Raw genomic sequence first — 115343 nt, 5'->3', positions numbered from 1 at the left:
CTATGGCCGCCGCGCCATGATCATCACGGCGCTCAGCCTGTTCGTCGTCGGCTCGGTGGTCTGCGCGCTGGCGCCGAACATGCCGGTCTTGATCCTCGCCCGCGGCCTGCAGGGGCTCGGCGGCGGCGGCATCATGCCGGTGGTCCAGACGGTGATCTCGGACGTGGTCAGCCCCCGCGAGCGCGGTCAGTACCAGGCCTATTTCAGCGGTGTCTGGCTGCTCGCCGGCCTGCTCGGGCCGGTCATCGGCGGCTTCTTCGCCGACCACCTGCACTGGTCGATGATCTTCTGGATCAACGTCCCGCTCGCAATCGCCGCGCTGGCGCTGCTGTTGCCCAAGATGGCCCGGCTGCCGGTCTATCACCGGCTGCGCAAGGTCGACTGGGCCGGCGGCCTATTGCTGATGGCCTCGGCTGTCGTGTTCATGCTGGTCCTGACCTGGGGCGGCCACCGGCTGGCCTGGTTGTCGCCGACCATTTTGGCGATGATCGGCAGCGCCGTTGCGCTCGGCCTCGGCTTCGTCTGGCACGCCAAGCGGGCCGATGAGCCGTTCCTGCCGCTATCGCTGATGGGCGGCACGGTGGTGCCCTATGGCATGCTGGCGAGCGGCTGCGCGCTCGGCGCGCTGATCGGGCTGACCGTGCACCTGCCGCTGTATTACGAGCTGGTCTATCATCTGACGCCGAGCCAGGCCGGTCTTGGCCTGATTCCGATCGCTGCGATCTCGACCTTCGGGGCGGCCATCGCCGGCCGCACCATGGCCCGGGTCAAGCACTACAAGCGCGTCGCCATCCTCGGCACCTTCATCGGCACCATCGCGGCCGCGGTCATGACCGTGACCACGCCGTCGCTGTGGGTCCTGCTGGTGCTGCTGTCGGTGTGCGGCATCGGGCTCGGCACGGCGTTCCCGATCTCGGTGGTGTCGCTGCAGAACGCCGTGGCGCGGTCGCAGATCGGCACCATCACCGGCGCCATGAACTTCTTCCGCTCGATGATGTCGTCGTTCACCGTCGCGGCTTTCAGCGCCATCCTGCTGATGGTGCTCGGCGCGGACATCTCGCTGGCGGAGGGGGCGCATGGCGCGGTCAGCGGCATCGCGGAAGCCGACATGATCTACGCCTTCCGCTTCGTGTTTGCGGCCGCCACCGTGATGCTCGCCTGCGCCTCCGTCTGCATGATCCTGATGGAGGAGCGGCCGCTGGCCGGCCCGTCGCGTCCCGAGCCAGTGGACATGGCGGAGTAAAACAGCGGGACACAGGCTCCGCGCGTCCCGCAATGACGGAGGAGCGCCACGGGCTCTCCGCGTCGCGTTCACTCCCGCGGCTGCACGATCTCGATATTGTCCTGGCCATGCGAGCCGTCGTCGAGCGATGACTTCACCAGACCTGCTTCGACGCGCTTGGCGAACTCCGTGGTGCCGCCGCTGGCCAGCTCCTCGGCCTGCGCGATCCATTGCTCGCGCTCGATCCGGCCGGCGAAGGCGAGATAGGAGCCGACCCATTTGGCATGGTCGGGGGTCCATGCCGCGATCTGCGCGAAGTGCCAGATCCCCAGGCCGTGCAGCCGCGCCTCGTTCTGCTTGCCGATGCCCTTGATCAGCTTGAGATCATCAGCCTGTCCGCCGCGAGGCGCCGCAAGGCCGAGCGGCCGGCGACCAGCATGGGCGTCCTCGTTCTCGACCGCAGGCGCCAAATCCGGCAGCTGCGCCAGGAGGGCGTCGGCCTCGACGTCGCTCAGCGGCGCATCGGCTGCATCGTCGATCGTGACGGCCCCCGATTTCACCGCGCTCGAATGCGCGGTGTCGAGACCGGCCGCGAGCAGCTTCGCCTGAGCGATCCAGTGCTCGCGCTCGATGCGGCCGGGAAACGCCATGTGATCGCCGACCCAGCTCGCCTGGCCCGGCGACCATGCCGCAATCTGGCTGAAATGATGCACGCCGATCTCGTTGAGGATGCGCTCGTTCTTCGGGCCGATGCCCTTGATGAGCTTGAGGTCGTCAGCAGTGCCGTCGGGGGCGGGCAGGGCCGGTGGCCTGTCGTCGGCGGTGACGGTGATCGGCGCTGACGCCGCAACGTCGGCCGCAAGTTGGTCGGCTTCGGCCTCCGCGGCCAGACGATCGGCCTCTGCCTTTGCGGCAGCTTCAGCGGCCAAGCGATCCGCTTCGGCCTTTGCGGCAGCTTCCGCGGCCAAGCGATCGGCCTCGGCCTTTGCGGCAGCTTCAGCGGCCAGGCGATCCGCTTCGGCCTTTGCGGCAGCTTCAGCGGCCAAGCGATCCGCTTCGGCCTTTGCGGCAGCTTCCGCGGCCAGGCGATCTGCTTCGGCCTTTGCGGCAGCTTCCGCGGCCAAGCGATCCGCTTCGGCCTTTGCGGCAGCTTCCGCGGCCAGGCGATCCGCTTCGGCCTTTGCGGCAGCTTCCGCGGCCAGGCGATCTGCTTCGGCCTTTGCGGCAGCTTCCGCGGCCAAGCGATCGGCCTCGGCCTTTGCCGCAGCTTCTGCGGCCAAGCGATCGGCCTCTGCCTTTGCGGCAGCCTCCGCGGCAAGGCGATCGGCCTCGGCCTTTGCGGCTGCCTCCGCGGCCAGACGATCGGCCTCGGCCTTTGCCGCAGCTTCTGCGGCCAAGCGATCTGCCTCTGCCTTTGCGGCAGCCTCCGCGGCAAGGCGATCGGCCTCTGCCTTCGCGGCAGCTTCAGCGGCCAGACGATCGGCCTCGGCCTTTGCGGCAGCCTCCGCGGCCAGCCGATCAGCCTCAATGCTGGCTGCGGCTTGTGCGGCCGGCGAGGGGCTGTCCGCCCACGGGCGGGCCGGCGCTGGGGCCGCCGTGAACGCCGCGCTGGTCCCGGGGCCTCCCGGCGCCATCGCGCTGCTGTCGCCGAGCCCGACATATTCCTTCAGCTGTCCGCCGCTCAGGCAGCCGAGCACGTAGGCGCTGACCATCAGCAGCGCGACCTCGAGCCACAGCCCGGCGCGCCCCGGCAGCACGCTCAGCAATGCCAAAAGGGCGCCGATGCCGAAGGCCAAAGTGGCGGGCAGCAGCCAGCTGCGCATCCAGTCCGGCTGCTTGTCGTCCGACCAGCTGTGCCAGCCGACGAAGCCGCCGATGACCGCAGCGAGCAGGATCCAGAAGAAGAACGTCGTAAGGTCGTACATCATGATGTCAGCACCTCACTTCACGACGAATTCGATGCGGCGGTTCTGCGCCCGGCCTTCCGCGGTGTCGTTGGAGGCGACCGGCCGGGTCTGGCCGTAGCCCGCCGAGGTCATGCGCGAGGTGTCGATGCCGGCCTCGCCGATGTAGCCGACCACGGCCACCGCCCGCCGCTTCGAGAGGTCCATATTGTCCTCCTCGTCGCCGACATTGTCAGTATGGCCTTCGATCACGATCTCGGCGTCCTTGCAGCGCTGCGCCACGTCGACGATGTGGTCGAGCAGCGCTAGCGACTCGCGGCTGAGCTCGGCGCTGCCGGTATCGAAGCGGATCCGGCCCTTGGCGAGCAGGCCGTTGAAGGCCGGCTGGCAGGCTTCGGTGGGCAGTGGCGGGCTCTCCGGCTTGAGGCCAATCTTGACGTCCGCGAGCTTGACGCCACCGCCGGCCGCGTCAGTGAGCTCCTTGCGGACCTGCTCGGCCGACTTGTCGTAGATGGCCTCGCCCTCGATCGTGATGTCGGCGTCTTTCGCGGCGAGCTTGGTCGACCACAGCCGCGCCAGCGCCGGGAACGTCGCCTTGAGCGACGTGACGAACGCCTTCGGCGCACCGTCGGCGGTTTTCAGGCTGTCCTCGACCGTGTCCGTGACGAAGGCCGCGCTGGCGGCCTCGACGAGATCGCGCCGTGCCGTGTCGTCAGGGACGTAGCCGCTCAAACGGACGCGGCCGTCCTGCTTCTGCAATTCGAAGGCGTAAGGCGACACCGGACCGTCGCGCACGTCGACCGCCGCGACCGCAAACGGTGCGGCGAGCGCGCCGGCGAGCGACTGCCGCACCGCCGCGCCGGTGACGTTGGCCAGTCCGACGCCACTGAGCGAAATCTGCGCGTCGTTGATCTCGGCGCGGCCCTCGGCCAGCTTGCCGAGCTCCGTCAGCAGGCTCGCGCTCGCTTTGGCGATGTCGCCATCGGGCGCGCCGCGCGCGATGCCGATCTTGGTCGTGACCGTTCTGCCTGCGAATTGTCCATTCGCCGCGGCTGTGATCGCGTCGCGAACGGACGTGCTGGGCGCAAGGCCGGTCAGGGTGAGGCCGGTCGGGCCGAGCTCCGCCGACAGGCGATAGGGCTTGATCTCGGGCGGCACGATCTCGGCCTTGGCAAGCGTCAGCCCGCTCGGCAGCTTGCTGACGCCGGCCATGGCCTCGTCATACGCGGCGGGCGAGGGGACCTCGCCCGCGATCGTGTAGTTGGCATCGGAGATGACGACACGTCCGGTACTCAGCCGGGACAGCTCGGCCAAGGCATAAGTCGCGTACGCACTGAAATCGCCGGACGGCGCGCCGCGTGCGATCTGCATATGATGCATCACCGACGAGCCGGGCTGGGCCTTGGCCGCGGCAGCCTCGAGCGCGCGCCTGATCGCGTCGTTCGGGACCACGCCCGACATCACGACCGACTGACCGTCGCGGACCGCGCTCCAGATGAACGGCTTGGCCTCCGGCGGCAGGATCGACACCTTGTCGACCACGGCGCCGCCCGGCAACTGGCGCATCGCAGCGACAGCCGCCTCATAGATGTCGGACGATGTTGCCGCACCGGCGATCGAATAGGCCTTGTCCGCAAGCGAAAAGGCGCCGCCATTGAGCTTGCCGGCCTGCGTCAGTCCATGGCTGGCAATCGCGGCGAAGTCGGCGGGTGCACCCAGGGCATAGCCGAGGCGATCGACCACCGCGCCGCTGCCGAGGGCGGCGCGCGCGGTTTTGATGAGGGCCTCCCGGACCGCGGGGGTCGGCACGCCGCCCTCGAGCACCAGCTGGTTGCCATCGCGCGCGGCGCGGAATGCGTAGGGCTTGGGCGTCGGCAGCTTGTCGTAATTGCCCACGACGAGCCGGACGCCATTCACGGCAGCGGCGTCGTCCAGCCGGTCCGTCTGCTCCGGACTGAACTCCGGCCCTTCGATGCGAACATCACGGCCGGCGACCGAGACCTTCAACGCTGCGACGGTATCGGGGGCGGCGGACGCGACGGCGGCGCGGGCGCGCGGTGCGATCTCGTCTTCCACCCCGGCGGTCTTGAAGGCGATCGCAACCAGCCACAGCACGGCAACAGCGATCAGGCCTGGCCACCATTTCGATGGTTGATGCATGTGAGAGCCCCCGTTTCCCCACCTGCGCCGGGTTCAGTCGGATCAATCCGGCATCGCGAACCACATGATCAGCGTAACAGAATCGGCTTCGAAGACCAGCCGTCCCCGCGTTGTGCCCTTGGCTATTCACAAGCGGGGCTGGCGCCGTGATCTGCAGCTGCGTTCCTCAAAACCTCGGCCGTTTCTTGTTCGATGTTCAAGCCGATGAAGGTGCGATCAAACTGTGACCGTTCGACGACGGAGGCCCGTCGAACTCACGCCCGTTCACCGACGCTATTCGTCCAGCGCGCGCCTGAGCCGACGAATGATGACGCCGCGGGCGCGATCATCCGCCGCCTGCTCGATGCGCTCGTGAATGTCGAGCAGCAGGCCCGACATGTCATTGTGCCAATCGAGCCGTGTCACCGCTTCCGGTGCCAGCCGCCTCCGGCGCGCCACGTCCAGCAAGGCCGGCGTCGCGCTGGTCAGCTCATAGACGTCGTCGAGCAGGGGCGAGAACAGCCTGGCCGACGGCACGATCCGCTCGCCGACGCGCGCGGCCAAGGCGGCAATGGCGGCGTCCTCGCCATGCGACAGGAACAGGCCGCGCGCGATCGGGCGACGCGCGGCGATCCAGCGCGCGATCTCGGCGCCGTCGGCATGGCCGGAGTAATCGTCGATCATGCGGATACGCGCGGCGACCTTGATCTCCTCGCCCTGGATGCGCACTGCCTTGACGCCGTCCTGCAGGAAGCGCCCGAGCGTGCCGTTCGCCTGATAGCCGACCAGTAGCACCGTGGCGCGATTGTTCCACAGCCAGCGCTTGAGGTGATGGCGGATGCGCCCGGCGTCGCACATGCCGCTGGCAGCGATGATGATGTGGAAGCCCGTCAGCTTGGCAATCGCCTTGCTCTCATCCACCGTCTCGGTGAAGCGCAGATGCGGCGAGGACAGCAGCCGGCCGACATCATTGCCGCCGTCGAGGCTTGCGGCATGGTCGCGAAATACCTCGGTGGCGTGGATGGCGAGCGGTGAATCGAGGAAGATCGGCGCCGACGGAATCTCGCCGCGCTCCATCAGGCCAACCAGATCGACGATCAGCTCCTGGGTCCGCTCCACCGCAAAGGCCGGGATCAGCAGCGCGCCCTTGGTCGTGGCGGCGTCGCGCACCTCGCCGGCGAGGCGGCCTCTGCGCAGCTCCGGCGTCGTCGGTTCGCGGATGCGGTCGCCATAGGTGGCTTCCGAGATCACATAGTCGAACCCTTCAGGCGCCCGGGGATCGGGCTGCAGCAGCTTGGCATCAGGGCCGACATCGCCGGAGGCGAGCAGCCGCAGCGGCGCACCGTCGGCGCCTTGGCTCGCGAACTCGATCTCGATCGACGCCGAGCCCAGCAGGTGTCCGGCATTCCAATAGCGCGCGCGCAGGCCGGGGATGATCTCGGTCCAGGTCTCGTAGGCGACGGCTTGGAAGTATTGCAGCGAGGCGATCGCGTCGGCCTGGGTGTAGATCGGGGTCACCTCGCCGCGTCCGCGCGCGCTGTTGCGACGATTCAGCGCCAGCACCTCCTGCTCCTGGATGTTGCCGGCGTCGGGCAGCATCCAGGAGCAGAGATCGATGGTGCCGCGCGTGGCGAAGATCTTGCCGTCGAAGCCCATGCGCACCAGCTTGGGCAGCAGGCCGCTATGGTCGATATGCGCATGCGTCAGCAGCACGGCATCGACGTCCGCCGGGCGGAACGGGAAGTCGCCGTAGTTCAGCTCCTTCAGCGTCTTCTGGCCCTGGAACAGGCCGCAATCGATGAGGATCTGGCCCTTGTCGGTGCGGACCAGGTAGCACGACCCGGTCACCGTATGGGCGGCACCGCAGAAGCGAAGGGTCACACTCATGGGGCCTCGCGATCGAAATGGAACAAGGTCTGACGCGCGATCATCGCCGATGGCCGTTCGGTCCATCGGCGATGCCGTAACCATGGTCGACCGCGGCGGCCGCCGCCGCCAGATCATGCTCGGACGGGTCACAGGTGAACACGCGGTAAAGTGGCTCACCCTGGTCGACCCGGTCGCCGATCTTCTTCAACAGCCTGATTCCGGCGCCTTTGTTGATCGGTGCACCGGCGGTGCGTGCCAGGCGATTGAGCCGCAGACAGTCGATCGCCGACACAATGCCGTCGCGACCGGCCTTGACATCGAAGGCGAGGTCGCCGAGCTCGTTGCGGCTCGTTGTCGGCCCCTGGGCATCGATGATCTTTTGCATCTGCTTCAGCGCCGCGCCACTGTCGAGCAGCTCACGCGCCCGCTGATAGCCGGCGCCGCCGCGCAGCTTCGGATCATATTCGAGGAGATGCGCTGCCAGCCGCAGCGACTTCTCGCGCAAATCAGTCGGCGCGCTTGGCTCATTGCCGAGCACCGCCATCACGTCGCGCGCTTCCAGCACCGGGCCGATGCCATTGCCGATCGGTTGGCGGCCGTCGGTCGTGATCACCTCGACCTTGAGGCCAAAGCGATCGCCGACGAACTCGAACAGCTTGCGCAGGCGCATCGCCTCCGCGCCGCTGGTGAGCTTGGCGGTCGGGCCGACCGGCAAATCGAGCAGCAGATGCGTGGAGCCGGCCGCGAGCTTCTTCGACAGGATCGAGGCCACCATCTGCTCGCGGGTGTCGAGACTGAGCGGACGCTCCACCGAGATCAGGATGTCGTCGGCCGGCGACAGGTTCACGTGGCCGCCCCAGATCACGCAGCCATTGCAGGCGGCGACGATGGATTTCATCTCCTCGGCGCCGACATTGACCCGCGCCAGCACCTCCATCGTGTCAGCGGTGCCGGCGGGGGAGGTGATCGCGCGGGACGACGTTTTGGGGATGGTCAGGCCGTGGGCGGCGACGATCGGCACCACCACCATCGAGGTGCGATTACCCGGGATGCCGCCGATGCAGTGCTTGTCCACGACCACGGGGTCGGGCCACTTCAACTGGGTGCCGGCATTGGCCATGGCGCGCGTCAAGGCCAGCAGTTCGCCCGATGTCATGAAGCTGGCCGAGCCGATCAGGAAGGCGGCAATCTCCATGTCCGAATAGCGGTAGTGGGCGAGGTCGTCGATGACGGCCGAGATCGCCTGGTCGCTCAAGGTCTCGCCCCGGATCTTGGCGCGCACCGCCTCCAGGCTGTCAGGCGGGGTGGCCGGCGAGACGGTCGCGAATGTGCCGGCCGGCTCGGCGAAGCGCCGCAGCGCCGGTTGCGACAGGCCGATCTCGTCCGGGCCGACCAATGCATCATCGTCGGTAATCAGAAGTGTCGCCAACAGCGTGCGCGAATTGCAGCGCAGCTCGACCCGGCTGAAGCCGCTGAACACCTCGGGGCGCAGCGCCCGAGACCTGCGTGAGATCACGACCACGTTCTCGCGGCCGGTGTCGAGCGCGACGCTGCGGATCTTCAGTTGGGGGCGGGCGGAATCGATTGTGTTCATGGCGACCAGCATCATCTCTAGGCCGATCCCCGCCAAGCCCGTTGACCCAGATCATGCCCCGGCCCATCATTTGCCATCATACGGCATCCGTCGGGCAAGCCGAATTTTTTCTGAACGTGTCCGAGCCACATGCCGATTTGTGGCCATTCGAGCAGCTCGGCCCGAGGGCCGGGATTCGAAAATAAAACTCAATCAATCCATATATTTGCAGGCAGTTTCGCAGTTCGGTCTCCACCCAAAGAACGGCGATGCCGCAAGGCCTGGCCCGCCATCGGCGCCTCCGCGCTATCTGAGCAGATTAACTGATTGTTCAAGCCGATGGCCGAGGGTCGGCCCTGGGGCGTCCGTCCCGGCCTGTATGCGCGCGCCGTTGCGGCGCGTCGATGATTGAGCCCGACCGGAGTGGTAGATGCGGCAGATGATTGCGAGCTTCCTGAAGAATCAGGCTGGCGCGACTTCGATCGAGTACGCGATCATCGCTGGCGGATTGAGCATCGTGATCCTGGCGGCCGTGAACGGCCTGGGATCTGGCCTCAGCAGCAAGTTCACCTCGATCAACAGCTCGATCAAATAGCTCGCCGGCACATCGCGGCTCGCTTAGGGGAAGGCGCCGGTCTTTACGGCGCCGTTTGCGTTGTGCGGTCGCCGTGACGTTGCCGCCGACAAAGAACGAGCTTCCGGCGGGGCATCGCCGAAAGCTCGTGGAGCAGTTGGAGTTTAACAGTTCAAATTTACCAGTTGCGCTGAGCGCGCAGCAGCATGCTCACCGTGTCCTGGTCCTTCAGTTGGTAGATCGCGGCCGGCTTGGCCGTGCTCGCGACGGCCGGAGCGATGGCCGTCCCGGAGTACTTCTGGTCGAGGTGGCTGTAGGTCACGTCGGCCGAGAAAGTGAGGTTCTTGACCGGCGTCCAGCGCGTGATCAGGCCGATCTGCCCGAGGTTGAAGTCGGGGTTGCAGGTCGAGCCCGCGGTGAGCACGCCGGTCGCGGCGATGCCGGCGCAGATCAGGCTCGAGCCGGTCTGGCCATATCGGACCTGGGCGTAGGCGCCGTAAAGGGCCGAGTTCCAATTCGGGTTCCAGTTGTGGGTGAACGCGCCGCGCAGGCCCCAGGTCTGCACGGTCGAGAGCCCGGTGCCGGTCCCGAACACCGCATCGCCGACGCCGGCGAAACCGATGCTCTGATAGGCGCCGGTCACGCCGGTGCTGCCGTACAAGGAATAGGATGTATTGGCCAGGCTCTGGAAATTGTAGCGGCTTGCGCCGTCGGTATAGACCGCCTGCAGGTTGAGGACGTCGCCCGCGCCGGTCGGGATGTTCTTGACCGACAGCGACAGCTGCGCGGCCCAGCCCCATTTGTCGGACGGATGACCCGAGGTCTCGGCCGCGCCGTAATAGGCGGCATGATTGTCATGCGCTGCGAACGATGCCTGGAAGAGGCCCCACGCCTGGTCGACGCGAACCATGCCGATGATGTCGGGAGCCACGGTGCCGCCGAAGGCGGCCGTGCCATAGCTGCCACCCAGCACGCCACCTGCAGTGATCCCGGACGTGTTCCAGATGTTGGTGGTGAAGAACTGCGTCTGATCTTCCACCGACACTGCCGCCGAGATGCCTTGACCGAAATCAGCCGTATAGGTGAACTGATTGACGCCGTTGACGGAGCCGCTGCCGCCGACCAGACCATCGAAATTGTTGCCGGGATAGTTGGTCCAGGGGGCGTCGAATGTCGACACCGCCTTGCCCATCGTGAAGCCCGCAAACTGGATGAAGGCGTAGTAGACCCCGAGGCTGCCGCCGGATGTGGCGTCGCCGGTATAGGACGTCGCGCCGGCACCCGCACCGCCATACGACCCGGAGGTCCAGGTCATCACCGCCTCGAAATAGGTACGCACCACGCCATATTCGGTCGCGGTCCGCGTATCGATGTTGAGATTTTCGCGCGAGCGCATCTGATAGCGGTTGCTGAGGCGATTGTCCGCGCCGGCCTGGCCCGAATAGGCGCCGCCATAATTGCTGTTGGTCCACAGCGCCGTTTCGGCGCGCAGATAACCGCCGAGCTTGATGCAGGTGTCGGTGCCGGGGATGTAGTAGAAGCCCGTGCCGTAGAGCGAGCACACCTTCACATATTCAACGGCCTTCGCCTTCAGCGGAAGGTCCGCGGCCTGAGCGGCTGCGGTGGACAAAATCACTGCTCCTGTCGCCAGAAGCAGGCCCCTCATCGTCTTCATCTTGGTATCTCCGGTTCATCGGCGATGCACACGTCCCCCGCGTGTCGCCCTGGCCTTGCCAGATTTTTGCTCGCACACCCGCATTCCGGGTCGCGTCGAACTCATCGACTTACGACGCGTGCGAGCGAGGTATGCGCGAGCTCCTCTGGAGTCGATCAATGTGCTCTGGTCTGCTGGTGCCTCACTTAGTTGCAGATCACGCGCGGCTGCTTGCACCAGCTTCGACGCAGCCACGCCCCGTTTCTGACGCTTCGCTGTCAATTTGTTAATGATGCTAATCGTGAATAGGGTAGGTGAAAAAGCCGAATAATCGCGGCGTGTGGTCAAGCATTGCGCGCAAGCCGATCCGATCGCGCACCGCTGGCGATGCGCGATCGATCTCACGGAAGATCTCAGTTCTAATCGATAGGGAGCGCGGATCGGTGTGACGCGGCCGCAACCAGCGCGCTTCGGCCGTCATCCAAGGCCCGCGTCATCGGAGCGATCGTCGCGCGGATGCGCCACCGCTTGACGAAGTCGAGAAAGACCTGCAGCGGCATCGGCGGTTGCCGCCGGCTTGGGTGATAGAGAAACAACCCCGCTGTCGCGTGGCTCCAATCCGGCAGTACGCGCACCAATCGTCCTTCCGCCAGATGGGCGCCGACCATCGGCTCGACCAGATAGGCGATGCCGACGCCATCGAGCGCGGCATTCAGGGCCAGATCGAAATCGTTGACGATCAGCGAACCATCCACGGCGATCTCGGCCCGTTGCTCACCTTGCTCGAACACCCAGGGCTGTAACGTTTCATCGGCGGGAAAGCGATGGCGGATGCAGTTATGTGCGCGAAGGTCTTCCGGAGTCGATGGCGCCGGATGGACGGCGAGATAGTCCGGAGAGGCGACAGTGACGAATTGCAGGTCGTCGACAACGCGGATCACCTTCATGTCGCGCTCGACGCGGTGCCCGGATCGGATGCCGGCATCGAATCGATTGCGCACGATGTCACTGTTCGTGTCGTCGACCGCCAGTTCGAGCTGGATGTCCGGATATTCGGCCAGGAACGATCTGATCAGCGGGCCGAGCCATCTGATCGCGAAAACGCGCGGCACGGCGATCCGCAGCGTTCCTGCTGGCTTGTCGCGGAACGCGTTGATGCTCTCGATGGCCTGGTCGACCTGTTCGAGAATCGGCTGGATTTCCGCGAGTAGCCGCTCTCCGGCTTCGGTCAGAGCGACGCTGCGGGTTGTACGATTGAACAGCCTGACGTCCAACCGCTCCTCAAGGCTTTTGATCGTATGGCTGATGGTCGGCAAGGAGCAGCCGATCTGAGCTGCAGCCTTGGTGAAGCTCAACGTATCCGCGACGGCCGCGAACGCGGAGAGCTCAGAGAACTGAACCCGCGCCATAATCTAGTCGTGCCGCGCCTGGCCTTGTCTCTGATCGTGCTGAAGCATTCATACCCCCTGATACGTCGTGTCGTGCCGGACCGACTCCGCCAAGGTCGATCCACCATCACCGACCAGTCGCATCTGCTTGGAGGTCGCGCCTGATCATTCACCCGCGGTGCAGAACTAGGCGCGACTTGCTCATTCTGCAAGCATCCAGGACGCATGGCATCGATCACAAATCCGCGTCAGGTGCTTGATCGCTATTGGCGGATCGACTCAGCTGAGCTGCACCGCTTTATCGACGCGCAAAGCAATACGCGACGGTTCGCGGGAGAGGCGACTTGCGTGGAGGAGCATTGGACGTGCCGATCGGGTCGTCGCCCGAACGCTCTCGCAGGGAACCCACTGTTCGCCGGCCGTGGGGACCAGAGGGATGATGGTGTTTGCGCTTCAACCCGCCTTGCGCGAACGCGCGCTCGTTCGGGCCGGCTTCTCGGCCTTCTTCGGTTCGTCCGCCTTCTTCGGCTCGTCTTTCGCCTTCTTGCCGCTGATCGGCAGCAGCATCTCGCGCTGGCCCTCGACGCGCTTCTTGGATTTCTTGGCTTTTGCCTTCGGTGCGGGGGCAGGGGCCGCTGTGTCGGCGCTGGCGAGGCTGCGCTTCAGCGCGTCCATCAGGTTGATCACATTGCCGCTCGATTTCGGCGCGGCCTTTGCGGTGATCGCCACGCCGTTGCGCTTCTTGTTGATCAGCTCGATCAGCGCGGCCTCGTAATGATCCTCGAAATTCTCCGGATGGAAATCGGCCGATTTCTTCTCGACGATATGCTTGGCGAGATCGAGCATGTCCTTGGTGATGGTCACGTCCTGTATGTCGTCGAAATAGTCCTGCTCGCCACGCACCTCGTAGGGGTAGCGCAGCAGGGTTCCCATCAGCCCCTTGCCGAGCGGCTCCAGCGCGATGATGTGCTCGCGGTTGGTCAGCACCACCCGGCCGATCGCGACCTTGTCCATGCTGCGGATGGTCTCGCGGATGACCGCGAAGGCATCGTGTCCGACCTTGCCGTCGGGAACGAGGTAGTAGGGACGGATCAGATAGCGGCTGTCGATGTCGCTCCGCGGCACGAACTCATCGATGTCGATCGTATGCGTCGAGTCCAGCGCGAGCTCGTCGAGCTCGTCCTTGGTCACCTCGATATAGGTGTCGGTATCGACTTTGTAGCCCTTGACGATGTCGTCACTGGTGACCTCTTCGCCGGTCTCGGCGTCCACCTTGCTGTATTTGATGCGGTGGCCGGTCTTGCGGTTGATCTGGTTGAAGGAGACCTTCTCGGATTCCGAGGTCGCAGGATAGAGCGCGACCGGACAGGTCACGAGCGACAACCGCAGAAAACCCTTCCAATTGGCGCGCGGGGCCATGACCTACTCCACCTACTCTGAACCGACGACTTGCTCCGGACGGGACTGCTGCGGCGGGGGCTGCCGAGACGTCCGGCGAGGATAACACCCGAGCCCCCGGATTCAACACGGCTCCGCGGCTTATTTGCTGATCGGCGTTAACTGGTCGCGGGCGGGCCAAGCCGCCGGAACATCATCTGACGGCCGACGTTGCCAGAGGGAGTACGCGCAAACGACAGCGCAATACCTTTTGAACGTGAGAGCTGAGGGCGCCATGGCAACCAGACGACCGCCGCAGATCGTCGAAACTCCTATCGAAGCCCGCCAGGGTGAGCTGGGACCGTCGGTCCTGGCGATGCTCGCGATCTCCACCGGACTGGCGCTGCTGATCCTGGGCCTGATCTGGTTCGTGTTCTTCCACACCTGACGACGCGAGCGGCAGGCGCGGCCGTGCCGCGGCGATGCAGCCGGGGCGGCGTGCGTCTTGGGCCGTCCCGCTCGGATCATCCGACCAGGTCTGAGCCCGGCCGCGCCCACGGCCGGGCTTTTCATTATTGCCCGTGATAGCCTATATGCCCCCAATCCTGTCGGCCCTTGCCGACGATCCCGATCGAGATGACCAAAAAGTAACGTGGTCGGTCGGGTTCCGTTCATGCGCGGTTCACGGCCTTCCGGTTCATCTTGAGGGCGGAATTCGTGCAGTTCAGCTTTGGAGGCAAGCGTGCGTCTGCTCGTTGTCGAGGACGATCCGGATCTCAACCGCCAGCTTACGACCGCGCTGAGCGACGCCGGCTACGTCGTGGACCGTGCGTTCGACGGTGAGGAAGGGCACTATCTGGGCGATAGCGAGCCCTACGATGCCGTGGTGCTCGATATCGGCCTGCCCAAGATGGACGGCATCTCGGTGCTGGAAGCGTGGCGGCGCAATGGCCGGGCGATGCCGGTCCTGATCCTGACCGCGCGCGATCGCTGGAGCGACAAGGTGCAGGGCTTCGATGCCGGTGCCGACGATTACGTCGCCAAGCCGTTCCATCTCGAGGAGGTGCTGGCGCGCATTCGCGCGCTGCTGCGTCGCTCGGCCGGCCATGCCCAGAGCGAATTGACCTGCGGGCCCGTCACGCTCGACACCCGCACCGGTAAGGTCAGCGTGTCGGGCAATCCCGTCAAGATGACCTCACATGAATACCGGCTGCTGTCCTATCTGATGCACCATTCCGGCCGCGTCGTGTCGCGCAGCGAACTGGTCGAGCATCTCTACGACCAGGACTTCGACCGCGACTCGAACACCATCGAGGTGTTCGTCGGCCGCATCAGGAAAAAGCTCGACTGCGACGTCATCCAGACCGTGCGTGGCCTCGGCTATCTCCTGACGCCGCCCCCGGCCGCCGGGGCGTAATCCGACCTCCGGCGACGGCATTCCCTGTGGCCCGGCGCCGGTCGTTTGGCTAATTTGCGGTCATGCGCCAGAGTTCACTTGCCACCCGGTTGTTCCTGTCCGCGACCGCGTGGCTCGTGGTCATCCTCGCCATCACCGGCATCGTGCTGTCCTCGGTGTATCGCAATGCGACCGAGCGCGCCTTCGACCGCCGGCTCAACCTCTATCTGCGGACGCTGATTGCCGAGGTGGCGACCCCCGACGATCCGCCGGAGCGGCAATTCCAGTCGCTCGGCGAGCCGCTGTTCGAGCTGCCTCTGTCCGGCTGGTATTGGCAGATCACCCGCACCGACGCCGACAAGCCGGAGGTGCGGGCGTCGCGCTCGCTGTGGGACAAGAAGCTGCCGAAGCTGGAAGATCAAGGCATCGAGTTGACCGCGGCCGGTATCCGGATCGGCTATGTCGAGGGGCCTGAGAACCAGGACCTGCGGATGGTCGAGCGTCCCGTCGATCTCGGCTCCGACGGCAAGTTCCTGGTCAGCGTCGCCGGGGATGCCTCGGAGATCTTCGACGAGACCCGCAGCTTCGATTATTACCTGGGCGGCACCTTCACCGCGCTCGGCATCGTGCTGCTGCTGACCACGATCTTCCAGGTCCGCTACGGCCTCGCGCCGCTGAAGCGCATCTCCGAATCGATCGCCGACATCCGCTCCGGCCGGGCGGAGCGCCTGGAGGGGGAGTTTCCGGTCGAGATCGCGCCGCTGGCGCGCGAGACCAATGCGCTCATCGACGCCAACCGCGAGATCGTCGAGCGCGCGCGCACCCATGTCGGCAATCTCGCCCATGCGATTAAGACCCCGCTCTCGGTCATCGTGAACGAGGCGACGACGCATTCGGCCGATCCGTTCGCGGCCAAGGTCATGGAGCAGGCGGATGTGATGCGCGATCAGCTTGCCCATCACCTCGAACGGGCGCGCATCGCCGCCCGCGTCACCATTGTCTCGACCGTGACCGAGGTGGCGCCGGCGATCGAGGCGCTGCGCCGCACCATGGAGAAGATCTATCGCGAGCGCAGCATCGTGGTCGAGACGACCGCCGATCCGGCCGCCCGGTTCCGCGGCGAGCGCCAGGATCTGGAGGAGATGGTCGGCAATCTGGTCGACAATGCCTGCAAATGGGCGACGTCGCGGGTCGCGGTTGAGGTCAGCGTGGAGCCGCCGGCCCAGGCGGGGGCCACGCCGATGCTGCGCATCATCGTCGACGATGATGGCCGCGGCCTGTCGGCGGCCGAGCGCGCCCAGGTGTTACGCCGCGGCCAGCGGCTCGACGAATCCAAGCCCGGATCGGGGCTGGGCCTGTCGATCGTCAACGATCTCGCCGGCCTCTATGGCGGCCGTCTGACCCTGGACGACGCCCCGATCGGGGGACTGCGGGCCGAGCTGAGATTGCCCGGCGTCTGACGGGCGGCGATTTTCGCCATCCTAAAGGTGTTCTTAATAACGCGGGCGCTATGGTTCAGGCCGGGGTGCGCGATGTGCGCTCTCGCCGTGGAAATTTGCACGCCGGCGCATGGGTCAGACAGCTCACGAGCGGTTAAGGGAATATCTCGGGCAGCTGCCGCCGAACGCGCAGTCGCTGTTGATGCGCGAGTTCGAGCGCGCCATCGAACGCGGCCAGGATGTCGCGGTCGCCACCTTGGTGCTCGAGCAGTTGCGCAAGGTGGTGCGTCCGGCGCCGCCGGCGCCCGTCGCAGAGCCGGTGCGGCCGCAACCGGCCATCGAGGTCAGCCGTCCGCCGGCACGCGAGGAGCGCCGACAGAGCGGCGACGGTCCGCGCCGGCTGTTTCGTCCGCTTGAGCCATTCCTGACCGATTCCTCGGGGCCGCTGCGTCCGGGCCAGATCCGCCGCGCCTCGCTGCTCGCCGTCTGGCAGTGGCTCGGCCGCGAGGGCGCGCCGGAGCGCTATGCCGAGTTCGAAGCGGCGCTGTCCAGTGCGGGCGACGGTTCGCGCGAGGTCGAGATGGCGGCCCGCAAGCTGCAGCTTGCCACCGCCGAGGCGCTGATGAAGCTGGTCGGCCCCAACGCGACCGGCGACCGCCAGCGCGCGCTCGCGCGCATCGGTGCCCCCAGCGTGATCGAGGATCTGCTGCCGATCGCCCTCGTGTTGCAGAATCGCGAGGCGCTCGACGGCCTCAACGGGCGGCTGCCCGGCATCATCCGCGTGCTCGGCGATTCCCAGATCGCCTCGGTGACCGACGCCATCAACGTGCCGTCATTGCAGACCCCGCTGATGCTGCCTTTCGCGCTGGCGATGGTGATGCAGCGGCTTGCCGCGCCCTGGCAGATCATCCGCCTCGCCACCAAGATCGCGGCCTCCGATGACGAGATCCGCGTCGCGGCGACGCCGTTCGGCGTCGCGGTCACCATCGCGCTGAACGATCTGGCCCACCTCGCCACGGTGCTGCGTGCCGATATCCGGCGCGGCCATTTTGCCAATCTCGGCGACACGCTGAAGACGCTGCATGATGGCGTCCGCGGTCTGCGCACCGAGCTCGATCTGCGCTCGGAATCGAACTGGGGCAAGCAGCTCACCGCGATCCGCGCTGACATCTCCAACGCGCTGCAATCGGAGATCGACAGCGTGCCGGGCCGTGCCCGCCGCATCCTGCGCCAGCGCGCCGACAAGGACATTCCGGCAGGCGCCGGCGTGGATACCAGTGAGGTCGAGGAGGTCGCGGCGCTGATCGAGTTCGTCGCGGTGTGCCGCAACTACGCCAGTGAGCTCGCCATCAACGAGGTGACGCTGCGGACCTATTCCGATCTGCAGCAATATGTCGAGAAGGCCACCGAGGCGCTGGTGCAATCGCTTCGCAGTGGCGATGCGCGGGCGCGCGCCTATCGGCAATCGCAGGTCTCGGCGGCGATCCGCTTCTGCCACGTCCTGTTCGGCAATGATTATGCCCAGCTGATGAGCAGGGCCGCCGAAAATGCGCTGAATGGCGAGCGAAAATCTTCACGCGCTGGTTGATCTCTCTGCTATAGTTCTATCGTTTTTAGATTGTGGTTTCGTCTGGTCTCGCTCCGGGGCCGGGCACCCGTTCCCGCTGTCAATTTCAGACTTTTCATCAAGACCATGATTTCCGTCATCAACTTCGTCGAGGTCGAGAACCGCGTTGTGCGCGCGACCTATCGCAACCTCATGATCAAGGCCAAGGTCGTGCTCGTCGACAAGACGAGCGGGGCGCCGCTGCCCGATCCCGTCACCACGATTGCGTCTCCGGTCCCGGCTGGGTCGCTGCGGATCAGGCTGACCGACGAGATCAGGCCGGGCACCTATTTCCTCATGGCGCTGAACGGCCACGGCAGCTATCTGGCCAAAAGCGCGGATTTCGAGGTGCCCTAATTACGTAATCTTCCTGAGTTTTTTGGCTTCGGGGGCTGGGCTACCAGGGTGGCAATTGTGAATTGCCGCCGGGAACGGTGCTGGTTAAAAGCTGCGCAACGCGCGTCCGCCGGTGGACGCCGCCTGGAACTCTGTCCGATGACGCTCTGGTTCGTGTTCGCCGTGATGACGGCCGCGGCGATCTTCGCCGTCCTGCTGCCGCTCGGGCTCGGCGCGCGCGCCGCGTCGGACGGCCGCGAGGTCGCCGTCTACAAGGACCAGCTGGCCGAGATCGAGCGTGATGTCGAAACCGGCCTGATCGGCAAGGTCGAGGCCGAGGCGGCGCGGGTCGAGATCGGCCGCCGCCTGCTGGCCGCCGCCGAGCAGGAGGGCGAGGCGCCGGTCCAAACCAGCCTCGGCCTGCGCCGGCTTGCCGCCGTGCTGGCGCTGATCGGGCTGCCGATCGTGGCGCTCGCGGTCTATCTGCCGCTCGGTTCGCCGCAATTGCCGGACTTTCCGCTGACCGCCCGCGCCACGCCCGCGGACGGCGCGCAGCCGCTGGAAACCCTGGTGTCGCAGGTCGAGCAGCATCTGCAGAAGAACCCGACCGACGGTCGCGGCTGGACGGTGCTCGCCCCCGTCCTGGCCCGGCTCGGCCGCACCGAGGACGCGATCCGCGCCTATCGCAACATGATCACCTATGCCGGCGATGGCGCATCCAAGCGCGCCGATCTGGGCGAGATGATCGCGGCCGCCGCGGGGGGCGTCGTCACCGCCGAAGCCAAGGCCGAGTTCGAGCGCGGCCATGCGCTCGACGCCGATGAGCCCAAATCCAATTATTATCTCGGCGTCGCCGCCGAGCAGGATGGCCGCAAGGACGATGCCGCCGCGATCTGGCGGAAGATGCTGAGCAAGGGCCCGGCGGACGCGCCGTGGCGGCCGCTGGTCAGCGCCGCGCTTGCCCGGGTCGGCGGCGGCGAGGCGCCGGCGCTGCCGAACGAGGCCATGGCCGCCGCCAAGGGCATGAGCGACAATGACCGCGAGACGATGATCCGCGGCATGGTCGACCGTCTCGCGGCGCGATTGAAGCAGAATGGCGACGATGTCGAGGGCTGGCTCCGGCTGGTGCGCGCTTATGTCGTGATGGGTGATCTCGACAAGGCCAGATCGGCGTTATCGGATGCGCGACAGGCCGTGAAGGATGCCGAACGGTTGCGCCAGCTCAACGAGGGCGTGAAGACGTTCGGGCTGGATGGATGAGCGGCGCTTCCGCCGCCAACGGGATGTTGGGATGACACGCAAGCAGAGGCGTTTGACGATCATCGGTGGGGCGCTGTTCGTGCTCGCGGTCGCAGCCGGGCTGGTGCTGAATGCGCTGCGCGATTCCATCGTGTTCTTCTCGACGCCGACGATGGTGGCCGAGAAGCATATCGGCCCGGGCAAGCGCTTCCGGCTCGGCGGCCTGGTGCAGCCCGGCTCGCTGAAGCGCGGCGACGATCTCGCGGTGACGTTCGAGGTCGCCGATGGCGGCGCCAAGCTGCCGGTCGCCTATAAGGGCATCCTGCCGGATCTGTTCCGCGAAGGGCAGGGCGTCGTCGCCGAGGGGGCGCTCGATGCCGCCGGAGTGTTCAAGGCCGACACCGTGCTCGCCAAGCATGACGAGACCTATATGCCGAAGGAAGTCGCCGACACGCTGAAGAAGCAGGGCCATTGGAAGGACGATTACGGCAAGCCGCAAGCGGCGAAGCCGGGCCCGGTGTCGATGCGCGAGGGGGCTGACAAGAGCACCGCGGGAGCGACCCAGTGATTGCAGAGAGCGGACATTATGCCCTGGTGCTGGCACTCGCGCTGGCGTTGATCCAGTCCACCGTGCCGATGCTCGGCGCTAGCAGGCGCGACGTCGCGCTGATGAATGTCGGCCGCTCCGCGGCGCTGGCGCAGCTCGTCTTCGCCGGCCTGTCCTTCATTGCGCTGATCACCCTGCACGTGACCTCGGACTTCTCCGTCGCCAACGTGTTCGAGAACTCGCACTCGATGAAGCCGCTGCTCTACAAGATCACCGGCGTGTGGGGCAATCACGAGGGCTCGATGCTGTTGTGGGTGTCGATCCTGGCGCTGTTCGGCGCCATGGTCGCGCTGTTCGGCAACAATCTGCCGCTGTCGTTGCGCGCCCGCGTGCTCGCGGTGCAGGCCTGGGTCGCGACCGCCTTCTATCTCTTCATCCTGATGACCTCGAATCCGTTCGCGCGGCTCGCTACCCCGCCGATCGAGGGGCGGGATCTCAATCCGGTGCTGCAGGACATCGGTCTCGCGGTGCATCCGCCGATGCTCTATCTCGGCTATGTCGGTTTCTCGATCTCGTTCTCCTTTGCGATCGCAGCTCTGCTCGAAGGCCGCATCGATGCCGCCTGGGCGCGCTGGGTGCGGCCCTGGACCCTGATGGCCTGGATTTTTCTGACGCTCGGCATCGCCATGGGCTCGTACTGGGCCTATTACGAGCTCGGCTGGGGCGGCTGGTGGTTCTGGGATCCGGTCGAGAACGCCTCGCTGATGCCCTGGCTGGCCGGCACCGCGCTGTTGCACTCCGCGCTCGTGATGGAGAAGCGCAACGCGCTCAAGGTCTGGACCATCCTGCTGTCGATCCTGACCTTCTCGCTGTCCTTGCTCGGCACCTTCCTGGTGCGCTCCGGCGTCATCACCTCGGTGCACGCCTTCGCCAGCGATCCCACGCGAGGCGTCTTCATCCTCGGCATCCTCGTGCTGTTCATCGGCGGCAGCCTCACTCTGTTCGCGGGCCGCGCCACCGCGCTGAAGCAGGGCGGGCTGTTCGCGCCGATTTCGCGCGAGGGCGCGCTGGTCTTGAACAATCTGCTGCTCACCGTGAGCTGCGCCACCGTGCTGTTCGGCACGCTCTATCCGGTCATCATGGAGGCGCTCGACTTCAAGCTCTCGGTCGGCGCGCCGTTCTACAATCTCACCTTCGGTCCGCTGTTTGCGCTCTTGCTGCTGATGGTGCCGTTCGGCCCGATGCTGGCCTGGAAGCGCGGCGATCTCGTCGCCGCGGCGCAGCGGCTGCTCGCGGCCGGCGTCGCCTCGCTGGTCGCGATCGCGATCGCCTGGGCCTGGGCGCGCGGCGGCAGCGCGCTGGCGCCGCTCGGTATCGGCCTCGGCGTGTTCGTCATATCAGGCGCCATCGTCGATCTCGTCGAGCGCAGCGGCGTCGCGCGCGTGCCCTTCAAGACCGCGCTGCACCGCACCCGCGGCCTGCCGCGCTCGGTCTGGGGCACCGCCTTCGCCCATGCCGGCCTCGGCGTCGCGCTGCTCGGCATCGTCTGCGAGACCACCTGGAACAGCGAGCTGATCAGCACGCTCCGTCCCGGCGATGTCCGCAACCTCGCCGGCTACGAGATCAAGTTCGACGGCATGACCCAGCGCCAGGGCCCGAACTTCACCGAGGTCGTCAGCACCTTCATCATCAGCGAGGACGGCAGGCAGCTCAGCGTGATGACGCCGAGCAAGCGCAGCTTCGCCACCCGCGGCATGTCGACCACCGAGGCGGCGCTGATGACGCGCGGCGTCAGCCAGCTTTATGTCTCGCTCGGTGACACCACGGCCGATGGCGGCCTTGCCGTGCGCATCTATCACAAGCCGCTGGTGCTCTTGATCTGGTTCGGCCCGGTGCTGATGGCGTTCGGCGGGCTGCTGTCGCTGTCGGATCGGCGGCTGCGCGTCGGTGCGCCGCGGCCGGCCCGTGCGGTGCGCGCGTTGCAGCCGGCGGAGTAAAGCGGATGCGGAATCATCTCCGTCTGGCCTGTCTCGCGCTGCTGCTGCTCGCCGCGCCGGTGGCGCATGCCGTGCAGCCCGACGAGGTGATGGCCGACACCGCCAAGGAGCAGCGCGCCCGCGCGCTGTCGCGCGAGCTGCGCTGCATGGTCTGCCAGAACCAGTCGATCGACGATTCCGACGCGCCGCTGGCGCGCGACCTGCGCCTCCTGGTGCGCGAGCGTCTCGCCGCCGGTGACAGTGACAATCAGGTGTTGGATTTCCTGGTCGCCCGCTACGGCCAATTCGTGCTGCTGAAGCCGCGCTTCGAGCGCCAGACCCTGCTGCTGTGGCTGCTGCCGCCGGTGCTGCTGCTCGGTGGCGGCCTCGCGCTATGGCTGCAGGTCCGCCGTCGCGGCCAGCGCGGCGTCGAGACCGCGCCGAAGCTGACGGCGGAGGAGGAGGCGCGCCTCGCCGCCCTGATGGCAGCCGAGAACCCGCCGGCGCCGTAAAGGCCCGCTTCAACGCGCTGTCGAGGGGCCAGTGCAGCTCCGGCTTCGGACCAACCTCCTCTCCATGAGCATGCTGCTCATGGTCAATGTGCAGCGCCGCACTCGGCGCCAAAGCCTCATGGTGAGGAGCGCCGCGCGCAGGTCGGGCGGGCCGCAGGGTCGTCATGGCGGCGCGTCTCGAACCATGAGGCCGGCGTCACGGGCCTCGCCCTTCGAGACGCCCGCCTGAAGGCGGGCTCCTCAGGGTGAGGGGCGGACGCGGTGCGGTGACTCGTGAGGTCAACGATGACAAGTCAGATCAAACGACCGATCCCTGCTCGCGAGCGTCTCGCAAATCCCCGTGCTCTCCCGTGGTCGGCAAGCCCCCCGGCTTTCAGCTTATTTTACCTTTGTCTGGAAACGTGCGTCAGACATTCCGTCTGACGTTCCCGGGCAAAGCCAATGTTCTCCAACAGCAATCTGACCATCCGCTTCCTCGTGGGGGGCGTCGTCGCCTCGCTTCTGCTGCTGTTGGCGATCGGCGGCGGCACCGGCTTCATCGCGGTGCTCTATCTTAACAACCAGATCACCAGCCTGTCCGCCGACTTCGCGGCCCTGAGCGGCCCGGCGCGTGATCACGCGATGCTGACCTATCAGCAGGCGCAGTCGGCCTTCTCCTATTTCATCACCGCTTGCGTCGTCATTGCGGTGTTCGCCAGCGCTGTCTGCCTGATGACCTATGCCGCCGTGCAGAACGGCATCCTGCGTCCGCTCGCGGCGATGGTCAGCGCCATGCGCGACGTCGCCGACCAGAAATACGACACGCGCATCCCCGGCCTCGGCCTCGGCAATGAGATCGGCCAGCTTGCCGGCGCGCTGGAGGTGTTCAAGACCAACGGCATCGAGCGCCAGCGCCTCACCGAACGCGAGCTGCAGGAGGCGCAGCGGCAGGGCGAGCGCTCGCGCTATCTCGACGGCCGCATTCACTCCTTCAACGAGCTCGTCGCCAGCGTCGTCAGCAGCGTCGCGTCCTCCGCAGTGCGGTTGAAGAGCAATGCCGAGACGCTGTCGCGCGCCGCCAATGACACCTCGGCCAAGGCGAACGCGGTCGAGGCCGCCGCCAACCACGCCAATCGCAACGTGCAGACGGTGGCCGGCTCGACCGAGGAGATGACGAACTCGATCGGCACCATCAGCCGCCGCGTCTCCGACGCCACCCAGCGCGCCGAGGGCGCCGCGTCGCAGGCCGAGAAGAGCAAGAACACGATTCATTCGCTGTCGGATGCCGCCGAGAAGATCGGCACCGTGGTGCAGCTGGTGCAGGCGATCGCTGCGCAGACCAATCTGCTGGCGCTCAACGCCACCATCGAGGCGGCGCGCGCCGGCGAGGCCGGCAAGGGCTTCTCGGTGGTCGCCTCGGAGGTGAAGAACCTCGCCGACCAGACCAGCAAGGCGACCGACGAGATCTCGGCGCATGTCGCCAGCATCCAGGGCATCACCGCGGAGACCCGCGGCGCCATCGACGGCATCTCGACCACGCTCAGCGAGATCAGCGCCATCATGTCCGGCATCGAGGTCGACACCTCGCAACAGCGCAACGCCACCCAGGACATTTCCAAGAGCGTCCAGGAAGCCGCCCGAGGCACCCTCGATGTCTCCAACCATATCGCCCAGATCACCTCCACCTCGGCCGAAACCGGCCGCCTCGCCACCGACGCCCGCGACGCCGCCGGCGACCTCTCGCAGCAGGCGGAAACCCTGAAGCGCGAGGTCGACGCGTTCATCATCAGCGTGAAGGCGAGCTGATCGGGCGACGAGTGACGCTGATCGACGTCTTCGCTATGCTGTGAGGCTCACCTCTCTCCACCGTCATGGCCGGGCTTGACCCGGCCATCCACGTTTTTCCGCTTGCGCGGGAGCTGGATGCGCGGGTCAAGCCCGCGCATGACGCCCGAGTGTGTTGAGCTCATCTGTATCGCTGAGGGGCAGCCAGACAAGATTCAAGGGCGGCGGCTAACGCCTTCGGCTGAGCCGCCCGACGATCCGGCGTCATGAGTTGAGATCGCGCGTGTCCGACGCACGCCTAACACGACGCCCTCACCAAGCCCTCCACTGTTGTCCCGGATAAGCGTGCTCCCGGCAACGCGGAGCGTTGTTGGGCAAGCACGCGCCGATCCGGGACCCATAAAATCAGGGAGATGTTGTTTGGACGAGATGTCGGACAAGCCTTGTTTCACAACAACCGCTGCGGAGTATGGATCCCTGCGTTCGCAGGGATGACAGCGGAGGATGGGCCAGCCGCTCGCGCCACACCGGCAGCGCAATTCGAGCTCGACGCCTCTTGTGCCCGTCGCCCAAATCACCCCGATTTCCGAAAATCCGTCAAGGTATTCCGAAAAACATAAATCGTTTGGCGCCCGCCCCAAATCACCCCTATCTTCCGCCCATTCCGTTCCACCGAGGGGGCGTATCGCGATCGTCACGGACGTCGGATGCGGAATGCGATGGACGCGGGCTGCTGCAGCGGGGCTTGGCCTCGCCGACGAACGGCGGAGCGCGGACGTGAAATCGTGTGGTCCTGGCCTCCCGGTGCTGAGGCCAAGCCGGCGGTGATGATCCGCCAGGCGACGGGGGCAAGTCAGCCGGTCCCCGGGGAGATCACGTATAAGCGTTAACACCATCGCGCAGGGAAGGCCGGGATGTCTCCGCCGAACCTGTGGTTCCTACCCCGTGCTTTCTGTTTGCACGGGGGCCATGGGAGCGGCGAGCTCCCGGCCTTTCCTGCGCCCTCGCCGTGAGGGTGAGATGTCGGGCATGGCTCGGGCGTGGAATGCGTCGCGAGGGTGATGGTGTGCATCTCCACGTGCTGTTTGATCGTGTGGATCGGAATATCTCTCCGCGTCATTGCGAGCGGAGCGACGCAATCCAGAGTCCTTGCTGAGCCCTGGATTGCGTCGCTGCGCTCGCAATGACGGAGATTGGGGCGGGCAGGGTGCCTCGCACGCGGCTGTCATCTTCCGCGAAGGCGAGGGCTTTGCATAAGTCCAGCCAGATGGTTCTCTTCTGATGGAGATTCGCGGGAGAAGATCATGGCGGAGCGGCAGATCGGCCAATTGAGCTTTACCGATGACCTGGTCAGAGATGCTGTGCGCGCGAATGCCGGATTGCAGCGCGTAGCGGAGTTGGTCGATTGGAGTGCTGTCGAGGCGCTGCTGAGTGTCTTGCGCAGCGGGTCCATGGGCGCGCCAGCGTATCCTTCGCTGGCGCTCCTGAAGGCGCTGTTGCTGCAGCAATGGTATGGCCTGTCTGATCCGGGCCTTGAGGAAGCCTTGGTCGATCGGCTGTCGTTCAGGCGCTTCCTGGGGCTGTCCCTGTCCGATCGGGTACCAGATCATTCCACGCTGTGGCGTTTCCGCGAGCAACTGGCCAAGAGCGGATTGGCCGAGCGCGTCTTTGCCTTAATCACGGCGCAAATCGAGGCGTCCGGCTTTGTTCTGAAGCGCGGCACCCTAATCGACGCCTCGCTGGTCAAGTCGGCCGTCAATGCGCCCGAACCGCCGGATACTCCTTCACCTCCAGACGCCGACGGCAGACCCGCGAGCAAGCTGATCAGAAGCCCCCTCGATCCGGAAGCCGCCTGGACGAAGAAGGAAGGTAAATATTTCTTCGGCTACAAGGCGCATGTCGCAATGGATCAAGGCAGCCGCATCATTCGGCGGGCGACCTTCACGCCTGCCAATATCAACGATTCCGTACCTGCCAACGCATTGATCTGCGGAGACGAGAAGACCGTCTATGCTGACAAGGCCTATGACAGCAATGCTCGTCGCGAGAAGTTAAAGGCTCTCGGTATCCGCGATGGAATCGCACGCCGAGCCAACCGTTGGCACCCGATGCGCCCATGGATGACCCGCCGGAATGAGTTGATTTCCTATCTCCGGGCGCCGGTCGAGCCGCTGTTTGCGCTCTTGAAGAAAACCTATCGCTTTTCGCGGGCACGACACCGCGGCCTCGCCCGGAATTCGGCGGCCTTCTACCTCGCAATTACAGCCATGAACCTCAAGCGGTGGATCACCCTGCACCCTGTCTAACCCAGGTGCCGGGCCCATCGGCCCTGCATCGTCTTCGATGCTTCGAGAGCTAATCTACTCGAATAAGACATGGCCGCCCCTAGACCTTGTCGGCCCAACTTCTGCAAAGCCCTCGCGAAGGCGGAGGATCGAGGACTCCGAGGTGGTCGTGGTTGAGCCGAGAGGCCACGGCGTACTGGATTCCCCGCCTTCGCGGGGAATGACAGGGGAGGGCGGGGCGGGAGCTTGCGCGATAGTGACGGCGTCGGTGATCCCCGCATGTCGCTTCGCTGATGCTGGCCACGGGGGGCTGGACGCAGCCGGAATGGGGAGGGCGGATGAGCGCCAGCGTCATGTGCCGTTTTGGCCAGGCGGTTGGGTCTGGTGGGTTTACGTCTGCGGCGAACCCGCCCGGCGAACGGACGGGAGGTGCGCTACGACTTTGGTCGGGCGGTCACAGAGATGGCAGCGGTGGGGCTGGCGGGACTGCGGCAAGCGATTGAAACTGCAACTCTTTTCTTCCGCGGCCTGCGATCTGCGCCATTCTGCCGCAGTCTTCATGTCCGTCCATTACAGAAGTTTAACGCCGCAGCCAGCACGCCGTAAGGCGGCGAGCCCCATCTTCACTGGCGAACGGGGCGAATAGCCCGGGACCCAAGTTTTGACCTTGACCAAAATCGCTTGCGGAGAAAACCGTATGACTGAACGTCTGACCGACCTGTCCTCGCTTCCCTCCTATCGCCAGCCCCGGCGCGGGCTGTTCTCGGCGCGCAAATTCGCGCTGATGGCCTCCGTGGTCGCGGGACTCGGCGTCGCCGCCTATGGCCTGTCGCCGCAGGGCGCGCCGCTCGACCTGTTCTCGACCTCGGCGCATGCGCAGGTGGCGAATGAGGTCAGCAAGGTCGCGCGCCCGGTCGGCTTTGCCGACATCGTGGAGCGGGTGAAGCCGTCGGTGATTTCGGTCAAGGTCAACATCGCCGAGAAGGTCGCCAAGAACGACAGCGACGACGACACGCCGTTCCAGCCGGGCTCGCCGATGGAGCGCTTCTTCCGCCGCTTCGGTGGTGAGAACGGCATTCCCGGCATGCCGGGCCGCGGCGGCCGCGGTGGCGGTCGCGCGGTGACCGGGCAGGGCTCCGGCTTCTTCATCTCCGCCGATGGCTATGCCGTGACCAACAATCACGTGGTCGACGGCGCCGACAAGGTCGAGGTGACGACCGACGACGGCAAGACCTACAGCGCCAAGGTCATCGGCACCGACCAGCGCACGGATCTGGCGCTGATCAAGGTCGAGGGCGGCTCGAACTTCCCGTTCGCCAAGCTCGCCGACGGCAAGCCGCGCATCGGCGACTGGGTGCTGGCGGTCGGCAATCCGTTCGGCCTCGGCGGCACGGTGACGGCCGGCATCGTCTCGGCCGTGGGCCGCGACATCGGCAACGGCCCGTATGACGATTTCATCCAGATCGACGCGCCCGTGAACAAGGGCAATTCCGGCGGTCCGGCGTTCGATGTCGACGGCAATGTCGTGGGCGTCAACACCGCGATCTATTCCCCGTCCGGCGGCAGCGTCGGCATCGCGTTCTCGATCCCCGCTTCGACGGTCAAGAGCGTGATCGCGCAGCTCAAGGACAATGGCTCGGTCAGCCGCGGCTGGATCGGCGTGCAGATCCAGCCGGTGACGCAGGACATCGCCGACAGCCTGGGCATGAAGAAGGCCGAGGGCGCGCTGGTCGCCGAGCCCCAGGCCGATGGTCCGGCGGCGAAGGCGGGCATCCGGTCCGGCGACGTCATCACCTCAGTCAATGGCGAGCCGGTGAAGGACGCGCGTGAGCTCGCCCGCACCATCGGCGGTCTCGCGCCCGGCGCGTCGGTGAAGCTGAACGTGCTGCAGAAGGGCCAGGAGAAGACCATCAGCCTGACGCTCGGCAAGCTGCCGAACACAATCGAGGCCAAGGCCGATACCGGCGGCGACAATTCCAGCCCGACCCGCGGCGCCGACGTGCCGAAGCTCGGCATGACCGTCGCTCCGGCGTCGAGCGTGGCTGGCGCCGGCAAGGAAGGTGTCGTCGTCACCGAGGTCGATCCGAAGAGCGCCGCGGCCGATCGCGGCTTCAAGGAAGGCGACGTCATCCTCGAAGTGGCCGGCAAGAGCGTGACCTCGGCCGGTGACGTGCGCGAGGCCATCAATGCCGCCCGCAACGACAACAAGAATAGCGTGCTGATGCGGGTGAAGAGCGGCGGCCAGTCGCGCTTCGTCGCGGTGCCGCTGGCCAAGGGCTGAGGCTTTCACGAGATGGAGGGTCGCCGGCATGTTGCCCCCGCGTCGGCGGCTCTTCCTGGGGGCGGGCCTAAGTCCCGCTCCCGTAAACCTTCCGGTTGGAACAACGCCCCCCTCCGTCGGAAGGAACTCGGGCGGTGAAGTCCCCCAGCTTCACCGCCCCCTTTCCTGTTTGATTAACCCCCCGGCGCGGGCCGCCTTGCACGGAAGCGGCGGCCGGGCCATGTAGATGGACATCCAACCGTGACCGCCGCCCCCGTTTCCGCAATGCGCCTCCTGATCATCGAAGACGACCGCGAGTCCGCCGACTATCTGGTCAAGGCGTTCCGCGAAGTCGGGCATGTCGCCGATCTCGCGGGCGATGGCGAGGAGGGCCTCGCCATGGCCGAGAGCGGCGATTACGACGTGCTGGTGGTCGACCGCATGCTGCCCAAGCGCGACGGCCTGTCCCTGATCGGCGCGCTGCGCGACAAGGGCAACCGCACCCCGGTTCTCATCCTGTCGGCGCTCGGCCAGGTCGACGACCGCATCAAGGGCCTGCGCGCCGGCGGCGACGATTATCTGCCGAAGCCCTACGCCTTTGCCGAGCTGCTCGCCCGCGTCGAGGTGCTGTCGCGCCGCCATGGCGGTCCGGCCGAGGAGACGACCTACAAGGTCGGCGATCTCGAGCTCGACCGTCTTTCTCACCGGGTGGCGCGCGGCAAGGACGAATTGACGCTGCAGCCGCGCGAGTTTCGCCTGCTCGAATATCTGATGAAGCATGCGGGGCAGGTGGTCACGCGCACGATGCTGCTGGAGAACGTCTGGGATTATCATTTCGATCCGCAGACCAACGTGATCGACGTCCACATCTCGCGGCTGCGCTCCAAGATCGACAAGGGGTTCGACCGCCCGCTGCTGCACACCATCCGCGGTGCGGGCTACATGATCCGCGACGGCTTGCGGTGATCGGCGATGGCGGGCTGCAGACCCGTCAACGTCTCACGGCGCGCTCAGCCAGCCCTTGCCGATGGCATAGTGGATCAGCTCGACCCGGCTCTGGAAGCCGAGCTTGGTCATGCAGCGCTTCTTGTAGGTCTCGACGCTCTTGACGCCGATCCGCAATTTCAGCGCGATCGTCTTGGCGCTGTAGCCGGCCGCCGTCAGTTGCGCCACCTCGATCTCACGCGAGCTGAGCTCGACGCCGGACAGCGCGTCGGCGCGGATCGGGATCTGCCGGGCCGCCGCGCCGAGCGCGCGGTCGGCGATCGCGGGATCGAGATAGACCGCTCCGGCGGCGACCGCGTGAATGCCGCGGTTCAGCTCCTCGGTGGCCGTCCGCTTCAGGACATAGCCGACGACGCCGATTTCGAGCGCCTGGCGGAAATAGGCGGCGTCCTCGTGCACGGTCAGCAGCAGCACGCGGCTGCTGGGACAGGCGGCCAGCAGCTTCCGCGCCACCTCGATGCCGCTCATGCCGGGCATCGAGAGGTCGAGCACCACCACGTCGGGCCGCAGGTCGATCGCCCGCCGCAGGGCGGTCGGTCCGTCGGGCGCCGATCCGACCAGATCCAATTGCGCGTCCTCGGCGATCAGCGCCTTGATGCCGTCGAGCACGATCGGATGGTCGTCGGCAAAGAACACGCGGATGCGCGCAGATGTCTGCGGCTCGTCCATCGGGATTTCCTGGCCCGTCGTCATCACAGCGGCACCCTGGCAAAGACGGTGGTGCCGCGTCCCGGCGACGATTCGATTTCCAGCGAGCCGCCGACCAGCGCAAGCCGTTCGCGGATACCGAGCAGTCCGAGCCGCATCGCCGGGCTGGCCGTGGGGTCGTCCGCATCGGCAGGAAAGCCGCGGCCGTCGTCTTCCACGATCATGCTCACCTCGCGATCGGTGACGTTGAGGATCACGCCGACCTTGCGCGCCTCGGCATGCCTGACCACGTTGGTCAGCGTCTCCTGCAGGACCCTGTACAGCGTGGCCTCGATGGCCTTCGGCAATCGCATGTCCTTGGGCGACAGATGCAGATAGTAGTTGAGGGCCGCGTTCTCGCTCCAGCTTTCCAGCAGGCTTTCGATCGCCTTCTGAAGGCCCAGATCGTCGATCGCGCTCGGACGGATCTCGGTTGCGATGCGGTTGACGTCGCGGCCGAGGTTGTCCGCAATGGTCTTCATGCCGTCCAACCGCTGCTGCAGCCTGTCACCGTCGGCGACCTCGTGGCCGATCGCCTGCAACCCGAGCTGCAGCATCGTCAGCGACTGGCCCAGCGTGTCGTGCAGTTCACGGGCGATGCGCTGCCGCTCGGTCTCCTGATCCGCCACGGTGCGGCGCAGCACCTGGGTGAGGTCGCCTTCGACGGCGGCGCGCAGCTCGGTCTCCTTGCGCAGCGCCTGGGCGAGCCGCTCCGACTGCGCCAGCCGCTCGTTGAGCTCGCTCGTCAGCCGCTCCTGTCTTTGCCGGGCGGCCTCGCGCTCGCGCGCAAGCTGATCGATGCGCCGCAGCACCACCTCGAGCAGGGCCACCCTGAGCCGGTGCGCCGCTTCGACCTCCGCCGCGAGCCAGGGCGAGGCGTGCAGCCGGACCAGCTCCTGCCACATCGCGAAGCTGGTCCGCGGCGTCAGCATCTCGTGGTCCGGCCCGCCTTGCGCCGGCTTGGTCGGCTTGCCCGCCCAATTGACCGTCTGCACCAGCTCGGGGCGAAACCACAGCACATAGTCGCGGGGACACTTGGACACCGACAACGCCAGCAATCCGCTGGCGACATCGGCGAAATGTTCGGCGGGCGGATAGAGCAGGGCGAGGCAGTCGGTCTGAAACACGCCCTCTTTGACGGTCGCGTTCAGCCAGCCGACGATCGCCTCGGTCGCCTCGCGATCCGGCGTCGCTCCGATGTTGGTGAACTGCCCGTCGATCCACAAGGCGACGCCGCCGGCCGGAATGAGGTCGAGCAGATTGGGCCGAAACCGGATCAGACCGGCGGCGAGCTCGGATTCCTGGCTCAGCCGGTTGAGCAGCTCCTCATGGATCTTCGCGCTGCGCTTCTGCAGTTCGAAGCTCTCGGCGGCGAGGCGGGCTTCCAGATGCGAGGACACCATCTCGGCGAACAATTCACAGGCCTCGCGCAAACCGTATGGCAGATAGCGCGGTTCGCGGTGGTGACAGGCGATCAGGCCCCACAGCCGGCCACGCATGATGATCGACATCGACATCGACGCCACCACGCCCATATTGGCGAGGTATTGGCGATGGATCGGCGAGACGCTGCGCAGCGTGCTCTGGCTGAGATCGAGCGCGGCGGCCGGTGGCGCGTCGGGGAGAGACAGGATCGGCGCCGGCGCATAGCGCGCATCCGGGATCGCGCGAATCCAGTTGGTGCGATAGAGCTCGCGCGCCTGCTTTGGAATATCCGAAGCTGGATAATGCAGGCCAAGAAAGGATTCGACGTCCGGCGCCGCGGCCTCGGCGATGACGGCGCCGCTGCCGTCGTCCAGGAAACGATAGAACATCACCCGGTCGAAACCGACGAGGTTGCGGACCTCATCGACCACGGCCTGACAGAACGACGGCGCCGTCTCCGTCTGCTGGATGTTGCGCAGCATGCCCTTGACGGCCGCGAGCGGATTGTCCGGCCCTTGCTCACGTCGGGGCTCGATTTCGACCACGAGCACCGCGCCGCTGCGAAAGGCGATCACGTCGGCGCTCGCCTCGGAATGTCCGGCGATGCTGAAGGCATGCACCGCGCGCTGCGTGCCGGCGCCGCCGGCGAGCGCGCGCAGCTGTCGCGTTTGGTCGGGCGAGAACAGCCGCGAGGCGCTGTCTCCCAGCAGCGTCTGCGGCGCCGCCGTCAGCATGCCGGCCGCATCGCCGCCGGCATGCATGATCCGCAGTTCGTCAGGATCGAGCCCGAGCAGCAGGCCATGGGGCTGGATTGCGCCCGGCGTGTGGATCGGTTCGCGGTCGCAGAGCGTCAAATCCGCTTCGCTGACGCAGGAGATGGAAGCGTTCGCCGTGCCGTCGAAGATCGGATCCATCGCTGTCATCAGTCTCACGATTTCGGTGAATGCTAATCCCGCATCCGTCGTGTGCCCACTGGCGCGCCGCGCGTTTCAATGTCCGGGATTATCCTGACAGTCCAGAATGTCCATTATAATTGACATTAACGTATGTAAATCAGAATTTACGTCGTGGCAGCGGTTCTGTTTGGACACTCGATCAAGGCGGGATTGCGGTCACTCTGGACAACAAACGCTGCTCATGCGGGCCGGCGAAGGCACCGTCGTGCCCGGATCGAACCGGCTGTCATGTCCAGGCGCGAGCAACGCGCTCGCGAGCGTGAAGCGAGACGACACGGTTCAGCACGAGAGACCAACCATGAGACAATACAGGAGGTGACGTGATGCCGGACGATCCCAACAGAGTTTGGCCGACGGGGCTGACGATCCCGGAATCGGAGGAATTGCACAAGCACGTAATCGACGGCGCTCGCGTGTTCTTCGTGATCGCATGTGTCGCGCACTTGCTTGCGTACATCTATTCGCCCTGGCTGCATTGAGGGGGCCGACATGAACCAAGGTCGGATCTGGTGCGTGGTCAACCCCACCATCGGCTTGCCGCTTTTTCTCGGAAGCGTCGCGCTGACGTCGCTGTGCGTTCACTACACGGTGCTGACGCACACCACGTGGATGGGGGCCTTCTTCGAGGGCGGCAAATCCAAGAAGGCCTCGCTTGAGGAAACCGTGTCGCCGGTGGCCCTGAACGCGAAGGCCGTGCCCGGCTATGTCATCTCGGTCGCTCCCGTATCGGCAGAGAATGCGCGGGTCGGCTCTTCCTTCGTCGTCACGGTCTCGCCCGTTGCTGCGCAAGCTCAGGCGACGTCCGAAGACACGACGACCCGCGCGCCGGACAAGGTCTCGCTGGCCACGCTCGCACCGCTGGACGACAAATAGGCGGCGCCTGTTCGCGGACAATGAAAAAGGACCGGGATCCACGGACCCCGGCCATTTTCGCGGGGGAGCGAGACACAGCTCAGCCGCAGTGATGGCGCGCATCTGCTCGGATGGTTTCAGAGATGATGAATCGTGTCAGCCAGAGTCTGATGAAGGGCTGGATCGGGTTGGGGTCGCGCTTTCTGCCTTTTGCCGATGCCGCCACCCCCGATCTGCCGCTCTCCCGGCTGCTGCGGCTGTCGCTGTTTCAGGTCTCGGTCGGCATGTCGCTGGTGCTGCTGATCGGAACGCTCAACCGTGTCATGATCGTCGAACTCGGCGTGCCGGCATCGCTGGTCGGGATCATGCTGTCCCTGCCGCTGATCTTCGCTCCGTTCCGCGCGGTGATCGGCTTCCGCTCCGACACGCATCGCTCCGAACTGGGCTGGAAGCGGGTGCCCTTCATCTACAAGGGCACGATGTTTCAATTCGGTGGTCTCGCCATCATGCCGTTCGCACTGCTGGTGCTGTCGGGCGGCGGGCAGGCTGGCCATGCGCCGGCCTGGATCGGTCAGCTCGGCGCTGCCCTGTCTTTTCTTCTGGTCGGTGTCGGATTGCACACGACCCAGACCGTCGGCCTCGCACTGGCGACCGATCTGGCGCCGGTCGAGTCGCAGCCGAAAGTGGTCGGATTGATGTATGTGATGCTGCTGCTCGGAACGATGGCCAGCGCGCTGTTGTTCGGCATCCTGCTCGCGGATTTCAGCCCGGCGCGTCTGATCCAGGTGATCCAGGGGACCGCGGTCGCTACCCTCGTGTTCAACGCCATCGCGTTGTGGAAGATGGAGGCGCGCGGCCGCTCGACCAAGACGGTCGCCCATACGCCAACCTTTCAGGAATCCTGGGAAAGCTACCTGAGTGGCGGACAGGCGATGCGCCGGCTCATCACCGTCGGCCTTGGGACGATGGCGTTCAGCATGGAGGACGTCCTGCTCGAACCCTATGGGGGGCAGATCCTGCATCTGACGGTCGGAGATACGACGAAGCTGACGGCGGCGCTCGCTGTCGGCGGCCTGTCCGGCTTTGGACTCGCATCGCGGGTCTTGAGCCGCGGCTTCGATCCGTTCCGGATGGCGGGTTACGGTGCGCTGGTCGGCATCCCGGCGTTTCTCGCGGTGATTGCGGCTGCGCCGTTGTCCTCCGCTCTGCTGTTTGGTTTGGGCACGCTTCTGATCGGCTTCGGCGCAGGCCTGTTCGGTCATGGCACCCTGACCGCCACCATGAAGTTGGCGCCGCAAGACCAGGCCGGTCTCGCGCTCGGGGCCTGGGGAGCGGTCCAGGCTTCCGCGGCGGGCGTGGCAATCGCGCTCGGCGGGATCATGCGTGACCTGGTTGCGAGCGTTGCGCCGCCAACCACGCTGGGCGCGGCCACCGGATATGTTTCGGTCTACGCACTGGAAATCATCATGCTGCTCGCCACGCTGCTGACCATGGCCCGTCTCGATCGCGATGGTCAGGATTGGCGTCTGCGAGCGGGAGTGAGGCCCGACAACGCAGGGGTCCGGACCACCTGAGCATTGGAGAAGCCATGAGCCAGACGATCAGCCGAATGTACGCCACGCCTGCGCAGGCCGCGAACGCCAAGGCGGCGCTCGAGCAAGAGGGCTATTCCGAAGTCTATCTCGTGTCGCGCGACAGCGCGGGCGAGTCCAGCGATGACATCGTCGCGGCGATCATGCGGGGATACGTGCTGAAGTCGCACGCGCGGGTCTACGCCGAGGGCATCAGCAGGGGCGGGGCGCTGGTGACGGTGCATGCGCCTTTCACCGGCGGCGGCAGGGCTATTCAGATTCTCGGCAATTCCGGTCCGATCGACTCCGGAGTTTCCGAACCCGAGAGCCGTGTCATGCCATGGGACGAGGCGACGCCGATGTCGTGCATCCTGCACATGCCGGTGTTGCTGGACGATCCGACGCCATTTGCGAAGTTCTGGAACGTCCCCACATTGTCGCGCAGTTCGTTGGCGCTGTCCGCGCTGCTCGGACTGCCCTTGCTGCGGCGGTTCAATCCGGGCACCTCGTCGTTCGGTATTCCTCTGCTCAGCCACGACGCTGCGCCGCTGTCGTCGCTGCTGCGCATTCCAACCTTGATCCGACAACGATCAGCGCGGAGATAGTGGCCGGGTCGCCCCCGACCTGGCGGCCCAGATCGGTGCGCCGAGCCGTGCGGTGCTCACGGCTTGAAGCGCCGGGCCGCCGTCCCTGCCGATTGAAGGCGGCTCCGGCATGGCCATGTCCAGGCCGCATGCTCGCGTTCGCCCGTCAGTGGGAGGTCTGCGGTTGTCACTCGGGGACCCTGACGGGCCGGAGCCCCCGTTCATGAACGCTTTGTCACTTCTGGCTAGCATGCCCGTTTGATAGGTTTGGAGACCTATTCGGGCTGCAGCCGGGAGTTTGAGCGCTTTGAGGACAGGTTCGTGACGGCCTTTGGTAAGCTGATCCGCACCACGGCGTTCCGGTTGACGCTGGTCTATCTGCTGTTGTTTGCGTTGTTTGCCGCCTCGCTGCTCGGCTATTTCGCCTGGAACACCCGCCGTCTCATTACGGAGCAGATCTCGACCACGGTCACCGCCGAGATCAGCGAGATGACCGACATTTTCTCCCATCGCGGCCTGCGCGGCCTGGTCTACAACATCGAGAACCGCGCGCTGCGCCCGGGCGCCAATCTCTATCTGATCACCACGCCGACGGGGCAGGCGATCGCCGGCAATGTCGGCTCGCTCGCCCCGGGTGTGATGGGCTCGTCCGGCTGGTCGGAGACGTTCTATCGCCGGCTCGACGATTCCAGCGAGCAGAACCATCGCGCGCTGGTCTATGTCACGCAGCTGTCGAGCGGTTTTCGCCTTCTGATCGGGCGCGATCTGGAGGAGCGGCGGCGGCTGTTCGGGATCGTCGCCAAGGCGGCGCAATGGTCGGTGCTGGTGGTCGTCGTGCTCGGCATCGGCGGTGGCATCTTCGTGGCGCGGCGCGTGCTGCAGCGGATCGATGCGATGACCGGGACCACGCGCCGGATCATGGACGGCGATCTGACGGGACGGCTGCCGGTCGGACGCAGCGGCGACGAGCTCGATCGTCTGGCGGAAAATCTCAACGCGATGCTGGAGCGCATCGAGGCGCTGATGACCGGCCTCAAGGAGGTCTCCGACAATATCGCGCATGATCTGAAGACGCCGCTGACGCGGCTGCGCAACCGCGCCGAGGAGGCGCTGGCGAAGTCGCGCTCCGAGGACGAGTATCGCGCCGCGCTGGAGCGCACCATCGAGGAGTCCGATGGCCTCATCCGGACCTTCAATGCGCTGCTGATGATCGCGCGTGCGGAGTCGGGGCAGGCGCGCGGCGACATGGTCGAGTTCGATGCGGCCGACGTCGCCGGCGGCATCCACGAGCTGTACGAGCCGCTCGCCGAGGACAATGACATGACCTTGCGCGTCAAGGCGGCGGCGGCGCCGGTGCATGGCAATCGCGAGCTGATCAGCCAGGCGCTCGCCAATCTCGTCGAGAACGCGATCAAATACGGCAAGCCGGCGGCGCTGCCGCTCGATCCGACTGCGGCGGCGACGACGCGCGAGATCCTGATCGAGGCGCGGCGCGAGGGCGGCCAGGTGCTGCTCAGCGTCACCGATCATGGCGAGGGGATCCCGGAGGCCGAACGGAAGCACGCCGTCGAGCGTTTCGTGCGGCTCGAGGCATCCCGCACCTTGCCGGGTTCCGGGCTGGGGCTCAGTCTCGCTTCGGCGGTTGCGACCTTGCATGGCGGCGAATTGCGGCTTGGCGACGCCAGGCCAGGGTTGATCGCGACCCTCGTTCTGCCCGCGGGCGCCGGGCTGCCCGCGAAGCTTGCGGCGCCGACACAGGATGTGCCACAGAAGGCCGCATGACCTCATCCGCGCCGGGAAACGCGGACGGGCAGATCCTGGCCGAACGTTTCGTTTCCGGCCCGCATGTCCGTGCGCCCGACAAAGCCGAACATCGCCTCAATGAATGGCTCGCTGAGCTCGAGCCATCCTTGGCCGCTTCGCTTCGCGCGCTGCTGGCCGAGGGCTTTCCGCGGAGCATCCTGCTCGGCATTGCCGAGTGCTCGCCCTATCTGTTCGACCTCGTCCGCGCCGATGCCCGCCGCTTCGAGCGCCTGTTGCGTTCCGAGCCGCAGGCGCATCTGGCTGAGCTGATCAGCCGCACCGGCCGCGAGGTGTTCGCCGCGATCAGCGAGGCCGACGTCATGCGCCTGCTGCGGCAGCTGAAATCGGAAGCAGCGCTGCTGATCGCGCTGTGCGATATCGGCGGCGTCTGGGCGGTCATGCAGGTGACGGCGGCGCTGACCGATGTTGCGGTCTCGGCGGTGCAGATGGCGCTGCGATATCTGCTGCGGCAGGAAACGGTGCGCGGCCGGCTGGCGCCGCGCGATGCCGACGATCCGGAGCAGGGCTGCGGCCTGTTCGTGCTCGCGATGGGCAAGATGGGCGCCGGCGAGCTGAACTATTCCAGCGACATCGATTTGATCGTGTTCTTCGATCCCGAGGTCCATTCGCTGGCCCGCGACATCGAGCCGCAGCCGTTCTTCGTCCGCGTCACCCAGGCGCTCGCCCGGCTGCTGCAGAGCCGCACCGCTGATGGCTATGTGTTCCGCGTCGACCTCAGGCTGCGGCCGGATCCGGCCTCGACCCAGGTGGCGATGTCGACCGAGGCGGCGCTACATTACTACGAGCGGGAAGGGCGCACCTGGGAGCGTGCGGCGATGATCAAGGCGCGCATCTGCGCCGGCGATCTCGCCGCCGGCGAGGCGATGCTGGCGGAGCTGTCGCCCTTCGTCTGGCGCAAGCATCTCGACTTCCAGGCGCTGACCGACGTGCACGACATGAAGCGGCAGATGCAGGTCTATCGCGGTCACAGCGAGATCGCGGTCGAGGGGCACAACGTCAAGGTCGGGCGCGGCGGCATTCGCGAGATCGAGTTCTTTGCCCAGACCCAGCAATTGATCGCTGGTGGACGGCATCCCGAGCTGAGGGTGCGTCCCACGCTGCAGGCGCTCGGCGTTCTCACGGCCAGCAAGTGGATCACCGAGCAGGCGCGGGACGAGCTCACCACGGCCTACGAATTTCTGCGCCGGGTCGAGCATCGGCTGCAGATGATGGCGGACGAGCAGATCCACAGCCTCCCTGACGACGCGGAGGGCGTCAGCCGCTTCGCCTGCTTCTTCGGCTATGAGAGCCGTGAGAGCTTTGCGAGCGATCTGCTGTTCCATCTCAACATCGTGCAGGGACATTACGCACGGCTGTTCGAAGGCGATCCTACCGGTACGGTCAGCCTGCCGCCGGTGAATTATGGCGCCGGACCCGACGAGCCGCGCCTGATGGAGCATCTTGCAGGGCTGGGCTTCCGCGATCCGGTGATGGTCGCCAAGACCCTGCAGCAATGGCTGGCGGGCGAGTATCGCGTGTTCCGGGCCGAGGCGACGCGCGCCAGCTTCACCGAGTTCCTGCCGGCGCTGATTGATGGCCTCGCCCATGCTGACGAGCCGGATCGCGCCGTCGTTGCCTTCGACCGCTTTCTCCAGGCGCTGCAGCTCGGCGGACGGCTCATCACGCTGCTCGGGCAGAATCGCGATCTGGTGGCGCTGGTGGCACTTGTCCTCGGCGCTGCGCCGCGGCTCGGCGACATGCTGGCGCGGCAGCCGCGGCTGATGGATGGCTTGATCGATCCGCGCTTTTTCGGCGCCATGCCGGACAAGCGGGAACTGTCCCAGCGCCTCGCCACGACGCTGCAGGACGCCGGCACCTATGAAGAGTTTCTCGACCGGCTCCGGCTGTTCGGCCAGGAAAGCCTGTTCCTGATCGGCACGCGCATTCTCTCCGGCACCGTCTCGGCGCAGCAGGCCGGCACCGCCTTTGCCGATGTCGCCGAGGGCATCGTTCACACCGTCCACGGTCTGGTCACGGAGCGCTTCGCTGCCCAGCATGGCCGCATCAAGGGCCAGGAAACCGCGATCATCGCGATGGGCCGGCTCGGCGCCCGGGAAATGACGGCGTCGTCCGATCTGGACCTGATCCTGCTCTATGACTTCGACGCCGACGAACCGGATTCCGACGGTGAGCGTTCGCTGCAGGGCGCGCATTATTTCGCACGCTTCACCCAGCGGCTGATCTCCGCCTTCACATCGCGCACCAACTACGGCGTGCTCTACGACATCGACATGCGGCTGCGGCCGTCGGGCCGCGCCGGTCCGCTCGCGTCACATCTCGACTCCTTCGCGCATTATCAGGAGCGGGAGGCCTGGACATGGGAGCACATGGCGCTGACGCGCGCCCGGGTCATCTCCGCCTCACCGGCCTTTCGCGCCCGCATCGAGGAGATCATCCAGACCGCGCTGCGGCGGCCGCGCGACCCGGTTGCCATCGCGCGTGATGTCGCCGACATGCGCCGGGCAATCGCGGCCGAGAAGGGCGAGGCGGATCTGTGGGACCTGAAGCACGCCGCGGGCGGCATGGTCGACATCGATTTCGTCGCGCAATATCTGCAGCTCGTGCATGCCGCGACCAAGCCGGAGATCCTCGACGTTAGCTCGCTGCAGGTGCTCGACCATGCCGAGCGGCTCGGCGTGCTGCCGCGCGCCGATGCCGTGATCCTGCGTCATGCGGCGCGGCTCTATCATGACCTGACGCAGATCCTGCGGCTGTGCGTCAGCGATAAGTTCAAGCCGGATCAGGCCGGCGAGGACCTGCTGCGCGTGTTGGCCCGCGCCGGCGACGCGCCGGATTTTTCGGCGCTCGAGGCGCGCCTGCGTGAAACACAAAGCGAAGTGCGCCGCGTGTTCACGTCCCTTTTGGAGGAATAGCCGAACGCGAGCGATCGGGCTGCGGGCTACGCTTTTTCCTTGGCGACCGCCGCCTGCTTCAGCCGGCCGATGGCTTCTTTCACCGCAGGATCAAGCCCGGCGCCGCCGGCGTCGTGATGCGCGAAGATGCTCTTCAGCATCCGTGGGTCCCAGAACTTCTTGATGTGCTCGGCGACGCCGCTCACGGCCTGCTCGCCGCCCTGGGATTGGAAGAACTTGCCGATCTGGTTGGCCATGTAGACCAGGCGGTCGTGGGTGCTATGCGACATGGGGCGTGTCCGTCTGTGCTGATCGCGCGCCGGTCTCGGCACTCGCGACGATCCGTTCGGGATGGGTGAAGATTTCGAAGCCGTCATTGCGGGCGACCGCAATCAGCGTGATGCCGGCGGCCTCGGCCATGCGGATGGCGAGCGCGGTGGGGGCGGAGACGGCGACCAGCACGGGCGCGCCCATCGCCGCCGCCTTCTGCACCAGTTCGACCGAGACCCGGCTCGTCATGATCACGAGGCCCTCGCTGGCGGCGCAGCGCGACTGCGCCAAATGGCCTGCGAGCTTGTCGAGCGCGTTGTGGCGGCCGACATCCTCACGCAAGCTGACGATGCCGCGCGCCGGCGTCCAGAACGCCGCGGCATGCACGGCGCGAGTTTCGTGGTTGAGCTTCTGCAACGGCTCGATCGCCGCCAGCGCGGCCATGACGTCACGCGGCGCGAAGCGCCGGCCCGCCGCGACATGTGCTGCCGGGCGTACCGCTTCGGCGAGGGAGTCGATGCCGCACAGGCCGCAGCCGGTGGGGCCCGCGATGTTGCGGCGGCGTTCGGCCAGGCGTTCAGCCAATGCGTCGGGCAGCCATATGCGCAGCTCGATGCCGTCATCCAGCGCGACGATATCGAGCGAGACGATCTCGTCGCGGTTGGCGACGAGACCCTCATTGAGGCTGAAGCCGATGGCGAAATCGGCGAGATCCTGCGGCGTCGCCATCATGACGGCCTGGGTGCCGCCATTATAGGTCAGTGCGACCGCGGTCTCCTCCGGCACGCGGCGGTGGCCCTCGGTGAGGGCTCCGTCGCGCCAGACCAGACGATCCGCGATGCGCACTGCATCGGTCATGCTACTCCGCCGCCTCCACGATCGGGGCGATGCGGCGCGAGTTGCGGGCCTGCTCGTCATAGGCCTTCTGCCAGTCCGACGGGCCGTTGGACTGCGACACCTGCACCGCGGTGACCTTGTACTCCGGACAATTGGTCGCCCAGTCGGAGTAATCCGTCGTGATGACGTTGGCCTGGGTCAGCGGGTGGTGGAAGGTGGTGTAGACCACGCCCGGCGCCACCCGTTCGGAGATCAGCGCATGCAAGGTGGTCTCGCCGGCGCGGCTGGTCAGCCGCACCCAGTCGCCGTCGCGGATGCCGCGCTGCTCGGCGTCGTGCGGATGGATCTCCAGCACGTCCTCGCCATGCCACACCACGTTGTCGGTGCGCCGCGTCTGGGCGCCGACATTGTACTGCGACAGGATGCGGCCCGTGGTGAGCAGGAGTGGGAAGCGCGGGCCGGTGCGCTCGTCGGTCGCGACATATTCGGTGACCACGAACTTGCCCTTGCCGCGGACGAAGCCGTCGACATGCATGATCGGCGAGCCCTCGGGATACTTCTCGTTGCAGGGCCACTGCACCGAGCCCATCTCCTCGAGCTTCTGATAGGAGACGCCGGTGAAGGTCGGCGTCAGCGCCGCGATCTCGTCCATGATCTCGGAAGGATGGTTGTACTTCATCTCGAAGCCCATCGCCTTGGCGAGGCCGATCGTGACCTCCCAGTCGGCGAGGCCGTTGCGCGGCGTCATCACCTTGCGGACGCGCTGGATGCGACGCTCGGCATTGGTGAAGGTGCCGTCCTTTTCCAGGAAGGTCGAGCCGGGCAGGAAGACGTGGGCGTAGTTGGCGGTCTCGTTCAGGAACAGGTCCTGGACGATGACGCATTCCATCGCCGACAGTGCCTGCACGACATGCGTGGTGTTCGGATCCGACTGCAGGATGTCCTCGCCCTGCACGTACAGACCCTTGAAGGTGCCGTCGATCGCGGAGTCGAACATGTTGGGGATGCGCAGGCCCGGCTCAGGGTTGAGCTTGACGTTCCACATCGCCTCGAACTGGTCGCGCACCGCGTCGCCCGAGATGTGCCGGTAGCCCGGCAGCTCGTGCGGGAACGAGCCCATGTCGCAGGAGCCCTGCACGTTGTTCTGGCCACGCAGCGGGTTCACGCCGACGCCGCGGCGGCCGATATTGCCGGTCGCCATCGCGAGGTTGGCGATCGCGATCACCGTGGTCGAGCCCTGGCTGTGCTCGGTCACGCCCAGGCCGTAATAGATCGCGCCATTGCCGCCCTTGGCGTAGAGGCGGGCAGCGCCGCGGATCGTCGCTGCGTCGACGCCGGTGATCTCGGCGACCGCCTCCGGGCTGTTCTTCTCCAGCGCGACGAACTCGGCCCAGTCCTGGAACTCGCTCCAGTCGCAGCGCTCGCGCACGAAGGTCTCGTTGACGAGCCCTTCGGTGACGATGACATGCGCCATCGCGGTCAGGATCGCGACGTTGGTGCCGGGCAGCAGCGGCAGGTGATAGTCCGCCTCGATGTGTGCCGACTTCACGAGATCGATCTTGCGCGGATCGACCACGATCAGCTTGGCGCCCTGCCGCAGCCGCTTCTTCATGCGGGAGCCGAACACCGGATGCGCGTCGGTCGGATTGGCGCCGATCACCATGATCACGTCGGAGTCCTCGACCGAGTCGAAGTCCTGCGTGCCGGCCGAAGTGCCGAAGGTGGTGGCGAGACCGTAGCCGGTCGGCGAGTGGCAGACGCGGGCGCAAGTGTCGACATTGTTGTTGCCGAAGCCGGCGCGGATCAGCTTCTGCACCAGATAGGTCTCTTCGTTGGTGCAGCGGGACGAGGTGATGCCGCCGATCGAGTCGCGGCCATATTTGGCCTGGATGCCGCGCATCTTCTGGGCCGCGAAGCTGAAGGCCTCGTCATAGGAGACCTCGCGCCAGGGCTGATCGATGCTTTCGCGGATCATCGGCTTGAGGATGCGCTCCTTGTGGGTCGCATAGCCATAGGCGAAGCGGCCCTTGACGCAGGAATGGCCGCGATTGGCCTTGCCGTCCTTGTAGGGCACCATGCGCACGATTTCCTCGCCGCGCATCTCCGCCTTGAAGGTGCAGCCGACGCCGCAATAGGCGCAGGTGGTGACCGCCGAATGCTCGGGCTGGCCGATCTCGATGACGCTCTTCTCGGTCAGGGTCGCGGTCGGGCAGGCCTGCACGCAGGCGCCGCAGGACACGCATTCCGAGCCGAGGAAGCTCTCGCTCATGCCCGGCGACACCCCGGCTGTCGAAGCCGCGGCCGGAGATGGTCAGCGCGAACGTGCCCTGGACCTCCTCGCAGGCGCGGACGCAGCGCGAGCAGACGATGCACTTCGAGGGATCGTAGGTGAAATAGGGATTCGACTCGTCCTTCGGCAGCCAGGCCGGGTTGGCCTCGCCGCAGGCGTCGGCGAACACGTGGTTCTCACCCTGGTTGCCGTAGCGCACGTCGCGCAGGCCGACCGCGCCGGCCATGTCCTGCAGCTCGCAATCGCCATTGGCGGCGCAGGTCAGGCAGTCCAGCGGATGGTCGGAGATGTAGAGCTCCATCACCCCCTTGCGCAGCTTCTTCAGCCGCTCGGTCTGGGTGTGGACGACGAGGCCCGGCGCCACCGGCGTGGTGCAGGAGGCCGGCGTGCCGGCGCGGCCCTCGACCTCGACGAGGCAGAGCCGGCAGGAGCCGAACGCGTCGACCATGTCGGTCGCGCACAGTTTCGGGATCTGCGTGCCGGCCTCCATGGCCGCGCGCATGATCGAGGTGCCCGCGGGAACGGTGATGCTCTGGCCGTCGATGGTGAGCGTCACCATCGTCTCGGACTTGGAGCGCGGGGTGCCGTAATCGGTTTCGTGGATGAGTGACATGGCGGTGTCCTTTCCCGAATGTCTATTCCGCAGCCTGCAGGCGCGGCTGCTGAGGCCCGAAGTCCTCACGGAAGTGTTTCAGCGCTGATAGCACAGGATAGGGCGTGAAGCCGCCGAGGGCGCACAGCGAGCCGAGCTTCATAGTGCCGCAGAGGTCTTCGACCAGCGCAATGTTCTCGGCGACGCGCTCGCCGCGGCGGATCTTGTCGATGGTCTCGGCGCCGCGCGTCGAGCCGATACGGCACGGCGTGCACTTGCCGCAGGATTCAATGGCGCAGAACTCCATCGCGAAGCGCGCCTGCTTCGACATGTCGACAGTGTCGTCGAAGACGACGATGCCGCCATGGCCGATCAGGCCATCCTTGGCGGCGAACGCCTCGTAGTCGAACGGGGTATCGAACAGCGCCCGCGGGAAGTAGGCGCCGAGGGGCCCGCCGACCTGCACGGCGCGCACCGGGCGGCCGGTGAAGGTGCCGCCGCCGATGTCGTCGACCAGCTCACCGAGCGTGATGCCGAACGCGGTCTCGAACAGGCCGCCGAACTTGACGTTCCCCGCGATCTGGATCGGCATCGTGCCGCGCGAGCGTCCCATGCCGAAATCGGCATAGGCCTTGGCGCCCTCGTCGAGGATGAAGGGAATGGCGGCGAACGACAGCAGATTGTTGACGACGGTCGGCTTGCCGAACAGGCCATGATGTGCCGGCAGCGGGGGCTTGGCGCGGACCACGCCGCGCTTGCCTTCCAGGCTCTCCATCAACGCGGTCTCTTCGCCGCACACATAGGCGCCGGCGCCGGTGCGGACCTCGAGATCGAAGGTGTAGTTGGAGCCGGCGATCTTGTCGCCGAGCAGGCCGGCCTTCTTAGCGATCTCGATCGCCTTGGCCATGGTCGCGATCGCGTGCGGATATTCCGAGCGCGTGTAGATGTAGCCCTTGGTGGCGCCCACCGCGATGCCGCAGATGGTCATGCCTTCGATCAGCACGAAGGGATCGCCCTCCATCAGCATGCGGTCGGCGAAGGTGCCGCTGTCGCCCTCATCGGCGTTGCAGATGACGTATTTGCGATCGGCCGCGGTCTGCGACACGGTCTTCCACTTGATGCCGGTCGGGAAGCCGGCGCCGCCACGGCCGCGCAGGCCGGACGTCGTGACCTCGGCGATGACCGCATCCGGCGTCAGCGTCAGGGCGCGGGTGAGGCCCTTGTAGCCGCCATGGGCGCGGTAGTCGTCCAGCGAGAGCGGATCGACGATGCCGCAACGGGCGAAGGTCAGGCGGGTCTGTCGCTTCAGCCACGGAATCTCCTCGGTCAGGCCGAGCGACAGCTTGTGCGGCTTGTCGGCGATGATGGCGTCGAGCAGCGACGGCGCGTCGTCAGCGGTCACCGGACCGAAGCCGAACCGGCCCTGCGCCGTCTCCAGCTCGACCAGCGGCTCTAGCCAGTACAGGCCGCGGGACCCGTTGCGGACGATCTCGACCTCGGCTCCGCGTTCAAGCGCTGCCTTGTGCAAGGCCTGCGCAACCTCGTCGGCGCCGACGGCGAGCGCGCCGGCATCACACGGGACAAAAAGACGCACGCTCATCGCTGGGCCTCCGAGACGAGAGCATCAATGCGGGCTTCGTCGAGCCGGCCGACCAGGCGGCCGTCCAGCATCGCCGACGGTGCGGTGGCGCACAGGCCGAGGCAGTAGATCGGCTCCAGCGTCACGCGCTCATCGGCAGTGGTGTTGCCAAGGGCAATGCCGAGCTTGGCTTCGGCACGGGCCGCAAGCGCATCGCCACCGGCAGCCTGGCAGGCCTCGGCGCGGCACAGCTTGAGCACGTGGCGGCCGGCCTTCTTGGCACGGAAATCATGGTAGAACGTAAACACGCCGTAAACCTCGGCGCGCGACAGGTTCAGCGCGGAGGCGATCATCGGGATCGCCTCTTCCGGCACATAGCCAAACGCCTCCTGCAGCGCATGGAGGATTGGCAAGGTCGCCCCCTCCACCTTGCTGTGCTCTGCGATGATTTCGGCGCCGCGCGCCGTCTCCCAGGTTTCGTACACCGGCGTCATCCTGATCCCGATTCATGCGCTGCAATCGTTTCGCATATCTGAATTGGAATTGCTCAAGATATCAATAAAGCTGTCCCGTGCTGCGATAGCGAAACGCAATCGAGAGATAGTTAGAAGTTGACGGAACACAGGCATTCCCGGGACAGGATGCGGGCGTGTTTTACCATGTCGGCGCCTTCGCCGACGTGGTAGAGTTGAGTTCTGGCCGGTAATGCCGAAAACGTGCGGAACCTGGCTATTCAACTGCTGGAAGGCCGACCTTGATCGATAAGCTCGAACTGCTGCTGGCGCTGGCCAAGGAGCGTCATTTCGGCCGGGCGGCGGAGGCGTGCGGGGTCACCCAGCCGACCATGTCGACCAGCATCAAGCAGCTCGAGGAGATCCTTGGGGTGATGCTGGTGCAGCGTGGCTCCCGGTTCCAGGGCTTCACGCCGGAGGGTGAGCGCACGCTGGATTGGGCGCGCCGGATCGTCGGCGACTTCCGGGCGATGCGTCAGGAGATCAACGGCCTCAAGGACAAGCTCTCCGGGGAAATACGGCTTGCGGCGGTTCCCACCGTACTCGGCATGGTCGCCGCGCTGACCACCCCGTTCCGCGCCCGTCATCCGGAAGTCCGGTTCCGCATCATGTCGTGCACGTCGGCCGACGTTCTGGGCCTCTTGGAGAATCTCGAGGTCGATGCCGGGTTGACCTATATCGAGAACGAGCCGATCGGCCGTGTCAGAACCATCCCGCTCTACAATGAGAGCTACCGCCTGCTGACGGCGCCGGACAGCATGTTCGGGGACCGCGAGCAGGTGACTTGGCAGGAGGTCGGGCAGGTGCCGCTGTGCCTCCTGACCCCGGACATGCAGAACCGCCGCATCATCGACCGCGCACTGCGCGCGGCAGGCAACGAGGTGACGCCGACGCTCACCTCGAATTCGCTGCTGGTGCTCTACACCCATGTGAAGACCGGCCGCTGGGCCAGCGTGATGCCCGCCAAACTGGCCGAGACGCTCGGTCTCGCGGACAAGGTGCGCTCGATCCCGATCGTCGATCCCGTGATCAACTACCAGATCGGCCTCGTCATCCCGCAGCGCGATCCGATGACGCCGCTGATCGCAGCCCTGGTGCAGGTCGCCCGCGAGGTCGCGCCGAGCCTGCAGGCGTGAGGAGCGTTGGGGCACGCTGACAGCGCTGGTCGGCTTGTCGCCTCGGATGCCCTGGGTCACGGCTGGCCGATCCGGTCTCGATCACGGCCGGCACGTGGTCCGCAGCTCGTAATGCGTGGCCTGCTTGTCATGGCGACTGAGCAGGTTCTGCGCGGCCGGCGGCACGACGGCTGTTTCATGCGCCGGCCCGGCGAAGCGAACGATCGCGTCCCGGTCGGCGAAGGTCATGATCGTCATGAATTCGACCTCGATCTCGATCGGCCTGAGCAGCAGCTCGATGCCCAGAAATCCGTCGAGCTTCCGATCCACGATGCCCGGAAAGACGGTCGAGCGGAGGAGGTTCTCATAGGCATCTGCATTCGCCGGGCTTGTCCAGCCGCGCCAAACACGCTTCAGCATCTGATCGTCCTTCAGGTGATGTCGTCACCCGAGCTATCGCACGGTGGCCGCGCCCATGACTTGGAGAAAATTGCGCTTTCGGCGGGCCTGGCTTGCGCGCGCGGCGAGCGGCCACGCCCAGGCGGGTCGCTGTCGCCCGATGGCACGCCTGATCAATAGCTCGCGAACGTCTCGCGCATCACCGTCTCCTCCTGCCGGATGCGCAAGGCGAACGGCACGGCATAGATGATCAGGCCGACGACGAGCGTGACGAAGGCGTGCAGGGTCAGCGCGTAGCCGATCAGTTCGGGCAGGATGTTGAGGAAGTAGTTGGGATGGCGGACCAGCCGGAACAGCGGATGCGTCACCAGCGCATGGTCGCGCGCGATCATCAGCTTGACGGTCCAGAACCGGCCGAGCAATCGCGACACCACGAGCAGCATCACCGCGCCGAACAGGTAGATCCCGAAGCCGATGAGGCTGATGGCGTCGAGCGGCGCATCACGGGCGAGACCCTCGGCCGTGGCGGCGAGGTAGAAGGCGACATGGGCGATCGCGAGCCAGCGCGACACCGATGCGCCGTATTCGGCGGCGCCGTCGGCGCGCAGCCGCTTCTCGTTGCGGATCGAGACGGCGAGCATGGCGAAGCGGTAGGCAAAGGCGGCAACGATGAAGACGATGATCACGCGCGGACTCCGGCTTTCGATCGCGATCGACTTAGGTGCTGATGTGCGGCTGCGTCAATACCTGATTACCTCAATTCGCTCTCGCGCCGCTGCGTCCTCGCCATGCACGCCCGCCGGGGGCCTGACATCAGATCTCTTGCGTGTCGACCAGGCAAGCAGTGACCGCCCGCTGCGCGGAGCACGACAGCTGCTTCGGCATCACGCCGCGACCGAGATGCTCGCCGTGGCCTTGTAGGCGTCGCGGGGAAGGGTGACGCGGACCACGGTGCCGGACTCGATCCGCGAGCGCAGCCGCATCGAGCCGCCATGCAGCTGGGTCAGCGAGCGGGCGATGGCGAGGCCCAGGCCGGAGCCGTGATAGGTCTTGGTCATCTGGCTCTCGACCTGCTCGAACGGGCGGCCGAGCCGCGCCAGCGACTGCGCGGGAATGCCGATGCCGGTATCGGCAATGATGAGCACGACCTTGTCGTCGAACACGCGGCTGCGCATCGTGACCCGGCCGCCTTCGGGGGTGAACTTGACCGCGTTGGACAGCAGATTGACCATGATCTGCTTGGTGGCGCGGCGGTCGGCGACGATCGGGATGTTGCCTTCGATGTCGGCGTCGAGCACCAGGCGCTTGTCCTGCGCGCGGCCGGAGACGACGCGCAGCGACTCCGCCAGGGTCTTGGCGAGGTCGAGCGGCTCCATGTCGAGCTTCATGCGGCCGGCCTCGATCTTGGACATGTCGAGGATGTCGTTGATGACCTCGAGCAGATACTGACCCGACGTCAGTATGTCGTGGCAGTATTCCTGGTACTTCTCCGAGCCGAGCGAGCCGAACATGCCGCTGCCCATGATCTCGGAGAAGCCGATGATGGCGTTGAGCGGCGTGCGCAGCTCGTGGCTCATATTGGCGAGGAACTTCGATTTCGTCTGGTTGGCTTCCTCGGCGCGGGTCTTTTCCTGCGAGTACTTCTCGGCGAGGTCGGCGAGCTCGATGGCCTGGCGCTCCAGCGCGCTCTGCGACCGCTGCAGGTCGATGACGGTGGCGCGCAGCCGCAGGTCATTGTCGACGAGCTTCTGCTCGTGCTCCTTGATGCGGGTGATGTCGGTGCCGACCGACACGTAGCCGCCGTCCTTGGTGCGGCGCTCGCTGATATGCAGCCAGCTGCCATCGTCGAGCTGCGCCTCGAAGGTGCGCGCGCCCGGCGATTGCTGGCTGTGGTCGTGCAGCCGGGTGCGGATCTCCGGCATTTTGCCGACCTCGATGACGGTCTCGTAGGAGGTGCCGGGGATGACGGCGGAGTCCGGCAGCTTGTGCAGCTTCTGGAAGTGCGAGTTGCACAGCACGAGGCGGTTGTTGGCGTCCCACAGCACAAAGGCTTCGGAGATGGTCTCGATCGCGTCGCGCAGCCTGAGATCGGCCTCGACGGTCTTCTCGGCGAGGCTCTTCTGCTCGGTGATGTCGACCGCGATGCCGATCAGGTGAAGGCCGGAAGCCGTGGTGCCCTGGCTGAGCTCGCAGCGCACGCGCAGCCAGATCCAGTGACCCTCGGTGTGACGCATCCGGAAGCTCTGGTCGATCTGGTGGATGTCACCGGCGACCAGCTGGTCGGCGATCGCGAACAGGTCGATGTCGTCGGAGTTCACCAGCGCGTTGACCTCGCCGAAGGTGAGCAGGTCGGTGCGGTTGTCGAGGCCGAGCATCTCGAACATAGAGTTCGACCAGAATATCCGGCCGCGCGACAGGTCCCAGTCCCACAGGCCGCAGCGGCCGCGGTTGAGAGCGGTGTCGATCCGTCCGCGCACGGCGTCGTTGATGAGGTCGCCCTCGCGGGCGCGGGTCGACTGCCAGTGGAAGGCGAAGCCGAGGATCAGCACGACGAAGCCGGTGGTGGCGGACAGTGTGACCGACAGCGCTGCGTCCGATCCCCAGATCGGCTCCAGCTTCTCCTGGATGATGACGACGCGGCCGGGCAGGGCCTTGATCAGCTGCGAGATCGCAAATGCCGGCCGGCCGTTCGGCAGCGTGATCTCGGTGACCGCGCCCTGCAGCCCCGGCGTCGCCAGCAGCTGGGCCGTCGAAATCAGATCGAGGATGCGGTCGTTCTCGCCGAGGGCGGCGTCGACCGGCACGCGGGCCAGGATGCGGTGGTCCGCGCCGGTGACGATCACGTGGCGGCCGGGCGCGGCGCCCCAGGCGGGAATCATGTCCGGCAGCAGGCTCTGCAGGTGCTCGATATGGGCAACCCGGTCCGGACGCATTGCCAGATGGCCGATGCGGTCCGCGAGCAGGTCGGAGACCGCGGTGAGGTCGCGCTTGGTTGCGGCGCGCTTCTGCCGGCTCTGGTCGAGCACCTGGACGAAGGCGCCGAGACAGATGGTGACAAGAAAGGCGATGATCAAAGTAGGGACAGCACGACGCAATACCGGCTCAGCAGTCAGCAGCCTTTGATAGGCCGGTTTCGCGATCGATTGCGCCAACCCTTTGATGGAATCAGAAGATTGGACGCACGCGTTCGCGGCATGCGCACGCGCCATGCTGTAGACCCCCGAGACTTCCTGGATACCCGAATTTCGAAAGAGCCCCAGCCGCTTCCGAATCAAGTCAATTTGAATCCAGATTTGTCGGGCTGTCGAGAGTCAACGATTTGGCAAAAGCTAATAAATCTTATCCAATGCGGATTTGCCATGGCAAAAAGCCGGCGAAGCGAGTCCGAAGCGGGAACGGAGCGTGACGTTTAGACTTTAGCCGTGTGGCGGCTCGGCGTGGCTGATCACGCGCTTGACGGTCGGGAACGCGCGGCGCAGCCCGCGCTCGATGTGATCCACATTGTCGTGCACCTTGAGCACGCTCATGGACGGCGCGGCGCGGCAGTGAAAGTTGACGATCTCGCCGGCTTCGGTGTTACGGACGCGGACATTGTGCACGTCGTACATGTCGGTCTCGGCCGCGAAGCGTTGCAAGGCTGCTGCGATCTGCTCAACAAACTCAGGCGGCGCGTCGACGCCGAACGGCAATTCCGGCTCCAGCGGCTCGATATGCGTGTCGACCTCGACGTCGGCGCCGAACTCCTCACGGATGCTGCGCTCCAGCTCATGCGCGATCGCATGCGCCGCGACCAGGCTCATGTCGCCGTCGACCTCGAGGTCGATGGCCACGATCAGTCGTCCGCCAACGTCGTGGACGGTGACGTGATGGATGGCGAGGCCGGAATTGCGCGCGATCACCATGATGCGTTCGCGCACGCTCTCATTGCTCAGCGCGACCGGCACGGTCGTGAAGGTCACGTCCGCACCGGCGAGGCTGGCGTCGACGGCGGCCTGTGCGTCGCGCTTGATGTCGTGAACGCGGTCGATTGGGTAGGTGCGCGGCACCTGCACCGTGGCGTCGACGAAATGTGTCGCGCCGACGAGGCGGACGCGCAGCCGCTCGACGTCGACGACGCCGGCCACGGACCGGATCGCGGCGCGCGCCTTCTCGGCCGCCCCGTCCGGCGCGCGGTCGAGCAGGGTTTCCACGGTAGAGCGCGCCAGCCGCAGGCCGAGCACCGAGATCATCAGGGCGACCGCGATGGCTGCGGCGGAATCGCCCCACCAGAATCCGAGCGCCGTCAGCACGAGACCGGCGATCACGGCGACCGAGCCAAGCACGTCCGAGGCGAAATGCAGTGCATCCGCGGCCAGCGCCTGGCTGTGCGTCTCGTGAGCCGCCCGATGCAGCGCGCGGGCGCGCCAGAAGTTGACGGCGATGTCGATCAGCAGAACCAGAAATGGAACGGCCGAGAGCGTTGGCGGCGGCGCCGCCTCGCGCAAGCGGCTGACCGATTCGACCAGCACGCCGCCGGCAAGCACGTAGAGCAGGGCGATCACGCCGAGCGCGGACAGGCTCTCCAGCTTGCCGTGGCCGTAATGATGTTCGTCGTCGGCCGGGCGGTCCGATACCCGAACGACCATCCAGGTGATGACGGTCGCGACGACGTCCACCGCGCTGTGCAGCGCCTCCGAGACAAGCGCGAGGCTGCCGATCAGGACACCGACGACGAACTTCGCCGCGGCCATGCTGGCGCTCGCCGCGATCGAAATCGCAGCGACGCGGACCTTTCCGGAATCGACATGGGAGACGGCGTCGTTCATGGGCGCGGATTTAGCAGCCGATGCCCCGCCGTGAAAGCCGGCATCGCGCGCCGAAAACGTCTTTGCCGTGCACTGTTTTGATTGCGTCTAAATATCAGGCCGTTCGGCTCACAAGGTCACCACGATCTTGCCGAGATGCTTGTTCTCTTCCATGCGGGCGAATGCCTGGCCGATGTCGTCGAAAGCGAAAACGCTGTCGATCGGAAGCCGCAATGTCCGGGATTCCACGGAGCCCCAGATGTCGCGCTTCACCTCGGCGAAGATCTCGCGGATCTCCGCGATCGAGCGCGTGCGGAAGGTGACGCCGACATAGGTGATGCGGCGGGCTGCGTGGAGATCGAAATTGAAGTCGGCATGGGTGCCGCCGAGACGTCCGACATTGACGATGCGTCCGAGCACCTTGGTCGCGGCGAGGTTCTGGTTGGCGACACTGCCGGACACCTGGTCGACGATCAGATCGACGCCCTCGCCGGCGGTGGCTTCGCGCACCTGATCGACCCAGGCAGGGTCGCTGGAATCGATCGTGAGATCGGCGCCGAATTCCGTCAGACGCGCGCGGCGCGTCGCATCGGTGGAGGAGCCGATCACGAGCGAGGCCCCCTTGAGCTTGGCGATCTGCATCGCCATCAGCCCGACGCCGGAGCTTGCGCCCTGGACCAGCACCCGCTGGCCCGGCTGCAACGCGCCATTGGTGACGACGGCGTTGTGCATGGTTGTGAGCGCGATCGGCAGCGTTGCGGCCTCGTCGAAATTCATGTTCGAGGGCGGGTGGAACAGCCGGCCATGATCGGCGAGGGTGTATTCGGCGAATGCGGCGGCGCCCGATCCCATCACCTTGTCGCCGACCTTCAGGCCCTTGGCGTCGGGGCCGAGCTCGGCGACCTCGCCGGCCCATTCCATGCCGAGCACGGTGCCGACGCCGCCGGCGGCGCCGTGCGCATGTCCTTTGGTCATGCCGAGGTCGGCGCGATTGAGGCCGCAGGCGCGCACGCGCACCAGCACCTGGGTGCCCGTCGGCGTGGGCTTGGCGACATCGGTGATCGCGGCGCCCTGCGCGCCGTAGACATAGGCTTTCATCGCGGAATCCTGTCGGGTCAAACGGAGCGGGGCTTGCGGCCGCTCTCGGCCACGCACCGCCTAGCAGGCGGCGCGTTGCTTCGACAAGACTCCGGTGAGGACGACGCGGTTCCGTTGATCCGCCGAGCGGATCAGGCGGCGACCGGAGCCGCGGCCTCGTCGAAGGCGGACGACACGTCACGCATGCTGATGACGCCAGCCAGCGCGAAATCGTCGATCACGGGCAGGTGGCGGATGTGGTGCACGTTCATGAGATGGCGCACATGCTCGAGCGTGTCGGTCGTGCTGCATGAGATCAGCCGCTGCGGCGAGATCAGCTGCGAGACCTTCAAGTTGACGCCGGCGGCGCCATGCTCGGCGATGGCGCGGACGACGTCGCGTTCGGTGAACATGCCGGCGGCAGTGTTGCCTTCGGTACGGACGACGTCCTTGACGACGAGGGCGCTCACATTGCCGGCCCGCATCAGCTGCGCCGCGACGCCGACGGTCTCGTTCATTCGCACCGTAATCACGCGCGCTGTCTTGTTGCGCAGGATGTCTCCGACTTTCATGGCAACCCTCCCATTTGATCTAATGAACGACTGAAGTCTGGTATACGTTATGCCAGAAGTCAATCGCCGGGATGGATTTTTATGCGGACGGCCGGGGAATACGTCAGTCATGCTGCCAGATCAGCAGGTTGAGAACGTCAAATCTGCCGCATGGTTCTGGCATCTGGCATGCGAGCGCAGCCCAAACAAACCAAACAAAAAGGAGAGGCGCACGCATGCGCCTCTCCTCCTGACCTGGGATCTGCTCGTCGTGAGAGGCTAGGCCGTCCGCGCATCCTGCGCGGCAGGGGCCGTCGCGGTCGCCTCCTTGCCGATAATGAAGGCGCGGCGCAGCGGCTTGATGACGAACAGCGCCATCAATGCTGCGGTGGCATTCAGCGCGACGCCGATCACGAACACCGCCTGCCAGCCATACTTGGCCGAGACGAGGCTCGCGAGCGGGACCAGCAGCGACGCGGTGCCCTTCGCCGTATACAGCATGCCGTTATTGGTGGTCGCATATTTGCTGCCGAAGGTATCGCCCGAGGTCGCCGGGAACAGGCTGTAGATCTCGCCGAACACGCCGAAATAAACGGCGGTCGCGAGCACGAAGACGAGCGGGATGTGACCGTAGGTCGACAAGGTCAGCAGCATCAGCGCGGCGGTGCCGAAGGCGATGAACATCGTGTGCTCGCGCCCGATATTGTCGGAGACCCAGCCGAACAGCGGACGACCGAAGCCGTCGAAGATCCGATCGAGCGAGATCGCGAAGGTCAGCGCCGCCATCTGGAAGCCGGCGAGAGACACCGGCTCATTGGCGATGCCGAAATCCTTGGCGATCGGCGCGATCTGAGCGGCGGTCATCAGGCCGCCGGACGCGACCATCACGAACACCAGATACATGATCCAGAAGATCGGCGCGCGCAGCACCTGCGGCGGCGTGTAGTCGATCTTGGTCTGCGGCAGATTGAGCTGCTTCTTGCGCGCCGGCGCGGCATGGCTCGGCGGTCGCAGGAACAGAGCGAGGACGAACACGATCAGGCCCTGGCCGATGCCGAAGGTGAAGAACGCGCTCTGATAGCCGCTTGCGGCGATCATGCTGGCAATCGGCACCACGGTCAGCGCGGCGCCCGCGCCAAAGCCGGCGGCGGTCGCTCCGGCCGCAAGGCCACGGCGATCGGGAAACCATTTCAGCGCATTGCCGACGCAGGTGCCGTACACCGCGCCGGCGCCGATGCCGCCGACAACCGCGGCCGCATAGAGCAGAGTGAGCGAGTCGGCATAGGAGTTGAGCACCCAGGCCAGCGCGATCATGACGCCGCCGAACATGATGACGATTCGCGGGCCGTATTTGTCGACGAACCAGGCCTCGACCGGCACCAGCCAGGTCTCGGTGACGACGAAGATCGTGAAGGCCAGCTGGATCGCGGTGCGGCCCCAATGGTACTTCGCGTCGATCGGATCGACGAACAACGTCCAGCCATATTGCAGGTTGGCGATCATCGCCATGCAGACGATGCCCATCGCAAGCTGGATCCACCGGAAGCCGCTGGAGTGCGGCGGGGCGGGCGGTGACGCCTCTGTGCTGGAAACCATGAATCCTCCCAAACCGCGCTCTCTTCGAGGTTGCCGCCGCAGTCAGCGTGCGCCTCATCTGCGCGTCAGGGCATTCTGGTATAATATATTCCAGCCTGCAATATGGTGCATGCCACAAGCTTCGCGATGTTGCCCTGCAACCAAGCCGGGTCCGGCTGCCAACCAAAGGAAAACGCTCGGCAAAATGCCGAGCGTTCGCTGTATTGAATCGTTCCAGTTTATTTTTCGCTGCAGTGCAAAGGCGGTCAGGACAGCATCGACTTCTCGACCACCACCTTGCGCCAGGGCTTGAGCACCGCGATCGCCAGCAGCGAGGCCAGGATGTTGGCGCCGGCCGCGATCATGAACACCTGGTCCCAACTGCCCGAGGACTGCTGCATGTAGTTGGCGATCGGCACCAGCAGCGCCGCCGTGCCCTTCGCCGTGTAGAGCAGGCCGGCATTGGTGGTCGCGAATTTGGTGCCGAACGTGTCGGTGCAGGTCGAGGGGAACAGCGAGTAGATCTCGCCCCAGGCGAAGAACACGAAGCCCGACAGGATCACGAACCAGATCGGATCGTGGCCCAGCATATAGAGCGCCCAGATGCCGATGCCTTCCATGCCGAAGGCGATGAACATCGTGTTCTCGCGGCCGATCATGTCGGAGATCCAGCCGAAGAACGGACGCGTCAGGCCGTTCAGCACGCGGTCGATGGTCGCCGCGAAGGTCACCGCCGTCATGGTCATGCCGATCAGCGTCACCGGGATGTTGTCGACCTTCCAGTCGCCGGCGATCGGCTTGAGATTGGCCGTCACCATCAGGCCGCCGGCGCCGACGATCACGAACATGAAGTACATCAGCCAGAAGATCGGCTGGCGGATCACTTCGGTCGGATTGTAGTTGCGGCGGCTCTGCACCAGATTCGTGTTCTGGGCCACCGCGGGCACCTGGCCTTCCTTCGGCGCGAACAGGAAGAAGGCGAGGATGACGATGATGATGCCCTGGCCCAGGCCGAAATATAGGAAGGTGGTCTGGAAGCCGGAGTCGCGGATCATGGCCTGGATCGGCGCCACGGTGAGTGCCGAGCCGGCGCCGAAGCCGGCGGCGGTGATGCCGGCGGCGAGGCCGCGCTTGTCCGGGAACCATTTCAGCGCATTGCCGACACAGGTGCCGTAGACGCCGCCGGCGCCGATGCCGGCGATGATCATGCCGAGGTAATAGCCGTTGAGCGAGGTGGCGTAGGCGTTGATCATCCAGCCGATGGCGCAGAGCACGCCGCCGACCAGCACGACGATGCGCGGGCCATATTTGTCGACGAACCAGCCCTCGACGGGAACGAGCCAGGTTTCAAACAGGACGAACAGCGTGAAGGCCCATTGGATCGAGGCGCGATCCCACCCGAAGGTCTTGGCGATGTCGGGGACGAAGAAGGTCCAGCCATATTGGTAATTGGCGATCATCACCATCGCGGCAACGCCGACGGCGAGCTGTGTCCAGCGATAGGCGTCGCTTACTCTTGCTGTTGCGGGGGCCCCCGCGTGAGCCAAATCCGTCATGTGTCCTCCCAATGCGCTTTTGCTTTGTCTGTGGCGCTGGACCCATCCTTGTATGCCTTATGCCAGCGCTCAAGTCGCTCGGGACCCGTCGCGCCACTATGTCGCATACCGGCGAACCCGCCGAGGTTGAATCGAGCGCCTTCGGGAACCAGCAAAGCACAAAAAAATGGCCCCGGTAAATTACCGGAGCCATCAGTCGGGAGGTTACTTAAGTCGAACTAATCCGACACTGCGGGCCGCAGTTCCCGGATCAGGCCATCACAGGCCGAAATACGGCAGGTCGCCATTGCGGTTGGCGGCGCGGGCGCTCGTCATCAGCACGCGGTCGAGCGCGGCGAGCAGGCGGCCGAACAGGGAGACGGGCTGGACGAGGGGAAGGGCGACGGTCTTGGCCATGGATTTTCTCCATCAGTGGGGCGGTACGACGTTCTGACTGAGGAGAATTTACGTATACCAGATGCCACATACAACGCGACTTATTGCATGGCGGTATGAGAATTTTGCGCTGCAGCAGCAATGTTACAATTCGAAAATCCAATCGAAAGTGTTCTCCTCATACCGAAAGGGCCGCCCGATGGACGGCTCCCACAGATGAAATGGTAACATGATGGTGCTCAATGTCAGCGAGCCGCCAGCCCTTCATGGAGTGTTCTGCACGAAACTTGCTGCGCCGGCGGCGACAGGACTAGCCTGAGGGCGAGGGCGGCGAAGGCCGCGGGAGGTCCGAGGAGATTGGCATGGCCATGCGGCGCAGTTGGCGCGCGGGCGCGCAGGACGCCGATCCGGCGGGAGCCTGGGCGGAGGGGCTCGCCAACGCGTTTGTGAGGCTCGATTTCGAAGGGCCGCGCGGGACGCTTTTTGCCGGCGCGATCGATCAGGCGGATCTGGGCGACCTGAAGCTGTCGCGCGTTCGGGCGAGCGCCCACGGGGTCTGGCGGCGCGCCGAGCACGCGCGCAGCGCAAGAGCCGATCTGGTGTTCATCAACCTGCAGGTGGCGGGCGTCGGCGTGACGGCGCAGGGTGGACGCGAACGCAGGACCGCGCCGTTCGATCTTGCCGTCGCCGACACGCTCGCGCCGTTCGCGATCGCCCATCGCGAACCTTTCGAACTGATCTGCGCGGGTCTGCCGCGCGCGCTGGCACCGCCCGAACTGATGGCGCGCGGAGGCGTCGCCCTGTCGCGCACGCCGGCCGCGCGCGAGATCGCCAGATTGCTGCTGGGCTGCGCCGGCCTGGCGTTGAATCCGGCGAGCGCGCCTGCCGCTGCCGCCGCCGCTGCGCGTTGTTTTCTGGACCTGCTGACGTCCGCCGCCGGCCGGCTCGATGAGGCGCCCGTGCGCGGGCTGACGGGGGCGCATGTTCGCGACTATATCGGCCAGAACTTCCGCGATGCCACGCTCAGTGCCGCGCGCGCGGCGCGCGCCTTCGGCGTGTCCGAGCGCCACATTCAAAAACTGCTGGCTGGCGCCGGGGCGTCGTTTGGCGAGACGCTGGCCGGACTGCGTCTGGAGGCGGCGGCGCAGGCGCTTGTCGCCGGCGGCGGATCGGTTGCGCAGGTCGCCTATGAGTGTGGCTTCAGCGATGTCTCGACGTTCCACCGCGCCTTCAAGACGCGCTTCGGCGAGACGCCTGCGGCCTATCGCGCCGCGCGGCTTCGCCTGCCGCCATTGGCCGTTCGCTCCACGCCATAGCCGTCGAGCGCCGGTGCGCTAGCCTGGGCCATTCCCGCTCAAGGAGGCGCCCATGGACTTCTCGCTTTCGCCCGCCCAGGCCGATCTGCGCGTCAAGGCGCGCGCTTTCGCAAGATCCCGGCTGTCGGAGGTGCCGGCGCTACTGGCGACGGAATCGACGCCCGAGACGCGGTTTCGGGCCACCAAGCCGGTCTATGAAGATCTCGTGCGCGAGGGATTTCTGGCCCGGCTCGTGCCGGTGCCGTTCGGCGGCGGCGGAACGGGTGTCGTCGACATGGCCGTGGTGGCGGAGGAGTTTCACGCCGTCGACGTCAATGTGACGCTGACGATGCTCGCCAATCTGCTGGGGCTCACGCCCATCTTCATGGCCGGCACGCCCGAGCAGCAGAAGCGCTGGATTGCGCCGTTCACATCGCAGCAGGGCGCGCCGCTCGCCGCGCTGTGCAACAGCGAACCCGGCGGCAGCGCCAATTTCGACGCGCCTGAGGGCACGCGCACGACGGCGGAGCTTGCCGACGGACAATGGACCATCAATGGCCGCAAGCAATGGGTGTCGGCGGCGACGGGATGGGACGGCCGCGGCGCCGACGTCCTCACGGTGGTCGCGCGCACCCGGACGCCGGACGGCGGCACGGGCCTGACGCTGATCGGCGTCGAGGGGCCGACCAGCGGGATCGTGCTGGAGCGCGCCCACGACTCTTTCGGCTTCAAGGGGCACCTGACCCCGCGTTTCCGATTCGAGAATGTGAAGGCGCCGGAGTCCGCGACCATCGGCGCCATCGGCGGGGCGCGCGATCTGGTGGCGGGCAGCTTCATCGCCACGGCGGCGCTTGTCGGTGTGTTCGCGACGGCGGTGATGCGCGCAGCGTTTCAGTTCGCGCATGGATTCGCGGCGACCGAGACGCGCGGCGGCGGGCATCCGATCATCGGCCATCAGGCGGTGGCTTTCGCGCTCGCCGACGCCAAGGGCAAGCTGGAGGCCGCGCGCGCGCTGAGCTGGCGGGCTTGCTGGGCGGCCGACGCCAACCTGCCCGGCGCCGCCGAACTCGCATTGCATTCCAAGGTGTTCTGCTCGGAGACGGCCGTCGGCGTCATCGTCGATCTGATGCGGGTGGTCGGCATCGATTCCTACGATCACGAATTGCCTCTGGCCGGCTGGTTGCAGGACGCGATGGCATTCCCGCTGTTCGACGGGGGCAACAATGGCGTGCGGCGGCGCCAATTGCAGGCCATCCTGTCCGCGCCGGACTACGACCCGCTGTCGACCGTCGGGTGATGGCGAATAACGAATGGCGTTCCCGCGTGGCCGAGCTTGTGAGTCCGCGTGGGGGCGCCGCAGATCGTTTCCGGCCAGGGCGGTGATCGGTGAGATCGCCGGGTCGCAGATCGCGCTCTACCGCGTTCGCACTCTGACGGAAGCGACGATCCGCTCCCGCAAATCCGATCTGCCGCCTAGCGCGCCGTGAAGCCATGGCACGCTCCGCTCCGCCGTTTCCAAGGCGGCCGCCGCGGAGGCGTAGAAGACCCCGGAATAATACTGCACAGGCGTCCATCGACCGCCGTCTTCGAGATCGCGCCGAAACTCCTCGAACCCGAAGGTGTTGTCCGGCCTGGCGAAGAAGTCCACGCACCGGTCGTGCTCGGCATTCTCGATGCTGATGAACACGGTCCATGACCGGTCGATGCGCTGTGACATCATGTCTGCAGTTCTGCCGCTCCGCGCAGCGACGTTACAACCGTTACTTGCCGCCGCGCTTCAGCGTCCGAAGCTTGACCTGTCCAACTTCGACAAGACCCTGAGCACCGGCGAGTTGGTCCCTCGTGGCCGAATACCAGATCGATCACCTCGGCTCAACGTCGCGAAGCGGACGTCCGACCGATCTGGTGGCGCGTCCAGATCTGTGAAGGGTTTCGGACGCCGGCCGCCCGAATATGCCGCGCCGTCAATCATGCGGCCGGCATCCGAAACCCTTCACAACAGAGACGTCGTTCTGAGAACACGTTGGCGGGAATCCGAGGAAAATGCTTCGATAGGCGTTCTGCCTGGCTCCGTCGATGAGTATGATGCCGCGATCAGGTCAAGCTCGCGGCGCGTGGGATCCAATGTGTATTCGCCAGATTGCTTTCGCCGTCGTGCTGCTCGGCGTTTTGGTTCGGTTCGGGCCTGCCACAGCTGAAGATGGCTTCCCAGCCGCGGACTGGGAGCGCGCCAGCCCTGCAGAATTGGGCTGGTCAGAGACCGAATTGGCCCAAGCGCGATCCTTTTCGGATCAGATTGGCTCGAGCGCGGTTGTGATCATTCAGCACGGCAAGGTTGTGGCCGAGTGGGGCAATACGGCGAAGCCGATGGAAGTCGCGTCAGTCCGCAAGAGCCTGCTCAGTGCCCTGATCGGCATCGCAGTGTCGGATCACCTGATCAACCCCGACAGCACGCTTGGCGAACTCGGCATCGACGATAACCCGCCTGGCCTGACCGGGATCGAGAAGGGCGCGACGGTGCGCCAACTCCTCGAAGCGCGGTCCGGGGTCTACCACGCGGCGCTCTATGAGACGCCGGACATGGCCAAGATGAGACCGCCGCGCGGCAGCCACGCGCCCGGCACCTTCTGGTATTACAACAATTGGGACTTCAACGCGCTCGGCACGATCTACGAGCACGCAACTGGCACTGGCATCTTCGAGGCGCTCGACCAAAAGATCGCAAAGCCCATCGGCATGCAGGACTACCGGCAACAGGATGGCAGCTACGTCCGCGGCGAAGCGTCGATCCACCCTGCCTATGAGATCCGCATGAGCGCGCGGGATCTGGCGCGTTTTGCACTTCTCTATCTGCACAAAGGCAATTGGGCCGGACACCAGATCGTGCCGCCGGCGTGGGTGGAAGAGAGCACGCGGGTCTATTCGAGAGCGGCGTCCGGAATGGGATACGGCTATCTCTGGTGGAGTGGTTTTCTGGGCGGTGCCGTCGCGCCCACGGTGACTTTGCCCGAGGGCAGCTTTTGGGCCGAAGGTGCCGGCGGCCAATACGCCCTGGTCGTGCCCGCACTCGACCTCGTCGTGGTGCATCGTGTCGACCGCGACACGCCCTTCACCGAACCTTCCATGCGCAGTATGGGCAGGTTCTTCTGGTTGATCCTGAAGGCGGAGGGCTGTGATCCCGGGCCCGATGCCTCGCTCGCCGCAGCGAGCGGCGAACGACCGACAGGTGAGACCCTGGCCGCAAAATTCAAGGGCAGGACGATCAGTTTCGGTGCCAAGCTCAGGGATGGTCCGTTCACAATGCGATTCGAGCCCGACGGCCAAATGACCTATCCGCACTGGGACGAGGCCCTTGGACCTGCATCCGGGACATGGACGGTCGCGGAGGACAAGCTCTGCATCTTGACCATGGGTGGCAGACGTCGCTGCTACATTCCAGTGCTGAACGGTGAATGGATTGGGTTGTTCGACCAGCTTGGCGTCATGCAAATCGCCGGGGTGATGCTGCCTCAGTGATCTGCATGCAGCATCGGCTTGCGACGTTTGTCACCAGGCTGTCTCCACATCGTCGTGCCCGGGCTTCGTCCCGGGCATCCACGTCTTCTCAGGATGCCGAACGGCGTGGATGGCCGGGACGAAGCCCGGCCATGACGGTGTGGAGGGAGCCGGGCTCAAGCTATAGGATCATCATATGCGATAGCCCTGCTCGACCAGGGGGCGGTCTTGCGCGAGCTGTTCGTCGCCGGCGATCTGCTCCATCGACAGGATCGAGCCGCTGGGGATGTCGAACGCGTCGAGAATGGCCATGGCCTCGCACTTGGTCCTGGTCTTGATCCACCGCTCGACCCGGCCATCTCGTTCAGACGCGGCGGGCGGCCTGCTTGGCGTCGTTCGGGGCAGTCTTCCAGGAGGGCTCACTGACGAGGCCAGCAGATCTCGTTGTCCGCAGAGGCATTCAGACCATCTTCGCCAAGACGCCCAGGTTTTGCCGCGGTCCTATGGCCAGCGTGCGGTGCGATGTAACAATCGGCGCCAGCCGTGGGAACCGTGCAGGACGGATGGCGGTTACTCTGCACCGATGCGGGATTGCGCTCTGTCTCTCATGGTAGAGCGAATCATCGGCAGACCTGAGGGGGAGGGAAGGGCCATGCGCGCCTTGATCCTGGCATTGTCCATCCTGACGATCATCGCGGGCGCGCATGGTGCGAACGCTGGTCTGAGCAGTTCGCCTCGTGAATCGGGCGCCCCCGCCGAGACTGCGGTCGCTACCGCGGACGCAGATCAGCAGACCGAGAACCAGATCGGCCTGACCAAGGCCAAGCGGCGTGCGGTGCAGCGGGGGCTGACCCGGCTCGGGTTCGGCACCAAGATCAACGGGACGTTCGACGACCAGACCCGCGCGGTCATCGCGCGCTGGCAGGAGGAACGCGGTTATCCCGCGACCGGCTTCCTCAATGCCGCCCAGCACAAGGTCCTGATGGACGCAGCCACGGAGGCAGCGAGATCCGACCGTCAAGCCCGTCGTTCCGCCGGGGGACATGCGCGCTCCTCGCGCAATGTCGGAGGCCCCATCGGCGCGATCGGCGGCGCGATGCACCGCGTGGTGGGCGGAATATTCGGCAGGTAGCCCGTCCAGCGTCAGCGGAGCGTTGATCCCCATTCCAGCTCACGCGTTCTCAGCGCCGCAAAATACGTCTCCGACGGAGAGCGTGGGTTTCTCACGGATCATAGATGATTTTGGTTTTGATGCCCAATCGGGCAACGATAGCATCGACTTCTTCCTGACTTTGAGGATAGTCTTCAAAGACGATGTTCGCCTTGAACAGGCGCGGATAATATCTCGGGTTGAGCGTCCATAGGATGTCGCGGTCCACCCCCGTTTGTTCGTAAAGGCCGGTCACGCGTTGTCTCACATAGATGCTGTCCGGTGGCATCACAAAATAGGGGTCGATCGCTCTCTCGCGGAGAAATCGGGTCAAACGCGGCGATGAGTGTTCCACAGGGGCGCGGCCCTCCTGACATGGTCCACGCCGCAACATTCTCGGACCACCTTCACTCGGCGTCTTGAGGAATGCACAATACGGATCGGCGGGGTCGCTGCTGCTGGGATTGTGCCAGAGCACGAGCGCGTCCTTGAGCACGAAAGTGTGGTCGGGAGCGGTGATGATGAATTCAGCGCAGGCCGAGATACAATAGTCATAGACGACGACCGTAGCGTGCCGGTCGCGAATGACATCGGCGAGTTCCAGGGCCTTGTCTTCCCTCCCGCCAGCGCTGCGGACGACGAAGAGCCAGCCTGACGCGAGCTCTTTTGCCAGCGAGACGTCGAGGTTTGGAAGCATCGACGCGTCGAAGCACAGGATGCGCTTGTCCGGGCTGAGCGTCAGGGGACTTCCCGACCAGATCGTCCGGCAATATGACACGGCAGTGTAATAGCTGTCCCAGCTAATCGCGGCATCTCGCGCATACGCTACGCGTGCCACCAATGAAAGCCAGACGCTTGACAGGACAATGAACCGCCAGTTGTATTGTAACCAGTGGACCACCGAGGGACGTCGCGTGCGGTTCACAAGCAGGCGAGGCGGCGACGACCTCGTCACCTCCACGCGTCCCATATTCCAGGCATTCTTGACGGTGGCGATCGGCTGGCGCAACACGACCGACGTATTCGTCGCTGTGGGACGGAGAGATCGATCCACCGAATTGGAGAATCAGCGAGAATCAAAAAAGCCGCCGGACGATGCCGGCGGCTTGATGTCGATGGGAGGCAGGTGCGTCTCTCTGTCGCTACGCCCGCTTACTCCGCGGCTTCCTTGCGCGGCGGATCGAGCGCGCCGGAGTCGTGGATCTCGGCGACCTGGTGATCGCTGAAGCCCAGCACCTGGCGCAGGATCTCGTCGGTGTGCTCGCCGAGGAGGGGCGAGCGGGTGACATCGGCCGGGCTGTCCGAGAGCTTGATCGGGTTGCCGACCGACAGATACTTGCCGCGAGTCGGATGGTCGACCTCGACCAGCGTGCCGGTCTTGCGCAGCGACTCGTCCTCGGCGATCTCCTTCATCGACAGGATCGGGCCGCAGGGGATGTCGAACTCGTTGAGGATGTCCATGGCCTCGAACTTGGTCTTGGTCATGGTCCACTGCTCGATGCGGCCGAAGATCTCGTTCAGGCGCGGCAGGCGGGCGGCGGGCTTGGCGTAGTTCGGATCGGTCTTCCAGGTGGGCTCGCCGATCACGTCGCAGATCTTCTCCCAGACCGGGGCCTGGGTGATGAAGTAGATGTAGGCGTTCGGGTCGGTCTCCCAGCCCTTGCATTTCAGGATGCGGCCGGGCTGGCCACCGCCGGAATCGTTGCCGGCGCGCGGCACGGCATCGCCGAACGGCACGCCCTCGCCGAACTGGCTGTATTCCTTCAGCGGCCCGCGCTCGAGACGCTGCTGGTCACGCAGCTTGACGCGGCAGAGGTTGAGCACGCCGTCCTGCATCGCAGCCGTGACGCGCTGGCCCTTGCCGGTATGGGTGCGCTGATAGAGCGCGGTGACGATGCCGAGCGCGAGGTGCAGGCCGGTGCCGGAATCGCCGATCTGCGCGCCGGTGACCAGCGGCAGGCCGTCACGGAAGCCGGTGGTCGAGGCGGCGCCGCCGGTGCACTGCGCGACATTCTCGTAGACCTTGCAGTCCTCGTAGGGGCCAGGGCCGAAACCTTTGATCGAGGCGACGATCATCTTCGGGTTGATGGCCTGGATCTTCTCCCAGGGGAAGCCCATGCGATCGAGCACGCCGGGGCCGAAATTCTCGACCAGCACGTCGCACTTCTTGATCAGCTCGGTCAGAACCTCCTTGCCCTTGGGGTTCTTGGTGTCGAGCGTGATCGACCGCTTGTTGTGGTTCAGCATCGTGAAATACAGGCTGTCCACGTTGGGAATGTCCTGCAGCTGGCCGCGGGTGATGTCGCCCACGCCCGGCCGCTCGACCTTGATCACGTCGGCGCCGAACCAGGCCAGCAACTGGGTGCAGGTCGGTCCGGACTGGACGTGGGTGAAGTCGAGAATGCGAACGCCCTCGAGCGCCTTGGTCATGTGTTGCTCTCCGTAACGATTGGTCATCCCGCATCTCGCGGGCAGGTGATGTCTTGCGGGTGGCCTTACTTCTTCTTGGTCAGCACGCTCTGCGGATTGAGGTTGCCGATGCGGCCGCTCTCCGATCCGGCTGCGGGATCGATCACGGCGTTGATCAAGGTCGGCTTGCCGGAATCCATCGCTTCGTTGACGGCGCGCTTCAGCTCGTCCGGGGACGTGGCGTTGACACCGACGCCGCCGAAAGCCTCCATCATCTTGTCGTAGCGCGCGCCCTTGACGAACACGGTGGTCGCCGGATCGGTGCCCGCCGAATTCTGGTCGGTGCCGCGATAGATGCCGTCATTGTTGAAGATCACGACGCAGATCGGCAGATTGTAACGGCAGATGGTCTCGACCTCCATGCCGGAGAAGCCGAAGGCGCTGTCGCCTTCGATCGCCAGCACCGGCTTACCGGTCTCGACGGCCGCGGCGATCGCCGAGCCCATGCCGATGCCCATCACGCCCCAGGTGCCGACGTCGAGCCGCTTGCGCGGCTGGTACATGTCGATGACGCCGCGGGCGAGATCGAGCGTGTTGGCGCCCTCGTTGACCAGGATCGCGTCGGGACGCTCCTTGATGATGGTGCGGAGCACGCCGAGCGCGCCGTGATAGTCCATCGGCGAGTTGTTGTTCATCAGCCGCGGCGCCATCTTGGCGACGTTGTCCTCGCGCTTCTTCTGCACGGCGCTCAGCCACTCGACCGGAGCCTTGGTCCAGTTGCTGCCCATCGCGTCCGAGAAGGCCGAGACGACCGAGCCGATGTCGCCGACCACAGGGGCGGCGATCTCGACGTTGGAGTCCATCTCCTTCGGCTCGATGTCGACCTGGATGAACTTCTTCGGCTGATCGCCCCAGCTCTTGCCCTTGCCGTGCGACAACAGCCAGTTGAGGCGGGCGCCGATCAGCATGACGACGTCTGAGTCCTTCAGCACGGTCGAGCGCGCCGCGCCGGCGCATTGCGGATGCAGGTCGGGCAGCAGGCCCTTGGCCATGCTCATCGGCAGGAACGGCGCGCCGCTCTTCTCGACGAAGGTCTTGATGGCTTCGTCGGCCTGCGCGTAGGCCGCGCCCTTGCCAAGGATGATCAGCGGGCGTTTGGCATTCTTCAGCAGTTCAAGCGCGCGCTTGACCGAGTCGGGCGAGGGGATCTGCGCCGGCGCCGGATCGATCACCTTGACCAGCGAGGCCGCGCCGGCCTGCGCGTTCATCACCTGGCCGAACAGTTTGGCCGGCAGGTCGAGATAGACGCCGCCCGGACGGCCCGAGACCGCGGCGCGGATGGCGCGGGCGAAACCGATGCCGATGTCCTGGGCGTGCAGCACGCGGAACGCCGCCTTGCAAAGCGGCTTGGCGATCGCGAGCTGATCCATCTCCTCATAGTCGCCCTGTTGCAGGTCGACGATCTCGCGCTCCGACGAGCCGGAGACCAGGATCATCGGGAAGCAGTTGGTGGTGGCGTGCGCCAGCGCGGTCAGGCCGTTGAGGAAGCCGGGCGCGGACACGGTCAGGCAGACGCCCGGCTTCTTGGTCAGGAAGCCGGCGATCGCCGCGGCATAGCCGGCGTTCTGCTCGTGACGGAAGGAGAGGACGCGAATGCCTTCAGCCTGCGCCATGCGACCGAGATCGGTGATCGGAATTCCCGGCACGTTGTAAATCGTGTCGATGCCGTTCAGCTTCATCGCGTCGATGACGAGATGGAAGCCGTCGGTGAGCTCCTCGTGGGTGTCCGCCTCGGTCTTCAAAGCAGTCTGCGCCATGCGCCTCTCTCCCTGGTCGTGTAGCGAAGGCGCATTCCGCGTCTTCTTCTGATTGAACCTGTCAGCTGAATAATTCCTGGCCGTGCGTCTCGACATAGGTCGCAAGGCCAAGCGTATGATCGCGGGCCCGCTTCTCGGCGAGCTCGGTGTTGCGTTCCTCCAGCGCCTCGATGATCGCGAGATGCTCGGGCAGGGACGCCGCGATACGGTCGGTGCGGCCGATCGTGAGCTGGCGGTAGCCGCGCACGTGGAGCAGAATGTCGTTGGTCATGTCGACCAGGACCGGCGATTCCGACAGCGAGATCAGCGCCTGATGAAACGCGATGTTCGCCTTGGAATATTCCTCGATGTGCTCCTGCGGCGGACGGTCCTTGCCGAAATCCTTGAAATAGTCGCGCAGCGCGGTGATGTCCTTCTTGCGCGCGATCGTCGTGATCAGGCGCGCGGCCATGCTCTCCAGCGCGGCCCAGGCGCGGATCATGTCGACGATCTCGGTCTTGGTCCGGCGCACCACGACGATGCCACGGCGCGGTACGGTCTTCACGAAACCGTCCTGCTCGAGCATCGCGATGGCTTCACGGATCGGCGTGCGGCTGACACCGAGGCGCTCGGACAGAGCGCGCTCGTCGAGCATCACAGGCTCGGGCGAGGCGTAGATGTCCATCTTGAGAATGGCTTCTTTCAAGGCCTCATAGGCCTTGTTCTTGAAGCTCGTCTCCGGCGCGATGCGAGCGATCGCGATGTCGGCCTCGGCCATGATGGGCAATGCCTTGTTCGTTTTCTCTGTAGACAAGACCGATCTCCTCTCCTTGGGAGATGCCTGTGTACAGCATTTTGCGTCCAATATTTTTGGCATGCCAGATGCCAGACTGTCAAGGCGACCTATTTTTCCGCGTTTCCACATCTTCGGCGCGCTTGACAAAGTTTGGTTCTGGCATACCAAATGCCATAAACGACGACCAGTCCCCAGGAGGAAGCCCCATGTCTGACGCCATCCCTAACGCCAAGGCCACGATCAGAGACGTACTCGATCGGGTGAAGGCGGATAAACGCACCAGCCTCACCGCGCCCGAGGGCAAGCTGGTCTGCGACGCCTATGGCATTCCGGTGCCGAAGGAGGGATTGGCGAAGTCGGCGGCCGAGGCGGCCAGGATTGCCGGCGACATGGGCTTCCCGGTCGTCATGAAGATCGTCTCGCCGGACATTCTCCATAAGACCGAGGCGGGCGGCGTCATCGTCGGCGTCAAGACCGCCGACGATGCGCAGAAGGCCTACGAGACCATTCTCGCGAATGCGAAGAAGTACAAGGCCGACGCCAAGATCGAGGGCATCCAGGTGCAGCAGATGCTGACCGGCGGCACCGAGGTGATCGTCGGCTCGATCACCGACGGCTCGTTCGGCAAGCTGGTGGCCTTCGGCCTCGGCGGCGTGCTGGTCGAGGTGCTGAAGGACGTCACCTTCCGCCTCGCGCCCGCCACCAAGGAGGACGCGCTGTCGATGCTCGACGGCATCCAGGCCCACGAGATGCTGAAGGGCGTGCGCGGCGGCGACGCGGTCAGCCGCGAGGCTCTGTCGGACGTCATCGTCAAGGTGTCGCAGCTGGTCAGCGATTTCCCCGAGATCGTCGAGCTCGACCTCAACCCGGTGTTTGCCACCAAGAATGGCGCAATCGCCGCCGACGTCCGCATCGTCGTCGATTTCGACTACAAGCCGCGCCCGGCGCCGCGCTCGAACGACGAAATCGTCACCGCGATGAACCGCATCATGAAGCCTCAGGCGGTCGCCGTGATCGGCGCCTCCGCCGAGGACGGCAAGATCGGCAACTCGGTGATGAAGAACCTGGTCAATGGCGGCTACAAGGGCGAGATCTATCCGATCCACCCGAAGGCCTCCGAGATCCTCGGCTACAAGGCCTATAAGAGCGTCAAGGACGTGCCTGGCGTCATCGACACCGCGGTGTTCGCGATTCCCGCGAAGTTCGTCGCAGCCGCGCTCGCCGAATGCGGCGAGAAGAAGATCCCTGGCGCGGTGCTGATTCCGTCGGGCTTTGCCGAAGCCGGCGCGCCGGAGCTGCAGGCCGAGATCGTCGAGGTCGGCAAGAAGTACAACATCCGCCTGATGGGGCCGAACATCTACGGCTTCTACTACACGCCGGCCAATCTCTGCGCGACCTTCTGCACCGCCTATGACGTCAAGGGCCACGCCGCGCTGTCGTCGCAGTCGGGCGGCATCGGCATGGCGATCATCGGTTTCTCGCGCTCGGCCAAGATGGGCGTGTCGGCGATCGTCGGCCTCGGCAACAAGTCTGATATCGACGAGGACGATCTGCTCGCCTTCTTCGAGCAGGACCCCAACACCAACCTGATCGCGCAGCACTGCGAGGATCTCAAGGACGGCCGTGCCTTCGCGGAAGCCGCCAAGCGCGTCTCCAAGAAGAAGCCGGTCATCGTGCTCAAGGCGGGCCGCACGTCTGCTGGAGCTAAGGCCGCCTCGTCGCACACCGGCGCGCTCGCCGGCAACGACAAGATCTACGAGGACGTGCTGAAGCAGTCCGGCGTCATCCGCGCCCGCAGCCTGCGCCAGCTGCTCGAATTCGCCCGCGGCGTGCCGGTGCTGCCGACGCCGAAGGGCGAGAATGTCGTCATCATCACTGGTGCCGGCGGATCGGGCGTGCTGCTGTCCGACGCCGTGGTCGACAACGGCCTGTCGCTGATGACAATGCCGGCCGACCTCGATGCCGCGTTCCGCAAGTTCATCCCGCCGTTCGGGGCCGCCGGCAACCCGGTCGACATCACCGGTGGTGAGCCGCCGATCACCTACGTGAACACGGTCAAGCTCGGCCTGTCGGACGACCGCATCCACGCGCTGATCCTCGGCTACTGGCACACGATCGTGACCCCGCCGATGGTGTTCGCGCGCAACATGGTCGAGGTGAAGAAGGAGATGGAGGCCAAGGGCTTCGTCAAGCCGATCGTCGCCTCGCTCGCCGGCGACGTCGAGGTCGAGGAAGCCGCCGAATATCTCTATCAGAACGGCATCCCGGCCTATGCCTATTCGACCGAGCTGCCGGTCGAAGTGCTCGGCGCGAAGTACAAATGGGCGCGCGGGGCAGGGCTGCTCTGATCGCGCGATAAGTCAAACCAGCGATGACGCCGCTCCGGGCAACCGGGGCGGCGTTTTGCTGTCTGGTCGCGTGACCGAGCAAGATCCGTCCGTCCTGCGACGATCTCCGAGGTCAATGCGTGGAGCGCTGTGCCGCTCGGGTGAACCGGATCAGCGACGGCCCGCGCGATTGACCGGACCGCCCCGGTTCATGGGCTGCCCGGGACGAACGACCGCTCTTGCGACCGGGCGTGGTCGCAGGACGACCCCCGGTCTGACGACGCAGCCAACGGGATAGTCGACATACTGACAATATACGACTGCCGCTTCTGTCGTCGTCGGGCTGACGAATGTCAGCACGCTCGCCAAAGCGACGCCCGTGAGCGCAGTCGAAAGCAGCTTCATTTCGTTTCCTCCGCAGTTGCAGCGACGCTCGGTCCTATCGACTTGCTCGTCATTTTGCCGGCAGCCGCACACTCGCCAGGTCGGTGCCGACGACGATCGTGCCGGTGAAGCCGCCATCCTGCGCAGCCTTGATGTAGTCCTGTTCCTTCAAGGGGCCGCCCGGGACCTTCACCGTGCCCTGCGTCGGCGCCCCGAGTGCCGGGGCGAGATGAGTCAGCATGAGGTATTTGACACCGGCCCGCTGAGACATCGCCCCGAGGTCGGACGCGTTGCTCTGCCGATAATAGACCGGGGGCGGCGCGCCGCTTCCTCGCTCGGGCGACAGCACCGGGTGGATCGTCGTATGCACGACGATATCGGCGCCCTTGGCCAGCCGTTCGACCTGGTCGGAGGTCGACGTCTTGCGCGGCGGCTGTTGCACATCGTTGGAGGCGTCGCCGCCGATCACCACGCTGCCGGCAGGACTATCGACGCGAAACGCTGCAGACCCAGGGATGTGGGTCGTTCGAATCGCGCTCACCTTCACGTCACCCGATGTCCAGACGATCTGGATATCTTCCTTGGGCTTGAAGGTGACGACCTTCATGCCGGCAACCGGTCCGGCTGGATCGATCACGCCCTTGAGTTCGTCCGCGCGATAGGCGGTTTCGCCGGATTTTTCGTAAGCGTCGTCGATATGCGCGACGAGCTTGCTACAGCTCATGGAGAAGCCGGCGGCCGACTTCGCATCCGTGCTGCACACCACGTCGAGTTTTGGAGCTTTCGGTATGCCGAAAAGCCACCGCATCTGCGCGATGTCCGACAGCCCTTCGGTATGATCGGAATGGATGTGGGTGATGAAGACGGCATTGAGTTGCGCGGCGTCGACGCCAATCTGCGACAACCGCATCAAGGTGCCGCGTCCCGCGTCAAACTGCATCAGGACCGACCTGCAATCATTGGCATCGTCGCCATAGCGGACGAAAGTCCCGGGCCCGGCAAGGCCGCTGTAGGGCGGCGGACCGCTGGTGCCGGTCAGCGTGACGACCATGCAGGGAGCTGCCTCGGCGCTTGTCGCAGGAAGCAGCCCGCATGCCAGTACGAGCGAAGACACCATTGCCCCCAGCACCTTGATCATCTGCGTTCTCCGATTATGAGCGACTAACAGCGTTAGAGCACTCGTCAGGATCGCATTTGAGGTGCCTCAAGGTTATGCGCGTCGACCGGCTGAGAGGCGGGAGCCGTGAGGCCCGTGTGCACGGAAGTGGGTACAAGAGCTCGCTCGCAGAACAGCGACGTCAGTTAGGAAACCATCCGGCAAAAGAGAAGCTTCGATCGGCCGCGTAGTTCAGCGGTGGCGCGTCGGGCTCACGGTACTGGCGGGCGGGGCCTGAGAGATCGAGAATGTCAGCCATGTATTCCATCCGGCCGGCCGGTTGGCCTCCGCAAATTCCCCATAGGCTTTGACGTTGAGGTAGCCCTGCATGTCTCCGACCGGAAACAGATAGCCGAACTGCGGACCGATGCCGGCGACACGCGAGCGGAACGATCCGAGGATCGGATGCTGACCGGAGTCGTCGGTCACTTGCTGGTAGACATATCCCACGAGTCCGACAAAGGCGTGCTTGGAGAGGAACTTGGAGGCGCCCCAGTCGACATGGAAATCGACCCCGCTCCGGTACTGCGTATCCGGATTCTTGAAGTTGTAGGTGAAGCCGGCGACGCCGGAGAACTCCAGCCCCTTGGCGAGGTCGAGATAAGTGTAGCCGCCACCGCCGTCGATCGCGCCGTGGCCAATTCCGGTGTTGGCGAGACGGGTCGGCTGATAGTCTCCGACAGGAACGTCGCCGGTGACATATGTCATCCAGTTATGCACGCCATCGTGCCATTTCAGCGACATGACCGGATAGAGATCGCCCACCGACACAAGCGTATCGGTCAGACTGCCGCTGCGCGTGGTTCCGAAGGGACCGACATTCGTCGTCAGGGTGCCATTGAGGTCGACCGCGCTTCGGGCGAATGTCCCGGTCAGGCCCATGGCAAGTTGCCCGCCAAGCACGGGAGTCGCGAACGTGTAGGTCGGCGCGAGGATCAGAATATCCGCCTGCGCATTCAAATTCACATTGAGATTGACATTGATGGTCGGCGGAAACCGGCCTGTCGAGATCTCCCGCGAAGCAGCAACCCCGCCAGATCCGCTGACCGAGGTGTGGTAATACACCATGCCCATCGACCAGCCGGGAGTCACGGGCAGCGCAGCCAGGCTGCCGAATTGTCCAGGCAGCCAGAACGAGATGCCATTCTCGTCAGCGCGCGCATTGGACAACGGAAGTGCAAACAGCAGGCTGGTGGCGGCCGCGATGACCCTGAAGCGCGCTGTTGCAAACCATTCGCTCGATTTCCGTCCGCCTTGCATGTGCTGCCCCCCAACTAAACGCCTTATTTTTTTAGTCTTCTGTTCGTTTCATGTGCAACGGCAATCCGCATCGGGCCCGCAACCTATCCGGGCATGCGATGTTAGGGCCACACTTCGGTGACTTTGTTCCGCATTTGAGCTGTTTAGATGAGGAGGGAGTCGCAACAATGCGACTGCGCAGGTTCCATGATCGACATGGCGCGTAGTTCGGTTGCTTGCGACGTCAGCAGTCGGGAGCATGGGCCCTCAATCATCGGAGTCTGGTGACGGCGCAACTCAATCAAGAACGGTCCGGCATTTTTGACGTGACGTCGATCAAGGATCTCGAGCCGCGCCGCGACGTCCCCATCGAATGCGACGTGCTCGTCGGCCTCTCCATGAGGACGCTGCCGTGACCGGCAGCGTCCTCATGCTCTGTGTGCAGCGCCAGTTGGCGCACGCGACTCAGGGCTGGACCCGGCTGCTCAAGCCGTAATCAGCCTTGCCGACCTATTTGGGCTTGCCGTCGCCGGGATCGCGCGCAACGATCGTGCCGGATTGCCCCGACACGTTCAGCGAGCCTGCCATGACCAAACTCACCCGCTTCTCCGTCGCCCCCTTGCACATGATGACGCGCCGGCTGGCCGATGTTGCCTCGGGCCGCGTTGCGCCGGATCTCGTCATCACCGGCGCGCGGGTGCTGTCGACCTATTCGGAGCGCATTCACCCGTCGCGTGAGCTCTGGATCACCGGCGGGCGGGTGGCCGCGGTGAAGCCAGCCGGCGCGCACAAGGCGCTTCCCAGCGGTTTCGCGATCCATGACGCCGCCGGCGGCATCATCGCGCCGGGTCTGGTCGATCCGCACATCCACATCGAATCCTCGATGGTCACGGCCTGCGCCTATGCCGAGGCCGCGCTGCTCAACGGCACCACGACGATCTTCTGCGACAGCCACGAGATCGGCAACGTCATGGACGTGGCCGGCGTCGAGGCCATGCTGGAAGATGCGCGCGAGGCGCCGTTGTCGATCTTCCTGACCGTACCTTCGACGGTGCCGGCGACGTCCGCTGCGCTGGAGACCGCCGGCGGCGATCTGACGCCGGACAAGATCGCCGGCCTGTTCGACCGCTGGCCGGAGGCGGTGGCGCTCGGCGAGAAGATGGATTTCGTGCCCGTGGTCATGGGCGACGAGCGCAGCCATGCGATCCTCGCGGCGGCCCTGCAGCGGGGGCGGCCGGTGTCGGGCCATGTCTATGGCCGCGAATTCGTCGCCGCCTACGCCGCGAGCGGCGTCACCGACACCCATGAGGCGATCGACCGCGATATCGCCGACGACCTGCTCGATGCCGGCGTCTGGATTTTTCTGCGCGGCGGCCCGCCCACGACCCCGTGGCACAGCCTGCCGCAGGCGATCCGCACCATCACCGAGCTCGGCGCCTCGCATAAGCGCACCGCCGTCTGCACCGACGATCGCGACGCTGACGATCTCATGCTGTTCGGGCTCGACTGGGTGGTGCGCGAGGCGGTCAAGGCCGGGATGTCGCCGGAGCAGGCGTGGTCGATGGGCTCGCTGCATGGCGCGACGCGCTTCGCCATGGATGGCGAGATCGGTGGCCTCGGCGGCGGCCGCCGCGCCGACCTGGTGCTGCTCGACGACGGCCTCAAGCCGCAATCGACCTGGTATGGCGGCGAGCTCGTGGTGGACAAGGGGAAGATCACGCCGCTTCTCGATCAGGCGCTGTCGCAGCGCTATAAATATCCGAAGGCGGCCTTTGTCACGGTGAAGCTGCCGCAACAGATGACCCTGACGCCGCAGCTTCCGGCGCAGCCATGCACGGTGAACACGATCAAGACGGCGCTGCCGGGCATCACCTTGATCCATGAGAAGGTTGCGATCGAGCCGGCGAGCGATTGGCAGACGCTGTTCGCGCGCCACGGCCTCTGCTTCGTCGCGGTGATCGAGCGGCACGGCAAATCGCCGGGCAACGTTGCGCACGGGCTGTTGAAGGATTTCGGCCTGACGCGCGGCGCAGTCGCGTCGAGCGTCGGCCATGACAGCCACAACATCATCGTCGCCGGCACCAACGAGGCCGACATGCAGGTCGCCGTCGCCGCGATCGGCAGCTATCAAGGCGGCGTCTGCGTCGTCGCCGACGGCGAGGTCAGGGCGATGGTGCCGCTGCCGATCGCGGGCCTGTTGTCGGACAAGCGCATCACCGCGGTCGCCGAGGAGGTGAAGCTCCTGAAGAAGGAATGGACCGAAGCCGGCTGCATCATTCCCTATATGGGCTTCAACCTGATCCCGCTGTCGGTCATCCCGGAGATCCGCATCACCGACAAGGGCCTCGTCCTGGTGCCGCAGATGGAGCTGGCGCCGCTGTTCGAATGAACCAGGGTCGGTCGCAGCGCACGACAATCTAAGACCTTCACGGCGCCCGGCCAAAGCAGCGCGCATGCGCCGGTCGGGCCGGATCGCGCCTCGCTCGTCATGAGCGCAGCGGCTTGGCGATGGCGGTCGTCAGACGACGACGGCCGGTGGCCGAGGGAACCGAAAAGAATATCCTGCCGCATGTCGGGCTGGCCCACGGATAGTCGTCCTTGGGAGCGGACAACCGAGGACGGCGTAAGCGATGATCACAGTGTTCGGGGAGGGCAGAGGCTTCCGGGTCGCCTGGCTGCTGGAGGAGATGGGGCTGCCGTACCGGCTCAGGGACGTGGATCTCCTGGCCGGGGTCGAGAACGATGCCGAGTTCCTGGCGATCAACCCCGCCGGCTTCATCCCCGCGATCCGCGATGGAGATGTCACGATGGTCGAGTCCATCGCGATCATGGAGTACATCCTGGGACGGTATGGGCCGTCGCCACTGGCGCCCCCACCGCAGGATGCGGCCTTTCCCGCCTATCAGCAGTTTCTTCACCTCGGCGAGGCCGGCCTCGCTGCCTCGCTCTTTTTCGTGTCGGGCGCCCGGCACCTTGCGCCGGACAGCGAACGCGACAATTGGAGCGCGCGTCAGGCGATGGACGTGTTCACGACCCGATTGAGCCTGGTGACCAGACGACTGGAGCGCGCCCCCTACATGGCGGGCGATGCGTTCACCGCGGCGGACATTTCCGTGGGCTACGCCCTCGAGATGGCGCGCAAGAACGCGGGTGTCGTGTTCGGTGATCCGGTGCAAGCCTACATGACGCGGCTGCGCGCCCGCACCGGCTATCAGCGGGCCTTGGAGACGTGCCAGGCCACGCGGCGCTGGTGGACGAGCTAGGCGAGCGTTTCGCGAGGATCGGCCATCGGTGTTGGTTGGAGCTCCTGCCGTCTCCAACGCCGTCATGTTCCGCGAAGGCGAGGGCTTTGCATAAGTCCAGCCAGATGGTTCTCTTCTGATGGAGATTCGCGGGAGAAGATCATGGCGGAGCGGCAGATCGGCCAATTGAGCTTTACCGATGACCTGGTCAGAGATGCTGTGCGCGCGAATGCCGGATTGCAGCGCGTAGCGGAGTTGGTCGATTGGAGTGCTGTCGAGGCGCTGCTGAGTGTCTTGCGCAGCGGGTCCATGGGCGCGCCAGCGTATCCTTCGCTGGCGCTCCTGAAGGCGCTGTTGCTGCAGCAATGGTATGGCCTGTCTGATCCGGGCCTTGAGGAAGCCTTGGTCGATCGGCTGTCGTTCAGGCGCTTCCTGGGGCTGTCCCTGTCCGATCGGGTACCAGATCATTCCACGCTGTGGCGTTTCCGCGAGCAACTGGCCAAGAGCGGATTGGCCGAGCGCGTCTTTGCCTTAATCACGGCGCAAATCGAGGCGTCCGGCTTTGTTCTGAAGCGCGGCACCCTAATCGACGCCTCGCTGGTCAAGTCGGCCGTCAATGCGCCCGAACCGCCGGATACTCCTTCACCTCCAGACGCCGACGGCAGACCCGCGAGCAAGCTGATCAGAAGCCCCCTCGATCCGGAAGCCGCCTGGACGAAGAAGGAAGGTAAATATTTCTTCGGCTACAAGGCGCATGTCGCAATGGATCAAGGCAGCCGCATCATTCGGCGGGCGACCTTCACGCCTGCCAATATCAACGATTCCGTACCTGCCAACGCATTGATCTGCGGAGACGAGAAGACCGTCTATGCTGACAAGGCCTATGACAGCAATGCTCGTCGCGAGAAGTTAAAGGCTCTCGGTATCCGCGATGGAATCGCACGCCGAGCCAACCGTTGGCACCCGATGCGCCCATGGATGACCCGCCGGAATGAGTTGATTTCCTATCTCCGGGCGCCGGTCGAGCCGCTGTTTGCGCTCTTGAAGAAAACCTATCGCTTTTCGCGGGCACGACACCGCGGCCTCGCCCGGAATTCGGCGGCCTTCTACCTCGCAATTACAGCCATGAACCTCAAGCGGTGGATCACCCTGCACCCTGTCTAACCCAGGTGCCGGGCCCATCGGCCCTGCATCGTCTTCGATGCTTCGAGAGCTAATCTACTCGAATAAGACATGGCCGCCCCTAGACCTTGTCGGCCCAACTTCTGCAAAGCCCTCGCTATCGCGGACGAAGACCGCAAGGGCCGACATGTCCATGAAAACGACAAGGACTTTTGGAAACGGTCGTCCAGATAGCGGGGCAGGGCAATCGCATACGGCTCGCCTGGCGATGCAGTGGATCAACTGACGGAACCATCATTTGCATCAACGTCTGCTGCGCGGCAGATGACAAGCGCTGGAGAATTCATCCGAGGCCACCGATGTCACGTGCTGCGACCGTGTTTGCACAATCATTCTTCCACGGCACACGCGCCGATTTGAGGCCCGGTGATGTGATCGCCGTCGGCTATCCCTCCAACTTCACCGAGGCGGAGCCGCTGTCCTGGGTCTACTTCACGGCGACGCTGGATGCGGCGATCTGGGGCGCCGAGCTGGCCACCGGCAGCGGCCGGGAACGAATCTATCTCGTGGAGCCCACCGGCCCCATCGTCGACGATCCGAACCTGACCGACAAGAAATTCCCCGGGAATCCGACGCGGTCATATCGATCCCGCGCGCCTTTGCGCGTCATTGCCGAGATCATCAATTGGCAGGGGCACTCACCGGATGTGGTGAAGCAGATGAAGGAGGGCGTCGCGCGCGCAATGCAAGGGGGGCCCGGCATCATCGATTGAATGACGCGGCAGCGCGGAGCATGGCGTGATTGAGCGAGAGTCGACGTTTGCGGTTGATCTCCCCCAGATTCGCTTCATTGACGACGGTCACGTGCTTGTCGGGCAAATCAGTGTTGGTCGTTCCCGCATGTGCCGGCCAAGTCGAGATCGGCAGTGTTGCGACATCCCGCCGGGGCAAATGGATTCCGCAAACTGAATCAGTGCGATGCCGAGCTGATTGCTGCGGATTAAAAAAAATGACTTTCTTTTTTTCAGAACTCGTGCATCATGCTCGCATCCTGTCTCGCCGAGAAGGGCGTAGCGCGCGATCGTCACGACACGTGAGGCAGGGATGCGGTGGCCGTGGCGTGTCGCAGCATGCGCTCAGCACATGTGGACGAACGATGCCTCACGGACGCGAAGTCGTGTGGTCCTGGCCTCCCGGTGCCGAGGTCAAGCGTGCGACGAGGGCTGTTGCCCTCGCGCGGCGCGACGGGGTCAATCAGCCGGTCCCCGAGGAGAGCGCGAAAGAAGCGTTAAGACCATCGCGCAGGGAATGCCGGTTGAAACGGCTTTGCCTGTGGTGACTGCCGCCTGCTTTTTTGCTGCAGGCGGGCCATGGGTGAGGCCTTCACCCGGCATTCCCTGCGCCTTCTCGATGTGGAGAGGGCCATCGATCGCCAGAACTCGGGCGTTGTCCGCCGCGAGATCTTGCGCGCGGGCTGCTGTTTGAAACGTGGATAGGACCCGCGCGCGCTCTGCGTCCCCCGTTGCGCGCAGCCGGCAAGCCATTCGTTCCGCATCGCTGATGAACTTTAGGTCACGCGGAACCGGAACCGCGGGCGGTCCCCGTTGTTGATCGGCAGCTCGAACGCACTGGAGGAGAGAATGATGAGGACCCGTCTTGCCGTTTCGCTCGTTGCCGCATCGCTGCTGGCCTCGGGCGCTGCCTTTGCGCAATCCACCACCGTCGAAGGTGCCGCCAATGGTGCGGCTGCCGGCGGCGCCGTTGCCGGCCCGGTTGGCGCGATGGTCGGTGGCACGGTTGGAGCCGCCGTCGGCGCCGCCGTGGAGATCCCGAATGCCGTGATCACCTCGATCCATGCGGAGCGGGCCCCGTCGGTGGTGGTGCGCGAGCGCGTCGTGGTCGGTGAGCCGCTGCCGGATACGGTCGAGCTACGTCCGGTGCCGCGCTACACCGAGTATCGCTATGCCGTCGTCAACGACCGTCGCGTGATCGTCGATCCGCGCACCCGCCGGGTGATCAAGATCATCGAGTGATCTGACGCGATCCATGCAAGGCAGGCCTCGCTGCGGCAGCAGCGGGGCCTGTCGCGCGTCAGGTCGTCTGCGGACGGAATTGGCGGGCGAGCCAGTCGAGCAGGGCGGCGGTGCCGAAGCCGACGCAGGCGGTGGCGGCGTCGACGACGAAATCCTCCAGCCGGGCATGCCGGCCGGGCGCCAGGAACTGGGCGAGCTCGAGGGCGCCGATCAGGATCACGGCGATGGCCGCTGTTCGCAGCCGATGGCTGCCATAAGCGAGCCCGAAGGTGAGACCGACCAGGACGAAGGCGAGGGCATGCTCACCATCCTGTCCGATCGTGGAATGAGGCCGATAGCTCGGGGGACCCAGCGTAGCGAAAGCGACGGCTGCGGCCAGCAGCCAGGCGGAAACTCGGAGTACGATCTTCATGATTCCTGCTTAGCATGTTCCGGGCCAGCAGCCCGGCTCACACCCGCTTGAGGTTAATGACCATCTGGTAATACGTTGCCCTCGGGTCCGGTCCATCCGATCGGTTGCCGCACGCCGAGGCCCTGCATGAAGCGTTCGCGGATCGCAGCCGGATCGCGCCGGGTGGCGCCGACACCGGGCTTGTCATCGATCCGTGCCGCGATCAGCACCGGGCCTCCGGCCGCCAGGGCCAGATCAACCAGGCGTTCGAAATCCTCCTCGTCGGCGGCCCAATGGCAACTGGCGATGCCGCAACCCGTCGCGATCGCCACGATATCGGCATGCCGTGCCGGCGTCGGCTGGCTGCCGGTGATCTGGTAGACACCATTGTCCATGACGATGATGGCCAAATTTTTGGGCGCCAGAGTCGCGATCGTGGTCAGGCAGCCCAGCTGCATCAGCAATGAGCCGTCGCCTTCGAGCGCAAACACCCGGCGTTGCGGCTGCGCCAGGGCGACGCCGAGTGCGATCGGGCAGGCCAGCCCCATGCTGCCGAGCATGTAGAAATTCTGCGGCCGCTGGCCGGCGGCCCAGAGGTCGAAATTGGTGTTGCCGATGCCGCCGATGACCGCTTCCTCCTGCGTGAGCCTGGCGACCAGCCGGCAGGTGAGGTCGAAGCGATTCATGACCTTGGTGTTGCGCGGACTGTCGTTCATGCGAACAGCTTTCCGCCGGTGAGCAAAGGCGACAGGATCAGCGCCACGGGCGCCTGCGTCGCGACCGCCTGCTTGATCGAGCGGTCGACGATGAATTCGAGCTCGTCAAGACGCGTCATGGTGTGATGCTCCATGGCCAGCGCATCGAGCACCGGGCGCATGGTCCGGCACACCAGCGACTGGCCGTAGTTGAATTCGCCGAGCGTGCCGCGCTCGGACACGACCATGATCAGCGGGATCTGGCAGGGGACGACCAGCGACGCCAGCACATTCGGCAGGGTCGCGAAGCCGGACGTCTGCATCAGCAGCGCGCCGCGCCGCCCGCCCATCCAGGCGCCGGCGAGGATGCCGACGGCTTCCTCCTCGCGCGCGGTGGCGAAGGTCGTGAAGAACGGATCGTCATGCAGCCTCTGGATCAGCGGCGTCAGCACCCGGTCGGGAACGTAAGGGATGAGGCCGATGGCGTTGCGCTTGAAGCCCTGCAGGATGATCTCGTGCCAGCTCGGTGGCGATGCGGATCGCGCCGCATCGGGTGGGGCGGCCATGGTCGTGTCTCTCCGTATCGCGCCTCTCGGGGGGATGCGCGCCGAGCTTGACGGCCGCGGACCGATTGTCAACATGCCGGCCCGGCCGGTCGGGCATCCGCCGCTCGCGTCCGAAAGCAAGAAGCAAGAACCAGGAGGTCGCTCGACCATGGCTGCGAATTCCAAGCGCGTCTTCTACGTCAAATATCTCGCGCACCCGATCTTCAGCGAGCGGCTCGCGGCCCGTCCGGATGTCCGGCTCGACCGGTTGGACAACGACAGTCCGGACGCTGATGCCGCGCCGATCATGGCGGCGGCACACGCCTACCAGATCGGCGCGGCCCGTGACGAGCTCGCGCCGCGCTTTCATGTCGATGCCGACCTGCTGCGTCGCGCGCCCAATTTGCTGATCGTGTCCAGCAACGGCGCCGGCTACGATCCGGTGGATGTCGACGCCTGCACCCAGGCGGGCGTGCTGGTCGTGAACCAGTCGGGCGGCAACGCCCACTCGGTCGCCGAGCACACGCTCGGCATGATGCTGACCCTGTCGAAGCGCATCATCCAGTCCGACCGCCGGCTGCGCCGGGAGCGCGACGTCAATCGCAACGATCTGATCGGCAACGAGGTGCAGGGCCGGGCGATCGGCATCGTCGGGCTCGGACATGTCGGCCGCCGCGTCGCCGAGCTGTGCCGGGGGCTGCTCGGGATGACCGTGCTGGCCTACGACCCCTATCTGTCGCCGGAGGAGATCGCCGCACGCGGTGCGGAGAAGGTCGAGCTCGCCGATCTGATGCGGCGCTCTGATTTCGTCTCGATCAACTGCCCGCTGACCCGCGAGAGCCGCGGCATGATCGGCCAGCGTGAATTTGCGCTGATGCAGCCGCATGCCTATTTCATCACCACGGCCCGCGGCTTCATTCACGACGAGGACGCTTTGCTGGCGGCGCTCCGCGACCAGCGCATTGCCGGCGCAGGCCTCGACGTCTGGGCCAAGGAGCCGCCGCCGCCGGAGCATCCGCTGCTGCAATTCGATAACGTGCTGGCGAGCCCGCACACTGCCGGCGTCACCAGGGAGGCGCGGCAGAACATGGGCCGGATCGCCGCCGAGCAGCTGCTCGCCGCGCTCGATGGGCAGCGGCCGCCGCGCCTGATCAATCCCGAGGCCTGGCCGCGCTACCGCGACCGGTTCCGCGCGGCGTTCGGAGTGACGCCGTCGTAGCCGCCGCAAGCCTGAGACGACGAGAAGATTTTATGTGTCCGAAGCTGCAATGCAGCAATGAACATTCTCTCCGAGGCGGCTCCGACGCGCTGCCCATTGCTATTTTCCCGGCGGTCTCGACAGCCGGGAGCATGCTGATCATTTTCCCAGGAGCGCCATGAGCTTAAGCCTGAAATCTGGCTCGGCGCCGAAGGGAAATCGGTCCGATGCGCCGCCTGAATTCTTTGTTGAAGGCCACTCAAAGCCGCGTCCGGCGGGCCGTCTCGACCTTCGTCGCCATCGCCGCGGCCAGTCTTCCGTCAGCCGGGGCGTGAGCTCGGTTCCGCTGTTCCATCAAATATTTGGCTCGGTTGCTTCATATCGGTGAACAGCCGCTTCGCGACCGCGCTAACATGGTCTCAACCACTGCTGAACAGCGGGGAGACTCATGTCGCATTACCTCGTTCACTTCATGAAGGACGTGCTCGGCGAGAACGGCCGCCAGAGCGAGATTTGCCAGTGTACGCTGGAAGTTGAAGCCGAAACCGAAGGCCAGGCCGCCGAGATCGCCAAGACGAAATTCTGCGAGCAGCAGTCGTTGCGCGACTGGTCGTTGCACGCCGATCGCATCCAGGTGAAGGCTGCCGATTTTCCATCCTGACCCGCAGGCCATCCTGACCCGCAACCTCAGCGGCTCGCTCCCGCCGGCGCCTCGGTCGTGCCGGAGCCGAGCGAGCGCTGCACCATGACCGTGTCGGACCATCGGCCATAGCGGTAGGCGACCCCGGGCAGCAGGCCGACGCGAACGAAGCCGAACCGCTCGTGGATGCTGAGCGAGGCCGTGTTGTCGGCGTCGATATAGCCAATCATCTGCCGATATCCCGCGGCGGCGGACGCGTCGATCAGCGCCTGCATCAATAGCCGGCCGACGCCGCGGCCGAGATGCTCATGATGGACATAGATCGAGTGCTTGACCGCGAAACGGTAGGCCGGCCGCTTCCTGAACTGGACGACATAGGCATAGCCCACCACCTCGCCGCGGAACGTCGCGACCAGATGCGGCAGGCGGTGATTGCGCAGGTTCTTGCGCCGCTGCTTGAGATCGTCGGGCTCAGGCGAGCCGGAATTGGCGGCGCTGTCCTCGACCCCCCGGCGGATATGCCGCCGGTAGATCGCCAGCATGGCCTCGATGTCCTCGTCGCGTGACGGCCGGACCAGCACCGGCGGTTCGGTTTCGAGCACGGAAACGGGATTGTCCATCGTTCGAATTACTCTGCGCAAACATAGGTATGGAGCCGAATCCGGCCAGCTTCGTCGATCTCCTTGTACAATCCCTGAATCTCGACGTCGAAGCCCGGAAACGTGTTGAAGGCGCGTTCGAACATCTTGAGGTAATCGATCATCGGCCGGGCGCGGTCGGACAGCCGCTCGCCAGGGACGATCGTGGCAATCCCCGGCGGATACACCACGAAGGGCGTCGTGGCGATGCGTCCGGAGATCTGGTCGATCGGCAGATAATCGACCTCGTTGCGCATCAGCGCACGTGCCGCCTCGCGCGGCGACATCGCGATCTCGGGCAGATGCTGCGGCTGGAACTGCATGGCCTGCAGCGCGCTCACCTCGGCCTCGCGGTAGAACCGGTGCATCTCGCCGCAGAGGTCGCGCAGCCGCACCTTGCCGTAGCGGCCGAAGCGGCGCCGGGTGAACTCGGGAATGGCGTCCTCCAGCAGCACATTGTCGTCGTGCAGCCGCTTGAAGGCGACGAGCCCGCTGATCAGCGTGCCGGCCTTGCTGGCCTCGACGCCGGGGGTCAACAGGAATAGCAGCGAGTTGAGGTCGTTCTTCTCGGCGACGATACGGTTCTCGCGCAGATACTGCGCGACAACGGGCGCGGGGATGCCGTGGTCGGCGTAGCCGCCGGTGGTGCGGTCGAAGCCGGGCGTGAGCAGCGTGAGCTTGTTCGGATCGGTCATGGCGAAGCCGGGCGCGAGATCCGGAAAGCCGTGCCATGCTTCGCCCGGCGCGAGCTGCCACAGCGCGGCGTCGGTCGCGAGCTGGTCGGTCGAGATCGCCTCCCAGGCCACGTCGTGCCGTCCGCCCGGGCTGGCGGCGTCGGGGATCGACACCCGGTCCGGCACGAACGGCTCGAAGAACCAGCGCCGCGCCGGATCCTTCTCCTTCTCCTCGAATTCCCGGCGCATCGCCCTGATCTTCTTGCGCAATTCGATCCCGAGCCGGATCGTGTCGTCCCACAGGACTTCGCCGGAGCGGCCCTTCATCATCTGCGCGCCGACGTCGAGGGAGGCGAACAGCGGATAGAATGGCGACGTCGAGGCGTGCTGCATGAAGCTTTCGTTGAAGCGGCGATGCTCGACCCGGCGGCGCTGACCCTTGATGTGGCGATCCTTGATGTGGATCTGCGACGCCTGCGAGAAGCTCGCGAGCTGCTTGTGGGTCGATTGCGTGGCGATGATGCCGGGGGCGTCGGGCCCGAGCTCGGCAAGACCCATGGCGAAACGGCCCGCATAGAGCGGGTGGAATTTCATGAAGCCCGCCCAGGCCTCGTCGAACATGATGTAGTCGCACAGATGGCCGATGCGCTGCAGGATCATCTCGGCGCTGTGGATCGTGCCGTCATAGGTGCACTGCTCGACAATGGCGACGCGGAACGGTCGCTCCTTGCGCCAGGCCTCGGGGTCCTTCACCAGCGGGTTGTCGCGGATCTGCTGCCGCAACCGCTCCTCGTCGAGCAGATCCCAGCGCATCGGCCCGATCAGCCCCCAGGCATTGCGGACGGTGGGAACATAGATCGGAACGCCGCCGGAGATCAGCAGCGCGCCATGATGGGCGGCCTTGTGATTGTTGCGGTCGAACAGCACGAGGTCGCCGTCGGTCACCAGCGCGCCCAGCACCACCTTGTTGGAGGTCGAGGTGCCGTTGAGGACGAAATAGGTCTTCTCGGCGCCGAAGATCTGCGCCGCCTCCTTCTGTGCGCGCAGCGCCGGGCCCTCATGGGTCAGCAGGTCGCCGAGATCGAGCACGGAATTGTCGAGGTCGTCGCGGAACACGGCTTCGCCGAGATGCTCGACGAAGATCCGGCCGATCGGGCTGCGGCTGTAGAACACGCCGCCATTATGGCCGGGGCAGGTCCAGAGCTGGTTGCCTTCCTCGGCATAGTCGACCAGCGTGCCGAAGAACGGCGTCTTCAACGTCTCGGCATATTGCTTCAGCCGGCTGATCAGGTTCTTGGCGATGAACGCCGGCGTTTCCTCGGACAGGAACACGTAGCCGTCGATGAAGTCGAGCACCTCGACCGGGAGGTCCTCGAACCGCTTGCGGCGAATCAAGAGGATGATCGGGAAATCCAGGCCGCGCCGCCGCATCAGGTTGATCAGCGCCGCCGTCTTGCCCTCCAGCCCCTTCTTGCCCCAGTCCACCACCATGCAGCCGATCGCGGCGTCGGTCTGCACCGCGATCTCGGCATCCTCCAGCTTGCGGGCGCGCACGACCTCGAAACCGGAGCGCTGGATCTCCTCGATGATCTGGTTGAAGCGGAGGCCGGCGAGATCGTCGGTCTCGAACACGGGTGCGGCGAACAGGAAGGTGAAGCGGCGGAAGTATTCCATGAGAGTCTTTCGGCTGGGTGGGCAGCCACCTGTCGACGGCTTCGATGACAATGGGATGACAATCGGGCCGTCTCCGGGTGACGGTTCTGCCGATGGCCTCGCTTTGTTCGTATTCTGCACCTTGAGCACGATTGCGCCCTGGCGCTTGTCTTGATCCTGTCGCAGTGGCAATCGTCCCAACGCTGAGCGACCCGAAAGGACCCATCGTGCTCCCTGATTGGATCTCCCTCGATTGTGCCGCGCCGTCCGAGAGCCATCGGCGGGCGGCCCTGGCGCGCCAGGCGCAGCTGACCAAGCCGCTCGGTGCGCTTGGCCGGCTGGAAGAGGTGGCGGTCGAGCTGGCGGCGCTGCAGGCGACGGACCACCCAGGTGCCGAGCGGGCGCCTGTCGTGCTGTTCGCTGGCGATCACGGGATCGCGGCGCAGGGGGTCTCGGCCTATCCGCCGGAAGTCACGGTGCAGATGCTTCGCAACTTTGCCGGGGGAGGCGCGGCGATTGCGGTGCTCGCCCGTCAACTCAACTGCCCGCTCGATGTGGTCGATGTTGGCACGCTGGCGAGCGATGCCGTTCCTGGCGTGGTGGCCGACAAGACGCGCCGCGGCACGCGCGACTTCAGTGTCGAGCAGGCGCTCACGCCGGAGGAGGTTGCCTTCGCCTGCGACGCCGGACGCCGCGCGCTGGCGCGGCAGGCCGATCATCAGCCGCAGCTCGTGATCTTCGGCGAGATGGGGATCGGCAACACGACATCAGCCGCAGCGATCGCCGCCGCGCTGCTGTCCTGCGCGCCGGCCGACATCGTCGGCAGCGGCACGGGTCTCGACGCCGATGGGCGCGCCAAGAAGGCCGCCGTCATTGCCGCAGCCCTGGCGCGGCATGGACTGACATCGGACGCGGCGGTAGCGGACATCCTGGCCGCCGTCGGCGGCTTCGAGATCATCGCAATGGCCGGCGCCATGATCGCCGCCGCGCAGCGGCGTTGGCCGGTGCTGGTCGATGGCTTCATCGTCTCGGTCGCGGCGCTCGCGGCCGCCAGGCTCAATCCGTCGTGCCGTCCCTGGCTGCTGTTTTCGCACCGCTCGGCCGAGCGCGGCCACGCTTGCGTGCTCGAGGCGCTCGGCGCCAATCCGCTGATCGATCTCGACCTCAGGCTCGGGGAGGCCTCCGGCGCCGCCACCGCGCTGCCGATCATCCGGCTCGCCTGCGCACTGCATAACGGCATGGCCACCTTCGCGGAGGCCGCCGTCTCGGGACGCGACGCGTGATGAGGATTGATCTGCTGCGGCACGGCACGACCGGGCGCGACGGTTATCTCGACGGCCGCACCGACCCGCCGCTCACGGATGACGGCTGGGACCAGGTCAGGCGGCAGACCGCGAGCCGGATGTGGCGCGGCGTCGTGAGTTCGCCCTTGGCACGCGCGCGTGCGGCGGCCGAGGACTATGAGCGGCAGACCGGCTGTGCGTTGGAGATCGATGGCGATTGGCGCGAGCTCCACTTCGGTCGCTGGGACGGACGGAAGCGCAGGGACATTGCCGCCGAGGCCGGCGGAGCCGACTTGCTTGCCGCGTTCTACGCCGATCCCGTAGTTCCGGCGCCTGAGGGCGAGAGTTGGGCCGACCTGCAGGCGCGGGTGGCGCGCGCCGTCGACCGTGTTCTGACCCATTCAGGGGCGGGGCCGGTTCTGGTGGTCAGCCATGGCGGTGCGATCCGGGCCGCGCTATCGCATTTGCTTGGCTGGCCCTTGCCTCAGCTGTGGAGCTTGCGGATTCAGCCCGGCACCCGCATCACGCTCGAAGCCGGGCGGGGGGCGGACGGCGCGCCCTGGGGCGAAATCGTCGAGATCATCCAGCCATGAGTTTGCGTGACTTCTGGATCGCATTGCAGTTCATGACGCGCCTGCCGACGCCGCGCGTCGTCGAGTCCCGGCCGGACGATCTCGCGCGGGCGTCGCTGTGGTTTCCGGCCGCAGGGATGGTGATCGGCGCGTGCCTGGCCCTGATCGCCCGGTTTTTCCAAAGCGCCGATCCATGGATCGTCGCGCTTGCCGTGGTCGTCGCCTGGATCTGGATCACCGGCGCGCTGCATCTCGACGGTCTCGGCGATGTCGCCGACGCGTTCGGCGCCGCGCATGGCAAGCCCGAGCGCTTCATCGCCGTGCTGGGCGATCCTCATGCCGGCAGCTTCGCGGTGGTGGCCATCAGCCTGCAGATCGCCGCCAAGCTGGTGCTGCTCGCCGAGCTGGCGACGGGGCCGACCGGCTGGGCTCTCGTGCTGATCCCGGCCTGGGCGCGCCTGGGCACGTTGGTCTGGAGCAAGATGCTGGTGTCGTTGAAGCCGGGGCTGGGTGCGAGTGTGACGAACCGCGCGGGCTGGAATGTCATCGCCGGATGGAGCGTCGTCCTGGCGATCGGCGCGCTTGCCGGCGCGGTCCCGAGCTTGCTTGCCATCGCGCTCATCCCGGCCGTCGCAGTCTATTGGCAATGGCGGCTCGGCGGCATCACCGGCGACTGTCACGGCGCCAGCATCGAGGTAACGGAGACGCTGCTGCTCGCCGCCTGCGTGCTGGGCTAAAGCGCCCAGACTATACGGGTTTCGACGTTCGGAATTCCGCCAATTGTGGCATGCGCCGAACTGGTCGCTGGAGCGCGCTGACTAGAGCTCCTGAAGCGGAGGAAGGGCCGGAAGTCGCCGGCCGAGCAGCAGCAATAAATCTCATCAAGTCAATGGAGTAGCTACCGCAAAGCGGTGGAAACGCGGCGTGGGCCCCCTGATTGAGCTTGCCGCCGAGCACAACGCATGGGACGTTACCAGGGTAGCCTAAAATGAGAACGGTTGTGTGCCTGTGAGCGCAGCCATGGTCTCGCCCGAACTGGAAGCCTTACCTAAATGCTCTTTGTGCATCTCTCTGACATCCATTTCAGAAAGACCGAGATCGGGCAGCCGGACGATCCGAACCTCGCGTTGCGCAGCGATATCATTCGCGACGTGCGGCGAATGCGGAAAGAGATCGGTAGGCCGGCTGACGGCATCCTGCTGACGGGAGACGTCGCCTTTGCCGGTCGTGCGGAGGAGTATGCCTTCGCCTACGCGTGGCTGGAAGAGAGGCTTTGCCCGGAGGCTGGATGTAAGATCGACGACGTTTTCGTGATCCCCGGCAATCACGACGTTGACAGAAACGCCGAGAAGGACATTGCGCAGAGCATGGCCCGTGAAGCCCTCCGTGCGGCGCCGGCCAAGGACGTGAACGGCTACCTCAGGCAATGGTTGCGCAGCAAGCTCGCCTCGAGCGTGATCTTTGGGCCGATCCAGGAATACAACAGGTTTGCGGCCAAGTTCTTGTGCCTGCTGAAGCCTTATATCGACAACGACGGAACAGAAGACCTCGCCGCACGACCATTCGCTCGACGCGATCTCCCCCTGAACGATGGTTCAACGCTGCGCATCTGGGGGTTCAACACCGTCCTAGTGTCGGATATCACGGACGCAAAGGAACGCATGCTGATTGATCCTGCCGCCAGTCAGATTGAGGAAGAGGACGGCGTCTGCCATATGGTAATGGCCCATCACCCGTTCGAATGGATTAAGAACGGCCGGGACTTCCAGGATCGGTGCGAGAAGATCGCGCAGATACAATTGTTCGGCCACGAACACACGCGGCGCGTTGACGAAGGAAAACATTTCCTGAGAATCCGAGCCGGCGCGATGCACCCGGACCGTGACGAGCGCGACTGGAAGCCGGGCTACAACTGGATCGACGTGTCGGTCAATGGGGTCCACGATAAACGTAAGCTTGTTGTCAAGGTGTGGGTGCGTCAATTCGAGACGAATGATTTCTTGGCCGTCCCCGACCGGAAGGGAAATCTGGTCTGGGAGAATGCGTACGACTTACCGGATTGGACGGCGCCGAAAATCCCTGCCGCTGAAACTGCGAAAACGGAAGTGCGTGCGCCAGTGCTGGAGTCCTCCGCTATGACGACATCAGCCCCGCTGCCGCCGACCATCAGGAGCGTGACGATCAAGCTGTTTAAGTTGAAGGAGCACGAACAGCGTCGGGTGATCACGTTGCTTGGTCTCGACAGGCCGAATGATCGGGAAATGAAGGATTACGAACTCGTCGTCGCCGCCGTGAAGAGAGGCGACGCGCTGGGGGTACTTTCCGAAATGGAACGCCTCGTTGATAGGACGTTGGCAGGGGAGCCGCTCCGATGACTGCTGAATTCGACTTCATTCAATATTACAGAGATCTCGACGAGGGGGCTTCCCGCAATGTCGTCGAGGCAAGGCAGAAGAGTTTCGAGAAGCTGTCGTCATCGATCGACAACATGGGACAGATCTACGATCTTTGCCGTCTCGCGTATCAGGTTGAGCCCTTCCCCGAACGTCCATGGTTCGAGGACCCCGTTCGGGAATTCGATCCGCATTTCGTCGCTAGCAAGGATAAGGTCGATGCCGGGCGGATCGCCGCGTTGCTTCTTCGGCAGCGGATGGCGTCAGCGGGATCCTATGCGCCGCTGGCGATCCTTACGACCTCATACTGCGGTCGAAGGCATTCCGCCGACGGAGATGTTCTGACGACGAAGGCAAACGAAGCATTCGTCGCCGCGGTCCGTAATCACAGGATCTCTAGCGGAGCGAAGTTGGGGCCGGCGCCGAAGCTCAAAGCGATTACGACGGAAATCGACACGGTGAACAGCCACAACCCGCTGCCCGGCAGCATTGCCAAGGCCGCGATCGACGCGGCCATGGCGTCGACCGACGCCGCGATCAAAGCGCTATCTGATAGCGCCCGTGGCCCTCTGGACTCTGCGCGTAGCGATATCGTGCGGCTCTCCGAAGAAGTCGACATGCTGTGGTGGTGCATCGGAGACTGGCACGAACTGCTTGAAAAGCCGCGTACGGAAACGGCGGTTGGATTGAAGATGGTGATATCTGGCATCGAACTCGGGGCGATGGTCCGCCAATTGCCTGGCCCCTACGGGGCCCACGGAATCCTGAGGAGGATCTCGGGGGCTGAAGCCGACGGCAAGTCGAATTTAAGGGCAGCGATCAGATCGCTGTCCCAGGAGGATGCGTCCAAACTTTTCAAGGACATTCCGCAGACATCCAAACCCCTGTTCCCCGTCCACGCGGCTATCCAGTTCGTTGCACAACTCGGCCCGGTCGCTTGGGAAGCGGAATTCGCAAAGGTCGCGCCCGACATCGCGGTCGCGAAGATGTCGCCCTTCGAACTCGGCATTCAGGCGTTTCGCGAGCGTGCGCTGCTTGGACATGGCGGAATCAACTGATGAACGCGGCGGCGCCGATCTGCAATTACACCGGTTGCAAGGTCCAGATCGACGGCAAGTGTTCGCTCGGCCGGGATCCGGTCGAGAGCTGCGAGAACTATGCAGCCGATGTTGAAGCGACCGAAGCATTGGACGAGCAGGAGGAACCGAGAACCGTACCGCCGGTCCAGATCTGGGCCAGCGACAAGATGCTTCTTGCGGATTACTCAGCTCTATCAAGGCGACGTCGACTTAGGACAGTGGCGCTCGTGGGAGAGGAGAAGGTCGGCAAGACGACCTTGCTCTGCTCGATTTATGCGATGTTCTGCAAGGGGCCGTTCGCCGATCTGACGTTCACCGGCAGCGAGACATTGCTCGGGTTTGCCAAGCTTCAAGCATTCACGTTGCTGAGTTCCGGTCGCTCCTCGCCGACAGTACCGCGAACGAGCAGGCGTGATCCGCTGGCGTTCTTCCATCTTGCCCTTGCGCGCAGCCGTGGACATGTCGTCGATCTGGTGATCGCTGATCGGTCCGGAGAAGCATACACGGCCGCTCGGACCTCCACCGATCTCATTGGGACACTTGAAGAATTCCGCCTAGCTGACCGGGTCTGCTTCCTGCTCGACGGAGAACGGCTTGCGTCGAAGAACGATCGGACGGCCTACACCCGGAATTTTCGGCAAATGATCAACGCGCTTCATGACAACGGCGCTCTTGTCCGCGCCAATGCCGTCGAGATACTTTCGACGAAGCTGGACATCACGCGCCGCAGCGACGCCGCGGACATCGGCTTCTTAAGCGATTTCCAGGCCCGTCTGGTATCCGATTTCACCAAAAAGGGCCTCGCTATTTCGTCGCACGAAATCTGCGCTCTGCCGAAAGCGGACCGCACGGTCGGTATCATCGGGCTCGACGATCTGGTCCGGCGCTGGACGCAGCCCCTTCCGCTTCCTGACGTGGCGCCGCTTCCCGTTGCCGACGCGCCCCGTCAGATCGATCGGTTGCTGTCAAAGACTGCAAGAGGTTAGTGATGGATAGACGCTGCATGGTTTTCGGCATCCAGGCATCGGGCAAGACCACCTTCGCGGCCGCTCTATGGCATCTGGTGGATAGCGAAGAGATTCCCACGGCCCTGACCAAAGGGAAGCACGTCGGCGATTTCACCTATCTGCAGGAGATTTCCGGATCTTGGGCTGAAGGCTACGAAGTCGAACGCACGAAGCTGCAACAGGTCGAGCCCATCCGGGTGAACCTGCTGCACGCGGCGTCGGACAACGAGATGGTGTTGGAGTTCGACGATCTGTCGGGCGAGACGCTAGAGCAGGCCTTTGCGACGAGATACTGTCCAGAGACGTTTGTTGAGATAGTCAAAAGGGCCGAAGGCATTCTCCTGTTCCTCAGTGCGAATCGGAAGACCGACGACGCGGTGACTATACTGGACGTATTCGATGCGGAAGAGGATGCGGCGCAAACAGCGGCGGATCCCAACCATTGGGAGCCGAAGAAGGCTCCGTTGCAGGTCCAATTGGTGGATCTCCTCCAATGTCTGCAGCGTCCGCCTTTCGAGGCGAAGCCAATGAAGGTAGCTCTTGTGGTCTCGGCCTGGGATCTGGTGCCTGAGGGAACCACAGACGCTGAGAAGTGGTTGAAGGACCGCTATCCTCTCCTCTCGCAGTACCTTCATAATGCTGATGGCATACTGGACCTGAGGGTCTACGGCGTATCGGCACAGGGAGGGCGGCTGTCTAAGAAGAAAGATGGGCCGGGACCCGATCGCGAGGAACTGCTGGCGATCGTGCCGGCAAGTAAGCGAATCCGCATTGTCGGGCCCGAGGTCGCCGAGCACGACATTACCCGCCCCTTGCTTTGGCTGGCGGATTTGGAGTCTCCCGTTTGAACGCCGCCTCGCGCGATACCATTGACCAGGCTCTGTTCGGCTATGCGGAGGGCCATCGACAAATTGCGTCGTCCGTTCGCTTGCCTCCGAAGGATCTCTACCTTCTCAGCGCTGCGAGCGATCTCGCCAGCGGAGCTCTCCTCGGCGAAGGCGATAGTTACCTGTCCGGACTGCCTTTGCCAGAATCCCGAAGATACGCCCTGTTCCGGACCTGGGCTGCCCCAGAGATGCCGCGCCCAGGTTGCGTGTGGAGCCACGTGCTCTTGCTTGGCCCCAAATTATCTGCTTCCATTCCGGCGCTCTCGGAAGTCCTGCCGTTTTTCCGTCGGCCAGTGGCAGACGATACGTCGTCCTACGGAGACCCGCTCGACATTTCATTCTCACAGGTCGTCGAGCCCGGCAGCGCCGATCTGATTTCGGAGATCATATCCAGCTACTATACGATTGGGCGAGCGACCCTCTCGCCCGACAGCGGCAAATCCTGTGAAATAGAAAATGCCGTTCTGGCTGTCTGGTCCCAACAATGGCCGCGCCTCAGATCGTCGTTCTCATTCTGCACGGCAACGTTGAACGAAAATCGCCGAATGGAGCAGAACGACTACAACGTTCAAGTCGCTCCGCGTGACGAAGCGGCCACGACCAACCGCGAAAGATGGGTTTCTTACGCGGCCGCCGACGCAGCGCTCAACAAAGTGACTCCGCTACGGCGCTTTTTGTGGCGCTACGGTCGCGACATCTCGGCCTCTCGGCGTCAGTATCAGATGATCGTAGATTTGTATCTGGGTTCCGATGGCGCAGACGTCCTCTCGTCGGATGCAGCCTTCGAGGTATTTCGGGTTCTACCGGATCCTTCGGACGGCGCAGTACTCAAGCGAGACATCCTCGGGATCGGCCCGAGCTCGCCGCGCCTCATCGTCGCAATTTCCGCTGTTGATCTCCTGCAGCTTCTGACTTCGTCGGCACTTCCAGAAGTCCCAACTCCTGCTCAGGTTGGAGCCAGGCTCGGTGAATTGTCTTCGCGGGAGATCGGCTCCGTCGCCTGCTACTACGCGGCGAACAAGGGACCGTTGTCGCCCTGGAAGGAGGAAATCCTCGGGGCTATCGTGACGCTGGCCGATAAGTCGTCCGTCACGACGGAATACCCGAGCGACATGATCGCTGACGTCCTGCTCGCGCGTGAAGATCTTGTCGACGCCGACACTCTCCCGCTCGTCTCAAATGACGTTCTGCCGCTGCTTATCAGGGAAGAGTCGTCTTTTTCCTTGGCTCGGGCCGTGATGAAGGAGATGGTCCGGCGGGATATGGGTGATCTCGAAGACGCGATGATCTTCTCGCGTCCCGAACTGGTCTTCCAGTCCTCAGTCGAGGCCTACTGCGAGAACCGGCTTCATAGATCGTGGTTGGCTCGCCTGTCCCACCGGGTTGGTACAATCCTTGCCGCCGATTGGATGTCGCAGTTGAAGACTACGAAGGAATTCGCAGCAGCCATTTCAATTCTCCGCTACCCGCGTTACCTTGCGAAGGGTAGTGAAGAGATCGCGCAACGTCTGTTAGATATGGCCGACGACGTGCAAGGCGACGAGCGTACGACCATGCAGGCTGTCTTGCTTAGGAGCGCAATCGATGAAGGATCCACACAAAGCTGGAACCTGATTTCAATCGTTCTGCCCGAGCTCCGGGTGGTTATCATCAACGCGGGCCTCTCGCGGACAGCGGAGTTGATACTTATCAACGACCTGCCGCACTTCTATTCGGCAGCCTATTGGGACCTCAATAAACGGATCCTTTTGAGCTTGTCGAAACTGTACGCTGCCGCCGCAAATCGCGAGGTGCTGGACCGGTTAACCCTTACTCCCAGCGAGATAGAGCTCGTCTTGTTCGGAGAGGAGCGCAGCTCCAGGAACCCCTTCTCGAAAATCTTTCCTTGGCTTTAGAAAGCCAAGGGTCCTGCCTCATTATACTTCGCCAACCTGATGGTTGCCGGCTCTTAGGAGGCGACCTGCTCGGCCCAAGTATCCAGCGATGCGTCGGCCCTGCGGAAAAGCGCTTCCCGGGCTAGCCGGCGTCGCCGAGCGCCTGCGCCAGGCGCTGCCACGCGGCTTCATCACCGGGGAGGCCGAAGCGCAGCCAGTTCGGCTGCGCCGGGAAGCGCCTGACATGGATGCCGCGGCGGGCCAGCCGCTCGGCGATGTCAGTCGCGTGGGCCGAGGCGACCAGCCGGAACAACGGCGTGCCGCCGATGGCGAGGCAACCGGCCTTGGACAGCAGTCCGTCGATGCGCGCGCAGTCCTTGACCAAGCGGGCGCGTGTCTGGTGCAGCCACGCTTCATCGGCCAATGCGGTCATCCCGATGGCGAGCGCCGGTCCCGACACCGCCCACGGCCCGAGCTGCTCGCGCAGCTGCTGTGCGATGTCGTCGGCGCTGATCGCAAATCCAAGCCGGACGCCGGCAAGGCCATAGACCTTGCCGAACGAGCGCAGCACGATCGTCGCCGGCGGCAGGTCCGCCGCCAGGCTCGCGTCCGCGGGATAGAGATCGATGAAGGCTTCGTCGACGATCAGCAGGCCATCCCGCCGACGCAGCGTGGCGGCCAGGCTGACCAGCGTCTCGCGCGCCAGCAGCCGCCCGGTCGGATTATTGGGATTCACCACCACCGCCACATCGGCGTCGGCCAGTTTGCCGACATCATCAGTCAGGCCGACGCGATGGCCACCGCCGCGCCAGCACCGCGCGTGCTCCTCATAGGTCGGCGCGAGCACGGCGACGGTCGAGCGCGGGCGCAGCCGCGGCAGGATCTGCAGCAGCGCCTGTGTGCCGGGAGCAGCCACCATCTGCTCAGGCGCGTCGACGCCGTAGCGCGCGGCGGCCGTCGCGCGGAGCGCGCGCTCCTCGGAGGCGGCCGGCAAGCGCTGCCACGAGGTGGGCGGGATCGATGGCACCGGATAGGGCACGGGATTGATGCCGGTGGACAGGTCGATCCAGGGGCGCCGCGCATCGGGGTAGCGACGGCTGATGGCATCGAGATCGCCGCCGTGAACGATCGCTTCCGGCGGGGTCTGCTGCGTGCTAGTCGCTCTGTCGTCCATGTTTGTCCTTCAGCGGAGAGCGATGTTCGTCTCACTCGCGCTCGCGGCGCTCCTCATCGAGGCTGTCGTCGGTTATCCCCAAATCCTGGTGCAGCGGGTCGGTCATCCGGTCATGTGGATCGGCGCGCTGATAGCATGGGCTGACCGCCGCTGGAACGGGGCCGACGCGCGCTTCGCCGTGCGCCGGGCTCGGGGCATCGGGCTGGTCGCTCTGCTGGTCCTGGGGATGATGGCGATCGGCCTGGCCGCGACATCGGCCGTGCAGGCCGTGTTCGGCGCGCCGGCCGCAACGATGATCCTGGCTGTGTTGGCGAGCAGCCTGCTGGCCCAACGTAGCCTCGATACTCACGTCGCTGCGGTCGCTGAGGGATTGGAGAGAGAGGGGCTCGACGGCGGTCGCCGCACGGTGGCGATGATCGTCGGACGTGATCCCGAGCGGCTGGATGAAGCCGGCGTGGCGCGCGCCGCGATCGAGAGCCTCGCCGAGAATTTTTCGGATGGAATCGTTGCGCCGCTGTTCTGGCTTGCAGTCGGCGGGCTCCCGGGCATCTTGATCTATAAGGCGGTGAATACGGCCGACAGCATGATCGGTCATCTCTCCGAGCGCCACCGCGCCTTCGGCTGGGCGGCGGCGAGGCTCGATGATCTCATCAACCTGCCGGCGTCCCGGTTGTCGGCGGTGTGGCTTGCCGGTGCGGCGGCGGTCGTTCCCGGAGCCTCCTGGCGTGCCGCGCTGCAGACGGTCGGACGCGATGCCTCCAAGCATCATTCGCCCAATGCCGGCTGGCCAGAAGCCGCAATGGCCGGCGCGCTGGGGCTGCGGCTGGCAGGGCCGCGCGTCTATGATGGTGAAACGGTTGCGGATGCATGGATGGGTGAGGGACGGTCGGCTTTGGACGCGGGCGATATCAGGCAGGCGCTGCGGCTTTATCGGACCGCGTGCCTGATCCAGGGCATCGTCGTCGCTGCGCTGGCCGTCGTCGTGGTCATGTGATCGCGCGCGGCACGCGCGCGAGATCCAGAATGCGGTCGACATCGACATAGCGTTCGAGATGCGCCGCGAGCGCATCCAGGGTCGCATCGACATCGGAGTCATAGGACAGGCCGCTTGCGGTGGTGCCGAGACCGCGCAGCCAATGCGCGCGCAGGCGGTCATCGGCGAACAGGCCATGCACATAGCAGCCGGCGATCTGGCCGCCAGCCGCAACGGCCCCATCGCGGCGGCCGTCGGAGAACACGAGGAAGGGATTTTGTGCGGCTGGACCGTCGGTGCGGCCGATATGCATCTCGTAGCCGCGGAAGGGCGCCTCGTCTTGAGTCAATCTGCCCTCGACGTCGCGCAGGGCCTTGTCGTCCGTCAGCGTCGTTTCGAGGTCGAGCAGCCCAAGTCCGGCGACCGTGCCTGGCGCGCCTTCATGGCCGTCGGGATCGCTGATCATGCGCCCCAGCATCTGATAGCCACCGCAGATGCCGAGCACGCGGCCGCCGCGGCGCAGATGCGCCCGCAGATCGATGTCCCAGCCCGCCTCGCGCAAGGCGGCAAGGTCGGCGATCGTCGCCTTGGAGCCCGGCAGGATGACGACGGCTGCGTCTCCCGGAATCGGCGTGCCCGGCCTGAGGAATTGCAGGTCGACGCCGTCCTCCAGCCGCAACGGATCGAACTCGTCGAAATTGGAGATCCGGGGATAAGCGAGCACGGCGACCTTTGGCCGGTTTCCGCTCCGCACTCCGACCCCGGGCAGTCCGAGTGCATCCTCCGCCGGCAGACGGCGCGCATCGGCAAAATGCGGAATGAGCCCGAGCGATGTCCATCCGGTTCTGGTCGCAATCTCGCTCATGCCCGAGGCAAACAAGGCGGGATCACCGCGGAACTTGTTGACCAGGAAGCCCGCGACGAGCGCGGCATCGTCGGGCGCGAGCACAGCCCGGGTGCCGACAAGGCTCGCAATGACGCCGCCGCGATCGATGTCACCGATCAGCACCACGGGAATCTGTGTTGCCCGCGCAAAGCCCATATTGGCGATGTCGCCGGCACGCAGGTTGATCTCCGACGCCGAGCCCGCGCCTTCCACCAGCGCGATGTCGGTATCGGCGACCAGCTGATGAAAGCTATCAAGCACGGCCTTCATCAACTGCGGCTTCATGGCCTGATAGGCGGACGCCTTGGCATTGCCGATCACGCGGCCCTGGACCACGACCTGCGAGCCGATCTCGCTCTGCGGCTTCAAGAGCACCGGGTTCATGTGCACCGTCATCGGCCGCCGCGACGCGCGCGCCTGCAGCGCCTGGGCGCGGCCGATCTCGCCGCCATCGGCGGTGACGGCGGCATTGTTCGACATGTTCTGCGGCTTGAACGGCGCCACCTTCAGCCCGCGCGAGGTCAGCGCCCGCGCGAGCCCGGCGACGATCAGAGACTTGCCGACGTCGGAGCCGGTGCCCTGGAACATGATGGCGCGTGCGGGCATGGACTAGTACTCGATGCCTTCCTGCGCCTTCACGCCGGCCGCGAAGTGATGCTTGACGAGGTTCATCTCGGTGACGAGATCGGCGGCCTCGATCAGCTCCGGCTTGGCGTTGCGGCCGGTGATGACGACGTGCAGATCGGGCCGGCGCCCGGCCAGCGTTGCGACCACGTCGCCGATCGGCAGATGGTCATAGCGCAAGGCGATGTTGAGCTCGTCGAGGATCAGCAGCCGGATTGACGGATCGGCCATCAGCTCCTTCGCCTTGCCCCAGGCACGCTCGGCCGCGGCGACGTCGCGCGCGCGATCCTGCGTCTCCCAGGTGAAGCCTTCGCCAAGCGTGTGCCACGACACCTGATCGCCGAAGCGTTCGATCGCCTTGCGCTCCCCGGTCTCCCACGCGCCCTTGCCGAACTGCACGACGCCGACGCGAAAGCCGCGGCCCAGCGCGCGCAGCATCAGGCCCCAGGCTGCGGTCGACTTGCCCTTGCCTTTGCCGGTGTGGACGATCAGCAGGCCCTTCTCGACGGTCTTCGACGCCACCTCAGCATCCTGAACCGCCTTGCGATTTTCCATCTTGGCCTTGTGGCGGGCATCCTCGGCGCTCTCGGTCATCGGCAAATCCCTTTCATGTCCAAGTCCGGTCTAAGCCCGGTTCATTTCAAGATCAGTGGCAGTCCCGCCGCCATCAGAATCACCCGATCGGCCGCCGCTGCGACGTCCTGGTTCAGCCGCCCCTGCGCGTCGCGGAATGCGCGCGCCAGCGCATTGTCCGGGACGATGCCGAGACCGACCTCATTGGAGACGACCACGATCGGACCGGACGCTGCAGCGAGCGCATCGATGAGATCGGCGCAGCAAGCCGCGACATCCATCTCGGCGAGCATCACATTGCTGAGCCAGAGTGTCAGGCAGTCGATCAGCAGCGGCATGCGCGAGCCGGAATGGCCGCGGACCACAGCGGGGAGATCATGGGTGGTCTCCCGCGTCTGCCATCCCGCCACGCGCCGCGCCTTGTGCTGCGCGATGCGCGCGGTCATCTCATCGTCGAAGGCCTGCGCGGTCGCAACATAGATCCAGGGCGGCGGATTCGTCGTCACCAGCGCCTCAGCATGGCGGCTCTTGCCCGAGCGCGCGCCGCCGAGCACCAAGGTCAGGCGCGGCTGGGCGGGGGGCGGCGGGGCAGGGTCCATGGGGACGATTCCGATTGACGGGCTTTGGCGCGACCCGTATCTAACAGGATGACGGTTCTCCGAAAGGAGAGATTTAGGGAACACGGTGCGGGTTCTGAACCCAAGGCCGTGGCTGCCCCCGCAACTGTAATCGGCGAGTGTGAGGCCAAGACACCACTGGGAAACCGGGAAGGTGGTTTCACGCAGCGACCCGAGAGCCAGGAGACCTGCCGTCGACATTGCTGTTGGCCGACCCGTCGCGCGGGGAGTCGCGATGCTGGTTTGATCCCGCCGGGATGGGCGGGGTGCCGTCGGATGCAGCGCATCGTCCGGCCCTCTGGGGAGCCGGCAAGCGACGGAGATGGCCATGAAGTTCAACCGCACTGCGTCCTTAGCGCTCGCGAGCCTTGTCCTGCTCGCAGCCGAGCCCGCCTTTGCCCATCACATGATGGGCGGCAAGCTGCCGCAGACCTTCGCGCAAGGTCTGTTGTCCGGTCTCGGTCATCCCGTCATCGGGCTCGATCATCTGGCGGCCATCGTGGGCGCCGGCATCGTTGCGGCGCTGCTCGGGCGCGGCTTTGCACCGGTGCTCGCCTTCACCACCGCAATGATCGCTGGCGTCGGTCTGCATCTGGCCAAGGCCAACATTCCGGCCGCCGAGCTGCTGGTCGGTCTTTCCACCGCGGTGGTCGGCCTCCTGGTCGTGATGCGCGGCCAATTCGGCGTGCTGCCCGTCGCGGCTCTGTTTGCTCTGACCGGCCTCGTGCACGGCTATGCGCTGGGTGAGTCGATCGTCGGCGCCGAAAACACCCCGCTCCGGGCCTATTTCGCCGGCCTGCTCGTGATCCAGACCCTGATCGCGGCGGGAGCATTCCTGGGCACGAAGGCGCTGTCCGCGAAGGCCGACACGCTTGAGCCAATCGCGCTGCGCGTCGCGGGCGCCGCCATCGTTCTGGTGGGCGGTGTCGCGGCGGCGACGGCGGCCGGCGTGATCGGCTGATTGATGACCGCATCAGAGCTTGGGCAGACGACGCTGTTCGTCTGCATCACTTGCCGCGCGCAGGGCGTGGACAGTGCGTCGGCTGACCAGCCGCGGGCTGGAGCGCGTCTGCTCGCCTCGATCGAGGCCGCGCCTGCAGAGCAGCGCGCCGGTGTCGCCGTGGTCGGCGTCGAGTGCCTGTCGAACTGCAACCGTGCCTGCACCGTTGCAGTGACTGCGCCCGGCAAATGGACCTATGTGCTCGGCGCACTCGATCCCGACATTCATGCGCAGGATGTGCTGACGTTCGCTCAGCTGCATCAGCGTCACGAGGCCGGTCTGCCGGCCTGGCGCGAGCGTCCGGAATACATCCGCAAGAACACCGTTGCGCGGGTGCCCGCGCTGTCGTTGCCGCGCTGAAGACGAGAGCTCTCGCCATGACCAAGTCCTACGCCAAGACGCCTTGCACCATCGTCACCGGTTTCCTTGGCGCAGGGAAGACCACGCTGGTGCGCAACCTGATCGAGACGGCGAATGGCCGAAGGCTCGCGATCATCGTCAACGAGTTCGGCGATGTCGGCATCGATGGCGATATCCTGAAAGGGTGCGGCGTGCCGGACTGTCCGGAGGATCGCATCGTCGAGCTGTCCAACGGATGCCTGTGCTGTACGGTCGCGGATGATTTCGTGCCGGCGCTCAAGAGCCTTCTCGACCAGAAGGAGCCGCCCGAGCATATCGTGATCGAGACCTCGGGCCTCGCACTGCCGAAGCCGCTGGTGCAGGCCTTCAACTGGCCGGAGATTGCGACGCGTGTGACCGTCGATGGCGTGGTCGCTGTCGTCGATGGCCCTGCCGTCGCCGCCGGCCGCTTCGCCGATGATCCGGAGGCCTTGGCCGCGCAGCGCGCGGCCGACGATTCGCTCGATCACGACAACCCGCTCGAGGAGGTCTATGAGGATCAGCTGCTCTGCGCCGACCTCGTCGTGATGAACAAGAGCGATCTGTTGAGCGAGCAGCAGCGCAAGGATGTCGCGGCCGAGATCGCTGCGAAGGTGCAACGCGCCGTCAAGGTGATCGCGACCGAGCATGGCAGGCTGTCCGCGTCCGTTCTGCTCGGACTCGGCGCCGCGGCGGAGCAGGACCTCGCCGCGCGCCCCTCGCATCACGACAACGAGGCCGAGCACGATCATGACGATTTCGAGAGTTTCGTGCTGGACGTGCCCGCGCAGATTTCGCCGGACGCGCTCGTCGATCGCATTGCCGCGGCCGTCGATGCGCATGACGTGCTGCGCGTGAAGGGATTCGTGGAAGTGGCCGGCAAGCCGCTGCGCCTGCTGGTGCAGGCCGTCGGCAACCGCATCCAGCACCAGTTCGAGCGTCCGTGGCGGGCGGGGGAGACGCGGCGGGGCCGGCTGGTGGTGATCGGCGAGCGTGGCCTCGATGCGGCTGCGATCCAGAGCCTGATCACGGGATAGGCGAGGGCGATGCATCTCCTGGCGACATCCGGCGCTGATCTCGACGACCTCGAACAGGCCGTCGATCTCGCGCAGTCGCCGGCCGAGATCGTGGTGCTGTCGTTTTCGGACAGTGACCTGTCGGCGCTGGCGGGGGCGTGGACCGCATCGGCGGCTGAGTTGCCCAGCCTGCGGCTCGCGAGCCTGAAGCGGCTGAAGCATCCGATGTCGGTGGATCTCTACATCGACAGCGTCATCCTCGGGGCGGGCGCCGTCGTCGTGCGTTGCCTCGGTGGGCTCGACTACTGGCGCTATGGGGTGGAGCGCATCGCGGCGGTTTGCCGGAGCCGCAAGATCCTGCTGGCGGCGCTGCCGGGAGATGACCGCGCCGATGACCGGCTCGATGAGTTCTCGACCTTGCCGAAAGAGGCGACAGCGCGGCTGTATGGTTATCTGCACGAGGGCGGCATCGGCAATGCGCGCGAGGCGCTGCACTATCTGGCCATGCTGCTCGGCCGCGACGCGACGTTTGCCGAGCCGGTCGCGATCGGTTCGATCGTCGGCTTCGTGCCGGATCGTGGCGCCGTCGCCATCGACGATCTCTGTTCTGGCGATGACAAGCGGCCAGCCGCGCTGATCGTGTTCTATCGCGCCAGCTTGCTTGCCGCCGACACGGCGGGAATTGCGGAACTGATGCGGGCGATCGAGCGCGAGGGGCTCGCCGCGGCGGCCGTGGCGGTGACCAGCCTGAAGGATCCGAGCATCGCGGATGCGATAGGGCGACTGATCACGACGCGGTGTCCCGCGATCGTCCTGAATGCGACCGCATTCTCCGCGTTGCGCGATGACGGCTCGACCGTGCTGGACGCAGCCGACGCGCCGGTGCTGCAGATCATCCAGGCGCAGAGCACCGAAGAAGCCTGGGCCGCCTCGTCGCGCGGCCTTTCGCCGACCGATCTTGCCATGAATGTCGTGCTGCCGGAGCTGGACGGCCGCTTGCTGGCGCGTCCGATCGCCTTCAAGGGCGAGGCCGCGGCGGATGAGCGTCTGCAGTTCGGTACCATCAGCTACGTTCCGCAGACGGATCGTGTGTCCTATGTCGCCCGGCTCGCTGCGCGATGGGCGCTGCTGCGCGCGACGCCGGCGGGCGAGCGCCGCATCGCGCTGATGCTGTCGGACTACCCGGCGCGCGGCGGGCGTCGCGGCTATGCGGTCGGCCTCGATACCAGCGCGAGCGCTGCGGCCATTGTGCAGCTGCTGGCTCAGGCGGGATACGATCTTGGCGGCGCTCCTCCGACGGCCGCGCAGATCGAAGCGTTGCTGCGCGACGAGGCGGATGACCTCGTCGTGCCGTTCGCGTTCTATCAGAGCACTTTGAAGCTGTTGCCGGAAGCGCTGCAGGATGCGCTGCATGAGTGCTGGGGCGAGGCCGCAGCCGACCCGGCGTTTCGCGATGGCGCCTTTCGATTTCCGGTGCTGCGCGCGGGAAAGCTCAGCATTTTGCTGCAGCCGGATCGCGGCAGTCGCGCGGACCGCAAATCCGGCTATCACGACACGACCGTGCCGCCGCGGCATGGCTACGTCGCGCTCTATGCGCATCTGCGCGAGGTCGAGACGATCGATGCCCTGGTTCATCTCGGCGCGCATGGAACGCTGGAATGGCTGCCGGGCAAGGCGCTGGCGCTGTCGAACACATGCTGGCCGGAGGCCGTGCTCGGCCCGCTTCCCGTCATCTATCCCTTCATCGTCAACAATCCCGGCGAGGCGATGCAGGCCAAGCGCCGGCTTGCAGCGCTGACGCTCGGACATCTTACGCCGCCGCTGGCGCAGGCCGGTCTGCACGGACCGTTGCTGGAGCTGGAGGGGCTGGTCGAAGAATATGCCGAAGCCGATGGGCTCGATCGGCGCCGCCTCAGACTGCTGGAAGACGAGATCATCGCGCGGGCCTGGCAGAGCGGTCTCGCCGCCGATTGCGGGCTCGACCGCACGATGAACGGCCGCGAGGCGGTGGCGCAGCTCGACGCCCAGCTCTGCGATATCAAGGAGCTGGCTGTGCGCGACCGCCTCCACGTGTTCGGCCAGGCTCCGGACGCACCGGCGGCCAGCCTGCTCATCGACGCGATCGCGGCAGCCGCCGGCCAGGCGGGCGGCGCCGTCGATCGCGCCGACGTCGAAACCCGAATTCACGCGAGCGTCGTTGCTGAGCGCGAGGCGCTGCTGGCCGCGCTCGATGGCCGTCGCGTGGCGGCCGGGCCCGCCGGCGCGCCGAGCCGCGGCCGTCTCGACGTGCTGCCCACCGGGCGCAATCTGACTGCGATCGATCCGCGGGCCATTCCGACCCGAACCGCGGCCGTGGTCGGCGTGCGCGCGGCCGACGAGGTGATCCGGCGTTATCTGCAGGACCACGGCGATTATCCGCGGTCGCTGATGCTCGATCTCTGGGCCTCCGCATCGCTGCGGACCGGCGGTGACGATCTCGCCCAGGCGCTGGCCTATCTCGGCGTACGCCCGCGCTGGGATCTGAATTCGAACCGCGTCACCGGCATCGATGTGCTGCCTTTGGCGATGCTCGATCGGCCGCGCATCGACGCGACGCTGCGCATCTCGGGATTGTTTCGCGACCTGTTCGAAGCGCAGATCGCGCTGTTCGATCTCGCCGTGCAGAAGGTCGCAGCGCTCGACGAGGACGATGCCGACAATCCCTTGGCCGCGGCGCGGCGGCGCGGCGAGAGCCTCGCGCGCGTGTTCGGCGGCGCGCCCGGCAGTTACGGCGCCGTCGCCGCCGACCTCGCGCTCGGGATGACGTGGGAAAACCGGTCGCAGCTCGGCGACGCCTATCTCGACGGCAGCGGCTATAGTTTCGGCGGAGGGCATGACGGCGTGTCGGCCGCCGCGACGTTCCGTGACCGGGTCCGCAGCATCGATGCGCTGGTGCATCCGCAGGACGATCGTGAGCGCGATCTGCTTGATGGCGAGGAGGTCGCCGACTTCGCCGGCGGCTTCGCCGCTGCTGCCGCGTCGCTCGGCGCGACACCGGCGCTGCTGCATCTCGACACCAGCCGGCCCGACCAGCCGAAGGCACGCACCTTTGACGAGGAGATCGCCCGCGTGGTGCGCGGCCGGCTCACCAATCCGCGCTGGATCTCGGGCATGCTCGCGCACGGCTATCGCGGTGTCGCCGAGATCGCGCAAGGAATCGACGCGCTCTACGCTTTCGCGGCCACGTCGGACAGCGTCCCCGAGCATCTGTTTGATCTGGCGCATGGGGCGTTGCTGCGCGACGAGGCAGTGTTGGACGGTATGATCGTGCGCAATCCGGCAGCCGTGGCCGCCATTCTGTCGCGGTTCGAGGATGCGCTGCGCCGACGCCTCTGGGTGCCGCGTCGCAATGCTGTCGCTGACGAGCTTGCGCTGGTCCATGCGCGCCTCGTGCCAACGGAGAGAGTGTCGTGACCGCCGCGGTCGAGATCAAAGGCTGGTGTCCCGGGGCGCGGCGGCCGATGCCGAGCGGTGACGGGCTCATCGTTCGCGTTCGGCCGCATGGCGGCGCCTTGCCGGTCGCGGCGCTGCGTGACCTGGCTGAGGCGGCTGAGCGCTTCGGCAATGGCCAGATCGATCTAACGCGCCGCGCCAATCTGCAGATCCGCGGCGTTTCGCCCACGACCCTGGCGCCGTTGTGGGAGGTCTTGGCCACGCTCCGGCTGCTCGACGACAGCCCGGAGCTGGAGGCGGTCCGAAACATCGTGATCAATCCGCTGGCGGGAATAGACCCCGCGGAGATGATCGACATGCGTCCTGTTGCGGCCGAGCTGGAGGCTTTTCTGGCGTCCGATCAGGCGCTGCAGGCGCTGCCGGCCAAGTTCGGTTTCGCGCTCGACGGCGGCGGCCGGCTGCCGCTGACGGATCTTGCCGCCGATGTCCGGCTCGCGGCCTGCGACCGCGACGGCTGCCGGCGCGTCGCGCTCGGCATGGCGGCCATGGATGGCGTCGCATGGCTTGGCACCACCGACGCCGCTGATGCCCCGGCCAAGGCTGTGCAGCTCGCGCGGCTCGTGCTGCAGCACAGCCCGACGCGCCGCTCGGCGACGCTGCCGCCGACGACGCAAACTGCTTTGCGCGCCGAGCTGGGCCTTGCGGCGTCCGATGCCATCGCGACGATGGCAGCCGCGCCATCGGAGCGCTGCGGTCTGATCGCTCTGACGGACCAGACCTGCGCCGTGGGCCTCGGCGCACCGTTCGGTCGCCTCGAGAGCGAAACGCTGATGCGGCTCGCGGCTGTGCTCGCGGCCCATGATGTCCGCGAGATCCGCCTCTCACCTTGGCGCAGATTGTATGTCGCAGCGCGCCGCGAAACGGCCGAGCAGTGCGTGTCCGATGCGGCGCGGCTTGGCCTGATCGTCGATGATGGGGATCCGCTGATGCGCATCGACGCCTGTTCGGGCGTCGGCGGCTGTCCGTCGACTGGACTGGCGACGCGGCAACACGCCCGCATGCTCGCGGCCGCGATGGCGCGCACAGGGTTCAAAGGTTCGTTGCACGTCTCCGGCTGCGCCAAGGGATGCGCGCGCTCGGCGTCGGCGGACCTGGTGCTGGTCGGTGACGGCGATCATTATCGCATCGTCCGCCACGGCACCGTGAAGAGCGCGTCCTTCGGCATGTTCGATCCGGCGCGCGATGGGACAGAGGCTGGGCTATTCCGAGCAAGCGAGAACGCCGATGTCTGACCTTCGCGACTACATCAAGGATGGTGCGGAGATCTATCGGCAGTCATTCGCGACGATCCGCCGCGAAGCCGATCTGGCACGCTTCCAGGGCCTGGAAGAGAAGATCGCCGTGCGCATCATCCACGCCTGCGGCATGGTCGAGATCACGTCCGACATCGAGATCTCCGAACGCTTCGCGGCCGAAGCACGCGAAGCGCTCGATCGCGGCGCGCCGATCCTGTGCGATGCAAAGATGGTGGCGCAGGGCATCACGCGCGCCAGACTGCCTGCCAACAACGCGATCATCTGCACGCTCGACGATCCCGAGGTTCCGGCCTTGGCCGCGCAGCTCGGCACGACGCGCTCGGCCGCGGCGCTCGAATTGTGGCGTCCGCATCTCGGCGGCGCGCTGGTCGCAATCGGCAATGCGCCGACGTCGCTGTTTCATCTGCTCGATATGCTGGACCAGGGCGCGACGCGGCCGGCAGCGGTGATCGGAACGGCGGTCGGCTTCGTCGGCGCGCGCGAATCGAAGGAGGCGCTCGCGGCCGATGGCCGTGTGCCGTATCTGATCGTGAAAGGACGCAAGGGCGGCAGCGCGATGGCCGTTGCGGCGGTGAATGCCATCGCGAGCGACGTCGAATGAGCCTGCTCGACACCATCGCGGGCGCGGCCGATGCCGGCACGTTGTACGGAATCGGCGTTGGTCCCGGCGACGTGCGTTACCTCACGCTGCGCGCGGCCGGCCTGATCCGGTCGGTCGATGTGGTGGCGTTCTTCGCCAAGCGTGGGATGGAAGGCAATGCCCGTCGGATCGTTGCTCCGCTGATGGATGCCGGCCGCCGTGAGTTGCGGCTGGAATATCCTGTCACCGAAGAGGTGCCTGTCGCCGATCCGTCCTATCAGGCGCAGATCGGCGGCTTCTACCACCGCGCGGCGGAGAGCATCGCGCTGCATCTTGCCGCAGGACGGTCGGTCGGGCTGCTGTCGGAGGGCGATCCGTTCTTCTACGGCTCGTTCATGCATATGTGGCGCCGGCTCGAGCGTGATCATCCGGTCGAGGTCGTGCCCGGCGTGACCGGCATGTCCGGTTGCTGGACCAAGGCCAACGTTCCGATCACCTGGGGCGATGACATCCTCTCCGTGTTGCCAGGCACGTTGGACGAGGACGTCCTGCACGATCGGCTGACGCGCTGCGAGGCCGCCGTGATCATGAAGCTCGGGCGCAATCTGACGAAAGTGAAGCGGGCCATCATCCGCGCCGGATTGATCGATCGTGCCATCTATGTCGAGCGCGGCACGATGGAGGCCGAGCGCGTCACGCCGCTGGCCGAGGTCGAACTGGCGCGCGGCCCGTATTTCTCGATGATCCTGATCCCGGGGCAGGGGCGCCGGCTGTGACGGGCACGCTCACCATCGTAGGTGTCGGCCCGGGGCGGCCGGAGCTGATCACGCCGGCGGCGTCGCGGGCGATCGCTGCTGCGACCGACTTGATCGGCTACGGACCTTATCTCGACAGGGTGACCACCAGCCATCCGGGCCAGATCCGCCATGCCAGCGATAACCGCGTCGAGCTCGATCGCGCGCGACACGCGCTCTCCCTCGCCAGCGATGGCCGGCAGGTCGCCGTGGTGTCGGGAGGCGATCCCGGCGTGTTCGCCATGGCCGCCGCCGTGTTCGAGGCGGTCGAGACCGGGCCCCAGGCCTGGCGCGAGCTGGACATCCGCGTCGAGCCCGGCGTCACCGCGATGCTCGCGGTGGCGGCCGAGGTCGGCGCGCCGCTCGGCGGCGATTTCTGCGCGATCTCGCTCTCCGACAATCTCAAGAGCTGGACCACGATCAGGCGCCGCCTCGAAGCCGCGGCCACGGCCGATTTCGTGATCGCGCTCTACAATCCGCTCTCGAAAGCGCGGCCGCATCAGCTCGGCCAGGCTTTCGGGCTGCTGCGGCAGCTCAAGCCGCCATCGACTGTTGTCGTGATGGTGCGTGCCGCCGGCAGTGGCGATGTCAGCCGGATCATCACGACGCTGGCGCAGGTCAATCCCGACGACGCCGATATGCGGACGCTGGTGCTGATCGGGGCGACGGCCACGCGCCTGATCGCGCGCGAGGGCAAGGCGCCTTGGGTCTATACGTTGCGCCGTGAAGTTGAGGGGGGCGCATGAGCAAGTTGCGTCTCCAGCCAGCGGATTGCATCCCGCGCATCGTCGAGCGCGATGCCATGCGGCTTGTCGGGTCGCGCGATCATCACCACGGGAATGCCGAGCCGCCGCGCGGCCGCGATCTTCGGATAGGTGGCCGCGCCGCCGGAGTTCTTGGAGACGATGCAGGCGACGCGCTGCTGGAGCAGGAAGTCGTGCTCCTTCGCGTCGTCGAACGGCCCGCGATCATAGACGAAGCGAATATCCGGCGGCAGGGCGATGTCGCCGGGCGGGTCGATCGTGCGCGCGATGTAATGGTGCTGCGGAGCCGCGGCAAACGCCGCGAGCTCCAGCCGGCCGAGGCTGAGGAAGATTCGCGCCGCCGTCGCGCCGAGCGCCGCAGCTGCAGCCTCCGCGCTATCGACCTCGATCCAGCGATCTCCGTCCTCGCGCTGCCATGCGGCGCGCCGGATCGACGCGAGTGGCAGCGACAAGGCATGGCAGGCCGCGACGGCATGGCGCGAGATCTGATCGGCATAAGGATGCGTCGCGTCGATCACTGCGGCGATCGCCTGATCACGCAGCCATGCTTCCAATCCGGCAATGCCACCGAAGCCGCCGATGCGCGTCGGCAGCGGCTGCGGCTTGGGCGAGGCGGTACGGCCGGCGAGCGACAGCGTCGCGGCGAAGCGGGCGTCGCCGGCCAGCAAACGCGCCAGCTCCGAAGCTTCGGTCGTGCCGCCGAGTATGAGAATGCGCATGCAGGACAGGGTCCATCATGAATCCGCAGCCAACTTGCAACGCGGCGCGCTGGCTGTCCATCGTCGGCATCGGTGAGGACGGCGTTGAGGGGCTTTCGCAGCCCGCCCGTCGTCTCATTGCGCAGGCCGCGCTGGTGGTCGGCGGCGCGCGCCATCTGGAGCTCGCGGCGCCGCTGACGTCAGGCGAGCGGCTCGCTTGGCCTGTTCCGCTTCATCTGGCGTTCGCGCAGATCGAGGCGCGCAGGGGAGAGCCGGTGGTCGTGCTCGCCAGCGGCGATCCATTCACCTACGGCGTCGGCAAGCAGCTGATGCAGCGCTTCGGCGCTGCGGACATGCTGTGTTTGCCGCAGCCATCCGCCTTCAGTCTGGCGGCGGCGCGGCTCGGCTGGCCGCTGCAGGACGTCGCTCTGGTCACCCTGCATGGCCGCCCGCTCGAAGGGATCATCCGCCATCTCGTGCCGGGGGCGCGCATTCTCGCGCTTGCCTGGGATGGATCGACGGCGGGCAAGCTCGCTGCCCTGTTGACGTCACGGCACATGGGGCGCTCGCGCCTGACCGTGCTCGAAGCGATGGGCGGCCCACAGGAGCGGATGCGCAGCGCGACGGCCAATGCCTTCGACCTCTCGGACATCCACCCGCTGACGACGATCGCTTTGGAGGTGATCGGCGAGCCGGACGCGCCGGTGATCCCACTCACCTCGGGTCTCGCCGATGATCTGTTCGAGCATGATGGTCAGCTCACCAAGCGCGACGTGCGGGCCGTCACGCTGTCGGCGCTGGCGCCGCATCCGGCCGAGCTGTTATGGGACGTCGGCCTGGGATCAGGTTCGGTCGCGATCGAATGGCTGCTGCGCCACGGTGCGCTGCGCGCGATCGGGATCGAGGCCCGGCAGGACCGGGCCGACCGAGCCATGCGCAACGCGCTCGCCCTCGGCGCGCCCGACCTCAAGATCGTGCTGGGCCGCGCTCCAGCGGTGCTGGCCGATCTCGAGCCTCCGGACGCGGTGTTCATTGGCGGCGGGATTTCGGAGCCGGGCGTGTTCGAGGCGGTCTGGTCGCGACTGAAGCCGGGTGGGCGGCTCGTGGCGAATGTCATTTCGCTCGAGGGCGAAGCGCGGGTCACCGAGCTGTTTGGCCGGCATGGCGGCGAGCTCATCAGGATCGCCGTGTCGCGCATCGAACCGGTCGGCCGGATGCATGGCTGGCGGCAGGCGATGCCGGTCACGCAATGGCGGGTGGTCAAGCCATGATTGCGCTTGGGATCGGCTGCCGCGGCGACGCCAGCGCTGATGCGATCGAGGCCGTGGTGGCTCAAGCCTTGAGCGCCGCCAGTCTGGTGTCCAGCGATGTCGCCGTGATCGCAACAGTGGCCGATAAGCGAGACGAGGCCGGCATCATCGAAGCTGCCAAGCGCCTGCAACGTCCCTTGGTCGGCGTCGCGGCTGCCGAGCTTGCGGCGGTTGCCGATCGCGCTGTCACCCACAGCGACCTCGTGCACCGATTGAAGGGAGTGCCATCCATCGCCGAGACGGCGGCGCTCGTTGCCGCGGGCCGCAATGCGCGGCTGATCCTGCCACGCGTAGCCAACGCGTCGGCGACCTGTGCCTTGGCTGAAGGGGACGGCGCCTTGCCTGCGGAGAACGGCGGATGACGGTGCACTTCATCGGCGCCGGCCCTGGCGCGGCGGATCTGATCACCTTGCGCGGGCGCGACCTGATCGCGCGCTGCCCGGTGTGTCTCTATGCCGGTTCGCTGGTCCCCAAGGCCCTGCTCGAACACTGCCCGCCCGGTGCGCGCATCGTCGATACGGCACCAATGTCGCTCGACGAGATCATCAATGAGATCGCGCAGGCCACGGCCGCCCGCCATGACGTTGCACGGCTGCATTCCGGCGACCCCGCGATCTGGAGCGCGCTGGGCGAGCAATTGCGGCGCCTTGATGTGCTGCAGATTCCTTACACCGTGACACCGGGCGTGCCGTCGTTCTCCGCCGCGGCGGCGGCGCTGGGACGTGAGCTGACCCTGCCGGGGCTGGCCCAGTCGGTGGTGCTGACGCGGACGTCGGGGCGCGCCTCAGCCATGCCCGATACGGAACGACTGTCGCTGTTCGCGCAGTCGCGCTCCACGCTCGCCATTCATTTGTCGATCCATGTGATCGAGAAGGTCGCCGATGAGCTGCGCCCGCATTATGGCGATGATTGCCCGGTCGCCGTGGTCTATCGCGCGAGCTGGCCTGATCAGCGCATCATGCGCGGCACGCTTGCGACCATCGCAGCTCAGGTTGCGGCCGATGCGGTCGAGCGCACGGCGCTGATCCTGGTTGGCCACGCACTTGGCGCAGAGGATTTTCGCGACAGCGCACTGTACGACGCCGACTATCAGCGGCGATTTCGCGGGAGGGGCGAGTGATCCGGCCCCGGACATCGTCCGACCAGCCGGCCGTCGCGGTCGAACACGGCGACATCGAGCGCGACTGCATCATTGGCCAGCGCGCGATGCGCGGTCTGCCAAGCCGCCCGCGCAACTACGTCGCCGGCCGGGAAGCCGAACCTGTCGGACTCTTGCAGCACCTGCAGCGCGGTGTTGGCGGTTCGCGCCGTCTCGATCAGCGCCTGTGGCGCGCCCGCATCGTGCAAAATGGCTGCAAGCCAGCCGAGGTCGACCTCGCCGGCGCGCGAATGCAGGTCGAGCAGGCCTTGGCCCAGCTTGGTCATCTTGGCGAAGCCGCCGGCGACGGTGACGCGGCCGACGGGATGGCGGCGCAGATATTTCAGCATGCCGCCTGCGAAGTCGCCCATGTCGATCAGCGCCGTGTCCGGCAGGCCATAGAGCTGCTGTACCGCTTTCTCGGACATACTCCCGGTGGCGCCGGCGATGTGCGGCAGGCCGGCGGCGCGCGCGACATCGATGCCGCGATAGATCGAGTGAATCCAGGCGGCGCAGCTGAAGGGCACGACGATGCCCGTGGTGCCCAGGATCGACAGGCCGCCGACGATGCCGAGCCGCGGGTTCAAGGTCTTCTTCGCGAGGTCCTCGCCGCCGGGAATCGCGATCTCGACGGTAACGTCGCGCGTGCCGCCAAGGGCCGCGGCGGCCTCGTCGATCGCCGCGATGATCATCTCTCGCGGCACGGGATTGATCGCAGGCTCCCCCGGCGGCAGCGGCAGTCCGGGCCGCGTCACGGTGCCGACGCCCGAGCCGGCGCGGAACGCGATGCCGGAGCCGGCGTCGCGCCGTTGCACCGTGGCCTTGATCAACGCGCCATGCGTCACGTCGGGATCATCACCGGCATCCTTGACGACGCCAGCCGTCGCACGCTCCCCCTCGGCCTCGTGCATCGCGACTGCGAAGCTGACGCGACGTCCGCCCGGCAGGGCGATGTCAACGATCGCAGGACAGCTGCCGGTCACCAGCAGCTCATAGGCTGCGCGCGCAGCCGCGGTCGCGCAGCTGCCGGTGGTCCAGCCACGCTTCAGCGGTCGGTTCAGCGGATCCGCGGTTTCCGTCATGCCGGATCGCATAGCACATTTTGCTGCGACAAGCCGGTGCTCCGACCATGAGTGCGGCGGCTCCCAAGGGGATCATCATCGCCGCGCCGCGCTCAGGGGCCGGCAAGACGACCATCACGCTCGGGCTGCTGCGCGCCTTTGCCGAACGCGGCACGGCCGTGCAGCCCTTCAAATGCGGCCCCGACTACATCGATCTGGCGTTTCACAGCATCGCGGCGCGTCGGACGAGCTACAATCTCGACGGTTGGGCGATGTCGGCGCTGCAGCTGCGAGGGCTTGTGTCTGCCGCCGCCGCCGGTGCCGAGATCGCCGTCGTCGAGGGCGTCATGGGCCTGTTCGATGGTGCGCCGCAGCCCGGCCGCGCGGGCAGGGGCTCGGCCGCGGATCTGGCCGCGCTGCTGGACTGGCCGGTGGTGCTCGTGCTCGATGTCAGCGGGCAGACCGAGACGGCCGCGGCGGTCGCGCTCGGCTGTGCGCGGTTTCGGGACGACGTCCAGATCGCCGGTGTGATCCTCAATCGGGTCGCGAGCGAACGGCATCGCGCGCTCATCGCGCCGGCGTTTGCGCAACTCGGAATCAGGGTGCTCGGCGCGATCATGCGTGATGCGCAATTGACATTGCCGGAACGGCATCTCGGCCTGGTCCAGG

Annotated in this window: 96 protein-coding genes, 2 pseudogenes and 1 riboswitch (2 of these 99 running past the window's edge); of the genes and pseudogenes, 56 read left to right on the top strand and 42 right to left on the bottom strand. The window is 65.7% G+C overall.

Annotated features, from left to right (window positions below; translation table 11 throughout):
• Positions 1-1243: the 3' portion of an MDR family MFS transporter gene (locus tag ACVIJ6_RS34935; RefSeq protein ID WP_456776454.1), read on the top strand. It extends 341 nt beyond the left edge of the window; only the last 1243 of its 1584 coding nucleotides appear in the window; its start codon lies off the left edge, out of view; its stop codon occupies positions 1241-1243.
• Between the two features lie 68 nt (positions 1244-1311).
• Here ACVIJ6_RS34935 and ACVIJ6_RS34930 read toward each other — a convergent pair whose 3' ends face one another.
• The 4 genes from ACVIJ6_RS34930 to ACVIJ6_RS34915 form a co-directional block, all read right to left on the bottom strand.
• Positions 1312-3150 (bottom strand): cell envelope biogenesis protein TolA, encoded by a 1839-nt coding sequence (locus ACVIJ6_RS34930; protein WP_456776453.1) that lies wholly within the window; start codon positions 3148-3150, stop codon positions 1312-1314.
• 12 nt (positions 3151-3162) lie between these two features.
• Positions 3163-5286: an OmpA family protein gene (locus tag ACVIJ6_RS34925; protein WP_456776452.1), complete on the bottom strand. Its 2124-nt coding sequence runs from the start codon at positions 5284-5286 to the stop codon at positions 3163-3165.
• A 273-nt stretch (positions 5287-5559) separates the two neighbouring features.
• A complete protein-coding gene (locus ACVIJ6_RS34920; protein ID WP_456776451.1) occupies positions 5560-7152 on the bottom strand; it encodes an MBL fold metallo-hydrolase in 1593 nt (530 codons plus the stop codon).
• A 40-nt stretch (positions 7153-7192) separates the two neighbouring features.
• The gene (locus ACVIJ6_RS34915; protein WP_456776450.1) at positions 7193-8728 is read right to left on the bottom strand and encodes a thymidine phosphorylase family protein; all 1536 of its coding nucleotides are present in this window, start codon (positions 8726-8728) and stop codon (positions 7193-7195) included.
• 409 nt (positions 8729-9137) lie between these two features.
• On the opposite strand from ACVIJ6_RS34915, the gene ACVIJ6_RS34910 reads away from it, so the two are divergent.
• On the top strand, positions 9138-9302 hold the full coding sequence (locus ACVIJ6_RS34910) for a Flp family type IVb pilin (protein WP_041750640.1): 165 nt from the start codon (positions 9138-9140) through the stop codon (positions 9300-9302).
• A 157-nt stretch (positions 9303-9459) separates the two neighbouring features.
• Here ACVIJ6_RS34910 and ACVIJ6_RS34905 read toward each other — a convergent pair whose 3' ends face one another.
• The 3 genes from ACVIJ6_RS34905 to ku all read right to left on the bottom strand — a co-directional run bounded on the left by ACVIJ6_RS34905 (position 9460) and on the right by ku (position 13742).
• Positions 9460-10956 (bottom strand): porin, encoded by a 1497-nt coding sequence (locus ACVIJ6_RS34905; protein ID WP_456776449.1) that lies wholly within the window; start codon positions 10954-10956, stop codon positions 9460-9462.
• Between the two features lie 398 nt (positions 10957-11354).
• Positions 11355-12344, bottom strand: a complete 990-nt coding sequence (locus tag ACVIJ6_RS34900) for a LysR substrate-binding domain-containing protein (protein WP_456776448.1) — start codon at positions 12342-12344, stop codon at positions 11355-11357.
• Positions 12345-12776: 432 nt separating this feature from the next.
• Positions 12777-13742, bottom strand: a complete 966-nt coding sequence (gene ku, locus ACVIJ6_RS34895) for a non-homologous end joining protein Ku (protein WP_456776447.1) — start codon at positions 13740-13742, stop codon at positions 12777-12779.
• A 253-nt stretch (positions 13743-13995) separates the two neighbouring features.
• Between ku and ACVIJ6_RS34890 the strand changes: the two genes are divergently transcribed.
• From ACVIJ6_RS34890 to ACVIJ6_RS34830, 13 genes are all read left to right on the top strand, one after another.
• Positions 13996-14148 (top strand): hypothetical protein, encoded by a 153-nt coding sequence (locus tag ACVIJ6_RS34890; RefSeq protein ID WP_456776446.1) that lies wholly within the window; start codon positions 13996-13998, stop codon positions 14146-14148.
• A gap of 294 nt (positions 14149-14442) precedes the next feature.
• On the top strand, positions 14443-15117 hold the full coding sequence (locus ACVIJ6_RS34885; RefSeq protein ID WP_006614547.1) for a response regulator transcription factor: 675 nt from the start codon (positions 14443-14445) through the stop codon (positions 15115-15117).
• A 62-nt stretch (positions 15118-15179) separates the two neighbouring features.
• Positions 15180-16556, top strand: a complete 1377-nt coding sequence (locus ACVIJ6_RS34880) for an ATP-binding protein (protein ID WP_456776445.1) — start codon at positions 15180-15182, stop codon at positions 16554-16556.
• A 109-nt stretch (positions 16557-16665) separates the two neighbouring features.
• Positions 16666-18123, top strand: coding sequence for a hypothetical protein (locus ACVIJ6_RS34875; protein ID WP_456776444.1), 1458 nt, complete (start codon positions 16666-16668; stop codon positions 18121-18123).
• Positions 18124-18228: 105 nt separating this feature from the next.
• Positions 18229-18498 carry a hypothetical protein gene (locus ACVIJ6_RS34870; protein ID WP_456776443.1) on the top strand — a complete coding sequence of 90 codons (270 nt, stop codon included), beginning with the start codon at positions 18229-18231 and terminating at the stop codon, positions 18496-18498.
• Positions 18499-18636: 138 nt separating this feature from the next.
• Positions 18637-19737 carry a c-type cytochrome biogenesis protein CcmI gene (ccmI, locus tag ACVIJ6_RS34865; RefSeq protein WP_456776442.1) on the top strand — a complete coding sequence of 367 codons (1101 nt, stop codon included), beginning with the start codon at positions 18637-18639 and terminating at the stop codon, positions 19735-19737.
• 31 nt (positions 19738-19768) lie between these two features.
• Positions 19769-20284: a cytochrome c maturation protein CcmE gene (gene ccmE, locus ACVIJ6_RS34860; protein WP_456776441.1), complete on the top strand. Its 516-nt coding sequence runs from the start codon at positions 19769-19771 to the stop codon at positions 20282-20284.
• On the top strand, positions 20281-22260 hold the full coding sequence (locus tag ACVIJ6_RS34855; protein WP_456776440.1) for a heme lyase CcmF/NrfE family subunit: 1980 nt from the start codon (positions 20281-20283) through the stop codon (positions 22258-22260). The genes ccmE and ACVIJ6_RS34855 overlap by 4 nt, the downstream gene beginning before the upstream one ends.
• A gap of 5 nt (positions 22261-22265) precedes the next feature.
• Positions 22266-22751 (top strand): cytochrome c-type biogenesis protein, encoded by a 486-nt coding sequence (locus ACVIJ6_RS34850; RefSeq protein ID WP_456776439.1) that lies wholly within the window; start codon positions 22266-22268, stop codon positions 22749-22751.
• 441 nt (positions 22752-23192) lie between these two features.
• On the top strand, positions 23193-24536 hold the full coding sequence (locus tag ACVIJ6_RS34845; RefSeq protein ID WP_456776438.1) for a methyl-accepting chemotaxis protein: 1344 nt from the start codon (positions 23193-23195) through the stop codon (positions 24534-24536).
• Positions 24537-25819: 1283 nt separating this feature from the next.
• Complete coding sequence (locus tag ACVIJ6_RS34840) at positions 25820-26821, top strand: IS5 family transposase (RefSeq protein ID WP_456772279.1); 1002 nt, start codon at positions 25820-25822, stop codon at positions 26819-26821.
• 676 nt (positions 26822-27497) lie between these two features.
• Complete coding sequence (locus ACVIJ6_RS34835) at positions 27498-29081, top strand: Do family serine endopeptidase (protein ID WP_456776437.1); 1584 nt, start codon at positions 27498-27500, stop codon at positions 29079-29081.
• A 264-nt stretch (positions 29082-29345) separates the two neighbouring features.
• Positions 29346-30026, top strand: coding sequence for a response regulator transcription factor (locus tag ACVIJ6_RS34830; protein WP_009031474.1), 681 nt, complete (start codon positions 29346-29348; stop codon positions 30024-30026).
• A gap of 33 nt (positions 30027-30059) precedes the next feature.
• Here ACVIJ6_RS34830 and ACVIJ6_RS34825 read toward each other — a convergent pair whose 3' ends face one another.
• Together ACVIJ6_RS34825 and ACVIJ6_RS34820 are read right to left on the bottom strand one after the other, a co-directional pair.
• Positions 30060-30734 (bottom strand): response regulator, encoded by a 675-nt coding sequence (locus ACVIJ6_RS34825; RefSeq protein WP_456777149.1) that lies wholly within the window; start codon positions 30732-30734, stop codon positions 30060-30062.
• A 23-nt stretch (positions 30735-30757) separates the two neighbouring features.
• On the bottom strand, positions 30758-33091 hold the full coding sequence (locus ACVIJ6_RS34820; RefSeq protein ID WP_456777148.1) for a GAF domain-containing protein: 2334 nt from the start codon (positions 33089-33091) through the stop codon (positions 30758-30760).
• A gap of 365 nt (positions 33092-33456) precedes the next feature.
• Here ACVIJ6_RS34820 and pufB point away from each other — a divergent pair, with 365 nt between their 5' ends.
• From pufB to ACVIJ6_RS34790, 6 genes and pseudogenes are all read left to right on the top strand, one after another.
• Positions 33457-33612, top strand: a complete 156-nt coding sequence (pufB, locus tag ACVIJ6_RS34815; RefSeq protein ID WP_008963656.1) for a light-harvesting antenna LH1, beta subunit — start codon at positions 33457-33459, stop codon at positions 33610-33612.
• A 10-nt stretch (positions 33613-33622) separates the two neighbouring features.
• Positions 33623-33802: pseudogene (locus ACVIJ6_RS34810) on the top strand (light-harvesting protein); the annotation flags it as partial.
• A 329-nt stretch (positions 33803-34131) separates the two neighbouring features.
• Complete coding sequence (locus ACVIJ6_RS34805; RefSeq protein ID WP_456777147.1) at positions 34132-35559, top strand: PucC family protein; 1428 nt, start codon at positions 34132-34134, stop codon at positions 35557-35559.
• Between the two features lie 14 nt (positions 35560-35573).
• A complete protein-coding gene (locus ACVIJ6_RS34800; RefSeq protein ID WP_456776436.1) occupies positions 35574-36161 on the top strand; it encodes a hypothetical protein in 588 nt (195 codons plus the stop codon).
• A gap of 300 nt (positions 36162-36461) precedes the next feature.
• Positions 36462-37922 (top strand): ATP-binding protein, encoded by a 1461-nt coding sequence (locus ACVIJ6_RS34795; RefSeq protein WP_456776435.1) that lies wholly within the window; start codon positions 36462-36464, stop codon positions 37920-37922.
• Positions 37919-40876: a bifunctional [glutamine synthetase] adenylyltransferase/[glutamine synthetase]-adenylyl-L-tyrosine phosphorylase gene (locus tag ACVIJ6_RS34790; RefSeq protein ID WP_456776434.1), complete on the top strand. Its 2958-nt coding sequence runs from the start codon at positions 37919-37921 to the stop codon at positions 40874-40876. The genes ACVIJ6_RS34795 and ACVIJ6_RS34790 overlap by 4 nt, the downstream gene beginning before the upstream one ends.
• A 26-nt stretch (positions 40877-40902) precedes the next feature.
• Here the strand turns inward: ACVIJ6_RS34790 and ACVIJ6_RS34785 are convergent, their stop codons facing one another.
• The 5 genes and pseudogenes from ACVIJ6_RS34785 to ACVIJ6_RS34765 all read right to left on the bottom strand — a co-directional run bounded on the left by ACVIJ6_RS34785 (position 40903) and on the right by ACVIJ6_RS34765 (position 46917).
• Positions 40903-41145: a formate dehydrogenase subunit delta gene (locus ACVIJ6_RS34785; RefSeq protein WP_012043223.1), complete on the bottom strand. Its 243-nt coding sequence runs from the start codon at positions 41143-41145 to the stop codon at positions 40903-40905.
• Positions 41135-41971, bottom strand: coding sequence for a formate dehydrogenase accessory sulfurtransferase FdhD (gene fdhD, locus ACVIJ6_RS34780; protein WP_456777146.1), 837 nt, complete (start codon positions 41969-41971; stop codon positions 41135-41137). Before fdhD ends, ACVIJ6_RS34785 begins: the two co-directional genes overlap by 11 nt.
• A gap of 13 nt (positions 41972-41984) precedes the next feature.
• Positions 41985-44865, bottom strand: a pseudogene (gene fdhF / locus ACVIJ6_RS34775) (formate dehydrogenase subunit alpha).
• 22 nt (positions 44866-44887) lie between these two features.
• Positions 44888-46444 carry a formate dehydrogenase beta subunit gene (locus ACVIJ6_RS34770; RefSeq protein ID WP_012043226.1) on the bottom strand — a complete coding sequence of 519 codons (1557 nt, stop codon included), beginning with the start codon at positions 46442-46444 and terminating at the stop codon, positions 44888-44890.
• Entirely contained in the window at positions 46441-46917 is a 477-nt protein-coding gene (locus ACVIJ6_RS34765) for a formate dehydrogenase subunit gamma (RefSeq protein ID WP_456776433.1), read from the bottom strand. The genes ACVIJ6_RS34770 and ACVIJ6_RS34765 overlap by 4 nt, the downstream gene beginning before the upstream one ends.
• 260 nt (positions 46918-47177) lie before the next feature.
• Here ACVIJ6_RS34765 and ACVIJ6_RS34760 point away from each other — a divergent pair, with 260 nt between their 5' ends.
• Entirely contained in the window at positions 47178-48071 is an 894-nt protein-coding gene (locus ACVIJ6_RS34760; protein WP_456776432.1) for a LysR family transcriptional regulator, read from the top strand.
• An 81-nt stretch (positions 48072-48152) separates the two neighbouring features.
• On the opposite strand, the gene ACVIJ6_RS34755 is transcribed toward ACVIJ6_RS34760, so the two are convergent.
• The 9 genes from ACVIJ6_RS34755 to ACVIJ6_RS34715 all read right to left on the bottom strand — a co-directional run bounded on the left by ACVIJ6_RS34755 (position 48153) and on the right by ACVIJ6_RS34715 (position 58388).
• Positions 48153-48470 carry an antibiotic biosynthesis monooxygenase gene (locus ACVIJ6_RS34755; protein WP_456776431.1) on the bottom strand — a complete coding sequence of 106 codons (318 nt, stop codon included), beginning with the start codon at positions 48468-48470 and terminating at the stop codon, positions 48153-48155.
• Between the two features lie 152 nt (positions 48471-48622).
• A complete protein-coding gene (locus ACVIJ6_RS34750) occupies positions 48623-49135 on the bottom strand; it encodes an isoprenylcysteine carboxyl methyltransferase family protein (RefSeq protein ID WP_456776430.1) in 513 nt (170 codons plus the stop codon).
• A 198-nt stretch (positions 49136-49333) separates the two neighbouring features.
• Positions 49334-51658, bottom strand: coding sequence for a sensor histidine kinase (locus tag ACVIJ6_RS34745; RefSeq protein WP_172236620.1), 2325 nt, complete (start codon positions 51656-51658; stop codon positions 49334-49336).
• A 207-nt stretch (positions 51659-51865) separates the two neighbouring features.
• Positions 51866-53254, bottom strand: a complete 1389-nt coding sequence (locus tag ACVIJ6_RS34740) for a cation diffusion facilitator family transporter (protein WP_456776429.1) — start codon at positions 53252-53254, stop codon at positions 51866-51868.
• 108 nt (positions 53255-53362) lie between these two features.
• Entirely contained in the window at positions 53363-54331 is a 969-nt protein-coding gene (locus ACVIJ6_RS34735; protein WP_456776428.1) for a quinone oxidoreductase family protein, read from the bottom strand.
• 131 nt (positions 54332-54462) lie between these two features.
• Positions 54463-54882 carry a CBS domain-containing protein gene (locus ACVIJ6_RS34730; protein WP_012043233.1) on the bottom strand — a complete coding sequence of 140 codons (420 nt, stop codon included), beginning with the start codon at positions 54880-54882 and terminating at the stop codon, positions 54463-54465.
• Between the two features lie 258 nt (positions 54883-55140).
• A complete protein-coding gene (gene oxlT / locus ACVIJ6_RS34725) occupies positions 55141-56457 on the bottom strand; it encodes an oxalate/formate MFS antiporter (protein ID WP_456776427.1) in 1317 nt (438 codons plus the stop codon).
• A gap of 245 nt (positions 56458-56702) precedes the next feature.
• Positions 56703-57992 (bottom strand): oxalate/formate MFS antiporter, encoded by a 1290-nt coding sequence (oxlT, locus tag ACVIJ6_RS34720; RefSeq protein WP_012043235.1) that lies wholly within the window; start codon positions 57990-57992, stop codon positions 56703-56705.
• 258 nt (positions 57993-58250) lie between these two features.
• Positions 58251-58388, bottom strand: a complete 138-nt coding sequence (locus ACVIJ6_RS34715) for a hypothetical protein (RefSeq protein WP_012043236.1) — start codon at positions 58386-58388, stop codon at positions 58251-58253.
• Between the two features lie 341 nt (positions 58389-58729).
• Between ACVIJ6_RS34715 and ACVIJ6_RS34710 the strand changes: the two genes are divergently transcribed.
• Positions 58730-59683, top strand: a complete 954-nt coding sequence (locus tag ACVIJ6_RS34710; protein ID WP_456776426.1) for an AraC family transcriptional regulator — start codon at positions 58730-58732, stop codon at positions 59681-59683.
• A 52-nt stretch (positions 59684-59735) separates the two neighbouring features.
• Positions 59736-60959: an acyl-CoA dehydrogenase family protein gene (locus ACVIJ6_RS34705; protein ID WP_456776425.1), complete on the top strand. Its 1224-nt coding sequence runs from the start codon at positions 59736-59738 to the stop codon at positions 60957-60959.
• A gap of 117 nt (positions 60960-61076) precedes the next feature.
• Here ACVIJ6_RS34705 and ACVIJ6_RS34700 read toward each other — a convergent pair whose 3' ends face one another.
• Complete coding sequence (locus ACVIJ6_RS34700) at positions 61077-61349, bottom strand: hypothetical protein (protein WP_456776424.1); 273 nt, start codon at positions 61347-61349, stop codon at positions 61077-61079.
• Between the two features lie 437 nt (positions 61350-61786).
• On the opposite strand from ACVIJ6_RS34700, the gene ACVIJ6_RS34695 reads away from it, so the two are divergent.
• Positions 61787-63178 (top strand): serine hydrolase domain-containing protein, encoded by a 1392-nt coding sequence (locus ACVIJ6_RS34695; RefSeq protein WP_456776423.1) that lies wholly within the window; start codon positions 61787-61789, stop codon positions 63176-63178.
• Positions 63179-63809: 631 nt separating this feature from the next.
• A complete protein-coding gene (locus ACVIJ6_RS34690) occupies positions 63810-64289 on the top strand; it encodes a peptidoglycan-binding domain-containing protein (protein ID WP_456776422.1) in 480 nt (159 codons plus the stop codon).
• 91 nt (positions 64290-64380) lie between these two features.
• On the opposite strand, the gene ACVIJ6_RS34685 is transcribed toward ACVIJ6_RS34690, so the two are convergent.
• From ACVIJ6_RS34685 to ACVIJ6_RS34670, 4 genes are all read right to left on the bottom strand, one after another.
• Positions 64381-65319 (bottom strand): hypothetical protein, encoded by a 939-nt coding sequence (locus tag ACVIJ6_RS34685; protein ID WP_456776421.1) that lies wholly within the window; start codon positions 65317-65319, stop codon positions 64381-64383.
• A gap of 140 nt (positions 65320-65459) precedes the next feature.
• Positions 65460-66737 (bottom strand): formyl-CoA transferase, encoded by a 1278-nt coding sequence (gene frc / locus ACVIJ6_RS34680; protein WP_456776420.1) that lies wholly within the window; start codon positions 66735-66737, stop codon positions 65460-65462.
• 65 nt (positions 66738-66802) lie between these two features.
• Positions 66803-68533 carry an oxalyl-CoA decarboxylase gene (oxc, locus tag ACVIJ6_RS34675; protein WP_456776419.1) on the bottom strand — a complete coding sequence of 577 codons (1731 nt, stop codon included), beginning with the start codon at positions 68531-68533 and terminating at the stop codon, positions 66803-66805.
• A gap of 61 nt (positions 68534-68594) precedes the next feature.
• On the bottom strand, positions 68595-69290 hold the full coding sequence (locus ACVIJ6_RS34670; protein ID WP_456777145.1) for a GntR family transcriptional regulator: 696 nt from the start codon (positions 69288-69290) through the stop codon (positions 68595-68597).
• A 224-nt stretch (positions 69291-69514) separates the two neighbouring features.
• On the opposite strand from ACVIJ6_RS34670, the gene ACVIJ6_RS34665 reads away from it, so the two are divergent.
• Positions 69515-71656 carry an acetate--CoA ligase family protein gene (locus tag ACVIJ6_RS34665; RefSeq protein WP_172236630.1) on the top strand — a complete coding sequence of 714 codons (2142 nt, stop codon included), beginning with the start codon at positions 69515-69517 and terminating at the stop codon, positions 71654-71656.
• 150 nt (positions 71657-71806) lie between these two features.
• On the opposite strand, the gene ACVIJ6_RS34660 is transcribed toward ACVIJ6_RS34665, so the two are convergent.
• The 3 genes from ACVIJ6_RS34660 to ACVIJ6_RS34650 all read right to left on the bottom strand — a co-directional run bounded on the left by ACVIJ6_RS34660 (position 71807) and on the right by ACVIJ6_RS34650 (position 74435).
• Complete coding sequence (locus tag ACVIJ6_RS34660; RefSeq protein ID WP_456776418.1) at positions 71807-72040, bottom strand: hypothetical protein; 234 nt, start codon at positions 72038-72040, stop codon at positions 71807-71809.
• Positions 72041-72089: 49 nt separating this feature from the next.
• Complete coding sequence (locus ACVIJ6_RS34655) at positions 72090-73157, bottom strand: MBL fold metallo-hydrolase (RefSeq protein WP_456776417.1); 1068 nt, start codon at positions 73155-73157, stop codon at positions 72090-72092.
• Between the two features lie 210 nt (positions 73158-73367).
• Positions 73368-74435, bottom strand: a complete 1068-nt coding sequence (locus ACVIJ6_RS34650) for a SphA family protein (protein ID WP_456776416.1) — start codon at positions 74433-74435, stop codon at positions 73368-73370.
• Positions 74436-74698: 263 nt separating this feature from the next.
• On the opposite strand from ACVIJ6_RS34650, the gene ACVIJ6_RS34645 reads away from it, so the two are divergent.
• The 6 genes from ACVIJ6_RS34645 (at position 74699) to ACVIJ6_RS34620 (ending at position 80811) form a co-directional block, all read left to right on the top strand.
• The gene (locus ACVIJ6_RS34645; RefSeq protein WP_456776415.1) at positions 74699-74830 is read left to right on the top strand and encodes a hypothetical protein; all 132 of its coding nucleotides are present in this window, start codon (positions 74699-74701) and stop codon (positions 74828-74830) included.
• Between the two features lie 170 nt (positions 74831-75000).
• Positions 75001-76803: an adenine deaminase gene (locus tag ACVIJ6_RS34640; RefSeq protein WP_456776414.1), complete on the top strand. Its 1803-nt coding sequence runs from the start codon at positions 75001-75003 to the stop codon at positions 76801-76803.
• A 241-nt stretch (positions 76804-77044) separates the two neighbouring features.
• A complete protein-coding gene (locus ACVIJ6_RS34635; RefSeq protein WP_456776413.1) occupies positions 77045-77677 on the top strand; it encodes a glutathione S-transferase family protein in 633 nt (210 codons plus the stop codon).
• Positions 77678-77818: 141 nt separating this feature from the next.
• Positions 77819-78820: an IS5 family transposase gene (locus ACVIJ6_RS34630; RefSeq protein ID WP_456772279.1), complete on the top strand. Its 1002-nt coding sequence runs from the start codon at positions 77819-77821 to the stop codon at positions 78818-78820.
• Positions 78821-79137: 317 nt separating this feature from the next.
• Positions 79138-79551: an NAD(+)--rifampin ADP-ribosyltransferase gene (gene arr / locus ACVIJ6_RS34625; protein ID WP_456777144.1), complete on the top strand. Its 414-nt coding sequence runs from the start codon at positions 79138-79140 to the stop codon at positions 79549-79551.
• Positions 79552-80421: 870 nt separating this feature from the next.
• Complete coding sequence (locus ACVIJ6_RS34620; protein ID WP_456776412.1) at positions 80422-80811, top strand: DUF1236 domain-containing protein; 390 nt, start codon at positions 80422-80424, stop codon at positions 80809-80811.
• Between the two features lie 58 nt (positions 80812-80869).
• Here the strand turns inward: ACVIJ6_RS34620 and ACVIJ6_RS34615 are convergent, their stop codons facing one another.
• The 3 genes from ACVIJ6_RS34615 to ACVIJ6_RS34605 are packed head-to-tail and all read right to left on the bottom strand — an operon-like array spanning position 80870 to position 82463.
• Positions 80870-81223: a VanZ family protein gene (locus ACVIJ6_RS34615; RefSeq protein ID WP_456776411.1), complete on the bottom strand. Its 354-nt coding sequence runs from the start codon at positions 81221-81223 to the stop codon at positions 80870-80872.
• 53 nt (positions 81224-81276) lie between these two features.
• Positions 81277-81918, bottom strand: a complete 642-nt coding sequence (locus tag ACVIJ6_RS34610) for a thiamine pyrophosphate-dependent enzyme (RefSeq protein ID WP_456776410.1) — start codon at positions 81916-81918, stop codon at positions 81277-81279.
• A complete protein-coding gene (locus ACVIJ6_RS34605; RefSeq protein WP_456776409.1) occupies positions 81915-82463 on the bottom strand; it encodes a thiamine pyrophosphate-binding protein in 549 nt (182 codons plus the stop codon). The genes ACVIJ6_RS34610 and ACVIJ6_RS34605 overlap by 4 nt, the downstream gene beginning before the upstream one ends.
• A gap of 148 nt (positions 82464-82611) precedes the next feature.
• On the opposite strand from ACVIJ6_RS34605, the gene ACVIJ6_RS34600 reads away from it, so the two are divergent.
• Positions 82612-83661, top strand: a complete 1050-nt coding sequence (locus tag ACVIJ6_RS34600) for a hydroxyacid dehydrogenase (protein ID WP_456776408.1) — start codon at positions 82612-82614, stop codon at positions 83659-83661.
• Positions 83662-84088: 427 nt separating this feature from the next.
• Positions 84089-84301 (top strand): hypothetical protein, encoded by a 213-nt coding sequence (locus ACVIJ6_RS34595; protein WP_456776407.1) that lies wholly within the window; start codon positions 84089-84091, stop codon positions 84299-84301.
• Positions 84302-84327: 26 nt separating this feature from the next.
• On the opposite strand, the gene ACVIJ6_RS34590 is transcribed toward ACVIJ6_RS34595, so the two are convergent.
• Both ACVIJ6_RS34590 and ACVIJ6_RS34585 read right to left on the bottom strand, forming a co-directional pair.
• Positions 84328-84900, bottom strand: coding sequence for an N-acetyltransferase family protein (locus ACVIJ6_RS34590; RefSeq protein ID WP_456776406.1), 573 nt, complete (start codon positions 84898-84900; stop codon positions 84328-84330).
• An 8-nt stretch (positions 84901-84908) separates the two neighbouring features.
• Complete coding sequence (locus ACVIJ6_RS34585; RefSeq protein ID WP_456776405.1) at positions 84909-87266, bottom strand: Orn/Lys/Arg family decarboxylase; 2358 nt, start codon at positions 87264-87266, stop codon at positions 84909-84911.
• 206 nt (positions 87267-87472) lie between these two features.
• On the opposite strand from ACVIJ6_RS34585, the gene cobT reads away from it, so the two are divergent.
• The 8 genes from cobT (at position 87473) to ACVIJ6_RS34545 (ending at position 96361) form a co-directional block, all read left to right on the top strand.
• Positions 87473-88528, top strand: a complete 1056-nt coding sequence (gene cobT / locus ACVIJ6_RS34580) for a nicotinate-nucleotide--dimethylbenzimidazole phosphoribosyltransferase (protein WP_456776404.1) — start codon at positions 87473-87475, stop codon at positions 88526-88528.
• Complete coding sequence (locus ACVIJ6_RS34575; RefSeq protein WP_456777143.1) at positions 88528-89121, top strand: histidine phosphatase family protein; 594 nt, start codon at positions 88528-88530, stop codon at positions 89119-89121. Before cobT ends, ACVIJ6_RS34575 begins: the two co-directional genes overlap by 1 nt.
• The gene (locus ACVIJ6_RS34570; protein WP_456776403.1) at positions 89118-89837 is read left to right on the top strand and encodes an adenosylcobinamide-GDP ribazoletransferase; all 720 of its coding nucleotides are present in this window, start codon (positions 89118-89120) and stop codon (positions 89835-89837) included. Before ACVIJ6_RS34575 ends, ACVIJ6_RS34570 begins: the two co-directional genes overlap by 4 nt.
• Positions 89838-90152: 315 nt before the next feature.
• A complete protein-coding gene (locus ACVIJ6_RS34565) occupies positions 90153-91475 on the top strand; it encodes a metallophosphoesterase (RefSeq protein WP_456776402.1) in 1323 nt (440 codons plus the stop codon).
• Complete coding sequence (locus ACVIJ6_RS34560) at positions 91472-92551, top strand: GTPase-associated system all-helical protein GASH (protein ID WP_456776401.1); 1080 nt, start codon at positions 91472-91474, stop codon at positions 92549-92551. The genes ACVIJ6_RS34565 and ACVIJ6_RS34560 overlap by 4 nt, the downstream gene beginning before the upstream one ends.
• The gene (locus ACVIJ6_RS34555) at positions 92551-93558 is read left to right on the top strand and encodes a TRAFAC clade GTPase domain-containing protein (protein ID WP_456776400.1); all 1008 of its coding nucleotides are present in this window, start codon (positions 92551-92553) and stop codon (positions 93556-93558) included. The genes ACVIJ6_RS34560 and ACVIJ6_RS34555 overlap by 1 nt, the downstream gene beginning before the upstream one ends.
• Positions 93559-93575: 17 nt before the next feature.
• Entirely contained in the window at positions 93576-94427 is an 852-nt protein-coding gene (locus ACVIJ6_RS34550) for a TRAFAC clade GTPase domain-containing protein (protein WP_456776399.1), read from the top strand.
• Positions 94424-96361, top strand: coding sequence for a GAP1-N1 domain-containing protein (locus tag ACVIJ6_RS34545; protein WP_456776398.1), 1938 nt, complete (start codon positions 94424-94426; stop codon positions 96359-96361). The genes ACVIJ6_RS34550 and ACVIJ6_RS34545 overlap by 4 nt, the downstream gene beginning before the upstream one ends.
• 121 nt (positions 96362-96482) lie before the next feature.
• Here ACVIJ6_RS34545 and cobD read toward each other — a convergent pair whose 3' ends face one another.
• Positions 96483-97514 (bottom strand): threonine-phosphate decarboxylase CobD, encoded by a 1032-nt coding sequence (cobD, locus tag ACVIJ6_RS34540; protein WP_456776397.1) that lies wholly within the window; start codon positions 97512-97514, stop codon positions 96483-96485.
• A 22-nt stretch (positions 97515-97536) separates the two neighbouring features.
• On the opposite strand from cobD, the gene cbiB reads away from it, so the two are divergent.
• Positions 97537-98508, top strand: a complete 972-nt coding sequence (cbiB, locus tag ACVIJ6_RS34535) for an adenosylcobinamide-phosphate synthase CbiB (protein WP_456776396.1) — start codon at positions 97537-97539, stop codon at positions 98506-98508.
• On the opposite strand, the gene ACVIJ6_RS34530 is transcribed toward cbiB, so the two are convergent.
• From ACVIJ6_RS34530 to cobU, 3 genes are read right to left on the bottom strand one after another with little or no spacing between them, the layout of a single operon-like run.
• On the bottom strand, positions 98501-99979 hold the full coding sequence (locus tag ACVIJ6_RS34530; RefSeq protein ID WP_456776395.1) for a cobyric acid synthase: 1479 nt from the start codon (positions 99977-99979) through the stop codon (positions 98501-98503). The genes cbiB and ACVIJ6_RS34530 overlap by 8 nt on opposite strands.
• Positions 99980-99982: 3 nt before the next feature.
• Complete coding sequence (cobO, locus tag ACVIJ6_RS34525) at positions 99983-100591, bottom strand: cob(I)yrinic acid a,c-diamide adenosyltransferase (RefSeq protein WP_456776394.1); 609 nt, start codon at positions 100589-100591, stop codon at positions 99983-99985.
• Between the two features lie 41 nt (positions 100592-100632).
• Positions 100633-101169, bottom strand: coding sequence for a bifunctional adenosylcobinamide kinase/adenosylcobinamide-phosphate guanylyltransferase (gene cobU / locus ACVIJ6_RS34520; RefSeq protein WP_456776393.1), 537 nt, complete (start codon positions 101167-101169; stop codon positions 100633-100635).
• A gap of 35 nt (positions 101170-101204) precedes the next feature.
• Positions 101205-101397, top strand: a riboswitch (cobalamin riboswitch).
• Between the two features lie 118 nt (positions 101398-101515).
• Here cobU and ACVIJ6_RS34515 point away from each other — a divergent pair.
• Genes ACVIJ6_RS34515 through cobJ form a run of 8 tightly spaced genes read left to right on the top strand, consistent with a single transcriptional unit; the run spans position 101516 to position 110449 of the window.
• Positions 101516-102148: a HupE/UreJ family protein gene (locus tag ACVIJ6_RS34515; RefSeq protein WP_456776392.1), complete on the top strand. Its 633-nt coding sequence runs from the start codon at positions 101516-101518 to the stop codon at positions 102146-102148.
• A gap of 3 nt (positions 102149-102151) precedes the next feature.
• Positions 102152-102547 carry a DUF1636 domain-containing protein gene (locus ACVIJ6_RS34510; protein WP_456776391.1) on the top strand — a complete coding sequence of 132 codons (396 nt, stop codon included), beginning with the start codon at positions 102152-102154 and terminating at the stop codon, positions 102545-102547.
• A gap of 17 nt (positions 102548-102564) precedes the next feature.
• Positions 102565-103602, top strand: coding sequence for a cobalamin biosynthesis protein CobW (cobW, locus tag ACVIJ6_RS34505; protein WP_456776390.1), 1038 nt, complete (start codon positions 102565-102567; stop codon positions 103600-103602).
• Between the two features lie 9 nt (positions 103603-103611).
• The gene (gene cobN / locus ACVIJ6_RS34500; protein WP_456776389.1) at positions 103612-107034 is read left to right on the top strand and encodes a cobaltochelatase subunit CobN; all 3423 of its coding nucleotides are present in this window, start codon (positions 103612-103614) and stop codon (positions 107032-107034) included.
• On the top strand, positions 107031-108305 hold the full coding sequence (gene cobG / locus ACVIJ6_RS34495) for a precorrin-3B synthase (RefSeq protein ID WP_456776388.1): 1275 nt from the start codon (positions 107031-107033) through the stop codon (positions 108303-108305). Before cobN ends, cobG begins: the two co-directional genes overlap by 4 nt.
• Positions 108298-108930, top strand: a complete 633-nt coding sequence (locus ACVIJ6_RS34490) for a precorrin-8X methylmutase (protein ID WP_456776387.1) — start codon at positions 108298-108300, stop codon at positions 108928-108930. Before cobG ends, ACVIJ6_RS34490 begins: the two co-directional genes overlap by 8 nt.
• On the top strand, positions 108927-109685 hold the full coding sequence (locus ACVIJ6_RS34485; RefSeq protein WP_456776386.1) for a precorrin-2 C(20)-methyltransferase: 759 nt from the start codon (positions 108927-108929) through the stop codon (positions 109683-109685). The genes ACVIJ6_RS34490 and ACVIJ6_RS34485 overlap by 4 nt, the downstream gene beginning before the upstream one ends.
• Positions 109682-110449: a precorrin-3B C(17)-methyltransferase gene (cobJ, locus tag ACVIJ6_RS34480; protein ID WP_456776385.1), complete on the top strand. Its 768-nt coding sequence runs from the start codon at positions 109682-109684 to the stop codon at positions 110447-110449. The genes ACVIJ6_RS34485 and cobJ overlap by 4 nt, the downstream gene beginning before the upstream one ends.
• Here cobJ and ACVIJ6_RS34475 read toward each other — a convergent pair.
• Positions 110413-111186, bottom strand: coding sequence for a cobalt-precorrin-6A reductase (locus tag ACVIJ6_RS34475; protein ID WP_456776384.1), 774 nt, complete (start codon positions 111184-111186; stop codon positions 110413-110415). The genes cobJ and ACVIJ6_RS34475 overlap by 37 nt on opposite strands.
• Positions 111187-111203: 17 nt before the next feature.
• On the opposite strand from ACVIJ6_RS34475, the gene cbiE reads away from it, so the two are divergent.
• Genes cbiE through cobM form a run of 3 tightly spaced genes read left to right on the top strand, consistent with a single transcriptional unit; the run spans position 111204 to position 113595 of the window.
• A complete protein-coding gene (gene cbiE, locus ACVIJ6_RS34470; protein WP_456776383.1) occupies positions 111204-112436 on the top strand; it encodes a precorrin-6y C5,15-methyltransferase (decarboxylating) subunit CbiE in 1233 nt (410 codons plus the stop codon).
• Positions 112433-112837, top strand: coding sequence for a cobalamin biosynthesis protein (locus ACVIJ6_RS34465; RefSeq protein WP_456776382.1), 405 nt, complete (start codon positions 112433-112435; stop codon positions 112835-112837). Before cbiE ends, ACVIJ6_RS34465 begins: the two co-directional genes overlap by 4 nt.
• Complete coding sequence (cobM, locus tag ACVIJ6_RS34460; protein ID WP_456776381.1) at positions 112834-113595, top strand: precorrin-4 C(11)-methyltransferase; 762 nt, start codon at positions 112834-112836, stop codon at positions 113593-113595. Before ACVIJ6_RS34465 ends, cobM begins: the two co-directional genes overlap by 4 nt.
• On the opposite strand, the gene ACVIJ6_RS34455 is transcribed toward cobM, so the two are convergent.
• Positions 113565-114695 (bottom strand): cobalt-precorrin-5B (C(1))-methyltransferase, encoded by a 1131-nt coding sequence (locus ACVIJ6_RS34455; RefSeq protein WP_456776380.1) that lies wholly within the window; start codon positions 114693-114695, stop codon positions 113565-113567. The two genes, cobM and ACVIJ6_RS34455, sit on opposite strands and share 31 nt — an antisense overlap.
• 47 nt (positions 114696-114742) lie before the next feature.
• On the opposite strand from ACVIJ6_RS34455, the gene ACVIJ6_RS34450 reads away from it, so the two are divergent.
• Positions 114743-115343: the 5' end (the start) of a cobyrinate a,c-diamide synthase gene (locus ACVIJ6_RS34450; RefSeq protein ID WP_456776379.1), read on the top strand. Its footprint extends 740 nt past the window's final position; only the first 601 of its 1341 coding nucleotides appear in the window; its start codon is at positions 114743-114745; its stop codon lies off the right edge, out of view.

The sequence above is a fragment of the Bradyrhizobium sp. USDA 4369 genome, assembly GCF_054056435.1.
The sequence above is the reverse complement of the archived record's forward strand: the minus strand, read 5'-3'. Positions and strand labels throughout refer to the sequence as shown.

Excerpts from the sequence above, each read along its gene's own strand:
- ACVIJ6_RS34465 (WP_456776382.1), top strand. The coding sequence starts at position 112,433 with ATGATTGCGCTTGGGATCGGCTGCCGCGGCGACGCCAGCGCTGATGCG.
- ccmI (WP_456776442.1), top strand. The coding sequence starts at position 18,637 with ATGACGCTCTGGTTCGTGTTCGCCGTGATGACGGCCGCGGCGATCTTC.
- ACVIJ6_RS34575 (WP_456777143.1), top strand. The coding sequence starts at position 88,528 with ATGAGGATTGATCTGCTGCGGCACGGCACGACCGGGCGCGACGGTTAT.
- ACVIJ6_RS34875 (WP_456776444.1), top strand. The coding sequence starts at position 16,666 with ATGGGTCAGACAGCTCACGAGCGGTTAAGGGAATATCTCGGGCAGCTG.
- ACVIJ6_RS34515 (WP_456776392.1), top strand. The coding sequence starts at position 101,516 with ATGAAGTTCAACCGCACTGCGTCCTTAGCGCTCGCGAGCCTTGTCCTG.
- ACVIJ6_RS34485 (WP_456776386.1), top strand. The coding sequence starts at position 108,927 with ATGAGCCTGCTCGACACCATCGCGGGCGCGGCCGATGCCGGCACGTTG.
- ACVIJ6_RS34610 (WP_456776410.1), bottom strand. The coding sequence starts at position 81,918 with ATGAACGACAGTCCGCGCAACACCAAGGTCATGAATCGCTTCGACCTC.
- ACVIJ6_RS34850 (WP_456776439.1), top strand. The coding sequence starts at position 22,266 with ATGCGGAATCATCTCCGTCTGGCCTGTCTCGCGCTGCTGCTGCTCGCC.
- oxc (WP_456776419.1), bottom strand. The coding sequence starts at position 68,533 with ATGGCGCAGACTGCTTTGAAGACCGAGGCGGACACCCACGAGGAGCTC.
- ACVIJ6_RS34555 (WP_456776400.1), top strand. The coding sequence starts at position 92,551 with ATGAACGCGGCGGCGCCGATCTGCAATTACACCGGTTGCAAGGTCCAG.
- ACVIJ6_RS34910 (WP_041750640.1), top strand. The coding sequence starts at position 9,138 with ATGCGGCAGATGATTGCGAGCTTCCTGAAGAATCAGGCTGGCGCGACT.
- ACVIJ6_RS34620 (WP_456776412.1), top strand. The coding sequence starts at position 80,422 with ATGAGGACCCGTCTTGCCGTTTCGCTCGTTGCCGCATCGCTGCTGGCC.
- ACVIJ6_RS34530 (WP_456776395.1), bottom strand. The coding sequence starts at position 99,979 with ATGCCCGCACGCGCCATCATGTTCCAGGGCACCGGCTCCGACGTCGGC.
- ACVIJ6_RS34820 (WP_456777148.1), bottom strand. The coding sequence starts at position 33,091 with ATGGATCCGATCTTCGACGGCACGGCGAACGCTTCCATCTCCTGCGTC.
- ACVIJ6_RS34615 (WP_456776411.1), bottom strand. The coding sequence starts at position 81,223 with ATGAAGATCGTACTCCGAGTTTCCGCCTGGCTGCTGGCCGCAGCCGTC.
- ACVIJ6_RS34570 (WP_456776403.1), top strand. The coding sequence starts at position 89,118 with ATGAGTTTGCGTGACTTCTGGATCGCATTGCAGTTCATGACGCGCCTG.
- ACVIJ6_RS34595 (WP_456776407.1), top strand. The coding sequence starts at position 84,089 with ATGTCGCATTACCTCGTTCACTTCATGAAGGACGTGCTCGGCGAGAAC.
- ACVIJ6_RS34510 (WP_456776391.1), top strand. The coding sequence starts at position 102,152 with ATGACCGCATCAGAGCTTGGGCAGACGACGCTGTTCGTCTGCATCACT.
- ACVIJ6_RS34635 (WP_456776413.1), top strand. The coding sequence starts at position 77,045 with ATGATCACAGTGTTCGGGGAGGGCAGAGGCTTCCGGGTCGCCTGGCTG.
- ACVIJ6_RS34655 (WP_456776417.1), bottom strand. The coding sequence starts at position 73,157 with ATGATCAAGGTGCTGGGGGCAATGGTGTCTTCGCTCGTACTGGCATGC.
- cobN (WP_456776389.1), top strand. The coding sequence starts at position 103,612 with ATGCATCTCCTGGCGACATCCGGCGCTGATCTCGACGACCTCGAACAG.
- ACVIJ6_RS34755 (WP_456776431.1), bottom strand. The coding sequence starts at position 48,470 with ATGCTGAAGCGTGTTTGGCGCGGCTGGACAAGCCCGGCGAATGCAGAT.
- cobM (WP_456776381.1), top strand. The coding sequence starts at position 112,834 with ATGACGGTGCACTTCATCGGCGCCGGCCCTGGCGCGGCGGATCTGATC.
- ACVIJ6_RS34590 (WP_456776406.1), bottom strand. The coding sequence starts at position 84,900 with ATGGACAATCCCGTTTCCGTGCTCGAAACCGAACCGCCGGTGCTGGTC.
- ACVIJ6_RS34930 (WP_456776453.1), bottom strand. The coding sequence starts at position 3,150 with ATGATGTACGACCTTACGACGTTCTTCTTCTGGATCCTGCTCGCTGCG.
- frc (WP_456776420.1), bottom strand. The coding sequence starts at position 66,737 with ATGACCAAGGCGCTCGAGGGCGTTCGCATTCTCGACTTCACCCACGTC.
- ACVIJ6_RS34735 (WP_456776428.1), bottom strand. The coding sequence starts at position 54,331 with ATGAAAGCCTATGTCTACGGCGCGCAGGGCGCCGCGATCACCGATGTC.
- ACVIJ6_RS34870 (WP_456776443.1), top strand. The coding sequence starts at position 18,229 with ATGATTTCCGTCATCAACTTCGTCGAGGTCGAGAACCGCGTTGTGCGC.
- ACVIJ6_RS34805 (WP_456777147.1), top strand. The coding sequence starts at position 34,132 with ATGAATCGTGTCAGCCAGAGTCTGATGAAGGGCTGGATCGGGTTGGGG.
- ACVIJ6_RS34565 (WP_456776402.1), top strand. The coding sequence starts at position 90,153 with ATGCTCTTTGTGCATCTCTCTGACATCCATTTCAGAAAGACCGAGATC.
- ACVIJ6_RS34455 (WP_456776380.1), bottom strand. The coding sequence starts at position 114,695 with ATGACGGAAACCGCGGATCCGCTGAACCGACCGCTGAAGCGTGGCTGG.
- ccmE (WP_456776441.1), top strand. The coding sequence starts at position 19,769 with ATGACACGCAAGCAGAGGCGTTTGACGATCATCGGTGGGGCGCTGTTC.
- ACVIJ6_RS34585 (WP_456776405.1), bottom strand. The coding sequence starts at position 87,266 with ATGGAATACTTCCGCCGCTTCACCTTCCTGTTCGCCGCACCCGTGTTC.
- ACVIJ6_RS34835 (WP_456776437.1), top strand. The coding sequence starts at position 27,498 with ATGACTGAACGTCTGACCGACCTGTCCTCGCTTCCCTCCTATCGCCAG.
- ACVIJ6_RS34905 (WP_456776449.1), bottom strand. The coding sequence starts at position 10,956 with ATGAAGACGATGAGGGGCCTGCTTCTGGCGACAGGAGCAGTGATTTTG.
- arr (WP_456777144.1), top strand. The coding sequence starts at position 79,138 with ATGTCACGTGCTGCGACCGTGTTTGCACAATCATTCTTCCACGGCACA.
- ACVIJ6_RS34710 (WP_456776426.1), top strand. The coding sequence starts at position 58,730 with ATGGCCATGCGGCGCAGTTGGCGCGCGGGCGCGCAGGACGCCGATCCG.
- ACVIJ6_RS34550 (WP_456776399.1), top strand. The coding sequence starts at position 93,576 with ATGGTTTTCGGCATCCAGGCATCGGGCAAGACCACCTTCGCGGCCGCT.
- ACVIJ6_RS34765 (WP_456776433.1), bottom strand. The coding sequence starts at position 46,917 with ATGACGCCGGTGTACGAAACCTGGGAGACGGCGCGCGGCGCCGAAATC.
- ACVIJ6_RS34800 (WP_456776436.1), top strand. The coding sequence starts at position 35,574 with ATGAGCCAGACGATCAGCCGAATGTACGCCACGCCTGCGCAGGCCGCG.
- ACVIJ6_RS34825 (WP_456777149.1), bottom strand. The coding sequence starts at position 30,734 with ATGGACGAGCCGCAGACATCTGCGCGCATCCGCGTGTTCTTTGCCGAC.
- ACVIJ6_RS34665 (WP_172236630.1), top strand. The coding sequence starts at position 69,515 with ATGTCTGACGCCATCCCTAACGCCAAGGCCACGATCAGAGACGTACTC.
- ACVIJ6_RS34650 (WP_456776416.1), bottom strand. The coding sequence starts at position 74,435 with ATGCAAGGCGGACGGAAATCGAGCGAATGGTTTGCAACAGCGCGCTTC.
- ACVIJ6_RS34600 (WP_456776408.1), top strand. The coding sequence starts at position 82,612 with ATGGCTGCGAATTCCAAGCGCGTCTTCTACGTCAAATATCTCGCGCAC.
- ACVIJ6_RS34900 (WP_456776448.1), bottom strand. The coding sequence starts at position 12,344 with ATGGCGCGGGTTCAGTTCTCTGAGCTCTCCGCGTTCGCGGCCGTCGCG.
- ACVIJ6_RS34705 (WP_456776425.1), top strand. The coding sequence starts at position 59,736 with ATGGACTTCTCGCTTTCGCCCGCCCAGGCCGATCTGCGCGTCAAGGCG.
- ACVIJ6_RS34670 (WP_456777145.1), bottom strand. The coding sequence starts at position 69,290 with ATGGCCGAGGCCGACATCGCGATCGCTCGCATCGCGCCGGAGACGAGC.
- cbiE (WP_456776383.1), top strand. The coding sequence starts at position 111,204 with ATGAATCCGCAGCCAACTTGCAACGCGGCGCGCTGGCTGTCCATCGTC.
- ACVIJ6_RS34690 (WP_456776422.1), top strand. The coding sequence starts at position 63,810 with ATGCGCGCCTTGATCCTGGCATTGTCCATCCTGACGATCATCGCGGGC.
- ACVIJ6_RS34475 (WP_456776384.1), bottom strand. The coding sequence starts at position 111,186 with ATGCGCATTCTCATACTCGGCGGCACGACCGAAGCTTCGGAGCTGGCG.
- ACVIJ6_RS34640 (WP_456776414.1), top strand. The coding sequence starts at position 75,001 with ATGACCAAACTCACCCGCTTCTCCGTCGCCCCCTTGCACATGATGACG.
- ACVIJ6_RS34715 (WP_012043236.1), bottom strand. The coding sequence starts at position 58,388 with ATGGCCAAGACCGTCGCCCTTCCCCTCGTCCAGCCCGTCTCCCTGTTC.
- cbiB (WP_456776396.1), top strand. The coding sequence starts at position 97,537 with ATGTTCGTCTCACTCGCGCTCGCGGCGCTCCTCATCGAGGCTGTCGTC.
- cobU (WP_456776393.1), bottom strand. The coding sequence starts at position 101,169 with ATGGACCCTGCCCCGCCGCCCCCCGCCCAGCCGCGCCTGACCTTGGTG.
- ACVIJ6_RS34845 (WP_456776438.1), top strand. The coding sequence starts at position 23,193 with ATGTTCTCCAACAGCAATCTGACCATCCGCTTCCTCGTGGGGGGCGTC.
- pufB (WP_008963656.1), top strand. The coding sequence starts at position 33,457 with ATGCCGGACGATCCCAACAGAGTTTGGCCGACGGGGCTGACGATCCCG.
- ACVIJ6_RS34830 (WP_009031474.1), top strand. The coding sequence starts at position 29,346 with ATGCGCCTCCTGATCATCGAAGACGACCGCGAGTCCGCCGACTATCTG.
- cobO (WP_456776394.1), bottom strand. The coding sequence starts at position 100,591 with ATGACCGAGAGCGCCGAGGATGCCCGCCACAAGGCCAAGATGGAAAAT.
- ACVIJ6_RS34785 (WP_012043223.1), bottom strand. The coding sequence starts at position 41,145 with ATGTCGCATAGCACCCACGACCGCCTGGTCTACATGGCCAACCAGATC.
- ACVIJ6_RS34730 (WP_012043233.1), bottom strand. The coding sequence starts at position 54,882 with ATGAAAGTCGGAGACATCCTGCGCAACAAGACAGCGCGCGTGATTACG.
- ACVIJ6_RS34790 (WP_456776434.1), top strand. The coding sequence starts at position 37,919 with ATGACCTCATCCGCGCCGGGAAACGCGGACGGGCAGATCCTGGCCGAA.
- ACVIJ6_RS34745 (WP_172236620.1), bottom strand. The coding sequence starts at position 51,658 with ATGGCGCGTGCGCATGCCGCGAACGCGTGCGTCCAATCTTCTGATTCC.
- cobD (WP_456776397.1), bottom strand. The coding sequence starts at position 97,514 with ATGGACGACAGAGCGACTAGCACGCAGCAGACCCCGCCGGAAGCGATC.
- cobW (WP_456776390.1), top strand. The coding sequence starts at position 102,565 with ATGACCAAGTCCTACGCCAAGACGCCTTGCACCATCGTCACCGGTTTC.
- ACVIJ6_RS34915 (WP_456776450.1), bottom strand. The coding sequence starts at position 8,728 with ATGAACACAATCGATTCCGCCCGCCCCCAACTGAAGATCCGCAGCGTC.
- ACVIJ6_RS34740 (WP_456776429.1), bottom strand. The coding sequence starts at position 53,254 with ATGAACGACGCCGTCTCCCATGTCGATTCCGGAAAGGTCCGCGTCGCT.
- ACVIJ6_RS34605 (WP_456776409.1), bottom strand. The coding sequence starts at position 82,463 with ATGGCCGCCCCACCCGATGCGGCGCGATCCGCATCGCCACCGAGCTGG.
- ACVIJ6_RS34630 (WP_456772279.1), top strand. The coding sequence starts at position 77,819 with ATGGCGGAGCGGCAGATCGGCCAATTGAGCTTTACCGATGACCTGGTC.
- ACVIJ6_RS34490 (WP_456776387.1), top strand. The coding sequence starts at position 108,298 with ATGTCTGACCTTCGCGACTACATCAAGGATGGTGCGGAGATCTATCGG.
- ACVIJ6_RS34840 (WP_456772279.1), top strand. The coding sequence starts at position 25,820 with ATGGCGGAGCGGCAGATCGGCCAATTGAGCTTTACCGATGACCTGGTC.
- ku (WP_456776447.1), bottom strand. The coding sequence starts at position 13,742 with ATGGCCCCGCGCGCCAATTGGAAGGGTTTTCTGCGGTTGTCGCTCGTG.
- ACVIJ6_RS34880 (WP_456776445.1), top strand. The coding sequence starts at position 15,180 with ATGCGCCAGAGTTCACTTGCCACCCGGTTGTTCCTGTCCGCGACCGCG.
- ACVIJ6_RS34695 (WP_456776423.1), top strand. The coding sequence starts at position 61,787 with ATGTGTATTCGCCAGATTGCTTTCGCCGTCGTGCTGCTCGGCGTTTTG.
- ACVIJ6_RS34925 (WP_456776452.1), bottom strand. The coding sequence starts at position 5,286 with ATGCATCAACCATCGAAATGGTGGCCAGGCCTGATCGCTGTTGCCGTG.
- ACVIJ6_RS34920 (WP_456776451.1), bottom strand. The coding sequence starts at position 7,152 with ATGAGTGTGACCCTTCGCTTCTGCGGTGCCGCCCATACGGTGACCGGG.
- ACVIJ6_RS34770 (WP_012043226.1), bottom strand. The coding sequence starts at position 46,444 with ATGAGCGTGCGTCTTTTTGTCCCGTGTGATGCCGGCGCGCTCGCCGTC.
- oxlT (WP_012043235.1), bottom strand. The coding sequence starts at position 57,992 with ATGACGGATTTGGCTCACGCGGGGGCCCCCGCAACAGCAAGAGTAAGC.
- oxlT (WP_456776427.1), bottom strand. The coding sequence starts at position 56,457 with ATGGTTTCCAGCACAGAGGCGTCACCGCCCGCCCCGCCGCACTCCAGC.
- ACVIJ6_RS34560 (WP_456776401.1), top strand. The coding sequence starts at position 91,472 with ATGACTGCTGAATTCGACTTCATTCAATATTACAGAGATCTCGACGAG.
- ACVIJ6_RS34660 (WP_456776418.1), bottom strand. The coding sequence starts at position 72,040 with ATGAAGCTGCTTTCGACTGCGCTCACGGGCGTCGCTTTGGCGAGCGTG.
- ACVIJ6_RS34890 (WP_456776446.1), top strand. The coding sequence starts at position 13,996 with ATGGCAACCAGACGACCGCCGCAGATCGTCGAAACTCCTATCGAAGCC.